Below are 115,343 nucleotides of genomic sequence, written 5' to 3' on the forward strand. Positions count from 1 at the left end.
CGTGCTCCTCGTCCTCATCGTGGTGATGATGGTGTCCGCAGCCGCAGTCGCAGTCATCGTCATGATGGTGGTGGTGCTCGTGCTCCTCGTCCTCATCGTGGGGGTGATGATGTCCGCAGCCGCAGTCGCAGTCATCGTCATGATGGTGGTGGTGCTCGTGCTCCTCGTCCTCATCGTGGTGGTGATGGTGTCCGCAGCCGCAGTCGCAGTCATCGTCATGATGATGGTGATGTTCATGTTCATCCTCATCGTGGTGGTGATGGTGTCCGCAGCCGCAATCGCATTCATCTTCATCGTGCTCGTGATGATGATGTTCGTGCTCATGCACTTCTTCATTTAATAAGGTATCCTCATGCTTGTGTTCGTCTGCCATTTCGGATCGCCTCCTGTCGGTGATAGTCAATAATATATGAACGATTGCTCATATGTTCATGTATTCATATTATAACTGGAGAAAGGGAAAGTCAATAGCGGTATACGAAAAATGTGCACAAAAGGCAGAGGGCAAAACTTCGCATTTTGCGCGCATTTCAGCCGGTTTTGCGAAAAATGCAAGCCGGAAAGGAAATACCTGCATCCGTCTAAACTGACCGAACCCGAGCGTTATTCACAAAGAAAAAGCGGATAAAAATGATAGACTTAACAAGATGTACAAAGTTCCCCTGTATTTTATTCGATTTTTTTTTGCTTTTGGTCTTGCCAATACTGTACAAAAACCAGTATAATCTATACTGTAAGGCTATGCTTCATGCGTAGCCAGCCAATTTCTGAAGAAGAGGAAGCCGGGCGCGCGTCCGGTTCTTCTTGCGCAAAATATTAGAGAGGTGAAAGAAATGGCGTATTCGTTCCGTGGCGGCATACACCCGGGTACTCACGCAGACCCGGGCTATAAATCCGCGACAAACACCAAGCCGATCGAGAAGCTGGCATTGCCTGATGAGGTAATCCTGCCGGTTTCCATGCACATCGGCGCACCGGCAAAGCCGATCGTTTCGGTTGGCGACACCGTGGACCTGGGACAGCCTATCGCGGAAGCCGGCGGCTTTGTCAGCGCTCCTGTCCATGCTACCGTTTCCGGTAAGGTAAAGGCAATCGAGCCTCGCCTGCATCCGAACGGCAGCAAGGTTCTGTCCATCGTAATTGAAAATGATGGCGAGGACCGCAAGCACGAGTCCGTGCATCCCTACGACTTCGCTTCCATGAGCAATGAGGAGCGTATCGAGTGCATCCGTTCTGCCGGTATTGTCGGCCATGGCGGTGCAACCTTCCCGACCCATGTCAAGATCCAGTCCGGTATCGGCAAGTGCGACACGGTCATCATCAACGCTGCAGAGTGTGAGCCGTACATCACGTCCGACCATCGCCTGCTGCTCGAGCGTCCGGAAGAGACCATCGGCGGCCTGAAGATGCTGGCCGACATCATGGGCGTACAGACCGCGATCATTGCGATCGAGGAAAACAAGAAGGATACCTTCGCCAAGATTGAAGAGCTGATCGCGGATGATCCGCGCCTCAAGCTGTATCCGCTGACCTGCAAGTACCCGCAGGGTGCTGAGAAGCAGCTGATCAATGCCTGCACCGGCCGTGAAGTTCCGTCCGGCAAGCTGCCGGCAGACGCCGGCTGCGCGGTATTCAACGTAGATACCGCAGGTGCGGTTTATCGCCGCTTCACCACCGGCATGCCGGTCATCCGCCGCATCGTTACCATCTCCGGTTCCGCTGTTGCTGAGCCGAAGAACCTCGAAGCACGCATCGGCACCCCGATCGAAAAGCTGATCGATGCCTGCGGCGGCTTCAAGGAAGCTCCGAACAAGCTCCTTGCCGGCGGCCCGATGATGGGCAACGCCCAGTTCTCTCTGGATGCCCCGGTTGTCAAGGGCACCAACGCATTCCTCGCCTTTGCAGGCAATGAGGATAAGCGCGTTAAGGATCCCCAGTGTATCCGCTGCGGCAAGTGCATCAACGCCTGCCCGATGCATCTCCTGCCGATCTACATGAATGTATACGGCAAGCAGGAGGATCTGGACAACGCCGTTGATTGCGGCATGATGGACTGCATCGAGTGCGGCTCCTGCGCTTACGTCTGCCCGGCTCGTATCCCGCTGGTTGCACAGTTCCGTCTGACCAAGGGCAAGATCCAGGCTAAGCGTGCTGCAGAGCGCGCCAAGGCTGAGGCCGAGAAGAAAAAGGCCGAGGCAGAGGCTGCTGCAAAGGCAGAGGCTGAAAAGCCCGCAGAGAACAAGTAAGGAGGAAAACGAAAATGGCTTATGATCTTAGCAAAGTAGTCGTAACCTCCTCGCCGCATATCAAGGCGGATGATGACACCCGGAGCCTTATGCTCGATGTGCTCATCGCACTTGTTCCGGCACTGGCGGTTGCAGTTTACACCTTCGGCGCTCGTGCGCTGATCCATGTTGTTATCGCAATGGTGGCAAGCCTTGTGTTTGAGACCATTTACAACAAAATCGTTCATCACCCGAACACCGTAGGCGACCTGTCCTGCCTGGTTACGGGCGTACTTATCGCATTCAACATTCCGGTTGCAGCTCCGCTGTGGCTGAGCGCTTTCGGTGCTCTGTTCGGCATCATCGTTGTTAAGATGCTGTTCGGCGGCATCGGCAAGAACTTTATGAACCCGGCACTCGGTGCCCGTGCGTTCATGATGGCATCCTGGGCCGGTTTCATGACCACCTGGACTGCTCCGCATGCAAACCTGCCGCTGTTCGGCAACGTAACCGTTACCGACGCAATCTCCACCGCAACTCCGCTGGCTACCCTTAAGACCGGTGCTGTACCGGCTGATACCGGCCTGCTGGAGATGCTGCTCGGTCAGACCGGCGGCGTTATCGGTGAGACCTCCGCGCTGGCTCTGCTGGCAGGCGGCGTTTACCTGCTGTGGCGCAAGGTTATCACCATCAACATTCCGGCAGCTTACATCCTTACTGTTGCTGTCATCACCTTCCTGTTCCCGCTGTCCGGCGATGTTTCCCGCGTACAGTGGATGCTCAGCCAGGTACTGTCCGGCGGCCTGATGCTCGGCGCGATCTTCATGGCTACCGACTACGTTACCAGCCCGGTTACCCCGAAGGGCCAGATCATCTTCGGCGTTGGCTGCGGTCTGCTGACGGTATTCATCCGCTACTTCGGCGGTCTGCCGGAGGGCGTATCCTACTCCATTCTGATCATGAACACGCTGGTTTGGGCAATCGACAAGAAGACCCATCCGCGCAAGTTCGGCTATCAGCTTGACAAGGCTAAGAAGGAGGCGCAGTAAATCATGGATAACAGCAAAAAGGAAGGCGGCATCGTACAGCTTGTCGTCGTACTGGGCCTCATCACGTTCATCTGTGCACTGCTGCTGGGCGTTATCAACGGTGTAACCGCGGATAAGATCACCCAGAACGGTATCGAAACCCGCAACGCAGCAATGGCAGAGATCATCCCGGACGCTGATTTCGAGGATCTCGACACCGCACTGTCCGCTGAGGACGTTGCAGCCGCTGGCGTAACCCTGCCGGCAGGCCGTACCGCTGCTCAGATCGACGGCGTTTACAAGGCAACCAAGGACGGCGAAGAGATCGGCTACTGCGTACAGGTAGAGCCGAAGGGCTTCGGCGGCAACCTGACGATGATCGTCGGCATCAATGCGGACGGCACCGTTGCAGGCGCAAAGGTAACCTCTCACGCTGAGACCCCGGGCCTCGGTGCGAAGAGCCAGGCAGACCCGAACTGGATCACCCAGTTTGCAGGTCAGACTGCTGACGGTCAGCTCAAGGTGACCAAGGACGGCGGCACGATCAATGCGATCACCGGCGCTACCATCACCTCCCGTGCTGTAACCGACGGCGTTAATACTGCGGCAGCATATGTCGCTACTCTGGGTTAAGGAGGAAAAGCCAAATGAAATTTTCTGAACAGCTGAAATCGGGCGTTATCCTCGATAACCCGGTTTTCATGCAGACGATCGGTCTTTGCCCGACGCTGGCAACCACCACTTCTCTGCAGAATGCGATCGGCATGGGCGCGGCGGCTACCGTCGTTCTCATCTGCTCCAATATCGTTATTTCCGCGATGCGCAGAATTATCCCGGATAAGATCCGTATCGCAGCATTCATCACGATCATCGCAACCTTCGTAACCATGATCGACCTGTCCATGCAGGCATTCCTGCCGTCGCTGGCATCGTCCCTTGGTCTGTTCCTGCCGCTGATCGTAGTAAACTGCATCATCCTCGGTCGTGCCGAGGCGTATGCTTCCAAGAACAAGGTTCTGCCGTCCGCACTCGACGGTGTTGTAATGGGTCTGGGCTTCACCTTCGCTCTGGTACTCATGGGCTTCTTCCGTGAGCTGCTCGGCGCAGGCACCATCCTGTCCGGTTACGTTAACGGCGTAAACGGTATCGCAGTTCCGTTCTTCCACTCCAACCCGATGGTCATGATGATCCTGCCGGCCGGCGGCTTCCTCATGATGGGCTTCATCCTGGCTGCGATCCAGAAGATCATGGCTCGAAAGGAGGACAAGTAAGTGTTTAATTTACCTGCCTCTATGGGTTTGACCGATATCCTGTCGCTCGCAATCGCGGCAATTCTGGTCAACAACTACATTCTCGTTCAGTTCCTCGGCTGCTGCTCGTTCTTCGGCGTATCCAAGAAGACCGACACCGCGCTCGGCATGGGCATGGCGGTTATCTTCGTTATGGCGATCGCTTCCGCAGCATCCTGGGCTGTACAGTACTTCATTCTCGAACCCCTGGGTCTGGGCTACATGCAGACCATCGCGTTCATTCTCGTAATTGCAACGCTGGTTCAGTTCGTCGAGATGTTCATGAAGAAGGCTATGCCGTCGCTGTACTCTGCGCTCGGTATCTTCCTGCCGCTGATCACCACCAACTGTGCGGTACTTGGCGCAGCTAAGACCAACATTTCCAACAGCTATTCTTTCATCGGCTCTCTGGTATACGGCGTTGCAGCCGGTGTCGGCTACACGCTGGCAATCGTGCTGTTCGCTTCCATCCGTGAGCGTCTGGACGCTACTTCCAAGTGCCCGAAGTGCTTTGAAGGCTTCCCGATCTCGCTGGTTGCAGCAGCGCTGCTGGCTATGTCCTTCATGGGCTTCTCCGGCCTGTCGATTTGGTAAGGGAGGACACAAGAAATGGATATGCAAAATGTTATTTACGCGGTAGCGGTACTGTTCATCATGGGTATCGTTTTCGCAATCCTGCTCGGCGTTGCCGCTAAGGTTTTCGCTGTAGAGGTTGACGAGCGCATCCCGCTGGTACGCGAGTGCCTGCCGGGCGCTAACTGCGGCGGCTGCGGTTTTCCGGGCTGTGATGGTCTGGCTGCTGCAATCGTAGAGGGCCGTGCGCCGGTAAACGGCTGCCCGGTCGGCGGTGCTGCTGCGGCTGAGAAGGTCGCAAAGGTACTCGGCGTTGAGGTTGCTGCCGGCGACCGTCAGGTTGCACATGTTTACTGCAACGGCGGCTGCAACGCAAAGGACAAGGCAAACTACGAGGGTCTGCAGGACTGCAACGCTGCAATGCGTGTAGCAAGCGGCCCGAAGGCTTGCTCCTTTGGCTGCATGGGCCTCGGCTCCTGCGTAAAGGCCTGTGCGTTTGACGCAATCCACATTGTGGACGGCGTTGCAAAGGTTGACACCGACAAGTGTGTTGCCTGCGGCAAGTGTGTTTCCACCTGCCCGAAGAAGATCATCAACCTGGTATCCGAGGTCAAGAAGGTTCACGTTAACTGCGTGAATAAGGACAAGGGTCCGGAAGTAATGAAGGTTTGCTCCAACGGCTGTATCGGCTGTAAGATGTGCGAGAAGACCTGTAAGTTCGATGCAATTCACGTAGTAGACGGCGTTGCCAAGATCGACTACGACAAGTGCAAGAACTGCAAGATGTGCACCAAGGCATGCCCGAAGGGCTGCATCGAGCCGGTTCCGACCGAGGAAGAGAAGGCCAAGTTCAAGGAAATGCAGGCTAAGCAGGCTGCTGCTGCCAAGGCTAAGGCTGAGGCTGCAAAGCAGGCCGCTGAAGCAAAGGCTGCTGAGGACAAGTAATGACCGATCATCTGCACCCTGTGCTGGATGACGCTGCGATCGCCCGCATGACGAGTCTTGCACTCGCCCATGTGGGCGACGCTGTTTATGAGATACTCGTGCGCACGCATCTGGCGTGCGGCGGCACTCAGACCGCGAAAAACCTGCACAGCCGTACGATCCAGCTCGTTCGTGCGTCCGCGCAGGCGGAAGCGGTAAAGCGCATTCAGCCTATGCTCGATGAAGGCGAGCAGACCGTTCTGCGTCACGGACGCAACGCAAAGCCGAAATCCGTGCCGAAGTCGGCCTCCGTGGCAGAGTATGCCTACGCGACCGCACTCGAGGCGCTGTTCGGTTGGCTGTACCTCAAGGGCCGCTATGAGCGTATCAATGAGCTGTTTGAGGTTATCTGTCAAGGGTTTGACGCATAACTTGAGAAGAGGGAACCGTTCAGGTTCTCTCTTTTTGTTTTCGGGATGAAAATTTCGGATTTGCGCTTGCGAAGCGAGGGGAACTGCGCTGACGCCGCGCGGGCGCACAAGAGGGTAGACAACCTGCGGTTTTCCACCCTCTTGTGAATCACCCCTTTTCCCTTTGGGAGAGCACAGAGAAATTTGCAGAGCTGAGACTATAAAGGAACGGCAGTCGGGTTACCGCAGCGTGTCTTTCTCCGCCTTTTCGCAGTTCACAGACAGCGTTCTGCTACACATAAGGGCAACTCTGCGCTGGGTGCGGCATAACAGTGCCGCACAATTCGTCAGCGCGATATGATAGACAGCACCTGCGAAGATAAATTGTACCGAGCGCTAAAATTCGTAGGTGCTGTCCGTAAACTCCAGACTAACGAGTTGCGCAACACGGGTATGTTTCGCCTGCATAGACTAAACCGCCTGTGTAGCAGTAAGGTATCTGTGAACTGCGAATATTTCACGAAACAAACGCAAGAGTAACCCGACTGCCGTTCCCAAATTTCGAAGCGGTCGCCGGTCTCTGGTCTGCGCCGGGCTACGCAACAAAGGGAAACGGGAGTCAAGAGGGTAGAAACCGCAGGTGTCTACCCTTTTGCCCCCGCGGCGTGGGTACGCCGTCCCCAGCGGGCAGCGAAATTTGTGATGTTTCTGTGTTTTCGCTTGTGCCTGTTCCGAAATAGTGTTATACTGATAGCGTTCGTAAAATACAGAAAAGGGAGCATAGTAATATGAGCAAGTTAGTGCAGCGCATCGTTGCGCTGGTCGTTATGCTGGCTGTCGTTATGAGCGCAACCGCATACGGCGCATCCACCTTTGTGGTGGATTACCAGGAGCTGAAAAGCGATGCACCGGTCGTTATGACGGTCAACGGTGAGGAAATCCACGCAGATGAGTATGCAAGCTATATGATGAGCCAGATCATCAATTATCAGCAGATGTACTCTATGTACGGTATCTCTGAGGAGAATATGGCATCTACATTCGGCGATGCCGCAAAGGAGTCCGCAAAGCAGCAGGTCGCTCTGATCCATATCGTTAAGCAGAAGATGGATGAGCTGGGTCTGTCCCTGTCGTACAGCCAGAAGAAGAACATTGTTACGGCAAACAAGCAGAATGCGGAGCAGCTCGGCGGCGAGGACGCTTATCTGCAGCGCCTGGCTTCGATCGGCTTTGACATGGACAACTACAATAACTACCAGTATGTCAGCGCATGCGCACAGGTGCTGAAGGATTACTACTTCGGTGAGAACGGCGTAAATGTTCCGAGCGATGACGAGCTGCAGAAGTATTTCGATGACAACTACATCACTGCAAAGCACATCCTCATTCTGACTACGAATCCGTCCACCGGCGAGACCACCCGCACCGATGAGGAAGCAAAGAAGGAAGCACAGGCTGTTCTGGATCGCCTGAACGACGGCGAGGACTTTGACGCGCTGCTGACCGAGAAGAACGAGGATGCAGGCGAAGCACAGTATGCCAAGGGCTATACCTTCACCGAGGGTCAGATGGTAGACGAGTTCTACAACGCTGCCAAGGCGCTGCAGGAAGGCGAAGTTTCCGGCCTGGTTAAGAGCCAGTACGGCTACCACATCATCAAGCGCTGTGAGCTGAATCAGGATGAGTTCGAGAACATGCGCGACGCGATCATCGCAGCGGTTGCTTCCGAAAAGGGAACTGCCGGCTCGATCGACGAGATGATGCAGCAGTGGATCGACGAGGCTGACATCAAGACCACCGATGCTTACGACGAGATCACCTATGATAACACTAAGGACTATCTGCCGGCTGACGTGCAGACTGTTCTGAACAGCGATACATCGGATGATGACGGCAATGCGCAGACTGAGGACGCGCAGAGCGAAGACCAGTCCGCGACCGACAGCCAGACCGCGACTGACGAGGCGCAGACGGCTACTACCGAGTCCGCTCAGTAAAACCGCAAAACAGAAAGGACGCTCAAGGAGCGTCCTTTTTTCATGCTTATATGGGGATTTAGAACCCAAACGCCGCATAATCCTCCGGCGTAAAGCGGTGATAGACGGCGTCACCGTCATCATCCAGCTTGATGCAGTAGCGGTAGCTGTCCGGTGTGCCGTCCTCGAAGTATACGAGGTAGTCAAACTCCTCGTTGCCCTCGAGCTTCTCGCAGTGTACTTTGTTGGAAAACTGATGGAACACCGCAAGAATATCGTCAAAGCTGACCGTCAGACCGCGCATTACCTGCAGAAATGCACGCAGAAACGCGGGTTCCGGCAGCTGTTCATGCACATACTGTGTGCCTTCTGCGGGAATGTGGAAGCAGAAACGCTTGTCATCGCGGGTGACTTCGATTGCGCCGAGCGTGCCGGCGGTGTGCGCGGAAAGGGAAGCGAGCGCACGCTCGGTGCTGTCCGCGTCCTCCTCCGGTGTGCCGAGCAGACGCGCCACGGATTCCGTGGGATAATACAGCGTGATCGGGTGGTGGTCGTAGCCAATCTTGATTTGTGCCTCCTGAATGACATCGGTCAGGCTCTTTTCCAGTCGTTTATAATTCACAGAGTTCATAGAGAACACCTCGATAGTTTTTGATTCTATACGATTATAGCATACGATAGGAGAACGCGCAATATCCCGTCAAATGCCGGAAAAGTGTCGAATACGCTCGAATATGCTTGCATATTTTCGGAAAATTCGATATAATATAAACCTGCGACGCTTATCCGAACAAAAATGGCGGGTAAGCGCCTTCTCTTGTCCGAAAGAGAAGAAAAGTGAGGAAGGAATCGGATACATGGAAGTATTTGTTGCATTAATGAACAAAATCGACAGCTGGATCTGGGGTCTGCCCATGCTGGTGCTGCTGTGCGGTACGCATATTTTTATGACGTTCCGCACGGGCTTCATCCAGCGCAAGACCTTCACCGGCATTCGCTTGTCGGTGACAAAGGACCCGGATTCACCGGGTGACGTCAGTCAGTTTCAGGCGCTGACGACTGCACTCGCATCGACCATCGGCACGGGCAACATCATCGGTGTCGGCACGGCCATCTATCTCGGCGGACCGGGTGCTGTGCTGTGGTGCTGGCTGACCGGCGTGTTCGGCATTGCCACAAAGTACGCGGAGAGCCTGATCGCGGTCAAGTACCGCGTGCAGACCGAGGACGGCCGCATGATGGGCGGTGCGATGTACGCGCTTGAGCGCGGCCTCAAGTGGAAGAAGTTCGGCAAGGTGATGGCGGTGCTGTTTGCGCTGTTCGCCATGCTCGCCTCGTTCGGCATCGGCTGCGGCACGCAGATCAACGCGATTGCCGAGGTACTGGAGACCAACCTTCCCATCAGCCTGCCGCGTATTGCAATCGGCATTATTTTCGGCATTATCACCGCGATTATCATTATTGGCGGCATTGAATCCATTGCAGTTGTGTGCGAAAAGCTGGTGCCGCTGATGGCCCTGTTCTATGTGGTCGGCTGCATCGTTATTCTGTGTGCCAACTACGATTTTCTGCTGCCGGCTCTCAAGGCCATTTTCGTGCTGGCGTTCAAGCCGGGCGCGGTGACCGGCGGACTGGTCGGCGGCGGTATCCGTCTGGCGCTGCAGTACGGCGTGGCACGCGGCCTGTTCTCGAATGAGTCCGGTATGGGCTCGGCGCCGTTGGTTGCCAGCGCGGCGCAGACGCGCAATCCGGTGCGGCAGGCGCTCGTTTCTGCGACCGGAACCTTCTGGACGACGGTTGTCGTGTGCCTGATGACCGGTCTGGTGCTCGTCTCCTCGATGATGAAAAATCCGGCGGTCAGCGTGGAAAACATGGCAAACGGCGGTCAGATGACCACGGCGGCATTCGCACAGATTCCGTATATCGGTCCGCTGATTTTGATGGTCAGCATCATTACGTTCGCGTACTCCACCATCCTCGGATGGTCGTACTACGGCGAGCGTGCCGCTGAGTATCTGCTCGGCAAAAAGGCGATTCTGCCGTATAAGGTGCTGTTTATCGCGGTCGTTGTGTGTGCACCCGTGCTTGCACTCGACCTTGTGTGGACCATTGCGGACGTGCTCAATGCCTTCATGACCATCCCGAACCTGATCGCTGTGCTGCTGCTCTCCGGCGTGATTGCGGCAGAGACAAAGCATTATCTGAAGCATCTGGATGAAAAGGATGAGTCTGAGATTCCGGTTGTGGATCGGTAAGTGATTGAAAATGGAGAATGAAATCATTTCATTCTCCATTTTTCATTTTGCGATTCGTTTTCGCCCACCATATGTACGGATGAATGACATGGACAAATGAAATTCGCAGGTGCCGCCCGTAATATCCGAGCAAACGAGTTGTGCGGCACTGTCATCCCCAGGAGACCTTCTCTTGCCCTGCGGGCAATTCACCTTGTGCCGCACCCAGCGTAGAGTAACCCGCATGTGTAGCAGTAAGCTGTCTGTGAACTGCGAATATTTTACGAAAGACACGCAACAGTAACCCGACTGCCGTTCTTCTTTTCGAAGCGGTCGCCGGTCTCTGGTCTGCGCCAGATTAAGAAATAAAGGGAAGCGGGAGTCAAGAGGGTAGAAACCGTAGGTGTCTACCCTTTTGCCCCTACGCCGTGGGTACGGCGAACTCCCGCCGCCCGCAGGCGGTAACTCTTCGCTCGGAAACAACATACCGCTTGCGCGCTTCGCGTACCCAGTCTTGTGGGTGCACAAGTTTTCTTCTGAGGGCATTTCCCTTGCGTAAACGCGCAAAAAGAGGTATACTAACTCTATCTGGACTATTCCACTGGAAGGAGCATCACCGATGCGAGATGGATTTATCAAAATTGCCGCGGCAACGCCTGATCTGCACGCTGCGGACTGTGCATATAATACCTCTGAGATCGTAAAGCTGGCGAAGGAGGCCGCTGCCAAAGGCGCGAAGCTCATCACATTCCCCGAGCTGTGCCTGACCGGCTATACCTGCGGCGACCTGTTCCTGCAGGAAACGCTGCTCGAGGGCGCACTGGACGCGCTGAACACGGTCTGCCGCGAGACCGCAGAGCTTGCGGCTGTCATCGTAGTCGGTCTGCCGCTGCGCGTGCGCGGCAAGCTGTATAATGTGGCCGCTGTCATCAATGCCGGTGACGTGCTGGCGTTCGTGCCGAAAACCCATCTTCCGAACTACTCGGAGTTCTACGAGCAGCGCCATTTTGTATCGGCGGATACGCTGTCCGGCGGAATGGAGAGCGTGGACATCAAGAATGCGGACGGCGAAACCGTCTGTGTACCGCTCGTGACCGACAGCATTTTTCAGTGCGATGAGCAGCCACTGTTCACCTTCGGCGTGGAAATCTGCGAGGACCTCTGGGTGCCGAATCCGCCGTCTACCACGCTGGCGCAGGCTGGCGCGCACATTATCGTCAACCTGTCCGCATCGGATGAGATCATCGGCAAGGCGGGCTACCGCCGCGACCTTGTTCGTCAGCAGTCCGGCCGACTGCTGTGTGCGTACCTGTATGCGGATGCCGGTTTCGGTGAGTCCACGCAAGACCTTGTGTTCGCGGGTCACGACCTCATCGCGGAGAACGGCGCACTGCTGGCCGAGAGCAAGATGTTCTCGCAGGGCATCATTTACGCGGATATCGACCTCCAGCGCCTTGCGCATGAGCGTCAGCGCATGAACACGTTCGAGTCTATCGAGGGCGGCGTGTTCTCGTTCTCGCTCGAGCCGGTGGAGAACGACCTTGTTGACCGTACATTCCCGCGCACGCCGTTCGTTCCGGCGAACAAGGCGCTCCGCGATGAACGCTGCGAGGAGATCCTGACGCTGCAGGCAACCGGTCTGGCGACCCGTCTGCGCCATACGCACGCGAAAACGGCGGTTGTTGGTCTGTCCGGCGGACTGGATTCCACACTCGCGCTCATCGTGCTCGTACATGCGTTTGATATGCTCGAACTCGACCGCAAGGGCATTCTGGCTGTCACCATGCCGTGCTTCGGCACAACCGCCCGTACCAAGGGCAACGCAGAAAAGCTGGCGGAAGCCTACGGCGTTACACTCAAGACCGTGGACATCAAGGCGGCGGTCGATCAGCATTTCATGGACATCGGCCAGTCCAAGGATGATCTGTCTGTCACCTTTGAGAACGGTCAGGCGCGCATGCGCACGCTGGTGCTGATGAACCTCGCCAACAAGAACGGCGGCATGGTGGTCGGCACGGGCGACCTGTCCGAGCTGGCGCTCGGCTGGGCGACCTACAACGGCGACCACATGAGCATGTACGGCGTTAACGGTTCGATTCCGAAAACGCTGGTGCGCTACCTTGTTGCCTATGAGGCCGATCGCACGCTCGGCGAGCTGTCCGACGTTTTGCAGGATGTGCTCGATACCCCGGTATCACCCGAGCTGCTGCCGCCTAAGGACGGCGAAATCAGCCAGAAGACCGAGGATCTGGTCGGCCCGTACGAGCTGCACGACTTTTTCCTGTATTACATGCTGCGTTTCGGCTATCCGCCGCGCAAGATCTTCCGTGCCGCACACAAGACCTTCGAGGGCGTGTATGACGACGCGACCATCAAGAAGTGGCTGACGACCTTTATGCGCCGCTTCTTTACGCAGCAGTTCAAGCGCTCCTGCCTGCCGGACGGCCCGAAGGTCGGCACCGTAACGCTTTCGCCGCGCGGCGACTGGCGTATGCCGTCGGATGCAGTATCCGCGCTGTGGCTCAGAGAAGCGGAGAGCCTGTAACAGAATTTTTGACATAGGGCGGGTACTCCCGCCCTATGATATTCCAATACAAAGGAGAATCTCCTTTTGAAGAATTTAATTCGCGGCATAGCGGTACTGCTGACAGCGGTATTTCTGTGCTTCAACATCTATTATGAGTTAGCACCCGGAATCACCGTTGCACCCGAGCAGAAATTCATGTTTGCAGCGATTTTTGCGATGCTTTTGCGTGCTGCGCTGTTCTGCGGCGTGCCGGACAATACGCGTCCGACACGGCGGCGGCTGTACATGCTGGTGCTGTTTCTGTACTACATATGGGTGCTGCTGAATGTGCTGTTTTTCGATAACGCATTCGGCCGCGGATTTGGCCATACCTCGCTCGATATGGTGAATCTGGAGCCGCTCCGCACGGTGAAAAATTACCTGTTAGCCTACGGCTACGGCAATATCTCACTGCGGCTTGTGGTGCTCAATCTGGCAGGCAACCTGATTGCGTTTGCACCGATGGGCGTGTTCCTGCCCGCACTGTTCCGATGGCAGAGAAGCATTTTCTTCTTCACGGCGTCGCTCACGCTGAGCATCACGGCAGTGGAGGTGCTGCAGATCTACACCGGCACCGGCTCGTGCGATGTGGATGATCTCATTCTCAATCTGGCAGGTGCGCTGCTTGTGTTCGTTATCTGCCGGATTACGCCGTTGTGGCACCGGATTTGCAGTGTCAATCCAAGACCGAAGAAATGATGAAATGACAACCGGCTGCAAAGGCAGTCGGTTTTTCATTGACAAACCCTGGCTGCCGTTATAAACTTTAACTGAATAAAAAACAAAAGACAGGGGGAACCCATTCATGTTTGATACCGTACTCATCGCCGGTCTGGGCCTGATGGGCGGCTCGATGGCGAAAACCATCAAGGCGCGCACACTCAGCCGCGTTTTGGGCTGGAACCGCACGCGTGCAACCGCAGAGCAGGCACTGGCTGACGGCTCGATTGACGCGATTGCGACCGAAGCGCTGTACAAGGAGGCTGACCTTGTTATCATCGGTCTGTACCCGCAGGCAACGGTGGACTGGCTGCTTGAGAACATGCCGAAGATGAAAAAGGGCTGCGTGATCGTGGATATGGTCGGCGTCAAGCAGTTTATGGTCGATCATCTGGAGCAGGCGGCGCTCGACGCCGGTGTGCACTACGTCGGCGGCCATCCGATGGCGGGCCGTGAGTTCTCCGGTCTGGATTTTGCCCTGTCGACCCTGTTTGACGGTGCGAGCATGATCTTTGTGCCGACAAAGAGCAGCACCGAGCGTGTGCTTGAGCAGCTGGAAGCGTACTTCATGTCGCTCGGCTTCGGTCAGACCGTGCGCTGCACCGCGCAGCAGCACGATCACATGATCGCGTTTACCTCGCAGCTGGCGCATGTGGTTTCCTCGGCGTACATCAAAAGTCCGGAGGCAGACAAGCACAACGGCTATTCGGCGGGCAGCTACAAGGATCTGACGCGTGTTGCCAAGCTGAATGAGACCATGTGGAGCGAGCTGTTCCTGTGCAACGCAGAGCCGCTTGCGGAGGAGATTGATGAGGTCATCAAGCACCTTGACGAATACCGCAAGGCCATCCGTGCAGGAGACCGCGAGGAACTGACCATTCTGCTGAGAGACGGACGTGAGCGCAAGGAAAGACTGGGTTAATCAGGAATTCGGAACGATACGAAAGGGACAATGCCTGTGTGCGTTGTTCCTTTCCTTTTGCGCGGATTCGGGAAATTGTTAAGGAAACAGGTCGCAGAACGTAAATTTTTGCGCATACCTCCAAAATCCTGCGGCTGTCCGCGCAATCCATTTACATAGGAATTTGTTTTTGTTATAATTTATTTGCATGAAATCAGAAAGTGTTTTGCTAAGGGGAATGAATGGCACGGCACTTTACAGGACAACACAAAGGAGTGTGGGTATGCAAGAGAAAATTTCTATGGACGCGGCGCACGATTTTGAGGCAAAAATGCCTCTATCGCGCAAGATTCCGCTGGGACTGCAGCACGTTTTTGCGATGTTCGTCGGCAACCTGACACCGCTGCTCATCATTATGGGTGCGTGCGGCATTGCAGGCGGCGAGTTCGCGGACCTGCAGGTAAGCGTTCTGCAGAACGCGATGTTCGTAGCCGGCGTGGTAACGCTGGTGCAGCTGTTTTCCATCGGCCCGATCGGCGGCAAGGTGCCGATCATCATGGGTACAAGCTCGGGCTTTATCGGCGTGTTCAACAGCGTTGCAGCTACCATGGGCGGCGGTGTAATTGCGTATGGCGCGATTATGGGCGCGTCTATTCTCGGCGGTCTGTTTGAAACTGTTCTCGGCTTCTTCCTCAAGCCGCTGCGCAAGTTTTTCCCGGCGGTCGTTACCGGCACGGTCGTGCTGAGTATCGGTCTGTCGCTGATCTCGGTCGGCATCAATTCCTTCGGCGGCGGCAACTCTGCGAAGGATTTCGGCTCGATGGAAAATCTGCTGCTGGCGCTGTTCGTGCTGGTGGTTATTCTGGTCGTTAAGCACGGCTGCAAGGGCTTCCTTGGTTCGTCCGCGATCTTTGTCGGCATTATTGCAGGCTACATTGCGGCAATCATCATGGGTCTGGTTCTGCCGACCACCGCAGTTGACGCGGACGGTGTAGAATTCACCAAGGCATGGGTACTCAACTGGGACAAGGTAGCACAGGCCAGCTGGTTTGCCATCCCGAAGCTGATGCCGGTAAAGCCGGTGTTTGATCTGCGCGCCATCCTGCCGGTACTGGTTATGTTTATTGTTACCGCAGTCGAGACCGTCGGCGATATTTCGGGCGTTATGGAAGGCGGCATGGGCCGTGAGGCAACCGACAAGGAGCTGTCCGGCGGTGTAGCCTGCGACGGTATCGGCTCGTCGTTTGCGGCGCTGTTCGGCGTACTGCCGAACACCTCGTTCAGCCAGAACGTAGGCCTTGTTACCATGACCAAGGTTGTCAACCGTGGTGCACTGTCCGTCGGCGCAATCTTCCTCATTTTGTGCGGCCTGATTCCGAAGCTGGGCGCGATCGTGTCCATTATGCCGCAGTCTGTGCTCGGCGGTGCGGCTGTTATGATGTTCTCGTCCATCGTGATCAGCGGTATCCAGCTGATCACCAAGGAGGAGATGACGCCGCGTAATCTGACCATCGTGTCGGTTGCTCTGGGTGTCGGCTACGGCATGGGTGCCAATATGACCATTCTGGCACAGGCGCCGCAGGCGGTTCAGCTGATTTTCGGCGGTTCCGGTATTGTACCGGCAGCGTTTGTTGCGATTCTGCTGAATATCGTGCTCCCGAAGGATAAGAAAACCGAAGCATAATGCAAAACCCCGGAAAGAAGTTCTTTCCGGGGTTTTTAACTGCAAATGGAGAATTGAGGATGGAAAATGATTGTAACGGTCAACCATTCGCCATTCCGATTGAGAGAGGCGTAAAATGATACCGCAGGGTGCGGCGACCTCGGCACACCGTGTAAACCGACTGCACAAACGTAACCGTAGGGGCGCACAAGGTGCGCCCATGTAATGCCACATCAAATGGTTGGCATCACCGATAAAATGAATCGTTTTGAAAAATCATTTTTAATTTTGCGAGAACGTCCGGCGTATCCGCGTCCATCAATTCCGCCGGATGCTTTACGGGAAACAGCGCAACCTGTTCCGCATGCCGTTTGACAACTACGCCGCCGCCCTTGCCTTCGGGAAGAGAACGCAATTCCTCAAAATAATTCGCGCCGAACAGCACGGGACTGCCCGGCGTACCGCTTTGCGGTTCGCATAGACGAAAAATCCGTGATCGTTTCTCCGGCTGTGCACAGAATGCCGCAGCCATACCGTCGAGCGTTTTCCTCGTCAGCAGCGGCTGATCACCCGGCAGAAACACGCAGCCGGACATGGCAGGAAACCGCGGCAGCAGGCACTCCAGTCCAAGCCGCACGGTGTCGCTGCGAAAGGGAAGGGCATGGTGCAGGACAGGAATGTCGCATTCCTCACACAATGCCTGCACCTCGGTCGAGCGGGTAACGACCACGCGGTGCAGCCCCGCTGTCACGGCAAACGCACGGCAGAGCAGCGGTTTTCGGTCAAATTCGGCGAGCAGCTTGTTGGAGCCAAACCGTTTTGCCAGTCCGGAGGCCATGATCACACATCCGATTTCGCTTTTCATCGGGGAAAAACTGCGGATAGAGCTGTTTTCCTGCCTGTTTGCAGGCGTCACGATACTGCTCATAGCGATAGAGAAACTCCTTTGCCTCGTCGGTAAGTACGCTGCCGCCGCCGCCTTTGCCGCCGATCTTGCGCTCGGTGAGCGCAAAACCGAGCACCTGCTCGGCATGACGGACGAGTCCGAGCGCCTTGGTGTATGCCATCTGCATGGACTGCGCGGCGGCGCGAAGCGATCCGGTCTGCTCGATGGCATGCAGCAGGCGGCACGGCCCCTCACCGAAAAAGCGTTCGCCGTTCTCATCGAACAGCGTCACGAGGATATTTGGCTGCATGGCGGCTCCTTTCCCACAACTTTTTCTTTTCCGTTGTATTTTGATATTCACAACGGCATTATAGCAGATTTTGTGGTAAAATAAAAGTAGTATACTGAAAAGATCACACATTCCCCTGAAAGAGAGAGGATATAACGTATGTTGACGATACGGGAATACAAAAAAGCCGAGTCGCTCGAGGAAGCGTATACGCTCAACCAGAAAAAGTCCAACCGTGTAATCGGCGGCATGATCTGGCTCAAAATGGAGACGCTGAATGTCGGCACGGCAATCGACCTGTCCGGTCTGGGACTGGACACCATCGAGGAGACCGACACCGAGTTCCGGATCGGTGCGATGGCCTCGCTGCGCGCGCTGGAGCTGCACGAGGGTCTGGCAGCCTACACGAACGGCGCTATGCGCGAGTCTGTGCGCCATATTGTCGGCGTGCAGCTGCGCAATCTTGCGACGGTCGGCGGCAGCCTGTACAGCCGGTTCGGCTTTTCCGATGTGCTGACCATGTTCCTCGTGCTGGATGCACAGGTAGAGCTGTACAAGGGCGGCATTGTGCCGCTTTCCGAGTACGCTGAAAGACCCAAGGACCGCGATATTCTGGTGCGCGTGATCGTTCCCAAGCGAAAGGCGAAGTTCAATTACCAGTCTGTCCGCATCAGCCAGACCGATATTCCGGTGCTGACCTGTGCGTCCGTCAAGGATGAGAACGGCTACCGGTTCGCCATCGGTGCACGGCCGGGACGCGCACAGATTTATACACAGCCTGTGGATAAATCGGCGGAGCAGATGGCGGAAGCCGTTCAGGCGGAAATCAAGACCGGCAGCAGCCTGCGCGGCAGTGCGGAGTACCGCAGACACCTCGCGGGTGTGCTGGTGCGCCGCGCGGTGCAGGCGCTCGATGCACAGTAAAGGAGGGGACAGAAATGCTTATCACGATCACACTGAACGGAAAAAAGGTAACGGACGATGTCGCGGCGGATACGCTGCTCATTGATTTCGTTCGGGGTCACGGCTGCCTGAGCGTCAAGCGCGGCTGTGAGACTGCAAACTGCGGTCTGTGCACCGTATTTATGGACGAAAAGCCCGTGCTGTCCTGCTCGGTGCTGGCAGCGCGCGCAAGCGGGCACAATATCACGACCTTGGAGGGCTTGCAGGGCGAAGCCGCCGAATTCGGTGCGTTCATCGCGGATCAGGGTGCGGAGCAGTGCGGCTTCTGCAATCCCGGCTTTATGATGAACGCGATCGCGCTGTTCCGCGAAAAGCAGGACCCGACCGACGAGGAGATCAAGGAATATCTGGCGGGCAATCTGTGCCGCTGCTCGGGGTATGAGGGACAGCTGCGCGGCATCCGCGCATATCTCGACTGGAAAAAGCAGAGAGAGGAGGACGCACAGTGAAGGTAGTCAATCAGCCGCTCCGTAAAAAGGATGCAATGCAGCTTGTGACCGGTCAGCCGGTGTATGTGGACGATGTAACGCCGCGCGACTGCCTGTGCGTCAAGCTGCTGCGCTCGCCGCACGCGAACGCCATCGTCAAGTCTATCAACAAGACCGCCGCGATGAAAGTCCCCGGCATGGAGGCCATCTTCACTTGGGAGGATGTCGATCAGGACGGCCGCCGCTATACGCAGGCCGGTCAGACTTATCCGGAGGCCAGTCCATATGACCGCCTTGTTATCGACCGTCATGTGCGCTTTGTCGGTGATGTGGTTGCCATCCTTGCCGGTGCGGACGAAAAATGCGTGGATAAGGCGATGAAGCTGGTCAAGGTGGAGTACGAGGTGCTCGAACCGGTGCTCGATTTCCACACGGCAAAGGACAATCCGGTGCTCGTGCATCCGGAGGACAACTGGGAGAGCCTTGCGCCGGTCGGCGCGGACAACAAGCGCAACCTGTGCGCGCACGATGAATGCGGCAACGGCGATATTGATGCGGTCCTCGCGAACTGCGATGTTGTTATCGACCGCGTGTATCACACGCAGGCATGCCAGCAGGCGATGATGGAAACCTTCCGCACCTACTGCGAGATTGACACCTACGGCCGCCTGCATATCATCAGCTCGACGCAGATCGTGTTCCACACCCGCCGAATCGTGGCGAACGCGCTGCATATCCCGAAAAGCAAGGTGCGCGTCACCAAGCCGCGCATCGGCGGCGGTTTCGGCGCCAAGCAGACCGCGGTCAGCGCAGTGTATCCGGCGTTTGTCACCTGGATGACGAAAAAGCCGTCCAAGATCATCTTCAGCCGCGTGGAGAGCCAGATTGCATCTTCGCCGCGCCACGAGATGGAAATGCACGTCCGTCTGGGCGCAAACAAGGACGGCATCGTGCGCGGCATCGACCTGTACACGCTGTCCAACACCGGCGCTTACGGTGAGCACGGCCCGACAACGGTCGGTCTGTCCGGTCATAAGTCGATTCCGCTGTACGGCAAGGCCGAGGCATTCCGCTTTACGAGTGACGTTGTGTACACCAATCACATGTCGGCGGGCGCGTACCGTGGCTACGGCGCAACGCAGGGCCTGTTCGCGGTGGAGAGCGCGGTGAACGAGCTGGCGAACATCCTCGGCATGGACCCGTTCAAAATCCGTGAGATGAATATTACGCACGAGGGTGAGATCATGCCCGCGTACTACGGTCAGCTGAACACAAGCTGTGCGCTCGACCGCTGTCTGGCGCGCGTGCACGACATGATCGACTGGGATAACAAGTATCCGTGCCGGGACATGGGAAACGGCAAGATTCGTGCGGTCGGCATGGGCATGGCGATGCAGGGCTCGGGCATCACGAGCATGGACGTCGGCAGTGCGACGCTCAAGGTCAACGATGAGGGATTTTACACGCTGCTCATCGGTGCGGCTGACATGGGCACCGGCTGTGATACCACGCTTGCGCAGATCGCGGCAGAGGTGCTTGAGTGTCCGCTTGACAACATTACCACGCTGAGTGCGGACACCGACTGGTCGCCGTATGATTCCGGCTCGTATGCATCGAGTACAATCTATGTCACCGGCAAGGCGACCGAGAAGTGCGCGCTCGAGCTGCGCGGCAAAATCTGTGCGCTCGGCGCAAAGCTGCTCGGCTGCGATAAGGAGCAGGTCAGCTTCGACGGCAGGGAAGTCCGCGTAGAGGAAGGCGAGAACGCAGGCAAGACCATTAGCCTGAGTGATATTGCGACGGCTTCCATGAACGGCAACAGCATCGAGCTGCAGGCGACGGTTACGCATTCGTCCGAGATTTCGCCTCCGCCGTATATGGTCGGTGCGGCTGAGATCGAGGTGGATACCGAAACCGGCGAGGTAACCCTGCTGGATTACGCTGCGGCAGTGGACTGCGGTACGCCCATCAACCCGAACCTGACGCGCGTGCAGGCCGAGGGCGGCATTGCGCAGGGCATCGGCATGACGCTGACCGAGAGCGTTACCTACGATGACCGCGGCTATCCGATGGAGAATTCGCTTTTCCAGTATAAGATTCCCGCACGCGTGGACATCGGCAAGATCCGCGTGGAGTTCGAGAACAGCTACGAGGGCGAAGGCCCGTTCGGTGCGAAATCCATCGGCGAGGTTGTTATCAATACACCGCTGCCGGCGATTTCGGATGCAATCCGAAATGCCGTAGGCAAGCGGTTCTATGAGCTTCCCATCACGCCGGAAAAGATTGCGATGGCAGCGATGGAGCAAAAGTAAGTGCAAAAAAGAACGTATCCGATCGGATACGTTCTTTTTCTTTGCCGCAGATGTCAAAATCTGTAGGGCGCGACGACTCGGCGAGCCGTTGTAACGGGTTGCAGATGGTTTACACGGCGTGCCGAGGTCGTCACGCCCTACGGCAAACACATTAAATCACGTTAAAATATCAACCCAAAGGTCGTTGTAATACTGGTTGATTTCTGTCGGCAGATTGGTATACGCCTCAGTTGGATACTGCGTAATATCCGGGAAATACAGCGGGTCGCTGGTGATTTCCTCGTCCAGTTCGTTATAGACCTCGGTCTGCGGACTGGAATAGCCGATATACTCCCAGTTTGCCATCGCCGCCTCGGTCGAGCACATGAAGTTGATGAACTTTTCCGCGCCCGAAACGTTCTTCGCGTTCTTCGGGATACACATGGCATCTACAAACAGGTTGGTGCCCTCCTTCGGAACGTAGAATGCGAGGTCGGGATTTTCGTCGATCATCGTGACGGCATCGCCATTATAGTACGGTGCGGCCACAATTTCCTCACTCGGCAGTTTTTCGAGAATCTGGTCCATCCAGATGCCCTGATATACCGGTTTTCCGGCGATGATAAGGTCAGCCGCCTCGCGCAGCTCGTCCTTGTCGGTGGTGTTGAGCGAATAGCCAAGGTACATCAGCGCGATGCCGAGCGCGTCGCGCGAGTTGTTGAACATCGCGGTGCGGTTGGTGTATTTGGGGTTCCACAGCAGATCCCACGAGCCGATATCCGCTTTATCAACGTACTTGGTGTTGTACACGATGCCGACCACGCCCCAGGTGTAGGGCACGGAATACTTCTGCTCGGGATCGAAGTCTAGATGGGTGTATTTCTCATCGATCAGCTTCATATTCGGAATATGGTCGTAGTTGAGCGGCTGAAGCATATCCTCGTCGATAAAGCGCGAAATCGCGTAGTCGGACGGGATAATGACGTCGTAGCTCGTGGTCTGGATGCGCGAATACAGGTTTTCATTGGAATCAAAGGTGTTGTAGATAACCTTGATGCCGGTTTCTTTCTCGAACTGGTCGATGAGGTCGGTGTCGATGTACTCGCCCCAGTTATACACGTTGAGCACCTCCGCCGAGGATGCATTGCCGCAGCCGGAGAGCAGTCCGGTGCACATCGCGCCGCACAGCAGCAGGGAAAGCATACGTTTTTTCACGGCTGCATCGCTCCTTTCCGGCGGGCGGCTTCGCGGCGTTTCTCGTCGCGGGACTGACGCACATTGATGACGATAAGCAGCACCAGCACGATCAAAAACAGAATGGTCGAGATGGCGTTGATCTTCGGTGTCATGCGGTGGCGCGTCATGGAGTAGATAACGACTGACAGCGGCTGACTGGTCGTGCCGGCGGTAAAGTAGGAGACCACAAAATCGTCGATTGACATGGTGAACGCCATGATAGCGCCCGTGACGATGCCCGGCATAATCTCCGGCAGGATGACCTTGTGGAGCGCCTGATGCGGTGTAGCGCCGAGGTCGAGCGCGGCTTCATAGGCGTTTTTATCCAGCTGGCGCAGCTTGGGCATGACGTTGAGAACGACATACGGTGTGCAGAACGTAACATGCGCGAGGATAAGGGTCAGGTAGCCCTTGTCCAGACCTATGGCGGCGAACAGCAGCATGAACGTCACGCCCATGATGGTATCCGAGGAGGACATCGGGATGTTGTTGACGGTCAGGTAAGCCGCCTTGGCTCTGCGGCCCATGTTGTGGATGCCGATGGCGGCAATCGTGCCGAGCACGGTTGCAATCGCGGCAGCGGCAACAGCCACGAGCAGCGTGACATACAGCGAATGGAGAATATCCGCATCGCGGAACAGCTCGACATACCAGCGGGTGGTAAAGCCGTTCCACAGGCGGCGCGACTTGGAATCGTTGAACGAGAAGATCATCAGCACAACGATAGGCGCGTACAGGAACAGGAAAATCAGCAGCAGATAGAAGTTTTTGAAAAACTTTTTCACAGCAGCAGACCTCCTTCCTCGGAGGAGCCGTCATCGAACTTGTTCATGATCCACATACAGATAAAGATGAGGATGATCATTACGAGCGCGATTGCCGAGCCGAGGTGCGGGTTGTACGCACCGCCCATGAACTGCAGGTCGATAAGGTCGCCGACGAGCAGGTTTTTGCCGCTGCCGAGCATCTGCGAAATAACGAAGGTGGAGACAGACGGCACAAATACCATTGTAATGCCGGAAATCACACCGGGAATGCTCAGCGGGAAGATGACGCGGCGGAATACAAGGTGCGTCGGCGCGCCGAGGTCCTGCGCGGCTTCGATCAGCTTGCGGTCGAGCTTGATGAGCACGGTATAGATGGGCAGCACCATGAACGGCAGAAAGTTGTACACCATGCCGAGCACGATCGCGCCCTGCGTGTTGATGAGCGGAATATAATCCAGCGAATAGCCGAAATGGCTCTGCAGGAACGAGATAAGTCCGATGGAGCGGAAAAACTGGTTGATGAAGCCGTTGTTCTCCAGAATGGACATCCATGCGTAGGTGCGGAGCAGAAAGTTTATCCACATCGGCAGCATAATCAGCATCATGCAAAGGCTCTGTTTGCTGGCCGACAGGCGGCTCATCAGATACGCCATCGGGTAGCCGAGCGCAAGGCACACCACGGTAGAGAGAAACGCCAGCCAGAATGACCGTCCGAAAATCGGCAGGTAGCCGGGCAGATAGCTGAAATTATGCAGCGTAAAGCCGCCGTCCGCATTGTGGAACGCGTAGACCACGACCATCAGAATCGGTGCAAGGATAAATACGGCGAGCCACACGCCGTAGGGATAGGCAAAGGACTTTTTCACGCTTGCGCCTCCGCACTCTTGTGCATGATGTGGATGTCAAACGGAATGACGGACAGACCGACCGTCTTGCCGACCGACTCCGCCATGGTGGAATGCACCATGAAGGTGAAGAACTGAGTGCGAACCATCATCTCGTAGTGCACGCCCTTGAATACGATGGACTCAACAACGCCCTGCAGCAGACCGTCACCGGCGTAAACGATTTTAAGATCCTCCGGACGGATAACAACATCGACCGGCGTATTCGTCTCGAAGCCCTTGTCCACGCACTCGAAGGTGCGGCCGCAGAACTCGACCTTGCAGTCCTCGAGCATCACGCCGTCAATGATATTGGATTCACCGATGAAATCCGCAACAAAGGCGTTGACCGGCTCGTTGTAGATATCGGTCGGGCTGCCGACCTGCTGGATAACGCCGTGGTTCATAACGACAACGCGGTCACTCATCGTCAGCGCCTCTTCCTGATCGTGGGTGACGTAGATAAAGGTGATGCCGGTGCGCTGCTGAATACGCTTCAGCTCGATTTGCATGTCCTTGCGCAGCTTGAGGTCGAGCGCGCCGAGCGGCTCGTCGAGCAGCAGCACACGCGGTTCGCACACCAGCGCACGCGCGATGGCGACACGCTGCTGCTGGCCGCCGGAAAGGCTGGTCACATCGCGGTTTTCAAAGCCGCGCAGACCAACCAGCTCGAGCATTTCTGCGGTTTTGCGCTTGATATCTGCGCGGTCCAGCTTTTTGATGTGCAGACCGAATGCAATATTCTCCGCAACATTCAGGTGCGGGAACAGCGCATAACGCTGGAATACGGTGTTGATCTCGCGCTGATACGGCGGAACATCGTTCAGGCGCTTGCCGTCGAAGAACACATCGCCGGAATCCGGCTGCTCAAAGCCGCCGATGATGCGCAGTGTGGTCGTTTTGCCGCAGCCGGACGGACCGAGCAGGGTCACGAACTCGCGGCGCTTGATGGACAGCGAAATGCCGCGCAGCACAGGCGTTCCGTCAAATTCTTTTTTCAGGTTTTGCAGATCGACCAGATTTTGATTCAATCCTCATCACTCTCCCCAAACAGGTAGCAGCCCCAAACCGAGCGGGTCAGGCTCGGTTTGGGGTCGCGCTATATATTGTAGCAAATAAATTTTTATCATATAATAGTATAGGGAAATGCCATAAAAGTCAAGGTGATACGCAGATTCTGCTCGCAAAAAGCAGGGAAATTCGAGGGGAGGATGCTCGATTTGGAGGATTTGCCAGCTTTGTTATGTAAAACATACAAGCTGAAATGGTTTAATTTGTACACTTCGCAAACGGACACTGTTAAATATGCACAAAAAGATGGCGCTTTGATTGGTGAAGGTTCATAAAATATGGCTCTTGTAACAGAGGCGGTTATCGTGTATTATAATACCTGTGATCAGGAAATGATCCAAACACAAAAACGTAATTTAGTCATTAACTTTTAAGGAGTTGTATATATCATGATGAAGGGTTTCTTTAATGGTCTGGTAAGCGCACGCATGATGGAGCTGGATAACGGCCGTTCTTTCTCTAAGGCTCGCAAGGCAGAGCGCACTGCTAAGTAAGCGGTAATCAAACCGAATTTATAAAGGCTTCCCGGAACAGATGGCCGGGAAGCCTTTTTCTTTGTGTGACAGGATTGTGTTGGCTTTTACCGATAGAATGTGGTACACTTAAAAACATACGGTATTCAGGGGTAAAGGGGATAGGACGTTGCAGTTTATCAAACGGTTTCGGGTAGGTCAGCGCGCCATCAAGACTGCGGTATCGGTCGGTCTGGCGCTTGCACTGGCGATGGTGCTGGGTTCCAGCCTGCCTATTTTTGCAGCCATCGGTGCAATTTCGGTGATGAGCCGTACCTGGGTGGATTCACTCAAGGAGAGCCTCAATCAGATAGCGGGTACATTTCTGGGCTATCTGATCGCATGTGTGTTTGTTACCGTGCTGCCCAATCCAACGTTTTTCGTGTGGATGGCGCTCGGCGTGCTGTGTGTGATTTCGCTGTGTATCGGTCTCAAGCTGAATTTTGCGATTCCGCTGGCGAGCATCGTGTTTGCGGATGTGTGCCTGTATACCGGCGGAGATTCAATCGTGTATGGCTTCCACCGCTTCACGGATACACTGGTCGGTCTGGTGGTGGCGCTGCTCGTCAATGTGGTGATTCGGCCGTATAACAACCGCCAGAAGATCATCAATACGATGGATGAGATTCAGAAAATGTTTCTGCCGCTGCTGCAGTCGCGTGTGCTCGAGCATCGTTATCCGGATCTGACGCCGCTGACTGAGAAAATGACCTCGCTTGCGTCCGAGCTGCGTATTTTCGAGAAGCAGCCGGTAGCGCTGTGGCAGCATGCCGTGCGTGTTGCCGCCCGACGGCAGGAGGCCGCCTATCTGCGCGGCTGCGAGCAGCTGCTTGCCAAAATGTGCGGTGAGCTGGCGGCGCTGTGCAATATGGACTCCAATCCGGCACCCGGAGAGGAGAGTATAGAGCGATTGGAGGCACATGGTCTTACCGCGCCGGAAAACCTTAAGGATTACTGCCGGTGCTCGCCGGTGGATGCACAGGTTATGGATTTTCATATCGGCAATCTGCTCGATGCGTATGATTTTCTGACCGCGTTTCATCATGTGTAGGGCGAGTGTGTCTTGACAAATGAGCGGTCAGGCGCGTATAATAAAGGTACAAAAAGGACGCTGTTTTAGCAGTCAGCCCTTTACTTGGTCAACTTTTTTGATGACCGTTCGGTGGCCGCCGGACGGTCATCGCGCTTTTATAAAGAAGATGTACAGTACGATGACCGCACAAATAAAAAGCTGGAGTGCTTTCCTCTTCATCTGCGCTCACCTCCTTTCACCCACAGACTGTGGGGAGGGAGAAGGGCTGACCGCCGTTGCAACAGCGTCCTGTGGAATGACAAGTATTCCACGAGTTCATTATAGCATGAATTGTCGAACTTTGTCTATATAGGTGAACAGGTAAGAACGCCTTCTGCACCGGTCGGCTTGACTTCTCCTCACAAAATGGTTATAATAAAATCATTATAATCGTTATTTATGCGATGACGCAGGAAAAGTAACCGGCTCGCCTTGCGCGAAAGAGAGAAGCTCCTCGGCTGAAAGGGCTTTGCGCGGGAAACGGTGAAGTGCGCCTGCCGAGCAACAGGGTCAAACGCCCTGCGGAAAGTGCCCGTTACCGCACTGCACGAGCGAAAAATCGGAGTGGAACCGCGTTTGTACGCCTCCCGAGGGAAGAATATCCCCTGGGAGGCTTTTTTTATTCCCGAAACTCCGCATAGCTTTCCTGAAAACCATCAAAAGGAGATAAAAATCATGAAACTCTACAACACGCTGACCCGTCAGAAGGAGGAATTCGTTCCGATCACGCCGGGCGAGGTAAAGATGTATTCCTGCGGTCCGACGGTATACAACTATTTCCATGTCGGCAACGCACGTCCGTTCATCATTTTCGATCTGCTGCGCCGTTACTTCGAGTACCGCGGCTACAAGGTTGAGTTCGTTCAGAACTTCACCGACATTGACGACAAGGTAATCAACAAGGCGAACGAGGAAGGCGTGGACTTCAACACCATCGCTGAGCGTTATATTAAGGAATATTTCGTTGATGCACAGGGTCTGGGCGTCAAGAAGGCGACCGTGCACCCGCGTGCGACCGAGACCATGGACGCTATTATTGATATTGTTGAGCGCCTGATCGAGAACGGTCACGCTTATGTTGCTGAGAACGGCGACGTATACTTCCGCACCAAGTCCTTCCCCGAGTATGGCAAGCTGTGCCACCAGCCGATGGAGGAGCTGCAGGCCGGTGCCCGCATTTCTGTCGGTGAGGTCAAGGAGGATCCGATGGACTTCGCGGTCTGGAAGGCTGCAAAGCCGGGTGAGCCGGCTTGGGATACGCCGTGGGGCAGCAAGGGCCGCCCGGGCTGGCATATTGAGTGCTCGGCTATGGCGAACAAGTACCTCGGCAAGACCATCGACATCCATTCCGGCGGTCTTGATCTGATTTTCCCGCATCACGAGAACGAGATCGCACAGTCCGAGTGTGCAAACGGCTGCACCTTTGCGCATTATTGGCTGCACAACGGCTTCCTGACCATCGACAATGAGAAAATGTCCAAGTCCAAGGGCAACTTCTTCATGGTCCGCGACGCAGCAAAGCAGTTCGGCTATGAGACCATCCGCATGTTTATGCTGAGCGCGCACTACCGCACTCCGCTTAACTACTCCGCTGAGTCGCTTGAGATGAACAAGGCCTCCCTTGCCCGTCTGTACGAGGCCCGCAATAATATGGAGTTCCGCATCGAGAAGGCATCCGGCGACACCATGACCGCCGAGGAGACCGAGAAGCTGGAGGCTCTGAAGGGCTACAAGCAGAAGTTCATCGACGCAATGGACGACGACCTGAACACCGCAGACGCACTGTCCGCCATCTTCGAGCTGACCCGCGAGATCAACGCGTACAACGGCTCGCATCAGGACGCAACTAAGGCATTCCTGACCGCAGCGCATGACCTGTTCATGGAGCTGACCGGTGTGCTCAATCTGGTGCAGAACCGTGACGATGCGGTTGATCCGGACGCAGAGAAGATTGAGGAGCTGATCGCGCAGCGCGCCGCAGCTAAGAAGGAGAAGAACTTCGCTGAGGCAGACCGTATCCGCGGTGTGCTGGCTGATATGGGCGTTACCATTAAGGATACCCGTCAGGGCACGCAGTGGAGCCGCAATTAAATCGCAAATCCTGACTATTTGATAGAGAAAGTCCTCTGTTCGTGTGTGGATAGAGGACTTTTTGCGTGTTTCCGCACTGGCAGGGCATCTTGCTGACGCAGCCCGCGTGTACCGGTCAACCGGTGCTAAGGCAACACTGCAGGCGACTTTTTCGCTTCAAATTGATAAAATCTTTGCACGCTGCAAATAAAAATCTTGCGTGATATCAGGATGAACAAGCGGAAAACCTGCAAAAAAGCGGTTTTTGTCGGTTTATACAAGTGTCGTTGATTGACATTTTTGCAGGATTGCGGTACAATATATTCATTATCTAATTTATTGGGACGGAAAGGAGAAGGCGGAATGACGATTCAGCCTGATTATGTAAAGGAAGAACTTTTGCATGAACTGAGTGAGAGCTTTCGTATGCACAACCAGCTCCCACCCGATCTGTTTACGCGCTACCGCATCAAGCGCGGCTTGCGTAACGCGGACGGTACCGGTGTTCTGGTCGGTGCTTCTCATCTGGGCAATGTACACGGTTATATCGTCAACGAGGGCGAGCGTGAGCCGATCGAAGGCCGCCTGACCTATCGCGGATATAATGTATATGACCTGATTCACGGTCTGGAGCAAGAAAACCGCTTCGGCTTTGAGGAGATCGGTTATCTGCTTATGTGCGGCAAGCTGCCGAGCCGCCGTCAGTTGGCGGAATTTCAGCATACCATTGGTCTGGAGCGTGCCCTGCCGGACAACTTCACCGAGGATATGATCATGCGTGCGCCGAGCCGCGACATCATGAACAAGCTGGCAAGCGCAACGCTGGCACTGTATTCCTATGATGCGAACCCGGATGAAACCACGGTCGAGAACATCATGCGTCAGGGCATCAGCCTGATGGCTAAGTTCCCGGTTATCATTTCGCACGCGTATCAGGCAAAACGCCGCTACTTTGATAATGATTCCATGTTCCTGCATGTGCCGGATTCGAACCGTTCGACTGCAGAGAATATTCTGCACCTCATCCGTCCGACCGGCGAATTCAACGATGACGAGGCTAAGCTGCTTGACCGCTGTCTGATCCTGCACGCCGAGCATGGCGGCGGCAACAACTCGTCTTTCACCGTGCGTGTTACTTCTTCGTCCGGTACGGATACCTATTCGGCGATCGCGGCTGCGGTTTCCTCGCTGAAGGGCCCGCGCCACGGCGGTGCAAACCTGCGCGTCGTCAAGCAGTTTGAGGAGATGAAGGAGAATATCCACAACTGGAAGGACGAGACCGAGGTCGGCAATTATCTGCGCAAGATTCTGAATAAGGAAGCAGGCGACGGCTCCGGCTTGATCTACGGCATGGGCCATGCGATTTACACCTTGAGCGACCCGCGTGCCGTTGCACTGAAAAAGGCTGCTCGTCCGCTGGCGGAAAAGACCGGCTATTCGGACGAAATGGACCTGATCGAGCTGGTAGAAAAGCTGACGCCGGGTGTCTTTGCCGAAATCAAGGGCAGCGACAAGCCGATGTGCGCAAATGTTGATATGTACTCCGGCTTTGTTTACAAAATGCTCGGACTGCCCAAGTCGCTGTATACGCCGCTGTTCGCTACCGCGCGTATCGTCGGCTGGATGGCACACCGCCTTGAGGAAGTTACCACCGGCGGTAAGATCATCCGTCCGGCGTATAAGCCTGTTGCGAAGAATATCGAGTATGTTAATATTGATGAGCGGAATGACGGTCCGATCAACGACTGATTTTTAATTAAATTAGCAGTTAGTAATTGGAGTGGAGGGTATAGTGCTCTCCGCTCTATTTATATTGTGCAGAGGATAATTATATGGGAATGCTCAGCTTAGCAGATATCCTATTAACAGATGCGCAGGTATCTTATAAAGAAAACCGCATTATTATATATTTTAAGGTGAATGCGGAAGTGAACCTGGCGTTCAAGGAGCACATCCAATCGCTGTATAACAGATTTATAAAGCAGGAAACCATTCTGGTGACTATTGAGGAACATTCCTTTGAATCTCATATTATTTCACTGGCCAGTGCTGCGTCTCCGGAGGAATATGTATCGGACGATCTCGTTGAACGGCTTATGTGCGGCGATGAATTTACCCTTACAGTCGAAAACGATGGCAGTATCCCTGCTGATGCTGCGGAACAGGGGACAGCGAAAGCCGGTTTCGCACCGCTAATCCTAAAGAACTGATATTTGATAAATTTTTTTTGAAAAAAGTGTTGACAACCCGCTCTGTATGCGTTATACTAAATGAGCTTGGTCAAAGACAGCTGGCGCCGCAAGGCTTAAATGGCGATTTGTTCGCCGCCCGCCGAGGTCAACACAGACATGTTTATTATCATATTTGATTATGTTTTCTGTGTACCCTCCCTGTGTCTTTGAACCGGGAGGGTACTTTTATTTTACAGGAGGTGAAAATGATGCCGAACGCAAAGATTCTGGAAGAGAAGAAGGCTCTGGTCGCTTCCCTGGTAGAGAAGATCAAGAATTCTCCGGCAGGTGTACTGGTCGACTACAAGGGCATCAACGTAGAGGATGATACCAAGCTCCGCAAGCAGCTCCGTGAAGCTGGCGTTGAGTATGCTGTCATCAAGAACACTCTGATCCGCTTTGCAGCTAAGGAACTGGGTTTTGACGAGCTGGATGCGTGCCTGCACGGTACCACCGCTCTGGCAATCTCCACCACCGACGACGTTGTCGCTCCGGCGAAGATCCTGGCTGACTTTGCTAAGACCCACGAGAACTTCACCCTGAAGGCTGGTTACCTGGAAGGTAAGGCCATCGGTGAGGACGAGGTCAAGAAGCTGGCTGCTATGCCGAGCAAGGAAACCCTTATCGCTCAGGTACTGTACAGCTTCAACTACCCCATTATGCAGCTCGCTATTGCTTGCGATGCTATCGTTAAGAAGGCAGAGGGCAATGAGGAAATGAAGGTTGCTGAACTGGTAGCCCCGAAGGAAGCTGCAGCAGAAGAAGCTGCTGAGTAATTTCCCCGCACTGACTGATTTATTCGGTCAGGAACACATTTTAACTTAAAAATTATCTAAAATTGGAGGTTTAATCCCATGACTGTTGCTGAGATTATGGAAGCTGTAAAAGAGCTCAAGGTTATGGAGCTCTCTGAGCTGGTAAAGGCTCTCGAGGAAGAATTTGGTGTATCCGCTACGCCGGTAGCTGTTGCAGGTGCTGTAGCAGGCGGCGACGGCGCAGCTGCTGCTGACGCTAAGACCGACTTCGACGTAGTTCTGGTTGACGCTGGCTCTTCCAAGATCAACGTTATCAAGGCTGTTCGCGAGATCACTGGCCTGGGCCTGAAGGAAGCTAAGGAGAAGGTTGACACCGCTCCGCAGACCATCAAGGAGGCTGCTCCGGAGGCTGAGGCTAACGAGATCAAGGAGAAGCTCGAGGCTGCTGGCGCTAAGGTTGAGCTGAAGTAAGGTTTCCTTACCGAACCAACTGCTTGCAATCAAGCAATTCCAAAGACGCAGAGCGTTTGCTCTGCGTCTTTTTCTATGCCAAATTTTCCGCCAGTCAGTGGTGACAAACCTGAAATTGTGCGGTATAATAAAATAGAATAATAATGTGGACAAGAAGGAGAATCTCATGCCGAAATTAGGACTTATTTCGCTCGGCTGCGCGAAAAACCTCGTGGACAGCGAGCACATGCTGGCCCGGCTGCGGGACGCAGGCTGGGAGATCACCGAGGATATGACCGAAGCAGACGTTGGCGTCGTCAACACCTGCGGCTTCATCGAGGCCGCTAAGACCGAGGCTATCGAAACCATTCTGGAGACCGCCCAGAACAAGCAGACCGGCAATATGAAGGGTCTGGTCGTGACCGGCTGTTTGGTGCAGCGCTATGCTGACGAGATGCGCGCTGAGCTGCCCGAGATCGACGTATTCTGCGGAACGGGCAGCTATGATGACATCGTGGACGCGGCCAATGCGGCGCTCAAGGGGCAGCAGGCGGCGTACATGGCCGATATGACCTCTGCTGCACTCGACGGCAGCCGTGACCGCCTGACACCCTCGTACACCGCATACTTTAAGATTGCGGAGGGCTGCTCGAACACCTGCGCGTACTGTATCATCCCCAAGCTGCGCGGCCGTTACCGCAGCCGTGAGATGGCATCGCTGCTCGAGGAAGCGCGTGCGCTCTCTGACGCAGGCGTTAAGGAGCTGATCGTCATCGCGCAGGACATCACCAAGTACGGTATGGACCTGCCCGAGCATAAGCGTCTGCTGCCCGAGCTGCTCCGCGAGCTGTGCAAGATGGACTTTACCTGGATTCGTCTGCACTATCTCTATCCCGACCAGATTACGGACGAGCTGATCGACGTGATTGCGGATGAGCCGAAAATCGTAAAGTATCTGGATATTCCGCTGCAGCATGTCTCTAAGCGCATTCTGCGTGCCATGCACCGTCCGGGTGACGGCGCGGAATTTACCAGGCTGATCGAGGATATGCGCGAGCGTATTCCGGGTCTTGTACTGCGTACAAGCCTGATCGTCGGTCTGCCGGGCGAGACCGAGGACGAGTTTGCCGAGCTGTGTGAGTTTCTGCAGAATGTCGGCATTGAGCGTGTCGGTGTGTTCGAGTATTCGCCGGAGGAAGGCACGGAGGCTGCAGAGCTGCCCGACCAGATCGACGACGAGACCAAGCAGAACCGCCGTCTGATCGTCGAAGAGCTGCAGTCCGGTGTGCTCGATGACTACAATACCTCCCGCCACGGTGAGGTCATGCAGGTGCTCTGCGAGGGCTTTGACGAGGAGCAGGGCCTGTGGTATGGCCGTACCTACGCGGATTCGGTCGAGGTAGACGGCCACGTCTACTTTGACGCGGCGGATAACGAGCCGGCGGAAGGCGAGTTCGTGTCCGTTCTCATCACCGAAAGCCTTGGACCCGACCTACTCGGTGTCCGTCAGAAGGAGGCATAATTTCCTATGACAACCGCAAATAAAATCACGCTGACCCGCATTGCGATGATTCCGTTTTTCATCTATTTTGCGGCGCAGCCCATGCTGATCATCGATGAGACCCGGTATCTCGCCGCGTTCCCGACCAGCACGGTCATCGCGCTCGTGCTGTTCTGCGTGGCATCGTTCACGGATTTTCTGGACGGCTATGTGGCGCGAAAGTACAATCAGGTGACGGATTTCGGCAAATTTGTCGATCCGCTGGCCGATAAGCTGCTCGTAGCGTCCGCGCTCATCCTGTTCGTAGAGCAGAAGGCGATGGCAGGCTGGATGGTCTGCGTTATCCTCGCGCGTGAGCTGATCATCACGTCTCTGCGCGTGGTTGCAGCCAATAAGGGCCGCGTGCTCGCCGCAACGTGGACGGGTAAGGTCAAGACCTGTGTGCAGATTGGCGGCATCATCGTCATTTATCTGTATTATATCATCATGGGTGCGCTGGCAAACGGTATCGCCTTCGCGGACGGCGATGGTGTTACCGCTGTTATGTTCATCTCTCATGCGGATGGTATGCCGCTGCTGCTGACTATCGTCGGCTGGGTGGTAACGCTGGTTACCATTTACTCTGGCTATGATTATCTCAAGAAGAACTGGGATCTCATCAAGGACGGCGCGGTAAAGGCAAAGTAAAACCGCATACTGTTTCAGCCTCAGAGGTGCACTTCGGTGCACCTCTTTTTTATTATTTTCTCTGGTGCGGGAACAGGATAAATGTGAAAATTTTCTTATTTTGAAAGACTTTTCTACGCTAAATCGGTATTCGTTCAAGGTGTGCAAACGCACACATCCGGCTCTGTGCAAGCTGTACAAGAGGGAAAATAAAAGAGTAATTTTTGTATAGAACAGAGTTACCCAGTGCATTGTGATATAACCTATTCGCGGATATAATATAGTCAAACAAACGAAAACACCGAAAGTTAAAACAAAACAAAAACTTCTGGTAAATCGTGAAAAGAGTATGTCTAAGACTTAAATGTCAAGGAGGAAATTATCATGAAAGAAATCCGTATTGGTCTGGTAGGTTCCGGCTGGATGGGCAAGGCTCATTCCTCTGCACTGGCTGACGCTGAGATGCTGTTTGGCCCTGACTACGGCACCGCATCCTTCGAGATCGTAGCTGACGCTAACGAAGAGGCTGCAAAGTCCGCTCAGAAGAAGATCGGCTTCAAGCGCATCTCCACCGACTGGCACGATGTAGTTACCGACCCGAACGTAGACCTGGTTGATATCGCTACCCCGAACGCTTTCCACTATGTAGTTGCTAAGGCTGCTCTGGAGAACGGCAAGAACGTATACTGCGAGAAGCCGCTGTCCATCTCCGCTGAGGAGTCCAGAGAGCTGGCTGAGCTGGCTGCCAAGAAGGGCGTAGTTAACTACGTTGGCTTCAACAACACCCAGAACCCGGCAAACGCTTACGTTCGTGAATTGGTTCAGTCCGGTGCTCTCGGCAAGATCATGCGCTTCACCGGCACCTACGATCAGGACCAGCTGCTCGACGAGTCCCTCCCGATCACCTGGCGCCACATCAACAAGCTGGCTGGCTGCGGTGCTCTGGGCGACCTCGGTTCCCACCTGCTGTCCATCTCCCAGTTCATCATGGGCGACATCACCAAGGTAAACGCAGTTGCTACCACCGTATTCCCGAAGCGTCCGAAGTCTGCAGGCTCCACCGAGATGGTTGACGTTGAGAACGAGGACATCATGACCTTCATGGCTGAGTATGCTAACGGCGCTATCGGCCAGATTGCTTGCTCTCGTGTTGCTACCGGCCGTAAGAACTACCTGACCTACGAGATTCAGGGTACCAAGGGTTCTGTTCGTTACGATCTGGAGCGCATGGGCGAAGTTCAGGTTTACTTCCAGTCTGACAACGAGCGCGACCGCGGCTTCCGCACCGTACTGCTCAACCCGCTGATGAAGGGTTACTCCGCATTCCAGCCGGCAGGCGGCATCTCCATCGCTTACAACGATATGAAGATCCTCGAGGTTCACGCTCTGTTCGACGCTATCACCAATGGCGCTGACTATGTAACCGACTTCGAGTTCGGCTACAAGATCGACCGCACCGTAGCTGCTGTTATCGAGTCCTCCAAGACTCACGAGTGGGTTGACGTTAAGTAAGTTGCCCGTTTACATCAATTAAAACATAATGCCGAAACGGTCTCCGGCGGGAGTGATTCCGCCGAGACCGGAAAGGCTGACAGTTTCCTGAATAATTTGACAGGGAGGATATAATTATGGCTATCAAGATTGGTATTGCACCGGACTCCTGGGGCGTCTGGTTCCCGGCAAGTGATCCGAACAATGCAAAGCAGCCCCAGTGGTGGCGCTGTCTGGACGAAATGAAGGTTGCCGGCTACGAGGGCTGCGAGATTGGTCCGTGGGGCTATATGCCGAACGACGATCCCAAGGTGCTCAAGAACGCAATGGACGCGCGCGGCCTGACCCTCGTAGGCGCTACCGAGGGCGGCAACTTCCTTGATGACGCGGCTGTTGAAGGCATGCTCAAGGACATCGACGATATCTCCAAGCTGCTGAAGGCTTTCCCGAGCGCGAAGTATATCGTTCTGCTGCCTCCGATGTACACCAACCTCGCTACCGGCGAGCTGGAGATGAATCCGGAGCTGACCGACGAAGAGTGGTCTACTTACTGCAAAAACGTGCAGAAGTGCGCGGACCGCTGCGCAGCGAACGGCTTTATCGGTCTGTTCCACCCGCATGTTGACAGCCACGTTCAGACTGAGGAGCAGATCGAGCGCTTCCTGAACGACACCAATGTAGATCTGTGCTTCGATACCGGCCACCATGTATACGGCGGCGGTGAGCCGATTTCCTTCTACAAGAAGTGGGCGAAGCGCATCCCGTACATCCATTTCAAGGACTGCGATCTGGCAGTCAAGGCTAAGATGGACGAGAACAAGTGGTCGTTTGCCAAGGCTGTTACCGAGGATATCATGGTTGAGCCGGGCAAGGGCAGCATCGACTTCACTGCAATGCATAAGGCACTCGACGAGTGCGGCTACGACGGCTGGTGCGTCGTAGAGCAGGATCTGTTCCCGGTAAAGTCCTTCGACGTACCGCTCGAGAAGGCGACCATCGGTCGTGAGAACCTCCGCAAGGCAGGTTTCTAATGAAATAGTAATCGCAATACCCATTTTACAATCGCATCTACACTATTCCCGTTTTCATTATTTTGTTATCCGGTCCCTCTTGAATTTCCGCTCCAACAGAAAATCAAGAGGGACTGCTGATAAAGAGTACACGCAAGTGTGAAATACACAAGCGTAAAAGGGCGCTGAGAGAGCAGAGCCCGGAAAAAAGAGAGGAGAAAAATTATGAACAAGAAGAGAGTGTTAGCGATGTTGCTGGCAGGCGCGATGGCTTTGTCGATGACCGCATGTGGCGGCGGTAGTGCTTCGCCGGGCGATGACAGCAGTAATGACGGTGGCGCATCCGCTTCCGGCGGCAGCTACAAGGTCAGCGTTATCCTGAAGACCCTGGCTGCCGAGTACTGGCAGTATGTAAAGTCGGGCGCTGAGGACTATGCTTCCGAGCATTCGGACAAGGTTACGGTAGAGGTTAAGGGGCCAAGCTCTGAGACCGCTTTCGACGAAATGCAGAACATGATCGAGACCGACCTCAGCTCCGGCAGCTATGACGGCGTTATTATCTCTCCGCTGCAGTCGGATACCGCGGCGCAGCTCGTCAGCGGCACCAAGCTGCCGATCGTTGCGATCGACACCAACTTCACGGCACCGGAGGTTAAGTCCTTCGTAGGTACCGGCAACGAAGCTGCTGCCAAGAAGGGCGGCGAGGCTGCTGTAGAGGCTGCCAAGGCTGCCGGCTGGACCGATATCAAGTGCATTGAGATCGCAGGCGTACAGGGCGATCAGACCAACACCGCTCGCATGAACGGCTACAAGGCTGGCGTTGAAGAAGCAGGCGGCACCTTCCTGAGCGATGAAGTACAGTACGCAGACGCAACTGCTGACCGCGCTACCACCGCTATGGAAGCTATCATGCAGACACATCCGGAAGGCATCGCAATCATTTGCGCAAACAACGACGATATGGCTATGGCAGCAGCCCGTGCAGCGCAGGGTCATGACGCATACAAGAACACCATCTTCATCGGCTTCAATGGTGACCGTGCTGCGTGCGAGGCCATTCTGAACGGTCAGATGACCATGTCGGTCGCGCAGATGGCTTATGAAATGGGATACAAGGCAGTCGAGACTATGGTTCAGGCGCTCGACGGCGAGAACGTTGACGAGTTCGTTGACTCCGGTTCTGACGTAGTTACCCCGGACAACGCGCAGGAGCGTCTGGATACCCTGAAGACGCAGCTCCACTAAGAAAACTGCATTCCGCACAAACGCAGATTGTGCGATAATGTTCACGCGTAAGATCCTCTCTCCGGATCGGCAGGAAAACGCTCCAACGTTCTGCCAATCCATAATGGATAAACGCAAATTTCAAAGATCCTTTCTCTCATTCTATTTCTCTATATGGTGGTGCCCCCCTGCTCCTGCCCAAGCAGGATTAGGGGGCATTGCTATGGAATGAAGTTGGATGAGATAGACAAAATTAGCAATTCCGTACAGATTATCCTGCAGGCTGCAGAGAAAAAGAGGGACACGCTGCTGCAAACACCCGCGGCAGCGTATTTACACAGCAAACAAGAGGGGTTTCAAGAAAATGGTATTTACACTGGGTTCATTTGTGCTTGTCACTGTAGCGGTGGCATTCGTAAGCTGGCTTAAAACCAAGGGAACGGACGAGACCAGCAAAGACGGTTACTTCCTTGGAGGCCGAAGTCTGAGCGGTCTGGTTATCTTTGGTTCTCTGATGATGACCAACCTGTCTGCGGAGCAGCTGGTAGGCCGCAACGGTCAGGGCTATGCAGCCGGCATGACTGCAATGGGCTGGGAGACCATGTGCCCGATCGCATTGACGCTGATGGCACTGTTTTTCATCCCAAAGTATTTCAAGCTCGGCATTTCCACTATCCCGGAATTTCTGGAAAGCCGCTTTGACCGCGCAACCCGCGTCATTGTATCGTTCATTTTCCTTGTCGCTTATATTGTAACCATGCTGCCGCTGGTGCTGTACGCAGGCTCGGTAGCGATGGAGCGTATCTTCGGCATTACCGCACTGATGGGCGGCAACCGTTTCATGGCAACCACCGTAATGTGCGTTGCACTCGGCATAATCGGCGGTATCTATGCAATCTTCGGCGGCCTGAAGGCCGTAGCCGTATCGGACTCTCTGAACGGCATCATCTTTATCATCGGCGCGGTCATCCTGATCCCGGCTCTGGCATTTATCGCACTGGGCGACGGCAGCATCGCAGAAGGCATCCGCATTTTCGCTACATCCTCTCCGGAGCACCTGAATGCGATCCAGCCTGCTGACGCACAGCCGCCGTACATTCCGTGGCCGATGATCGTACTTGGCTGTGGTATCAACCACATCTCTTACTGGTGCACCAACCAGTCCATCATGCAGCGCGTACTCGGCGCTAAGAACCTGAAGGAAGCACAGAAGGGCTCTCTGCTGACCGGTCTTACCTGCGTATTCTGCCCGATCTTTCTGGTAGCGCCCGGCGTTATCCAGTTCATCCGTGACGGCGGTGTACTGACCGACTTCGATATGGCGTACCCGTCTCTGATCAAGGACATCCTGCCGACTCCGGTACTGGGCTTCTTTGCAGCAGTCATGTTCGGTGCGATCCTGTCCTCCTTTAACTCGGTACTGAACAGCTCCATGACGCTGTTCACCCTGGACATCCTTCCGGTTATCTCCAAGAAAAAGCGCACGGACGCGCAGCTGATCACCATTGCAAAGCGCTTCGGCATCGTGCTGTGTCTGGCGTCCATTATTATCGCACCGTTCCTGCTGTATCTGCCGGCTGGCATCAGCACCTTCCTCAATCAGATGTGGGGTTACTACGGCGTTCCGGTTCTGGCCATCGTTGTTATGGGTATTCTGGCTCCGCGCATGCCGAGCTTTGCGCCGAGGGCTGCCATCATTGTCCATATCGTATGCTATGGCCTGATGATGAACCTTCTGCCGTTCCACTTCCTGTACTTTGAAGTAGGCGCATTCGTAATTGACCTGATCCTGATGGCGATTCTGACCAAGGCTGCACCGCGCAAGGAAGCATATGTACTGCCTGATCTTGAGGTTGTTGATATGACCCCGTGGAAGTATCGCAAGCCGGTCATTGCAGTTACGTTCATCCTGCTGGCAGGCATTTATGTGCTGTTCTCTCCTCTGGGTCTGGGCGGCTAAAGGCTTCGCCTCGATTGAAACCACGGTTTCAATCGAATTTCGACGAAAAACCGCGTCCTGCGGACACATTTTTTCGTCCCTTTATAAAAAGGCAGGCGCTATCCTTGCGCGACTTCTCGGTCGCGCTGCGCGTACACGCCCCGCCTTTTTATGAATTTGCTTCGCAACTTCGATTGAATGCGTGCTGCCGCACGAAGCACATTGCGGACAGCCGGAATTACGATTTATAAGAAGAAAAGACAGACCGTTTTGCGGTCTGTCTTTTTTGTGCGTTTAGAAGGAAATTGCCCGGAACGCCGTCGGTGAAATATCCGTCTCATGCCGGAATGCCCGCGCAAAGTGCGACGCACTGTTGAAGCCGCAATCTTCGGCAATCTGCTCAACGGTCAGGTCACTGGACAGCAGCAGACGCTTGGACTGACGCAGCCGGTACTGCAGCAGATACTCATGCGGCGTACAGCCGACGTATCGCTTGAAGCTGCGGATAAAGTGGGATTTGCTGATGCCGCACATCTCGGCAAGGTCGTTCAGCGAAATGTCATCGGCAAAATGACCGTGAATGTACGCCAGTGCCGGTGCAAGCAGCTCGCTGATGACGGTGGTTCGCACGGTCTGCGATGCCAGACCGCCCAGAATGCTGTGGACGGCAATGGAAATCTGGTGCTCGTTCATGGAGGCAAACTGCGTGCTCATGCCGTACTGCGCCGAGTGCACAACCGTGCGGAACTGGTCCTTGAGCGACAGCATCGGCTGCTTTTCGTGCACAAGGCCAAAGCGCTCGGTCAGATATTCGGTGTACTGCTTGCTGCTTGCACCGTTGAAGTGAAACCAGTAGAAGTCAACCTTGTCCGGACACCAGTAGCAGTGCGGCTTGCGGCAGTCGAACAGCGCTATTTCGCCCTCATGCGCCTCAGCGGTCATACCGTCTGTGCAGATGCAGAGCGAACCGCTGTTGATGTAGATCAGCAGGTATTGGTCAATGCCGTTTCGTTCGATCCGGTAATCGCTGTTGCAGATAAACTGACCGAACTGCGGGCAGTAATACAGCGCGCTTTTCGCAAATTCGGACGGCAGTGAGAAGTCCATGAAGGACGGGGTCAGTACGCCGGTATCTACAATTTGCATAAAATCCCTGCTTTCATTTGGTCTCGATAGCGATGAGATACAGGGGGCGGCTGCTGCACAGCCTTCCCTTCGCAGCTGTTACGCTTATTGCACTGCCTTTGTCACAGGTGGTTTTACTCCGCCAGCTTATAAATCTCGATGATAGCCTGTTCATCAAGTGCGGAATAGCTCTTGACCGGACCCTTGACCGTGCGGACGGTATTTGCGGCCAGCTGTGCGTAATTCTCCGGCTTGATGCCAAGCTGCGACAGATGCGTCGGCATGCCGATCTCCTCAAAGAAGCGCTTCATGGTCAGGATGCCTTCGCGTGCGGTGCGCTCGGGATGATGGAAATCCATCTCCACGCCAAATACGCGGTTCGCCAGCTGAGCAAAGCGCGGAAAGTCGTTCTTCATTTCGTACAGCGCCCAGGCCGGGAACAGCACGGACAGACCGGCGCCGTGTGCAATCTCATCGCGGAACGCGGACAGCTCATGCTCGAGCTTATGCACCGGGAACAGGCGCTTGCGGCCGCAGCCGGTGTAATCGTTGTGGGACACGCTGCCCGCCCACATCAGGGAAGCGCGGGCTTCGTAATCGCGCGGATTGGCGATTGCCCGGCGGCCGGCATCGCGCACGGCGATGAGCAGACCCTCGGCAATGCGGTCGGTGATGTCGCTTTCGCCGCCTTCCGGCGTGAGGTAACGCTCGAGCGTGTGCATCATAATATCCACAATGCCGCAGCCGGTCTGAAATTTGGACACGGTATAGGTGTTTTCCGGATCAAGGAAGCTGATGCGCGGACGGTTGGTTTCGCTCGTGATACCGCGCTTCTCCTTGGTCTCCTCGTTGGTGAGTACGCAGGAGTTGCTGCTTTCCGAGCCGGAGGCTGCCAGCGTCAGCACAGTGCCGACCGGCAGCGTGGTATCCGGCTTTGTGCCGGTAGATGCAAACTGCCACGGATCGGTTTTGGTAGCAACGCCCATGGCGATGGCCTTCGCCGAGTCGATGACCGAGCCGCCGCCGACGGCCAGCACAAAGTCGATGCCCTCTCGCTCTGCCAGTGCAATGCCCTTGCGGACAAGCGATACCTTGGGGTTCGGCGATACACCGCCCAGCTCGACAAAGGCAAGACCCGCCGCAAACAGGCTCTTTTCTACACGGTCCAGCAGACCGGAGGTGCGAGCGCTCGAGCCGCCAAAGTGTACGAGAATGCGATGTGCGCCGAGTTCTTTCAGACGCGGGCCGATCTGCTCCTCAATATCTTTACCAAATACAATCTCAGTCGTGGTGTGCAGATTAAAATTCAGCATTAGGCGTTCCTGCCCTTCCTATTAAAATAGTATGATTCTATTATATCGTTCCCCTTGCAAAAAGTCAAAAAATTCGATAAAATAGATGGATACGAAATCCGAATCGTGAGGAGTGAGAGCGTGTATTACAGTTATTCCGCTGCCCAGTGGCTGCTGGTTTTCTACCTGTACTGTATGCTCGGCTGGTGCTTTGAGTCCACCGTGGTTTCGGTAGGACAGCGCAGACTGGTCAACCGCGGCTTCCTGCGCGGCCCCATGCTGCCGATTTACGGCTTTGGCGCCGTGATCCTGCTGCATGTTTCTCTGCCGTTAAAGCAGCATCCGGTGTGGCTGTATCTGGCGAGCATGATCGCGGCGACTGTGTTTGAATACATCGTCGGTGTGGTGATGGAGAAGATATTCAAGGTAAAATACTGGGATTACTCCAAGCAGAGATTCCAGTTTCAGGGCTATATCTGCCTGCGCTCGTCACTGTGCTGGGGCTTTCTCGGCCTGATCCTGACGAGCGTCATTCATCCGCCGATTGAAAAGCTGGTGCTCGGTCTGCCGTTTATCGGATTGATCGTGATCGACGTTCTGTTTTCGGCGGCATTTATCAGCGATGTGATCGTATCCGTACGCAGCGCACTCGATCTCGCCAAGGTGCTCGAGGAACTCGACCGTCTGCGCGAGCAGGGAGCGGAGCTGCGACAGCAGCTGTCCGAGACCGCGCTTGTCGGTCTGACCAACCTGTCCTACCGTGTAGAGGAAGCGCATGGCGAATTCACTGAGAAGGTGGGCGAGGCGAAGGCACAGCTTGCCGAGCGTGTGGACGATGCCAGGGAGCAGCTTGCCGACGCGAAAGCGCAGCTCTCCGAGAAAATGGACGATGCGAAGGAACAGCTTGCCGCTGTGCATGAGATGCGCTCCGACGAGCGCAGGGCGCAGACCGAAGCTGCACGCGAGCAGCTGCAGGCTAAGCTCGACGAGCTGCAGCGCCGCTTTGACGAGCGGGCAGCCGCACTCGGCCGTACCCGCAAGAGCCTGCTGCGCGGCAACCCGACCGCCCGCTCCGAGCGTTACACTGAGGTGCTCGAGCGGCTGAAAAAGAAACTGAATAAAGATTGACGGTACATTCCAAATGCTGGACGATTGCTCTCGTTCCTCCGCGCCGCAGCGCGTATAAAATAGAATTTGCTTTGCAAATTCATAAAAAGGGGAGCATGTATCACTTTTTTTATACTTCTGGAGGGAGAAAGTTTCAACCAACGGGCGGAACTTTCGGACGACTTTGGAACGGCCCACGGTCCGTTCCTCTTGTCGGCAAAACTGTAGTTTTGCGACAGGCAATCATAAAACTACACAAAATGCACAAACTAATGCAAAATGCAGCAGGATACGCTTGCTGTTTCGTCAGTTTTTCACTTGCTAAAATACCCGTTTCGGGTGTATATTAGTAGTACCCGCTGAACCTATCATTTTACTCGGGTTTTCGCGCGTCGAAAACCGTCTGTTCAGCTTGTGTTTAAGACAACCTTTTTGGACAAAGAAAGGCAGATATACTATGGAAAAGAGATTCGTATATGCGGATAACGCGGCGACGACCCCGATGTCCGAAACTGCGTTCAACGCGATGAAGCCGTGGCTGACCGAGAACTACGGCAACCCGTCTTCTCTGTACCGCATCGGCCGTGCGGCAAAGGAAGCGCTCAACGATGCGCGCACCGTTGTCGGCAAGTGCCTGAATGCGGCAGAGCCGGTAAACGAGAAGAACGACTATGCACCGGGTGAGATCGTATTCACCGGCGGCGGCTCGCAGGCGGACAACCTTGCGATCCGTGGCTTTATGCACGGTCCGTCCTCCAAGGGCCGCAAGCACATCATCACCTCCAAGATCGAGCATCATGCAGTGCTTTACACCTGCGAGGCGCTTGAGAAGGAGGGCTACCGCGTTACCTATCTGAATGTGGATAAGGAAGGCCGTGTAGACCTTGAACAGCTTAAAGCAGAGCTGTCCGAGGACACCGCACTGGTTTCTGTTATGGCGGCAAACAACGAGATCGGCACGATTCAGCCGATCAAGCAGATTGCCGAGCTGGCGCATTCGGTTGGCGCAAAGTTCCACACCGACGCGGTTCAGGCTGTCGGCCATATGCACATCGACGTACAGGAGATGGGCATTGACATGCTGTCTCTGTCCGGTCATAAGTTCCGCGGTCCGCGCGGCACCGGCGTGCTGTATGTGAAGAAGGGCATCATTCTTGAGCCGCTGGTATACGGCGGCGGTCAGGAGCGCGGCCTGGTTTCCGGCACCGAGAATACCGCAGGCTTCATCGGTCTGGCAGCAGCGATGAAGGAGGCCGTTGAAGGTCTGGATGAGAAGATGGGCTACGTCAAGAAGCTGACGGACAAGCTCGTTAAGGGCATCATGGAAAACATTCCGTACTCCCACTATACCGGCGATCCGGTAAACCGTCTGCCGGGCACCGCTTCGTTTGTCTTTGAGGCGATTGAGGGCGAGGGCCTGATCCTGCGACTGGATAACGCAGGCGTATGCGGCTCCACCGGTTCGGCATGCTCCACCGGTTCGCTCGATCCGTCTCACGTTCTGATGGCGATCGGTCTGCCGCACGAGATCGCGCACGGCTCTCTGCGCCTGACCCTGGGTGAACAGAACACCGAGGAGGACGTTGATTATATCATCGAGACGGTCACCGATGTTGTTAAGACCCTGCGCTCGATGAGCCCGGTTTGGGAGAATGGTCATCCTAACCTGACTGCTGCAACCGAGCTGCACGCACATTAAGATAAGCGGAAACGTATCCCGTAGGGCGCGACGACTCGGCGCGCCGGGGTCGTCGCGCCCTACGATTGATTTTCCTGCAATATATTCATTTGATTGGACAAAAAGGAGATAGATTTTATGCAGTACAGTGAAAAGGTGCTCGACCACTTTACGCATCCGCGCAATGTTGGCGAGATTGAGGACGCAAACGGTGTCGGCGAGGTCGGCAACGCAAAGTGCGGCGATATTATGAAGATTTACCTCAAGGTGTCGGATGACGGCATCATCGAGGACGTTAAGTTCAAGACCTTCGGCTGCGGCGCGGCAATCGCAACCAGCTCGATGGCTACCGAGATGGTAAAGGGCAAGAGCCTGGAGGAAGCGCTCAAGCTGACTAACAAGGCCGTTGCTGAGGCTCTGGACGGTCTGCCGCCGGTAAAGATGCACTGCTCCGTGCTGGCAGAGGAAGCGCTGCGCTCTGCAATTTCCGACTATTACAAGCGTCTGGGCAAGGACCCGGCGGAGATTCTCGGCTGCGATGCAGACTGTGAGACCTGCCACAAGGCAGACTAACACGCATATTCCGCAAAAAATACGCATAACATTAGGGCAGATTGAGAAATCTGCCCTTTTGGTGTCTCAATAATTGAGAATGAATAATGGAGAATTGAGAATTAGCGCTATCCTTGCGCAGACTTCAGTCGCGCTGCGCTGGTATCGCGCTTTGCGCGATGATTCAATAACCGCCTTTACAGGCGGACTCCTCCATTTTCCATTATGAAAGGGAGGTGAACCTCTTGAACGAAATTACAAAAAGTATAACTTATCTAAAAGAATACAAACAGTTAAATCAAGCCCTCGGCGAGGGCAAATCTCCTCTGCTGGCGGTCGGTCTGTCTGCCATCCATAAGGCGCACCTCGCGGCGGCTCTGGGTCTGGACACCGACCGTCCGGTGCTGGTGCTGACCGATGACGATAACGCCGCGAACCGATTTGCAGCTGATCTGCGCGGTTTTTCCGAGCGTGACGTTGTACAGCTGCCCTCCCGCGAACTGGTGATGGCGGATGTAGTCGGTGTGTCGCGCGGCTACGAGCAGCGCCGTCTGGCAGCACTGGACGAGCTGACGGAAGCGCATTTTGCGGTCGCGTCCGTGCAGGCAGCCGCGCAGCGCACCATGCCGCCGGAGGCGCTCAAGGCGGCAATCGTGTCGCTGGCCACCGGTGAAACCGCGCCGCTGGATGAGCTGGCACAGTCGCTCACGCGCGCAGGCTACGAGCGCTGCGTACAGGTCGAAGGCACCGGTCAGTTTTCCATTCGCGGCGGCATCCTCGATGTGTTTCCGCCGCAGGCGGAGCACCCGTACCGCGTGGAATTCTGGGACGATGAGATTGACTCAATCTCCACGTTCGACGTCGGCAGTCAGCGCCGGTTGGAGCAGTGCGAGTGCCTGCGCTGTCTGCCGTGCATGGAATCCATTCCGGCACTGGCGAAGGGCGGTGCGGCAGGACTGGCAAAGGCTGTTCTAGCACTCACCTCGACCCGCCGAAAGAAGCAGCACGCGGATTTGCAGACTAACCTTGAACGGGACGCAGAACGTCTGCGCGAGACCGGTTCGCTGCCCGCAGCGGACAAGTATATGCCGCTCATTTATCCCGAAATGGCGACCGCGTTCGACTATCTGCCCGAAAATGCCATCGTCATCATCGAGGACACGCCGCGTCTGCGTGACGCTGTCCGCGATTTCCACGCGCGTGTAGCCGATGACGTAACCGCGCTGCTCGAGCGCGGCGAAATGCCGCCGAATCTGGGAGAATATGCGCTCGATTTTGTCGGCGTATGCAGCATGAAACGCCAGATTCTGCGTCTGGACAGCTTTCTCAACAATGTGGCCGAGCTGACGCCGCAGCATCTGGAAAACTTTATTGCCAACCAGATGAACGCCTACGGCGGCAATCTCGACATGGCGTCTGCCGATATCCGCAGCTATACCGAGCAGGGACGCGCGGTGGCGGTCGTGTGCGGCAGTGCGCTGCGCTGTCAGAACATGCTGGACGCGCTGACCGACACCGGTCTCAACGTAAAAATCAGCGATCTGCTGCCCAAGGGCGGCTGTGTCAACATCATGGAGGGCACGCTGTCCGCCGGTTTTGAGTATCCCGATCTCGGCCTTGTTGTCATGACCGAGGGTCAGGTTCTTGCCCGGCGAAAGAAAACGCAGGTCAAGAAGTCCAACCGTGACAAGGTGAAGTCGTACACCGACCTGACACCGGGTGATCTTGTCGTGCATGAGCACCACGGTATCGGTCGGTTTATCGGTATGGAGCGCATGACGGTGGACGGTTCCGAGCGCGATTTCATCAAAATTGCGTTTGCGGGAACGGATTTTCTGTATGTTCCGGCAACCTCGCTCGATCTTATCTCTAAATACATCGGCGGCGGCGACAACGAGCGCGTGCGGCTGAACAAGCTCGGCGGCGCGGATTGGAGCAAGGCGAAAGCACGCGCCAAGGCGGCGGCAAAGGAGCTGGCCGAGGGTCTCATCAAGCTGTATGCCGAGCGCGCCAAGGTCAAGGGCTACGCCTTCCCGCCGGATGACGCGTGGCAGCGCGAGTTTGAGGAGGATTTCCCCTACGAGGAAACCGACGATCAGCTGCGCTGCATTGCCGAGATCAAGGACGATATGCAGTCCGACCGGCCGATGGACCGCCTGCTGTGCGGCGACGTTGGCTTCGGCAAGACCGAGGTCGCGCTGCGTGCCGTGATGAAGTGCATTCTCGCGGGCAAGCAGGCGGCGATCCTCGTACCGACGACCGTGCTTGCGCGGCAGCATTATCTGACCGCGATGCAGCGTTTTCAGGGTCACCCCATCACGATCGAGCTGCTCACGCGCTACAAGACCGGCTCGGAGCAGACTGCGCTGCTCAAAAAGCTGGAGGCGGGCTCGGTCGATCTGGTTATCGGCACGCACAAGCTGTTCAACAAGAAGATCAAGTTCAAGGATCTCGGTCTGCTCGTCGTGGACGAGGAACAGCGGTTCGGCGTCGGGCACAAGGAAACGCTCAAGGAAATGAGCAAAAACGTGGATGTGCTCACGCTGTCGGCAACGCCGATCCCGCGCACGCTCAACATGGCGCTGTCCGGTATCCGCGATATGTCCTCCATCGAGGAGCCGCCGCAGAACCGCCATCCGGTGCAGACGTTCGTGCTTGAGCAGAACGACGGCGTGCTGCTTGATGCCATCCGGCGTGAGCTGGGACGCGGCGGACAGGTATACTACCTGCACAACCGCGTGGAGTCCATCGAGCGATGTGCGAACATGTGGCAGCAGCGGCTTCCGGATGCGCGAATCGGCATCGTTCACGGCAAAATGGGTCAGAAAGAGATTGCAAAGGTTATGAACGAGATGGCGGACGGCGAGATCGATATTCTGGTCTGCACCACCATTATCGAGACCGGCATTGATATCCCGAACGCGAACACGCTCATTATCGAGAACGCAGACAATATGGGTCTGGCGCAGCTGCACCAGATTCGCGGCCGTGTAGGCCGCTCGTCGCGCCACGCCTACGCCTACCTGTGCTACCGGCACGGCAAGGCGCTGAGCGAGATCGCGCAGAAGCGGCTCGGTGCGATTCGTGAGTTCGCGGCGTTCGGCTCGGGCTTCAAGATTGCCATGCGTGATCTGGAAATTCGCGGTGCAGGCAATGTGCTCGGTCCCGAGCAGTCCGGCCACATGATGAGCGTCGGCTATGATCTGTACCTCAAGCTGCTCGAAGAGGCTGTGCAGGAGGAGAAGGGAGAAACACCCAAGCCGCGTGTTGATTGTGCGGCCGAGCTGCTGATTTCTGCCAATCTTCCCGCTGATTATGTTGCGGATGCGGGGCAGCGTGTCGATCTGTACCGCCGTATTGCGCTCATCCGAACGGACGAGCAGCGCAGTGATATGCTTGACGAGCTGATCGACCGCTTCGGTGAGCCGCCTGCGGAGGCCATCGCGCTGCTGGATATCGCGCTGCTGCGTGCCAAGGCCAGTGAGCAGGGGATTGCGGAGATCAAGCAGCAGGACGGACGGCTGCTGCTCACCTTTTCCGAGACCGATTTCGCGCGCCTGTCCGCGCTCTGCGGTGACAGTGAATTCAAGGGCCGCCTGCTGCTCAACGCCGGTTCGACACCGTATCTGTCGCTGCGCCTGAATAAGGGCGAGACAGCGATGGAAATGGCGCAGACGCTGGTTGATAAGTACGCTGCCACGGCAAAATAAGCAGGAGAATGATAGAAAGCGTGATTCATTGAAGTCAATTTGCTTCCCTGCGCTTGCAGAGAGGGGAGCGGCTGTATTGGCGCAAAAAAAGAGCGAAACCATACGGTTTCGCTCTTTTCTCATTCTTCGCCGGAATTCTGTTCCGGGGCACCGTTTTCGCCATTCGGCTTGCGGCGGCGTCTTCCGCCTCTGCGGCGGCGACGGCGCGGCGCACCTTCACCGTCCGGAGACAGCTCATTCTGAGCATCTTCGGGCAGTTCGTCTGCGGCAGTCTGCTGCGGGGCAGGCTTGCGCGGCGGACGCGGCTGCTGCGGCTTCTGATGCGGAGCCTCGCTCTTTTTCGGTGCATCCTTTTTGGGTGCGGGAGCGGCAGCATCCTCCTGCTCCTCGCGCTTACGGCGTTCCTCGGCCATAGCGGCGGCATTCTGACGGTTGCGGCACGCACCCTTTACCATGCAGCACTGCGTACACTGGAACTCGGTCAGCGAGTGCTCCGGACTGTCATCCAGCTGCACCTTGCAGGTGCCGCGCAGCATCTGGGTGGAAACCACCTTGCCGCGGCCTTCCGGCGTATCGACCACGCTGCCCTGACGCGGTGTGACCTTCTGCAGCTCAGCATAGGCCTCATGCTCGTACTTGAGACAGCACATCAGACGGCCGCACACACCGGAAATCTTTGCGGGATTGAGTGACAGGTTCTGATCCTTTGCCATATTGATGGAGACCGGATGGAAATCATCGAGATACGAGCTGCAGCACAGCTCGCGGCCGCAGCAGCCCAGACCGCCGATCATCTTCGCCTCATCGCGCACGCCGATCTGGCGCAGCTCGATGCGGGTGCGGAACACGCTTGCAAGGTCCTTAACCAGCTCGCGGAAGTCCACACGGCCGTCTGCGGTGAAGTAAAACAGCAGCTTATTCATATCAAAGGTGCATTCCGCGGTGACAAGGTTCATTTCCAGACCGCGGTCCTCGATCTTCTGCTTGCAGATGATAAACGCCTCGTCGGCACGCTTTTTGTTGCGCTCGAGCGTTTTCATGTCGGCCTCGGTTGCCACACGGACCACGCGCTTGAGCGGCTGCACGACCTGCTGATCGGGCACATCGGTGTTGCCCTGTACGCAGTCGCCGTATTCCACGCCGCGTGCCGTCTCAACGATCACACCCGTACCGGGTGCGATTTCCAGACCCTGCGGGTCGAAATAATACATTTTTCCGTTCGATTTGAAACGAACTCCGATTATTGTTGTCAAAAAGTTTTCCTCCTGTATGATGGAAACGCTTAGGAAGCGTAACAGATGCGGTAAATATCGCTCGTTAATGCACAGGTGACAGCCGCGGATGCCGCGTTGCGCGACACACGGTCGATCAGCACATCAATAAAATCGTAGACCGCCAGCAGACGTTCCGTACTGACGGCGCCGGCGAGTGCCTGCGTCTGCTTGCGGAGTGCCGGCTGCAGCGGCTTTTGCGGCAGAGCCTTCGAGACGAAAATCGCGTCCCGGACAGCGGCCAGCAGAATGCCGAGTACGCCTAAGAGTGCGCGGCGCGGCGTCTTTTCCAGACCCATTGCACCGAGCATCATGCGGTCCTCGCGCCGTTCGGCAACCGCAGCGAGATAGGGCGCAAGCAGGCTTGCCGCCTCCTCATTCGACACCGCAGCCTGCGACGGCTCGAGCGCAAATTTAGTGCAGCGCGAGCGCACGGTCTGCAGCAGCGAATCCGGCTGCTCGGCGGTCAGAATGAAGAACGCATACGCAGGCGGCTCCTCCAGCTCCTTGAGCAGCGCGTTCTGCGCCATGGGATTGAGATTCTGCGCATGGTGAATGACTGTCACACGGCGTTCGCCGTCGTTCGGGATAATGGCGTTTTCCGCCTTGATCTGACGCGCCAGATCGACCTTGAGTTCGGCCTCTCCTTCGTCTACGATCATCAGATCCGGGTGCACACCCTGCTCCACCTTGCGGCACGGCAGACAGCTTCCGCACGGATGACTGCCCGCGCCTTCGCATAAAATACCGGCCGCGAGTACATTCGCAAGGGCTTTGAGTGCCGCCGGATCGTCACCGGACAGCAGCACGGTCTGTGGAAAACGCTCGTTCAGCGCATGCTTCAGGCTGTTTTTGAGCGCATTGTTGCCCGCAAGTGCGTCAAATGAGATCACAGCTTTTCAAAACGCTCGACGTTGAGTACAAATACGGTTGCGCCGCCGACCTCGACCTGCACCGGCGTGGACGGGAAAAAGCCCATGCCGAGCTCAGCAGTTGCCGGCATGATCTGCTTGCGGGAGGAGGAGTGCTCGCGGATGATGTCAAAGCACTCATCCAGCTTGCTCTCGTCCAGACCGATCAGGATCGTGACGTTGCCTGCTTTGAGGAAGCCGCCGGTGGTCGCCAGCTTGGTGATGGAGAAGCCTGCTTTCATCAGGCTGGAGATAACATCCTGCGAATCATCGTAATTGATGATAGCCAGTACCATTTTCATAATAGTAACCCCCTATACGCATTGCTGCGCGGAAACATATCGTTTGCTTGGATGAGACACGTTATTGATGGACAACAACGGTTATTTCATCTATTATATTGTACCATCTTTCACGGATAAGTGCAATGTGCGCTCCTGTAATTTTCTCGCCGGGCCAGAGCAGCGGCACACCGGGCGGATACGGCGTGACCGGACGGGCGCAGACCAGACCCTCGGCAGCGGCCGGCTGCACTCTGCCGGTCTGTGAGAACCATGCGTCGCGCACGCTCATCACGCGCTCGGCGGGCGGAAACGGCGCGGACAGGGACGGCAGGGGAATCAGCTCACGCCGTTTGGAAATGCGCCGCAGACCGCGTTTCAGACGGCTGACCGCACAGTTCGGGTCGGAGCCGGTGAGAATGAACACAACATTGCGGTCATCCGCCATCTCGCACGCCACACCGCATTCGCTCCACAGCGTATCGGCCAGCTGATGACCGGTGATGTCGGTTCCGGCGGTGCACACCGTCAGACGGCATGGGTCAAGCGCAGGAAAATGATCCTCGGTCAGTGCGGTGAACATGGTTCGGTGCTGCACATAGGCACGCAGTTCGGCACAGGTTTCCGCCGAGCGGCGGTACTCCGCGTGACCGGGACCCTCGGTGTAGGCACGCGCAAGGTCAATGGACGCCATAATAGGGTAGGACGGACTGGACGTGCCGAACAGCATGGTGTTTTCGCGCAGCGCGCGGCGGTCCACGCCTGCCGCGGAGAGCAGAACGGCGCCCTGTCCCATGCACGGCAGCGTTTTGTGCATGGAGAGCACGGCCATATCCGCACCTTCCGCGACCGGCGTCGGCAGGCCGACAGCAGGGAAGTGCGCACCGTGTGCACCGTCTACGAGCAGCAGCTTGCCGTGCGCGCGGCACAGATCGGCAAACTCGGGAATCGCCCGCCGGATGCCGTAATACGTCGGAGAGGTCAGCAGGATCGCCTTGATCTCAGGATGCGCGATCAGCTGTGCTTCCGCATCCTTGACCGAAAGCGCACCGGAAACCGCGAACGGCTCGATCAGCGGGGCAGAGAAAAAATACGGCGTAATGCCGAGCAGCGCGCAGCCGTAGCAGACGGACTTATGCACCTCGCGGTCGAGCAGGACAGAGCCGCCGCGTCCGACCGCCGTGCCGAGCATGGCCAGAATGCCCTGTGTCGAGCCGCCGGTCAGGAAAAAGCAGTCCTCCGAGCCGAAATACCGCGCGGCGGCAACCTCCGCATCGCGGATAGGGCCTTCACCGGTGTACAGGTTGCCGGTGCCGTAGGTTTCGGTAAAGTCGATGGCAAAAATATCCGCGTATGTATTGAAAACCGGCTCACCCTTGTGCCCGGGCATGTGAAACCGTGCGGAGTCGCCGGTCTCGAGCAGCTGCAGAGCATGGAACAGCGGCGCCGTCGTGAACGGCATCAGGCGGTTGATCTGTCTGTGATTGGGACGGTGGCTGTGCGGCGCAGCCGGTCGGCGGTGGTGCATAGTTGAGTTAGCTCCTTACATTATTGTGCTATAATACAGTATAACACATAATTAGGAATTAGGAATCAGGAATTGCGGTGATTCACAGGTATGCGTTCACCTATCACAAAAAATTACTGATTTTTGATTACGCATTACTAATTTTCATGAACTATCCACAATGTGCAGACAATCGTTCATTCAATGCGGATTTTTTGGGACATTTTTCGGTAGCCAACGGCAGAGCTTTGTATTATAATTAATAATACGTTTCATTCATAAAAGTAATATCACCGCGACAGACCGTGATATGTAAACCGGGAACGTCTTTACGCTTATATTTGAAAGGCAGGCTATTCACTATGGCAGACAATCGTATCTATAACTTCTCCGCAGGTCCCTCCATGCTTCCGGTTCCGGTGCTTGAGCGCTGTGCAGCCGACATGCTGAACTATCAGGGCTCCGGTATGTCAGTCATGGAGATGAGTCACCGTTCAAAGGTATATGACGGCATCATCAAGGAGACCGAGGCTACGCTGCGCCGCGTACTCTCCATTCCGGATAACTACAAGGTTCTGTTCCTGCAGGGCGGCGCTACCACCCAGTTTGCAGCGATCCCGATGAACCTGCTCAAGACCGGCAAGGCTGACTACGCGCTGACCGGCAGCTTCGCTTCCAAGGCTTACAAGGAAGCGCAGAAGTTCGGCGACATGCACGCTGCATTCTCCTCCAAGGAGACCAACTTCGACCACGTTCCGACGCAGGATGAGCTGGATATCCGTCCGGATGCCGACTACTTCTACATCTGCGCCAACAACACCATCTACGGCACCGAGTATCAGTACGATCCCGAGACCCCGGCAGGCGTTGAGCTGGTAGCGGATATGTCCTCCAACATCCTGTCCAAGCCGGTTGATGTTTCCAAGTACGGCGTCATCTACGCCGGCGCACAGAAGAACATGGGCCCGGCCGGTGTTACCGTTGTTATCGTCCGCGAGGATCTGCTCGGCAACTATCCGCTTGAGAAGTACCCGGTTATGCTGGACTGGAAGACTATGGCTGACAAGGATTCCATGTACAACACGCCTCCCACGTACGGCATCTATGTACTCGGTTTGGTTGCCAAGTGGGTTGAAGACATGGGCGGCGTAAAGGCTATGCAGGAGCGTGCTGAAAAGCGTTCCTCCATGCTGTACGATTACCTCGATTCTCAGGACTTCTACAAGACTGTAGCCGCAAAGGATTCCCGCAGCCACATGAATGTAACCTTCCGCACCGGCAACGACGAGCTGGACGCAAAGTTTGCCAAGGAGTCCATGGCAGCCGGCATGTCCAACCTGAAGGGCCACCGTTCGGTAGGCGGCATGCGTGCTTCCATCTATAACGCAATGCCGATCGAGGGCGTTGAGAAGCTCATCGACTTTATGAAGAAATTCGCTGAAGAAAACAAGTAACAATAATTGAGAATTGATAATGGAGAATGGGAAATTGCGGTATCGCGCAAGGATAGCGACATTTTCCATTTTCAATTCTCCATTTTTCATTGGAGGATAATCCCATGTATAACGTAAAACTCTACAACAAGATCTCGAAGGTAGGTCTGGACGATCTCGATCCGGCAAAGTACACCTGCTCCGAGGATTTCACCGATTATGACGCCGTTCTGGTTCGTTCTGCCAAGCTGCATGACGTCGAGTTCCCGAAGAACCTGCGCTGCATCGCGCGTGCAGGCGCCGGTGTCAACAACATTCCGATCGACCGCTGCTCTGAGGAAGGCATCGTAGTCTTCAACACGCCGGGTGCAAATGCTAACGCCGTTAAGGAGCTGGTTATCTGCGCACTGCTGCTGGCCTCCCGCAAGGTGGTACAGGGCGCAAACTGGGTTAAGGGCCTCAAGGGCACGCCGGATATCGGTCCTGCTGCAGAGAAGGGCAAGTCCACCTACGCAGGCCCGGAAATCGCCGGCAAGAAGCTGGGCATCATCGGTCTGGGTGCGATCGGCGTTAAGGTTGCAAATGCGGCTGTTGGCCTGGATATGGAGGTCTGGGGCTATGACCCGTACCTGTCGGTTGACGGCGCACTCAAGCTCGATCGCTCGGTCAAGCACGTTACCGAGCTGGACGAGATTTTCGCAAACTGCGACTACATCACCATTCATGTTCCGCTGAACGCTGACACGAAGAACACCATTAGCGCAGAGGCGATCGAGAAGATGAAGGACGGCGTTCGCGTCATCAACCTTGCGCGCGGCGAGCTGGTTGACACCAAGGCAATGGCGAAGGCACTCGAGAGCGGCAAGGTTGCAGCATACGTTTCCGACTTTGCTTCCGACGAGATTCTTGAGCAGGAGAATGCCATCACGCTGCCGCACCTCGGCGCTTCCACGCCGGAGAGCGAGGACAACTGCGCTAAGATGGCCGTTTACGAGATTACCGAGTACCTCGAGAAGGGCACCATCCGCAACTCTGTCAACTTCCCGAACCTCAAGGTTCCGTACGAAGGCGGCTACCGCATCTGCATGATCCACAAGAACATCCCGAACATGATTGCGTCCATCACCTCCGCTGTTCGCTGCAACATCGAGAATATGGGCAACCGTTCCAAGGGTGACTATGCGTACACCATCATCGACACCGCAGAGGCTCCGACCGAGGCGAACCTCGACGAGCTGCGCGCGATCGAAGGCATGATCTCTGTTCACACGATCTAATTGCCATAAAACCGATAAAACCGCTCTGAATGCAGATTCGGAGCGGTTTTTTGTTGCTTTTCTGTGCAAATTGAATATTGTCGAATTTGGTCGAATTTTCGTAAAATATGGAAATGCAGGACAAGACAGCACCGCAGCTTTCATTGTGCGGTGCTGCCGAATACTGCAGGATGACTATTTTTACAGGAGGCTTCTCAATGGAGAACATACGCATTTACGAGGAGGACGGCTACATTCACTTTATTATGCGTCCGGAGGACCTGATGCGGCTGCGCTACTCGACCGAAGCGAAAACGCCGTTTGCAGACTTCATGGACCGCTGGCTGACCCAGATGAAAACGCAGGTGCGCGAAAACACGATGGACGGCTACCGCTACGCATTTGAAAAGCACATCAAGCCGTTTTTCACCGCACGAGGGACAACGCTTGCTACGGCACGGCCGATGGATTTTCAGGATTTTGTCAACCTGAAATTCGATCAGGGGCTTTCACCGACTTCGATCGTTAAGTTCCATTCCATTATGCACAAGTGCCTGAAATACGCGGTAGCACTGCAGATTATCCCGACGAATCCGTCGGATAATGTCATGCTGCCCAAGCGGACGCGCTTTCGAGGACAGGTGTACGACCGGACGCAGATCAACATTTTTCTGGCAGCGGCGCTGCAGTCGCCGGCAGAGGCGGCGTTCGTGCTGGCGGCAACCTATGGTCTGCGCCGCAGCGAGTGCGCCGGTCTGCGCTGGTGTGCCGTGGATTTTCGGGCACGGAGCATGATCATCAATCATACGGCGGTGCTGTCCTCCGGCCGTGTGATCTACGCGGACAGCGTAAAGACCAAATCCAGCTATCGGACGCTGCCGCTGTCCGACTCGCTCCGGCGGTATCTGACCGATCTGCGCCGCAGACAGAACGCCAACCGCAAAAAGTACGGCAAAGCCTACTGCCAGAGCGATTACGTCTGCTGCCGTGAGGACGGTTCGCCGCTCCGACCGGATTACATTTCGCGTGAGTTCGAGCGGGTGTGCCGCCGCGCGTGCCTGCCGCGTATCCGGTTTCATGATTTACGGCATTCGGTTGCAACGATTCTGCTGCAGCAGGGCTTTTCGCTCAAGCAGATTCAGGACTGGCTGGGGCATTCTGACATCTCCACCACAGCCAACGTTTACGCACATGTGCCGTATGTGGAAAAGGTATCCATCGCCAAGAGCGCAACACCGATTATCGGAAACTGATGTGCATTCTGGGAATGTAACATAATCGTAACATTTCGGCGGGTTGTTTCACCATTGTTACACTTTGCCGCCTGACCTTGTATGAGCGTGCGTGATTGCTTATAATGTATATTGTATAAGAATAACAAGGATAGAGAACTTTACACAATATACAGGTGAAGCATATGTTCAAAAAAACACTTTCCGCGCTGGCGGTTGCGTGTGTGATGCTGGTGAGTGCGGCTGCGGCCGGCACCATTTTTCCGGCAGAGTACACCGACATTGACGGCGTGACACGTGCAGGCTATCTGGATGAGGACGGCATGACCGTTCTTCCGTTTGCCTACGCACAGGCAGGCGATTTCGCGGACTGCGGACTCGCTGCCGTAGAAAACGAGCAGTGGCAGACGGCGGTGATCGACCGCACGGGCAAGCTCGTCATTGCATACACGGATTCGCCGGTTTCGGTGGATTTTTCGGATACGATAGTTGCGTATCGTTACACTGACCACAGCGTGTATTATGCGACTGACGGCAAGCACATTGGCTCGTATCCGGGCGCGGTCGGCTTCTTTGAGGACGGACTGCTGCTGTGCAGAAATGCGGATACCGGGCTGTATTCCTATGTCAAACAGGATGGTTCGACTGCCTTTTCGGGCAGCTACCGTAAGGCCGGTGCCTTCGCAAACGGCAGAACGCTTGTGCAGACGCAGGACGGCGATTATCAGGCGATCGACACCAATGGCACAGTGCTGTACACTCTGCCGAATGACGTAACGCCTTCCTACATGGCGATTTACGGCGAGAGCACGGTGGTCGTCACCAACGGCACCAATCAGGCGCTGTATTCGCTTTCGGAGGGCAAACTGCTGACCGAGTTTCTGTACAACACCATTTCGGAGTTTCGCGATGGCGAAGCAATGGTTCGTCAGATCAACCGCTGGGGCATTATGGATACCACCGGCAAGCTGCTGACGGCGCCGACGTATTACTATCTGTCCTACATGGGCGAGGGGCTGTACGCGGCCCGCAGTGAGGATGGTTCGGTTTCCGCGGTGGATGCGGGCGGCAGTCTGTCTTACCGCACGCTGAGCTACATCAGCGGCTTCTCCGAGCTGCGCTACGGTCTGTCGTGGCACAACACCGCAGACGGCACGCTCATCTTCTTCCGCAAGAACGGCGGCTTTGCAGCATCCGTTAAAGAGGCGGAGAACCCGACCATTCTGACCGAAAACGTGGTCTGCGTCACGCAGGACGACACCCGCAAGTATATTGATCTGCGCAGCGGCAAAACGCTGTTCGAGCAGCCGAAGTCGTTCGACCTTGGCGGCGGCATCACTGCAAAGACCGTGCATTACGAAAAGTTCATGGGCTATCAGCAGGACGGCACGGAGCATGGATGGGATGTCGATTTTCCGGAGATCAGCGGCCTGAGCGACAAAAAGGTGCAGAACACCATCAACAGCGAAATCCGCTCGTTCTTCCTCAAGGGACCGTCCGTTACCGCCGAGTATGATGCGCTCGAGGGCAGCTACGGTGCGTCCGTGGAAGGCTCGGTGCTCGTTGTCTGGGCCAACTGCGTGAGCGGCAAAGGCGCCGGTTCGTCGGTATGGAATAACTGTCTGGCGTTTGACCTGCACACCGGCACGCAGTACACACTGAACGACCTGCTGACCGGTGACTACATCGAGACGGTCAAGAAGCTGCTGCCGGACGATCATGCGATTTATCTGTACAGCTATCCGCGCATCAGCACGAAAGGCGTAACCTATTTTTACAACGAATACGAGAGCGCTTCCCGCCGAGCTTATACAGAGGAATATCTGCTGACGTTTGAGCAGCTTTCCGATGTGCTGAACCGGAACAGCGCGTGCTATAAGGCGTTGATGACGTCGTATTCGCCCGAAGTTTCGGCTGCTGCGACCGGCTACAGCGATGTGAGCAGTACCTGCTGGGCACTGCAGTATATCAATACAGTGACCGAGCGCAAGCTGATGACCGGCGCGAACGGTAAATTCCGTCCGAACGATAAGATCACGGCGGCTGAGGTCTGCACGACCATCGCGCGTCAGCGCGGTCTGTCCGGCAGCGGTGCACTGCCCGCAGGCGTTCAGGCAGGCGAGTGGTACTCGGATGCGGTCAGCGCGGTGTACGCAAACGGTCTGCTCGAGGGCCTGAGCGATAACTTCCGGCCGACGGCTGCCATGACCCGCGAGGATGCGATGCAGCTTTTTGCAAATCTTCTGCAGGCGGACGGCACTGCGGCCATGAGTGATGCCGAAACCGCACAGACGCTGGCGTCTGTCAAGGACGCAGGCTCTATCTCGGCGGACCGCCGAAATGCGGTTGCACTGTGTATGCAGAAGGGTCTGGTGCAGGGCTTCAGCGATGGCACGATCAAGCCGCAGGGTACGTTCACCCGTGCGGAGTTCGCAAAGCTGCTGACGACGATCTGAAGATAAGAGAAAGACCGATGAACCTTGGTTCATCGGTCTTTTTACTTTACGGTGCATTTTGTCGAATCTTGTCGAATAAACGGCGGTATGGTATAATAAACTTGTTGCTTTACCGAGTCCCGGCAACGGGAAGGAGGTGCAGCCTGTGGATAACAATACGTTATCGTTTATCTACTCAATCTTGGCAAGTGTAGTCGCACACTACATCTGCAAGTGGCTCGATGAGTGGAGGTAAAGTGACTCCCAGAACCCCGGTTTAAGCCGCCGTATAATGGAATAGAAAACCCCGGAGGATGCACCCTCCGGGGTTTTCCACGCCTATGGATAATGTGTTATCGTTTGAATATAGTATAGCACCGATCTTGCGATAATGCAAGCACGCCGCCGATTATTTTACCGGAATCGTAGTATCACCGATGGTGACGGACGCCACTTCATCAAGCGGGAGAATGGTATCGAACGTGCCCTGGCGGGTGCAGACGGTGTTGCCGTCATGCGGGTCCATGCTGCCGCCGCAATCCGAGAAATCGAGCACAGTACCGTCCGTCTTGGTCACCAGCAGCTTCGCAGCGTAGGACTCCCATGTGCTGCACACACCGGCCGGTTCGCGGCCGCTCTCCTGCGGAATCTCTTCGCCGTTCTCGTCGTACAGCGTGTCGAACGTCGCCTCGCCGTCCACCGTGTACACCACATGGTAGCCGATGGGCGAGATAACGATGGTATCGACAGCGGCGCTCCGTCCGTTCACATCGATATTTTGACCCGCAGGCAGCTCGACCGCGCTGTTCCCGGCCTCCAGCTGAAACTTGAGGCGCCATGCGCCCTTGGCGATAGTTGTCGGCTCACCGTTTTCACTGTTCAGCACGCACAGGTCGCCGAGCGTGATCTTAACCGTGCCGCCAGCCTGCACCGCATCGTTGTACGACATGGTTTCGACATACTGGATGGCGTTGTCGCTCGGATTTTCGTCATAGAAGTAGCTGCTGCCGGACGCACCGTCCACGCCGCGTCCGATGGTGCTGTCCGAACGCTTCCAGTACAGGTCGTACAGGCCGGTATCCGGGTTTTTCGTGCAGTCGAACGCCGAACCGTCCTCCTTTTCGAGCGTGTAGGAGATAAGGTAGTTGTAGCCATCGAACAGAATCGCATCCGCGGTGACGGTCACGCCGCCCGCCGTATCGCTTGCGCCGATCGGGTGGCCAATCTGGTCGATGATTTCGGTGTCTGCTGTCGGACCGAATACGCCGACAAATGCGTCGCTCGCGGACTTGAATATGCCGGTTGCACCCGCACCGATGCTCAGCACCAGAGCGGCAGCCACGCCGACCGCCGCGATGCGCGGAAAACGGCGTACACGATGAATGGCAACCGGCTGCTCCGGCTGCTCGGCGGCGGCCATCAGGCGATCGACCATGCGGCTTTTCGCCTCGTCAGAGAAGCGCAGCTCGTCCAGTGCGGAATTATACATTTTGTTATCATTATACTCGCTGTTCATAAAGATCCCCTCCCAAGGTGGTGCGCAGGCTTTTGCGCCCGCGGCTCAGGTGTGCGGAAACGGCAGACTCGCTCTGACCGAGCAGAGACGCGATTTCGCGCACGGAATAGCCCTCGTAGTAGTGCAGATAGACCGCTTCACGGTATTTGCGCGGCAGCGCCATCACCGCATCGAGCACATCGGAATCCGGTGCGGCAGGCGCGGGTGTCGCGGCAGCGGCTTCCAGACCGACATTGCGCCGGTGCGCGGCACGCAGACTGTCCTTGCAGGCGTTGGCGGTCGCGCGGATGATCCACGCTTTTTCGTGCGCCGGACTGTCAAAGGTTTGACCGCCGGTCAGCAGCTTGAGGAAGATATTCTGGCAGATGTCCTCAGCATCGTGCGTGGACTTCAAATAGGTGTAAGCCAGCCGCAGGATCAGGTCGGAGTACGTCTGCACCAGACGTTCGGCGTCTGCCCTGTCAAATTGTTTCATTGGTTTCAGCTCCTTTGGAAAGCAACGTTGCTTCACCTATAATACGATTGCGGATTGCGTATCCTGACAGAGAGGATAAATTTATTATAACATAAATGCGTTGGCGGGCACCGTTCCCGCGCGCCGCAGAGCGTACCTCTCGCTTTTCGTCAAGCGTAAAACCTTCGATTTTGCAAGAGGTAGAAAGACATCTGTCCGTCTGCGTGTTGTTTTTCAACAGAATGCCCAAAAAACACAGGTAAAATTGTAACAAAGTAATTGTTAAAAAATCTACAAATACCCTTTGCAGAAAGCCCTGTTTATGGTATCCTGTTATAAGAACTCGTGCGCTCTGCCGGGAGCGCTCACAAGATAGTATGACAGGGACGACCCGATTTCCTGGGTCGATATGGATTAGGAGGATAAAACAAACTATGGCTATGAGAGGTGTAGAAACCCGTATTCAGGAGATCCGCCACCGCATTTTCACCGAGGTTGCCCGTATGGCGTACCATACGGAGTGGCCGACCGACCGCCGTATCGAAGCACTGCCATTCGACATCATGCCGGGCGAAGTGGGCAATATCCGCAACGATATTTTCCTCGAGCGCGCTATCGTAGGCGAACGCCTGCGTCTGGCGATGGGTCTGCCGTGCCGCAGTGCGGCCGAGCATGCGCCGCTCTCGGATAACATCGAAGCCGCGACCCGAGAGGAGACCTACTACACGCCGCCGCTGATCAACGTCATCAAGTTCGCATGCCATGCCTGCAAGGAAAATGAGGTCATGGTTACGGACGCATGTCAGGGCTGCATGGCGCATCCGTGCGTTGAGGTATGTCCCAAGGGCGCAGTATCGCTCGACCGCTTCAACGGCCGTTCTGTTATCGATCAGGAGAAGTGCATCAAGTGCGGCCGCTGCATGGATGTCTGCCAGTATCACGCCATCATCCGTCAGGAGCGCCCGTGCGCGGCAGCCTGCGGCATGGATGCCATCCACAGCGACTGCAATGGCAGAGCCGATATTGATTACGAGAAGTGCGTTTCCTGCGGTCAGTGTCTTGTAAACTGCCCGTTCGGCGCGATCGCAGACAAGTCGCAGATCTTCCAGATGATCCGCGCCATTCAGGCGGGCGAGCGTGTCTACGCCGCTGTCGCACCGGCGTTTGTCGGCCAGTTCGGCCCGAAGATGACACCGGGCAAGCTGCGTGCCGCGATGAAGCGCCTCGGTTTTGCGGATATTATCGAGGTCGCGATCGGTGCGGACCTGTGTGCCGCACAGGAGGCCGAGGACTTCGTAGAGGAAGTACCGGAGAAGCTGCCGTTCATGGCAACCTCCTGCTGTCCGGCGTGGTCGATGATGGCAAAGAAGCTGTTCCCGGAGCAGGCCAACTGCATCTCGATGGCCCTCACCCCGATGACGCTGACCGCTCGACTGGTCAAGCACCATCAGCCGGGTGCAAAGGTTGCGTTTATCGGCCCGTGCGCGGCAAAGAAGCTCGAAGCAATGCGTTCGGACGTACGAAGCGAGGTCGATTTCGTGCTGACGTTCGAGGAGATGGCCGGCATTTTCGCGGCTCGTCACATCGACGTGGAAAACCTCAAGGAGGATCCGCACGGCATCAACGATGCATCCACGGACGGCCGTAACTTTGCGGTATCCGGCGGTGTAGCCAAGGCCGTTGTTAACGTCATCAACGAGAAGCACCCGGACCGCGAGATCAAGGTGGCAAACGCCGAGGGCCTGCGCGACTGCCGCAAGCTGCTGATGGCTGCCAAGGCCGGCAAGTACAACGGCTATCTGCTCGAGGGCATGGCGTGCCCGGGCGGCTGTGTAGCCGGTGCAGGCACGATGCAGTCCATCAAGAAGTCCGCGACCGTGGTCGGTCTGTACGCCAAGCAGGCGGAGCACCAGACCGCGACCGGCACGCATCATGTTGCCGAGCTGGATAAGCTGGTTGATTAAAAAATAATGCTATAAAAGCCACCGTATTGAATGATACGGTGGCTTTTGTGCTGTATTGGTGCGGAATGGAGACCATCTGGTTCATTCTCCATTTTCAATTCTCAATTATTTTTCCGGCGGCGTAATTGCCACCTTCATGACTCCGTCGCGGCGCTTTTCAAACAGATCGTACGCCGCTTCAATCTCATTCAGCGGGAAAATATGCGTGATGAGCGGTGTGGTATCCAGCTGACCGTGCTCGATCAGCCGCAGGATTTCTGCGGTGTCGCAGCCGTCCACGCCGCCGGTCTTGAACGTGAGGTTTTTGCCGTACATATCGGGCAGCGGCAGCACCTGCGGCTTGTCATACAGCGCAACGATAGTGACGATCGCATTCGGTCGGGCGCACTCCCACGCGAGGCGGAAGCTGTCGTCCGAGCCTGCCACTTCGCAGACCACATCCGCGCCGCCATGCGGGCTGTTGAGCTGCACGAACTCCTGCGCGTGCTCGGGCGTGATGGTCAGCACATCCGGATAACGCTCGCGCACAAAGCGCAGCCGCGCCGGATTGGGGTCACAGATGATGATCCTGTGCGGGTGATGCAGCATGGCGCACAGCATAGTGCAGATACCGGTGGGCCCGGCACCGAGAATAAGCACGGTGTCGCCCTGCCTGATCTCGGAAATCCTGGCGGCCCAGTAGCCGGTGGCGAGCACATCGCCGGCAAACAGTGCCTGCCGGTCGGAAACCCGGTCGGGAATGACGGTCAGACCCTGATCGGCATACGGCACGCGGACGTACTCTGCCTGACCGCCGTCAATCCGGCAGCCGAGTGCCCAGCCGCCGTTAGGATCGGTGCAGTTGTTGACAAAGCCGTGCTGACAGAAAAAGCAGTGTCCGCAGAACGTCTCCACGTTGACGGCTACACGGTCGCCGGGCTTGACGGTTTTGACTGCCGAACCGACCTGCTCGACCACGCCGACCATCTCATGGCCGACCGTAATACCGGGTACGGCACGCGGCACCGAGCCGTGCTTGATGTGCAGATCGCTCGTGCAGATGCTCGACATGGTAACGCGCACCACCGCGTCTCCTGCATGCGTGAGAACGGGTTCCGGCTTGTTCTGCAGGGCAAACTCACCCTGTTTTCGATAAGTGTAAGCGAGCATAGTTTACGGCTCCGTTTCGTTAAATGTTGTATCCATTATACGGGAGGGCGAAAAGAAAGTCAAACGGTGTAGATTTTATAAGGTGCCGAGAGCCGGGAAAAACCGCGCCAGAAAGAAAAACAGCACCGGCAGGAAGATCGCAGGCAGCAGATTGCCGACGCGCAGCTTGCTGTTGAAGATGAGATTCAAGCTAATGGCAAAAATCAGCACGGAGCCGACACACGACATTTGACCAATCAAGACATCGGTCAGCCAGGGACGGATGAATCGTGCCAGCAATGTAATGCCGCCTTGATAGAAGAAAATCGGCACAATAGACAGGTATACGCCCTTGCCGAGAGATGCGGCGAAGAGAATTGAGGCAACACCATCCAGAATAGCCTTGGCAATCAGCATGGTTGGGTCACCGTTCAGACCATCGTTTAATGAACCGACGATGGCCATTGCACCGACACAAAACAGAAGAGATGCGGTAACGAAGCCTTCAACAAATCGGCTGTCCCCTTTGGCAGAAAAGCGTGATTGACAGAATGCACCGAAATCCTCCAGTCGCTGCTCGATATTCAGCGCTTCGCCGATGACAGCGCCGAGTGCCAGACAGAGTATAATCAGCATAGTATGCTGGGTGCCGATTTTGCCATCCTGTATGGTCAGTACTTCGCTGAGTGTTCCGCCTATACCGATAAAGCAGGTACTTAGCCCCAGTCCCTGCATGACCGTTTTTTCAAAGCGTTTCGGCAGACCGTTTTTTAACAGTATACCGATCGTAGTGCCTATAAACACCGTGCCAGCATTTACAATGGTTCCAAGACCAATCATAAAATCCCCTCGTTTCACTTTACAATGCTAAAGTTTATTGTAAAGCAAAGTGAGGGGATTGTCAATTCAGCGCAGACAGAACGGCGTTTTGCGGAAATGCCCGCCGCCGATTCTCCGTTCGGGATCGGGAAGCGCAAGCGCAAACAGGTCGTCCGCGAATGCGTCGCGGCATAAATCGGGCTGCAGAGCGTCGGAAAGCCGTTTTTCCGTTACCGGTTTGACAATAACGGGCAGGGCAGCCTGCTTGAGCACTGCCCGTCCGCGCACGCCGAGCGCCAGCACGCGCAGATATGCAGGGGAGACCGGCGCATCCGCCTCCACGCCAAGCACAGCGCGAAGGAGCGCACGCCGTACACGAGCCGCCGGAAACCGTCGTGTTCGAGCCTTTTCTACAGCATCCGAGAACGAATGTGCCGTATAGACCGCCTTGCACAGCCGCTCGTCAAAGCCGTCTGCCGAGCCGGTCTGCAGTCTGCCCTGATAGCGTGCGGTCCGCAGCAGCGCGAGCAGCGTGTCCTCCGGCAGAGCGACCGGCGCTTCACCGCAATCTGCGGCCTCCTTCCACACGGCGCGAGCCGCAGGCGGCAGGAACGGTGCGCAGAACGCGAAATCGCCGTCTCGCAAATGCGCTCTCAGCAGACTCGCCGAGGCAAAGCCGCTGTGCGGCGCACACGCATCGTGGGCCGCGCCCTGCCGGAGCACCGCAAGCGGGCGCATTCCGAGCGGGAGCAGGAAGCGGCAGTATTCCACGGCAAGCGTGTTGTTCGGGTTGTCCAAAAGAGCTGCCGCCTGTTTGTTGACTTTCGCTAATTCCTCCTGCCGTCTGGCGGCGTAGGACAGGTGCGGAGAGCCGGATTCCCCCTCCATCGGCAGGCTGTTCAGGAGTTCTGCGGCCTGTAAAAGCAAATCCGCATCCGCAGTTTCCACGCCGAACGACACCGTGCCGCACCCGAGTGCGTGCAGCGTCTGCACCGCACCCTTAGCGAAGCCCTCCGCCGAGGACAGCGCCGCCGCAAGCGGCAGTTCAACCACGAGGTCAGCGCCGCAGCGCACGGCCATTTCGGCACGCGCGTACTTATCCAGCACGGCAAAATCGCCGCGCTGGACGAAATTGCCGCTCATCACGCACACGATCACGGCGTTTTCGCCGAGGCTGCGCCGGGTTTCGGCAATATGGTGCAGATGCCCTGTGTGAAACGGATTATACTCGGCGGTGATGCCGCATACGGTCATGACGGTGCTCCTTTCAGTGAAATGCCAGCGGTCTGCAAGGTAAAAACCTCGAAAAAGGGGTTGTACATTTGCAAAGAATCGTGTAGAATAAAAATATAGCATTATTATATAGGCTTCCGCGGCTTTATGCAAGCCGCCAAATACGGCATAAGGGAGTTTTCGCAAATGAAAGTATTGGTAATCAACGCTGGCAGTTCTTCGCTGAAGTACCAGCTGCTCGACACCGAGTCGGGCGAGGTAATGGCGAAGGGCCTGTGCGAGCGCATCGGCATCGACGGTGTGCTGACCCACACCGGCAACAAGTCCGATGAGAAGTTCAAGTTTGACATCGCAATGCCCACCCACAAGGAAGCGATCCAGTCTGTTATCAACATTCTGCTCGATCCGGAAAAGGGTGTAATCTCCTCTATGAGCGAGATCGACGCAGTAGGTCACCGCGTTGTACACGGCGGCGAGTTCTTTTCGGACAGCGTTATCATCACCGAGAAGGTCATCAAGGCTATCGAGGACTGCGTACCGCTGGCACCGCTTCACAATCCGCCTAACCTGACCGGCATCGAGGCTTGCCGCGAGGTTATGGGCCCGGACGTTCCGATGGTTGCGGTATTCGATACGGCATTCCACCAGACCATGCCGCAGTCCCACTACATGTACGCTGTACCGTACGAGTACTACGAGAAGTACAAGATCCGTCGTTACGGCTTCCACGGCACCAGCCATAAGTACGTTTCTCAGCAGGCTGCTGAGATGCTCGGCCGTCCGCTCGAGGAGCTGCGCCTGATCACCTGCCACCTCGGCAATGGTTCTTCTATCTGCGCAATCAACGGCGGCAAGAGCTTCGATACCTCCATGGGCTTCACTCCGCTGGACGGTCTGCCGATGGGCACCCGTGCCGGCAACATCGATCCGGCTATCATCGAGTTCCTGGCTGAGCACGAGCACATGGACGCACACGAGGTCATCAATATCCTGAACAAGAAGTCCGGTATGCTGGGTATCTCCGGCGTATCCTCCGACTTCCGTGATCTGGACGCTGCAGTTGCTGACGGCAACGCGCGTGCTGCTCTGGCGAAGGATATGTTCAACCTGTCCGTTAAGAAGATCATCGGTTCCTACGTTGCTGAGATGGGCGGCGTAGACGCTATCATCTTCACCGCAGGCGTAGGTGAGAACGACCGTTCGGTTCGCTGGGATGTCTGCGAGCACCTCGAGTACCTCGGCATCAAGATCGACCCGGAGAAGAACAAGTACCGCGGCAAGCAGATGGACATCTCCATCGACTGGGCACGCGTTCGCGTTCTGGTTATTCCGACCAACGAGGAGCTTATGATCGCCAAGGATACCGAGCGTCTGGTAAACGAGGCCAAGGCTCAGTAAGCCTTTCGTCAATTAGACAAATATGGGGGCGGAGCATAGGCTCCGCCTCTGTTTTTGCCCGGAGAGGAAACTTTTATGGAGCAAATTGATATCCCGCAGGAGCGCCGCTACTGCTCGAAGCTGGGATTTTCCGTGCTGGCGATCATGCTGTGGTCGATCCTTTGGCAGTTCGGCCTGTACTGGCTGGATGGTTGGATCCTGCCGTTCCGCATACCGGAAACGCTGTATTACCTGCTGCTGCTCGTCGGACATTATGCGGTATCGCTGCCGATTGTGTTCTGTTTGTGGCGCAAAACACCGCCGATGCCGTTCTGCAGGGAGCGGGCAGGCGCAAAGCGCATGGGCCGGTGGTTTGTCATCGGCTGTGCGCTGATGTGGCTCGGCTCGCTCATCGGCACGAATATCAACGACATGGTCTACATCTTGACCGGACGCGATCCGGTCGGCATGGTGGACGAGAGCTTTTCGCAGATGTCCATGACGGCCATCGTTCTCGGTGCCTGCATTATCGGTCCGCTGTGTGAGGAGCTGGTGTTCCGCGGCCTGCTGGCCGGCCGTCTCGCGCGGTACGGGCAGAAGCCGGGCGCATTCATTTCTGCGCTGCTGTTCGGTCTGTATCACGCCAATCTGGAGCAGTTTTTCTACGCCTTTGCGCTCGGTCTGCTGCTGTCCTATGCGTACTACCGCACCGGACTGCTGCGCACCTCGGTGCTGCTGCACATGCTGTTCAACATCATCGGCTCGGTGGTGCCCATGCTGCTGCCGGATACCATAGCCGCGCAGTCGGCGCTCGGCCTGTTTTGGATGGCGATGCTGGTGATCGGCATAATTCTGCTCGTTCGCGGCAGAAAACAGCAGGTCTGGTTGCACGGACCCTGCGCGCCGTCGCTCAAAGCCGTTTTGCAGAATGCAGGCATGTTTCTGCTGATTGTCACCTGCTTTGTGCAGACCGTGTTCAATTATCTATAAGGAGGAACGTCCATGCGGGTAGACCTGCATATGCATACCGGATATTCGGCCGATGCCCAGTATCCGCAGTCCATCGACGATAAAATTCACGCCTGCGAGCAGGCCGGACTGGATATCATCGGCATTACCGATCATCTGGATTTTCTGCGTTCGGGCGGCACGCGCGACAACCGTGATCCGGAAGCCTGTGCGCGCGAGGTATGGGAAAAGCGCCGTCCGGCAGGGAACGGCGGCATTGAGGTTCTGGCGGGTATGGAGATCGGCCAGCTGCATGCCACACCGGATGCGGACGATTTTGTCCGCACGCATCCGTTCGATATGGTCATCGGCTCGCTGCATGCCATGCCGAACGATCTGGATATCTACTTTCACGACTTTCCGAATATGGACTGCGACAAGTTCCTGCACGAGTATTTCGATCAGCTGCTGCTGCTCGAGGAGCACGGCGGCTTTGACGTGCTGGCGCACATTGATTATCCGCTGCGCGTGATGAAGCACGGCGACTATATCCCGTCGTTTGACAATTATATGGACCGCGTCCAGCAGGTGCTGCGCTCGTGCATCGACCACGGCTATGCACTCGAGCTGAATGCTGCCGGTATTGCGGGCTGGCAGAAAAAGGTCGGTCCACCGCAGAATATTCTGTACGAATACAAGCGCATGGGCGGCGAGCGCATCTCGATCGGCTCGGATTCGCACACGCTGGACACTGTGGCACGCGGCGTAGACGACTGCGTGAAGAATGCACTCGACGCAGGCTTTACCCACGTTACCGTGTTCCGTGAGCGCAAACCGGTGCAGATCGCACTGAAATAAATGTAGAGGCTGAAACAACATGCTTTTTGGAAGAAAACAGGAAATTACACACGCGGATACGACTGTTCGTGCCCGTGCAAAGATCAACTTGACGCTCGACGTCACCGGACGGCGGGAGGACGGCTACCACACGGTGGAGATGGTCATGCAGTCAATCGCGCTGCACGATACCGTGCGCGTTACCACCATCCACGGCGAGAAAAAGCCGCGCGGCATCGTGCTGAGCTGCAGCCTGCCGTTTCTGCCGACCGATGAGCGCAATCTGGCGTACCGTGCGGCGGAGCTGTTCTATAAGGAGACCGGCGCACTGCTCGAAACCTGCGAGATTCACATCGAAAAGCGCATTCCGGTTGCGGCAGGTCTGGCGGGCGGCTCGACGGATGCAGCGGCTGTGCTGCGTGCGCTCAACACATTGCATACAGCCGGTCTGACCGATGACGAGCTGTGCGAGATGGGACTTAAACTGGGTGCCGATGTGCCGTTCTGCCTGCGCGGCGGCACCATGCTGGCGCAGGGCATCGGCGAGGAGCTGAGCCTGCTGCCCGATATGCCGCACTGCTGGGTCGTGCTGTGCAAGCCGCCGTTCGCGGTGCCGACCAAGGAGGTCTATCAGGAGATCGACAGCGTGGATATCCTCGAGCATCCGGACAACAAGGGCATGATGGCTGCGCTCGATCAGGGAGATTACGAGGGCGTGTGCGCGTATCTGTCCAACGTGATGGAGACCGTTACGGCGGCAAAACGCCGTCAGATCGGTGAGATCAAGTCGTTTCTCGCAGAAAACGGTGCGGACGGTACGCTGATGAGCGGCTCCGGTCCGACCGTGTACGGCCTGTTCTCAGATGAGAGCCGCGCCAAAACGGCAGCGAAAATGCTGCACCGCCGTTTCGCGGATACGTTCCTGACGGAAACCTGCAATTAAACGGGTATAGAAAGCCGCCTTTCGGGCATACTGGGTACACCGGATGCAGAAAGGCGGTTTTGTTATGCAGAAACAGGATAGAAAGGTGCTCGCAGCAGTGCTGATGGCGGTTTATGTGCTGTTCTGGTCGGCGTTTGCGCCGCAGAGTCCGCGCGCGGCATGGTGGTGTACGGCGTTTTCCATCACCTGCGAGGAGGCGGCAGGAAAGGACGCGGGAAACGGTGAGAAAATCGAATTCCGCTCTTTCCTTGTCGATTTGCTGAGACACAAAGATAACACCTGAGGCAATCCCGCACAATTACATCTGCGGAACTTTGCGGGAATTTTGTGCCCTGATTTTGTTGCGGTTTTTTGCAATACACCAAGTATTGCTGCAAAACCGCGCCGCATCAGTGCGCAAAATTTACTCGCAAATTTCTCTTGATGAATTATGCGGTATTGCCTTAACTTTTCAGTCGCTCTATGGTATAATGACACAGTGAAACACGAAATTCATTTGCCAACGGAGGAAATTTATGAAGATCATTAACGAAAAGGGCAAGCTGTTCGGCATCATCAATGTTGTCGATCTGCTGGTGCTGGTCGCTGCGATCGCTGTCGTAGCCGGTGTCGGCTACAAGCTGTTTGCCAAGCAGATCAAGGAGGTTGCGTCTCCGCAGGTCTCCCTAACGATGACCGTCCGCGTACGCGGTGCAACGCCGTTCCTGGTAAACGAGGTGCAGCGCAACAGCCAGGTAGGCAAGTCGCTGGTAAACGGCAACAGCTATGTCAATGCGCAGATCACCGACATGAAGATCGAGAATTACGATCAGCAGGTAACCACCGCTGACGGCCGCATTGTAACGGCAACCGATCCGGCGAAGAAGGATCTGGTATTCACCATCACGACCAAGGTTTCCAAGGGCACGCCTGCACCGGCCATCGGTACGCAGGAGGTGCGCGCAGGCCGTACATTCATTGTAAAGACCAACGATTTTGAGACGACCGGCAACATTGATTCGGTCGATATTGCGGATAATTAAAGCCTATGAAAGCGTTATTTGAAAACAGTCTGTTCGTGCGGCTGCTGATGTGTCTGCGCGCATGGTACCACGAGGGCGCTATCGCGGGATTCTTTAACCGTATCCGGCAGGCGTACCCAGACTCGGTATTCTGCCGTCTGTGGAATAAATTCTGCGCGGCACCGATGTGTACCTCGGCGAACAGCACCTATGCGCAGATTCTGGCAGCGCTGCGCCGGTTTGTCGAAAAACTGGGCGGAATTGCGGCAAACAGCCTGATCTACCGCATCTGCCTTGCTGTCTGGCGGCCGATTGAGCGTGTCGCAGGCGGCGGCCTGATCGGCAGAGCCTGCAGGTTCGTCGGCGTGCGCGGTCTGCTGCTGATTTGTCTGGCGATGTATCTGCCACTCGATTCCGCTGTCCGCTGGGTGTCGGATGCCGGCTATCTGCCGTCGTTTGTGGCATCCGTGTGGGATGAGTGCCTGATGCTTGCTGCATTTGCGTATATCCTGTGGCACATGGCGATGAAGCGTGCGCCGCTTGGCTCGCGTGCTACGCCGGTGGATGCCTATCTGCTGCTGTTCATCGCGGTCGGCTTTTTCCTGATGTGTGCGGTTTCGCCGAATACGCATATCGCGGTAGCAGGCTACCGCGCGGTTGTGGAGTACCTGTTCTGGTTCTTCCTCGTCACCCGCCTGATTGAAAACGACCGCGATTTCGCGGTATTCTACGGTGCGCTCGTCGTGATGGCACTCTGTATTGCGGCGCACGGCATTTACCAGTATATCGTAGCCGCACCGATCCCGTCGAGCTGGGTCTCTCAGACCGAGGCCAGCGTGCGTACGCGCGTGTACTCGCTCACCGGCAGCCCGAATATCATGGGCAGCCTGCTGGTGCTGTTTGCCCCGATGGTGGCAGGACTTGCATATTACAGCAGTAAAATGTGGGTCAAGGTGCTGGCCGTCTGCGCGACCGGCATGATGTGCCTGAGCTGCATTTTCACCTTCTCCAAGGGTGCCTGGGGCGGTCTGGCAGTAGCCGTTGTGATTTTCGCCATCTTTCTGGACCGCCGCCTGATCGCGCTGATGGGCGTGACCGGTGTCGGTGCACTGCTGGCAATCCCGTCTATTGCGAACCGCATCACCTATCTGTTTACCGCGGATTACCTTGCAGCAAGCCGCCGCGCAGGTCGTGTCATTCGCTGGTCCAAGGGTCTCAAGCTGCTGCAGGAGAGCGATCCGGTGCTCGGCTTCGGCCTCGGCCGCTTCGGCGGCGCGGTTGCCATGCAGAACAAGGTCATCGAGGAGACCAAGGATTTCTCCTACTTCTACATGGATAACTATTATCTGAAAACGCTGGTCGAGATGGGTTATCTCGGTCTGGCGTTCTTCATCCTGCTGCTGTTCGGTCTGGTGCTGTGGAGCCTGCGCTCGATCGGCCGTACCGGCTACACCAAGGGCGACCGCACGCGCGTGCTGGCGGTTTCCATGTTCGCAGGCATGTGCGGCGTGCTGGTGCACTGCTACTTCGAGAATATCTTCGAGGTGCCGTATATGATGGCGTACTTCTGGAGCATGGCGGCAGCGGTTATGTACCTCGGGTACTTCCGGAAACGAAAAACCTGATTTTTTAGAGAACCTTCGTGAGAGGGTTCTCTTTTTTTCTCGGCACCGACTCGGCGGGGCATACGAACTGCGTTAGCGTGTTCGCCCCTGACGGGCGGGGAGTTTTTCGCTTAACCTCAGCGGGGGGGGGGAGTACGCCGTCTGCGGCGGCGGGAACGTGCCGCGCCCCGCGGCGGGGCAAGAGGGTAGACACCTGCGGTTTCTACCCTCTTAACTCCCGTTTCCCTTTATTTCTTAGTCTGGCGCAGATTGCCGACATGTGACCGCTTCGAAAATAGGGGAACGGCAGAGGATTCTTTCTACCGTAGGGGAGCACAGTGTGCTCCCATGCCGAAACCTATACGCAGTGCCGGATACCGTTCTGCTACACATACAGGCTACTCTGCGCAGGCGCGGCATAACCGTGCCGCGCAATTCGTGAGCGCGTTATAATAGACAGGACCTGCGAGGATAAATTGTACCAAATGCTTAATTCGTAGGTGCCGTGCGGTATAACGTGTTAAGGCGTTGCGCGACACGGGTATGTTGCGCCTGCGTAGATGAAACCACATGTGTAGCAGAACGGTATCTGACACTGCGAACAGGTTGCTCAAGAGGACGAACTCCGAAGGTAGTTCGTCTGTAGCAGAGAAAAAATCCTCTGCCGTACCCCTGTTTCGGAGCGGTCACATGTCGGTAATCTGCGTCAGATTAGGAAGCAAGGGAAAGGTAGGAGTCCAAAGAGGAAGGAAAACCGCAGGTTGTCCTTCCTTTTTGCCCCTGCGGCGGGCGCCGCACGTTCCTGCGCTACGCAGAGCATAACTCCCTCTGAATCGCAGGCGAAAACCTCGATTTAACATAAATTTTACTCGAAAACACACACTTTACTTAAACTTAACGAACTCTCGCTTTTGCATTTTACAAAACTTCCGTAAGATAATCTTGTAACAAAAAACGAAGACGAATGTAAAAGGAGAACAAATTATGAAAAAGAGCATTTCCATGCTTCTGGCAGCAATGATGCTGACCGGTGCACTGAGCGGCTGCGGCAGCAGCTCCTCTTCCGCTTCCTCGGATTCCCAGGCAAGCGGCAATGACAGCGGCGTATCCGGCGCGATCACTGTTATCTCCCGTGAGGATGGTTCCGGTACGCGCGGCGCGTTCATCGAGCTGACCGGCGTGGAGGAGAAGAACGACGCAGGCGAGAAGATCGACAACACCACCGCGGATGCCGAGATCGCCAACAAGACCGATGTTGTACTGACCAGCGTAGCAGGCAACGAGAAGGCTATCGGCTACATTTCCCTCGGTGCGCTGAACGACACCGTAAAGGCGGTCAAGGTAGACGGCGCAGAAGCTACCGTAGATAACGTAAAGGCAGGCACTTACAAGCTGTCCCGTCCGTTCAACATTGCAACCAAGGGCGAGCCGACCGGCGTAGCCAAGGATTTCATCAACTTCATCCTCTCCAAGGAAGGTCAGGCTGTTGTAACCGATAACAAGTACATCGCTGTTGACGACAATGCAGCAGCCTTCACTTCCGACGGTTCCTCCGGTCAGATCGCAGTCGGCGGTTCCTCCTCGGTATCCCCGGTTATGGAGAAGCTGATCGAGGCGTACAAGGCTGTAAACCCGAACGCAAGCATCGACCTGCAGACCTCTGACTCCACCTCCGGCATGACCGGCACGATGGACGGCACCTTTGCCATCGGCATGGCATCCCGCGAGCTGAAGGACGACGAGGCGGCACAGCTTACCGGCACCGCCATCGCACTTGACGGCATCGCAGTAGTCGTAAACCCGGCGAACACCATTGACGACCTGTCTATGGATCAGATCAAGGGTATCTATGTCGGCGACATTACCGACTGGGGCGACCTCGCGTAAGCGAATTCACAGACTGATAAAACAGGGCGAAGCGATTCGCCCTGTGCCTGTATAGGAGAAAGATTTATGAAGAACTTTCGGGAAAACCTGATGCACATGGTATTTTTCCTCTGTGCACTGACCTCCATCTTCGCGGTGGTGCTCATCTGTATTTTCCTGTTTGCGAACGGTGTGCCTGCCATGAAGGAGATTGGCCTGCTGGACTTCCTCACCGGCGCAAAGTGGAAGCCGGGCAACGACATTTACGGCATCCTGCCGATGATCCTCGGCAGCCTGTACATCACCGCCGGTGCGATCGTTATCGGCGTGCCGATCGGTTTGCTGACCGCGATATTCATGGCATTCTACTGCCCGAAAAAGCTGTACGGTCTGCTCAAGCCGTGCACCGAGCTGCTGGCCGGTATTCCGTCCATCGTATACGGCTTCTTCGGCATGGTCATTATCGTACCGGCAGTTCGTGCGGTGGCAGGCGTGTTCGGCGCGGATATTTCCGGCTCGTCCATTCTGGCGGCGTCCATTCTGCTCGGTATTATGATTCTGCCGACCATCATCGGCGTGTCTGAAGCGGCGCTGCGTGCGGTTCCGATGAGCTACTACGAGGGCGCCGTTGCGATGGGCGCACGGCATGAGCGCGCGATATTCACGGTTATGGTACCGGCTGCCAAGTCCGGCGTGCTGGCCGGCATCGTGCTCGGCATCGGACGCGCCATCGGCGAGACCATGGCGGTTATCATGGTAGCGGGCAACCAGCCGCGCCTGACCGGCAGCATGCTCAAGGGCATCCGCACCATGACGGCAAACATCGTGCTTGAGATGGGCTACGCCACCGGCCTGCACCGTGAGGCGCTTATTGCGACCGGCGTTGTGCTGTTCGTATTCATTCTGCTCATCAATCTGGCATTCTCGGTTCTCAAAAGGAGGAAGGAAGCATGACAAGAGAAGCTGTCTCTGCTGCAAAACCGGCAGTGCGCACACAGACAAAGACCGAAAAGGTGCACGGCGCCGCATCTGCGGCTGTGCTCAAGGGTCTGGTGTACGGCGCGGCTGTGCTGACCTTTGCGGTGCTGCTGTTCCTGATCGGCTATATCCTGGTGACAGGCATTCCACATCTCAAGCCGTCGCTGTTCCAGTGGAAGTATACCTCTGAGAACGTCTCGATGATGCCCGCCATCCTCACTACGGTTGAAACGACCGCGCTGGCACTCCTGCTCGCGGTTCCGCTCGGCCTGTTCACCGCCGTGTACCTGAATGAGTATGCCAAGCGCGGAAACAAGCTGGTAAACGTCATCCGCATCACGACCGAGACGCTTTCCGGCATTCCGTCCATCGTATACGGCCTGTTCGGCATGCTGTTCTTCGTCACCAAACTGCACTGGGGATACTCGCTGCTGGCCGGTGCGATGACGCTGGCGATCATGATCCTGCCGCTCATCATGCGTACCGCGGAGGAAGCGCTGATGGCGGTTCCGGATTCCTATCGCGAAGGCTCGTTCGGTCTGGGTGCCGGACGTCTGCGCACGGTATTCCGCATCGTGCTGCCTGCTGCGGGTCCCGGCATCCTGTCCGGTGTTATCCTCGGTATCGGCCGCATCGTCGGCGAGACTGCGGCGCTCATCTTTACCGCAGGTACCATGGCACAGATCCCCGGTCTGTTCCAGTCCGGCCGTACGCTGGCCATCCACATGTATGTGCTCTCGGGTGAGGCGCTGCACATGAGCGAGGCAAATGCTACCGCAGTCGTTCTGCTGCTGGTGGTCCTGCTGATGAATACGCTTTCCGCTCTGGCAGCGAAAAAGCTGACCAAGAAGTAAATGGAGAATGAACATGGAAAATAAGATCGAAATTCACAATATGAATCTGCATTACGGCGATTTTCACGCCCTGCACGATATCAATCTGGATATCAAGGAGAATGAGATCACCGCATTCATCGGACCGTCCGGCTGCGGCAAGTCTACGCTGCTGCGTTCGCTCAACCGCATGAACGATCTGGTGGAAAACTGCCGTATCACGGGCGACATCATGCTCGATGGTCAGGATATCTATAAGAACTGTGACGTTAATCTGCTGCGCCGCCGTGTCGGCATGGTATTCCAGAAGCCGAATCCATTCCCGATGTCGATTTATGATAACATCGCCTACGGTCCGCGCACGCACGGCATCAAGAGCCGTGTGCAGCTTGACGAGATCGTTGAAACCTCGCTCAAGCGTGCCGCTATCTGGGAGGAGACCAAGGATAACCTCAAAAAATCCGCGCTGTCCATGTCCGGCGGTCAGCAGCAGCGAATCTGCATCGCGCGTGCGCTTGCTGCAGACCCGGAGGTGCTGCTGATGGACGAGCCGACCTCTGCGCTTGATCCGATCTCCACCGCGAAGATCGAGGACCTTGTGCTCGAGCTTAAAAAGGATTATACTATCGTTATGGTAACGCATAATATGCAGCAGGCCACCCGTGTTTCGGATACGACTGCGTTCTTCCTGCTTGGCGACATGATCGAAGTGGATGACACCGAAAAGCTGTTCTCCATGCCGTCGGACAAGCGCACGGAAGACTACATTACGGGGAGGTTCGGCTAATGAGAAACCGTTTTGACAATCAGCTTGCGGAGATGAACAATGAGCTGATCTCGATGGGGGCACTGTGCGAAAACGCAATCGCCAGTGCGGTAAAGGCCCTGCTTGAGGGCGATATCAAGCTGGCGGCTGCCGCCATCCGCATTGATCAGGAGATCGACCGCAAGGAACGCGAAATCGAGTCCATGTGCCTCAAGCTGCTGCTGCAGCAGCAGCCGGTTGCAAGCGATCTGCGCCTGATCTCGTCCGTGCTGAAAATGATCACGGATATCGAGCGCATCGGTGACCAGGCAAGCGATATTGCGGAGATTGTAACATATCTGTCCGGTGCGTGCGGTCACAACATGCATATCGACCAGATGGCGCAGGCAACCATTAAAATGGTGACCGACAGCCTGGATGCGTTTGTCCGCCGTGACCTGACCCTTGCATGGAGCGTTATTGAATATGATGACGTGGTGGACCGCCTGTTCGATGAGTGCAAGAGCGACCTTATCGCGGAGATCGCGCAGAACCCGGAGGACGGCGAGCGCGTACTCGATGTGCTGATGATCGCCAAGTATCTCGAGCGTATCGGTGACCATGCGACCAACATTGCCGAATGGGTGGAGTTTTCCATCACCGGCTCGCATAAAAGCGCAATGCACGGCGCGGAAGCGGCGGCGCGCTGACAGAAATCGGAGTGTAATATATGATATACTGTGTGGAAGATGATGCGGGTATCCGCGAACTGGTGGTGTACACGCTGCGCAACACCGGTTTTGAGGCTGACGGCTTCGAGGACGGTGCGGCGCTGACCGCTGCTCTGAAAAAATGCAGGCCGCAGCTGATTCTGCTGGATATCATGCTGCCCGGCGAGGACGGCATCACCATTCTGCGTCGTCTGCGCGCAGCGCCGGATACGGCGAAGATTCCGGTCATTCTGCTGACTGCGAAAAACACGGAGTACGACAAGGTAGTCGGTCTGGACACCGGTGCGGATGATTACATTCCCAAGCCGTTCGGCATGATGGAACTGATCGCGCGCATTCGTGCGGTCCTGCGCCGCACCGAGGATCTGCAGGACAAGGATGAGCCGCGTCCGCTGGTAGCCGGCGGCATTTGTGTGGATGAGCGTGCGCACACCGTATTCGTTAACGAGCAGGAGGTGCAGCTGACGCTCAAGGAGTACCAGCTGCTGTGCCTGCTGATGAAAAACCGCGGTGCTGTGCTCACGCGCGATGTGCTGCTCGAGAATATCTGGGGTTATAATAATGAAAGCGAAACCCGCACGGTCGATGTGCATATCCGCACGCTGCGGCAAAAGCTGGGCGCGGACGGTGCGCTGATCGAGACTGTCCGCGGTGTCGGCTACCGCATGGGAGAGCACACATGAGAAAGCGCGTATTCGGCAGCATTTTCCTCACATCGCTTGTCACGCTGCTGCTGACGACCGGGCTGTTGCTGCTGGCAGTTCACGCCGGTCTGACCAATGACATGCGGCGGCGGCTGGTGACGGAGAGCAGCTACCTGTCTGCGGTGGATAACATCCGGGGGAAGCTGGAGAAGTTCGGCTCGGTATATGCCGACCGTTTGACGCTGGTCGCGCAGGACGGCACTGTGCTGTACGACAACCGCACGAATGCCTCCGAGATGGAGAACCACGCCGTCCGTCCGGAGATTGCGGCGGCAGAGCAGAACGGCACGGGCGAGGACAACCGTCTGTCCGAAACCTTCGCTAAGCAGACGTTTTATTACGCGGTGCGCCTGAAAAACGGCGATGTTCTGCGTATTTCCGCAACTGCGGACAGCGTGTTCGGCGCACTGTCGAATGCGTCGCCGTGGATTGTGCTGATCATCCTGCTGGCGCTGCTGGTCGCGGCGCTGCTGGCAGGTTGGCTGACCGGTCTGTTCCTCAAGCCGATCGAAGCGCTCGACCTGCATGATCCGATGAAGGGCGAAGCCTATGACGAGCTGTCGCCGCTGCTGCACCGCATGGACAAGCAGAACCACAAAATTCAGGCGCAGATGGACGAGCTGCAGCGCCGTCAGGCTGAGTTTGACGACATTACGGCCCGTATGGATGAAGGTCTGGTACTGTTTTCCGGCAAGGGCATGATTCTGTTCGCCAATCACGCTGCGCGGGCGCTGTTCCCGCATGACAGTGCGGAAGGCAGCTATCTGACGCTGTGCCGCGACGCGAATTACATTCAGGTGGTCGAGCAGGCACTCGACGGCAAAGGCGCACACGGCAAACTCGAGCGGAACGGCCGCATTTATGAACTTACGGCAAGCTCGGTGGAGGAGAACAGCGCATGGCACGCCGCCGTGCTGCTGATCGTGGATATTACCGAGCGCGAGCGTGCCGAGCAGCAGCGGCAGGAATTTACAGCCAATGTGTCGCACGAACTGAAAACGCCGCTGACCAGCATCATGGGCTACGCGGAAATCATCGCGGGCGGCATTGCCAAGCCGGAGGACGTAGCGCCGTTTGCGGGCAAGATTCGCACGGAAGCGCAGCGGCTGCTGGCACTCATCGAGGATATCATTCACCTGTCCCGACTGGATGAAGGCGGAGAAACAGTGACTTTTGAGCCGGTGGAGCTGTCCGCACTCTGTGATACTGTGCGCGACCGCCTGCAGAGCAAGGCAGCAAGCAAGGGTATCGCGCTGCGCATCGAGGGAGAACCGGCTGCGGTTTCCGGTCAGCGCCGCACGCTCGAGCAGATGATCTTCAATCTGACGGATAACGCCATCAATTATAATAAGCCGCAGGGCAGCGTGACGCTTACGACCGGCACGGAGAGCGGGCGACCGTTCGTGCGGGTGGCGGATACCGGCATCGGTATCACGCCGGCGGATCAGCAGCGCGTGTTTGAGCGGTTCTACCGCGTGGATAAAAGCCACAGCAAGATGACCGGCGGCACCGGACTGGGGCTTTCGATTGTCAAGCATGGTGCGGCGCTGCATCATGCGGAGGTTGAGCTGAAGAGTGCGCTCGGCGAGGGGACTTGCATTACTTTGCGGTTTCCTAAAGAATAAGCTGCGCTCTGCGGAGCGCGGGAGACTGCCGCATCCGCGGCGGGGACAAAGAGGAAGGGACACCTGCGGTTTCCCTTCCTCTTTGAACTTCTACCTTTCCCTTGTTAGATAGCCTGACGCAGACCAGAGACCGGCGACAGCTTCGAAAATAAGAGTACGACAGAGGATTTTTTCTTCCGTGTCTTTCTCAACCGATTCGCAGTGTCAGATAACGTACTGCTACACATGCGGTTAGATCTACGCAGGCGCAACATGACCGTGTTGCGCAATTCGTTAATCTGGAGTTTACGCACGGCACCTACGGATTAGGCGTTTGGTACAAGTTATTTTCGTAGGCCCTGTCTGTAACAAACAACGCGCTCACGAATTGTGCGGCACTGTTATCCTCCAGGGGACCCTCTCTTGCCCTGCGGGCAATTCACCTTGTGCCGCACCCAGCGTAGATTTTCTGGTCTGTGTGGCAGAATGGTATCTGACACTGCGGATATGCGGATACATGGCGCACGAAGTGCGACCATGCGGAAGAAAAGATCCTCTGCCGTTCCTTTATAGTCTCAGCTCTGCAAATTTCGCCGTGCTAAATAGGAAGAAGGATGATTCACAAGAAGGAGGGAACCTTGGTTCTCTCCTTCTTGTGCCCCTGCCGGGCAGGCAAGTTCCGTTCGCCTCGCAGGCGAAATCCCCTCGAAAAAGAAAATCTCAAAAAAATTAAGAAATTTTGAAAAAAACACTTGCGCGATACACCCGGTGTAGTGTATACTAATTACAGTTGCGCAAATGCGTAACCGAATTGCCGCGCAAAGGAGTTTCTCCTGCGCACGCCCATCGGCCATCAACCGGATTTTCCCGGCGTGGTCCCTGGTGCGGTCCAAAAACGGCCGACCTGCCGTTATACCGGGTAATCAAGCAATTTGACTGCAAAACAGGCTTAAAATGCGTAAAAATCAGCACTTTTTCCGATTGCAGCCATTGGTTTCTCGTGCTATAATTAACGCTGGTCTGGTTGAGTACTGGACCGGCGATTTTTTATCCCCGCCGCTGTCCGTGGAAGGGCCACGAACAGTGTAAAGAAAAGTGGAGGGCAAACAGACAAATCAGAACCGGATTAACCCACCGGCGCTCGATTGCTGCACTACCCCCAAACTTCTTATATTAAAGGAGAGCATTTTATGCAGATCACTGATCCTATCGCGGATATGCTGACTCGTATCCGCAACGCTGGCAATGCTCGTCATGCCAGTGTGGATGTACCCGCATCCAAGATGAAGAAGGCTATTGCCCAGATCCTGCTCGACGAAGGCTACATCAAGTCTTTCGAGGTTGTAGAGGGCAACACCCAGGGCATTATCCGCATCGCACTGAAGTACGTTGATAACCGCCAGAAGGCTATCACCGGCATCAAGCGTGTGTCCAAGCCGGGCCTGCGTGTATACGCTGGCGCACAGGAGCTGCCGAAGGTACTCCGCGGCCTTGGTATTGCCATCGTTTCCACTTCCAGAGGCGTCATGACCGACAAGAAGGCTCGCGAGCTGAACGTCGGCGGTGAAGTTCTCGCATTTGTATGGTAAGGGAGGTATAAACAATGTCTCGTATTGGTAGAATGCCGATTGCCATCCCGGCCGGCGTTGAAGTCAAGATTGACGGCAGCGTTGTTACCGTGAAGGGCGCTAAGGCAACCCTTACCCGCGAATTTCATCCGAACATGACCATCGCGGTAGAGGGCAACGAAATCCTCGTAACCCGTCCGAACGACGACAAGCACAACCGCGCACTGCACGGCCTCACCCGCAGCCTGGTTCACAACATGGTTGTTGGTGTTACCGATGGCTTCAAGAAGGAGCTGAGCGTTCAGGGCGTTGGTTACCGTGTCGCTAAGCAGGGCAAGGATCTGGTTATGAACCTCGGTTACTCGCATCAGGTTACCATGAGCGAGGTAGAGGGCATCACGATCGACGTTCCGAACCCGAACACGATCATCATCTCCGGTCCTGACAAGCAGAAGGTTGGCCAGTTTGCAGCGGAAGTCCGCGAGAAGCGTCCGCCGGAACCCTATAAGGGCAAGGGCATTCGCTACGCTGATGAGTATGTCCGCCGCAAGGAAGGCAAGACCGGCGCTAAGAAGAAGTAAGGAAAGGAGAGGCGAAAATAAATGGTTTCGAAGAAGGATTCCAACAAGGCGCGCCTTCAGCGCCACAAGCGCGTACGCGCTAAGATCAGCGGCACCGCTGAGCGTCCCCGTCTGGACGTATTCCGTTCTGCAAAGAACATCTATGCACAGGTTATTGACGATGTAGCCGGTGTAACCCTCGTATCCGCCTCGACTGCAGAGAAGAGCTTTACCGAGTACGGCGGCAACAAGGAAGCAGCCAAGAAGATTGGTCAGATCGTTGCCGAGCGCTGCAAGGCTAAGGGCATTGAGACTGTCGTGTTTGACCGCGGCGGCTATGTGTTCCACGGCCGCGTGAAGGAGCTCGCAGATGGCGCCCGTGAGGGCGGCCTGCAGTTTTAATCGGGAGGAGGTAAAACATGGCTCAGTTTAACAGAAACGATAAGCGTGAGGACGAGTTCTCCGAGAACGTCGTAGCGCTGAACCGCGTTGCCAAGACCGTTAAGGGCGGCCGAATCTTCAAGTTCGCAGCTCTGGTCGTAGTAGGCGACGGCAAGGGTACCGTTGGTTTCGGCCTCGGCAAGGCTTCCGAGGTTCCGGACGCTATCCGCAAGGGCATCGAGGACGCCAAGAAGAACCTCGTTAAGATTTCTCTGAAGGGCACCACCATCCCGCACGAGGTTATCGGCGAGTTCGGTGCAGGCCGCGTTCTGCTCAAGCCTGCTGCTCCCGGTACCGGCGTTATCGCTGGCGGCGCTGTTCGTGCAGTAGTTGAGGCTGCCGGCATCAAGGACATCCGTACCAAGTGCCTGCGTTCCAACAACCCGCAGAACGTTGTTACCGCAACGATGGAAGGCCTGAAGAGCCTGCGCGACGCAGCTCAGGTAGCTGCTGTACGCGGCAAAGCCGTAGAAGAACTGTAAGAAAGGGGTAACTGACAATGGCTAACATGAAGATTACCCTGAAAAAGAGCCTGGCTGGTCGCTTGGAGAAGCACATCGCAACGGCTCATTCTTTGGGGCTTAAGAAGATCAATGACGTAACCGTTCAGCCGGACAACGCGCAGACGCGCGGCAAGGTAAAGCAGATCGGTTACCTGCTCGAAATCGTAGAGGAGGCGTAACCCATGAAGCTGCATGAATTGACGCCTGCCGCAGGCGCTACCAAGCCGGCATACCGTAAGGGCCGCGGCGCTGGTTCCGGCAATGGCAAGACCGCAGGTCGCGGTCACAAGGGCCAGTGGGCCCGTTCCGGCGGCGGTGTCCGTCCGGGCTTTGAAGGCGGCCAGATGCCTCTGGCACGTCGTCTGCCGAAGCGTGGTTTCCACAACATTTTCGGCACCACTTACGCACCGGTCAATGTTTCCGCACTGGAGAAGTTTGAAGACGGCGCTGAGGTAACTGCAGAGATCCTCTGCAATGCCGGCATCGTTAAGAATGCTCTCGACGGCATCAAGATCCTCGGCACCGGCACGCTGACCAAGAAGCTGACCGTTAAGGCAGCTGCTTTCTCGGCTTCCGCAAAGGAGAAGATCGAAGCCGCAGGCGGAAAGGCCGAGGTGGTTTAAGGTGTTTCAAACCCTTAAAAACGCCTGGTCTATGCCCGAACTGCGCAAGAAGATGCTGTACACTCTGTTCATCATCCTGATCTTCCGCTTTGGTTCGTGCATTCCGGTTCCGTTTATTGATACCGCGCTCCTGTCTCAGTACTTTGAGCAGGCATCGGTGAACGGTTCGATGCTTGGTTATCTGGATATGTTCACCGGCGGTGGTCTGTCTCGTGCGACCATCTTCGCAATGTCCATCACCCCGTATATCAACGCATCCATTATCCTTCAGCTGCTGACTGTTGCCATCCCCGCTCTTGAGCGCATGGTAAAGGACGGCGGCGAGGAAGGCCGTGAGAAGATCGCAAGCTGGACCCGTTACCTCGGCGTTCTGCTCGGTCTGCTCCAGGGCCTGTCCTACTACGCACTGCTCCGCAACGGTTTCGGCGGCAAGACTATGCTGTCTAACACCGGCGCGCTTGCAGCCGTAACCATTATTGTAACTTTCACCGCAGGCACCGCGCTGATCATGTGGATGGGCGAGCATATCACCCAGAAGGGTATCGGCAACGGCATTTCGATCATCCTGTTCGCAGGTATCGTTTCCCGCGGTCCGTCGCTCATGCGTACGCTGGCTAACCTGTTCCAGACCGGCACGAGCGGCATCGTTTCCGGCATTGTAATGATTATCGTCGGTCTTGCGATCGTTGTATTCATCGTTTATATGTCGAACGCAGAGCGCCGCATCCCGGTTCAGTACGCAAAGCGCGTAGTTGGCCGCAAGATGTACGGCGGTCAGTCCACCCACCTGCCGATCAAGGTCAATGCGTCCGGCGTTATGCCGATCATCTTCGCATCGTCCATCCTGTCCCTGCCGCAGACCATTTCGATGTTCTGGCACCCGGAGAGCGGCTCGGTTGGTGCGCATATTCTTAACCTGTTCTCTCAGACCAGCGTGTTCTACATTGTACTGTACGCACTGCTGATCCTCGCATTTGCATACTTCTATGCATCCATCCAGTTCAACCCGATCGAGATCGCCAACAACCTGAAGAAGAACGGCGGCTTCATCCCGGGCTTCCGTCCCGGCAAGCCGACCAGCGACTTCATCACCAAGGCACTCGGCAAGGTCACCTTCGTTGGTGCGCTGTTCCTCGCTGTTGTAGCACTGCTCCCGCTGATCGTAGGCGCAGTAAACTCCAGCCTGAGAAACGTAGCACTGGGCGGCACCTCGGTTATCATCGTAGTAGGCGTTGCGCTTGATACGGTGAAGCAGATGGAAGCACAGATGCTGATGCGTCATCATAAGGGATTCCTGGAATAATTCTGGAGGCTGTGTTCAAATGAATTTAATTCTGCTGGGCGCTCCGGGCGCCGGTAAGGGCACGCTTGCTTCTTACCTGATCGAGCAGATGGGTGTACCGAGCATTTCCACCGGTAACATCCTGCGCGAAGCGATTAAGAACAATACTCCGCTCGGCCAGTCCGCTAAGGAGTATATGGATGCCGGCAAGCTGGTACCCGATGAAGTGGTTATCGGCATGCTGAAGGAGCGTATCGCTAAGCGCGACTGCAAGAGCGGTTTCATCCTCGATGGTTTTCCGCGTACGATTCCGCAGGCGGAAGCACTCGACGAGATTGCTCACATCGACTGCGCTCTGTCCCTTGAGGTTGCAGACGACGTCATCGAAAAGCGCATGACCGGCCGCCGTGTCTGCCTGCGCTGCGGTGCAACCTATCACGTTGAGGCAAATCCGCCGCGCGTGAAGGACGTTTGCGACATCTGCGGCGATAAGCTGGTCATCCGCAGCGATGATCAGGCTGAGGTCGTTCGTCATCGTCTTGAAACCTACCATGAGCAGACTGAGCCGCTCAAGGGCTACTATGAAGCCCAGGGCAAGCTCAAGAGCATCGATGGTGCTCAGGGCATCACCGCTACTGAAAAGTTTGCAGTAGAGGCGCTGGGTCTGTAATATGATTCATATCAAGACGGAAAAAGAGCTTGAAAAAATGCGTGTTGCCGGTCGCCTTACCGCTATTGCGCGTAAGGCGGCGGCAGACGCCGTAAAGCCGGGTGTTACCACCTGGGAGATCGACCGCATCGTCCGCAAGACGATTGAGGATGCCGGCGCCAAGCCGTCCTTCCTCGGCTACGGCGGTTTCCCGGGCAGCGCCTGCGTATCGCTGAATGACCAGGTCATCCACGGTATTCCTTCCAAGCACGCAGTTGTCAAGGAAGGCGATATCGTTAAGGTTGACGTTGGTGCGTACATCGGCGGTTTCCACGGCGACTGCGCCTGCACCGTTCCGTGCGGTGAGGTAAGCGAAGAGGCAAAAAAGCTGATCGCTGTAACACGTCAGAGCTTCTTTGAAGGCATTAAATTTGCCCGTGAGGGCTACCGCGTATCGGATATCGGCGCAGCCGTTCAGGCTTACGTCGAGGCCAACGGCTTTTCTGTCGTGCGCGACTACGTCGGTCACGGCGTAGGCGCTGCGCTGCACGAGAGCCCGGAGGTTCCGAACTACGGCAAACCGGGCCACGGCATTCGCCTGCAGCGCGGTATGGTCATCGCGGTAGAGCCGATGGTCAATGTGGGTGTTTACACGGTCAAGGTCCTGCCGGATGGCTGGACGGTTAAGACCAGGGACGGCAAGCTGTCCGCTCACTACGAAAACACCATCGCTATTACGGATGGAGAGCCGGAGATTCTTACGAATATCGACGGCGAAGTGCTGTAATGGCAGAGATTCGTACCGCCGACATTGTGCTGTCGCTGACCGGAAGGGACAGAGGACAGCTGATGCTGGTCGTCGCAGAGGAGGGGGATTTTCTTCTGCTGGCGAACGGACGTGCGCGCCGGGCCGAAAACCCGAAGCGCAAGCGCCGCAAGCATGTGAGCCTGCAGGGCCCATGCGACGAGCGCACACGGCTTAAGCTGCAAAGCGAAAGCCGGCTGACAAACAGCGAGATCCGCAAGGCGCTCGCCCTCTGGACAGGGGACGAGAACGCAAATTGACCGAGGAGGATAAACCACAATGGCAAAAGATGATGTGATTGAGCTCGAGGGTACCGTCGTAGAGGCGCTGCCCAATGCAATGTTTCAGGTAGAGCTTCCCAACGGCCATAAGATTCTGGCGCATATCTCGGGCAAGCTCCGCATGAACTTTATCCGCATTCTTCCCGGCGACAAGGTCACCGTTCAGATGTCGCCTTACGACCTGACCCGCGGTCGTATCACTTGGCGTTCCAAGTAAGATAAAAAGCGGGCGGAGGTACGCATGTGACCTGCGCGCCAGTGGTCGCCGGACAGGTTTCCGGTGTCCCATCCCACCAAAAATTTGATGGAGGTAAAATAACATGAAGGTAAGACCGTCTGTAAAGCCGATCTGCGAGAAGTGCAAGATCATTCGCCGCAAGGGCAAGGTTATGGTTATCTGCCAGAACCCGAAGCACAAGCAGAAGCAGGGCTAAGAGCACCTGACGGTGCTTATAGGGACTTTCAAAAAGTCCCTATATACGAAAATCAGTTCCAGTAGAAACTGATTTTCGATACCGAAATGACGCGATCCAAGATCGCTGAGTCAAGGTATAAAAAGTACGGGCAAAGCTCGCACTTTTTATGGAAACTGCAAGCAGTTTCCGAATAAATGCGCACCCAGGGGTGCGGATCATGGTTTACGCGAGCACGACAAGCACGCACGGCGAGTGCGGCGCTGCAGGAGCGGAGGCGGCTCCTATACTGTGTTTGCAAACACGCCTCAGTGTGTAACTATGGAGGTTATAATAGTATGGCACGTATTGCCGGTGTTGACCTTCCCCGCGAGAAGCGCGTGGAGATCGGCCTGACCTACGTTTTCGGCATTGGCCGCAAAACGTCCAACGAGATCCTTGCTAAGACCGGTATCAATCCGGATACCCGCGTTAAGGACCTGACCGAAGAAGAGGCTGCTAAGCTGCGTGAAGTCATCGAGCGCGACTACAACGTCGAGGGTGACCTGCGCCGTGAGATCGGCCTGAATATCAAGCGTCTGGTTGAGATTGGCTGCTACCGCGGCCTGCGCCATCGCCGCGGCCTGCCGGTTCGCGGTCAGCGCACCAAGACCAATGCTCGTACCCGCAAGGGCCCGAAGAAGACCATTGCGAACAAGAAGAAGTAAGGAGGGGAACGTATAAATGGCTAAGGTACAGAAGAAGGGCGCTGCGACCCGTACTCGTCGTCGTGAGCGCAAGAACATTGAAAAGGGCGCGGCACATATCCGTTCCTCTTTCAACAACACGATCGTTACCATTACCGACCTGAACGGTAACGCTATTTCCTGGGCTTCCTCCGGCGAAATGGGCTTCCGCGGTTCGCGTAAGTCCACTCCGTTCGCTGCTCAGACTGCGGCTGAAACCGCTGCTGCTGCTGCAATGGAGCACGGTCTGAAGACTGTTGAAGTATACGTTAAGGGCCCGGGTTCCGGCCGTGAGGCTGCAATCCGTGCACTGCAGGCCGCTGGCCTCGAGGTTACCATGATCAAGGACGTAACCCCGATCCCGCACAACGGCTGCCGTCCGCCCAAGCGTCGTCGAGTTTAATAGAGGAGGAACCAATAAATGGCTAAGAATACCCAGCCCGTTCTCAAGCGCTGCAAGACGCTTGGTCTTTCCCCTGCGGTACTTGGTTACTCCAAGTCCACGAAGCGTCAGCCCAAGCAGAGCCGCCGCAAGCAGTCCGAGTACGGCATGCAGCTGAACGAAAAGCAGAAGGTAAAATTCATCTACGGCGTACTCGAGAAGCAGTTCCATGCTTACTACGAGAAGGCTGAGCGCAAGCAGGGCATCACCGGTGAGATCCTGCTGCAGGAGCTCGAGCGCCGTCTGGACAACGTAGTTTTCCGCATGGGCTTTGCTAACACCCGCCGTGAGGCTCGTCAGCTGGTTAACCATGCACACTTCACCGTAAACGGCAAGCGCGTTAACATTCCGTCTTACCAGGTTAAGCCGGGCGACGTAGTTGCAGTTTCCGAGAAGTCCCGTTCTACCACCAAGTTCAAGTCTCTGCTGGAAGAGAACGGCAAGAAGGCTTGCCCGAAGTGGATCGAGAAGGCTAACGATTCCTTCGAGGGCAAGATCGTTGCGATGCCTGCACGCGACGACATCGACTATGATGTTGCCGAGCACCTCATCGTCGAGCTGTACTCGAAATAATAGACCCTCGCTTTTGGAACAGGCGCGGCGTCTGCTTCGCCTGTTCTATCTTAAGTTTCCAACCAACGTGAAGGAGGGTACCACATGATCGAAATCGAAAAACCGCGTATTGACTGTGAACAGCTCGCGGAGGACGGTTCCTACGGCAAGTTCGTCGTAGAGCCTCTTGAGCGCGGCTACGGCACCACGCTGGGCAACTCTCTGCGCCGCATCCTGCTGTCGTCTCTGCCTGGCACGGCAGCGTCCAGCATCAAGATCGCTGGTGTGCAGCATGAGTTTTCTACGATTCCGGGCGTTAAGGAAGACGTTACCGAAATCGTGCTGAATGTTAAGGGCATTATTGCCAAGCTGCATTGTGATGGTCCCAAGACGGTCTACATCGAGGCCGCCGGCGAGGGCGAGGTCAAGGCTGGCGATATTCATGCAGACGGCGAGGTTGAGATCCTCAACCCGGATCTGCACATCGCTACCCTGATGAGCGACGCGCGTCTGTCCATGGAGATCACGATGACTTCCGGCCGCGGCTATGTTCCGGCTGAGAAGAACAAGCAGCATCAGACCTCCATCGGCGTCATTCCGGTGGATTCGATCTACACGCCGGTTTATAAGGTAAACTACACGGTTGAAAACACCCGTGTACGCGACCTGACCGACTATGACAAGCTGACGCTCGAGGTATGGACCGATGCAACCATCAACGCACGCGACGCGGTTTCGCTCGGTGCAAAGGTTCTGCGCGACCACCTCGATCTGTTCGTAGACCTGTCCGAGGAAATCGGCTCCAAGTCCACCGTTGTTGAAAAGGCTGAAGCGCAGCACGATAAGGTGCTTGAAATGACCATTGAGGAGCTTGACTTCTCCGTGCGTTCGTTCAACTGCCTCAAGCGCGCAGGCATCAACACGGTTGAGGACCTCATCAACACCTCCGAGGAGGACATGATGAAGGTTCGTAACCTGGGCCGCAAGTCCCTGGAAGAGGTTATCGGCAAGCTGGAGGCAATGGGTCTCCACCTCGCCAAGTCCGAAGAATAATCTGCGTCTTTCCGCCCGCAGCTTCGTCAGAAGCACGATTGCGTACCTTTGTACGCGGCACGCGCTTCTTCCTTGCTGTGAACGAAAATACTTGATTATTTCAAAGAGGAATTACTTGAACTGTTGCGGCGGTACGATTACCGCGCCGCCGCTTTACTTTAATTTGGAGGTAAACTCACATGGCTAACAATCGCAAGCTCGGCCGTGCTACGGATCACCGTATGGCTATGCTGCGTGCGCTGGTAACCTACCTGCTGGAGAACGGCAAGGTTGAGACCACGCTCGCTCGTGCCAAGGAAGTAGGCCCGCTGACTGAGAAGATGATCACCCTGGGCAAGAAGAACACCCTGGCATCCCGCCGTCAGGCTATGGCTTTCGTAACCAAGGAAGCTGTTGTTGCTAAGCTGTTCTCTGAGATCGCTCCGGAGTACGCTAACCGCAACGGTGGCTACACCCGCATCATCAAGACCGGCCCGCGTCGTGGCGACGCAGCTGAAATGGCGATCATCGAGCTGGTTAAGTAAGTTAAATTTTAACTTCTGACGACTCGATCTGTTCCAAAACAGAAAAATGATCCTAAAAAGGTTATCCAGTAGCGTGCTTATTGGATAACCTTTTTCTTTTTGCTTTTTTGCAGCCTGTATGTTACTATGTAGATAAATCGAAAGGCTAAATTCTGTCGAACAGGAAAAGGAGGGCCACAGATGTTTGCAATGCAGATGTTTGATATATTGAGTTTCATCGTCCCCATCATGTTTATTGTCGTATTTGGCATCATCATTTTTTCCATCATACAGGGGATAAGCACATGGCATAAGAACAACAATTCGCCCAGATTGACCGTACCGGCAGTGATCGTTGCAAAGCGGACAGATGTATCACATTACCAGCATGCCAATGCTGGCGACATGAGTGGAGCGCACGGCTTCCACACAACGTCGAGCACGACCTATTATGTCACGTTTCAGGTGGAAAGCGGGGACCGGATGGAGCTCCATGTTTCCGGCTCGGAATACGGCATGCTCGCAGAGGGCGACACCGGCAGACTGACCTTCCAGGGGACGCGGTATCTGTCGTTTGAGCGATAACTTTTATTCGGAAGGGGCTTGCGTACGCCGGAAAATATTCAAATGATCTGTTTGGTGTGGCTGGCACAGAGGAAAATCACCGTGCGCGAGATCAACCTCAAGCGGCAGGAAGGCAGTTCGGTAAAAATCGTGCTGTTTATCGCCATGCCGCGGCATTTCGATACAGCGGATTTCCTGCGGCTGCAGGAGGATATCCCGGGTGTGCAGTCGGTTGAGATATAAACGGAATAGCAAAGCCGTTCGGCAGAAATGCCGAACGGCTTTTGTGCTGATTAAATAATACGATATTGAAATATCAGGATTTATTTGGTATACTGTAACAAACAAATAAAGGGAGGTCCCCGTATGAGAAAGAGAATCCCCGCAATCATCCTGATGTTTGCCCTGTTTCTGACCACATCCTATGCGGCGAACACCTACCGCAAGACGATTACCGTCACGTCCGGCGTCAATGTGGAATTCAACAACGAGGCCATCGACATGACAGACGCCAACGGCAAAGCGGTCGAGGCGTTTATCTACAACGGCACGACCTATGTGCCGATTCGTGCGGTGTCGAATGCGTTCGGCGCGGATATCGGCTACGACCGCAATACGCAGACGATTTCAGTCTATGATGATTTCAACGAAATGGTTACAGTGGCATATAAATTAAATCATAACATGTACTACTGTTTATCTTCGGCTGACCTGTGGCTGGACCACATATTTGCTAATATGTCCTATGATGCATCTGAGGAAATATCTCTGCAGGCTCAATTATTGGAACGTAATGAGCGTATGATAGAGACATTGCGTGAGGACAACGGAAATTGTGGCTACTTAGAAGATTCGTTACTGGGATATTATCAAGACTTTGTTAATCAGTATAACTCCTTGAAATCGGTGTATATTGCCTTTTCTAAAAATCCGCAAAACACTTCTGCACTCTCAAGTATGGTTGCATATAATTCTAAAATGCGTACAGATTTTATTCAGTACGGAAACGACATGGAAGATTTGCTGGATTCGTTTAACTGGCGTGAATTTAAGTAATTGATAGTTGAAATAAATAAAAGGAGATAGAGATTATGTACCTGAAAGCAACCTTACTCACCATTGCAGGCTGGTTTATTGGAATGGTGTTAGATGCAAACATCGACTTCGGCGACCCGATGGGCTTCCTCAGTCTGCGCATCCTGTTTCCCATCCTTGCCATGGGACTGTGCATCCTGCACGAGCTGAGACGCGGCAGCGGCCGCTAACCTGCAAAATTTGCGGCTCACACGCCTAAATTTGTGCATTTTCACGGTAAAAACGGATATTTTTATTGCAAAAACGCTTGCAATGTACGGCAATGCGTGATATACTATCAATGTAAGATGATAAGTAACCGTAAGGAGTGGCCAAGTGCCACTCCTTACGCTTTGCTCGGAGAAAATTTTTCAGTAAGGAGGGACGGCTTTGCAGGCAAAGCAGATCGTAGCCCGCGTAGAGGAACTGGTAAAGCCTTTGTGTGAACAGGCTGGTGTTTCCCTGTGGGATGTGGAGTTTGAAAAAGAGGGCGGACAGTACATGCTGACCGTCACCGTGGATCGACCGGAGGGCGTCAACATTGACCAGTGCGAGCAGGTTTCGCGCGCGCTTGATCCCATGCTGGATGAAAAGGAATTTGACGATATGCCGTCCTATACGCTGTGCGTTTCCTCGGCCGGTATGTCGCGCCGCCTCAAGCGTCCGGAGCATTTCCAGGCGTTCATGGGTCAGACCGTCGAAGTAGGCTTTTACAAGCCGATGAACGGCATGAAGCAGATCGAGGGCACACTCGCCGGCTATGACAACGGTGCCGTAACGCTGGAAGTGAACGGCGAGCAGACCGTATACGAACCCAAAGACATTGCCGCAGTTCGACTGGCGGTAGAGATATAAGAAGGAGCTGAATAGGAAAAAATGGTTAACGCAGAATTTTTTGACGCGCTGGAACAGCTGGAAAAGGAAAAAGGCATTCCGGTAGACTATATGCTCGACCGTGTAGGTCAGGCGCTGATCACCGCCTACAAGCGCGATAACGACGGCATGACCGACAATGTTTACGTTGAGCCGGACCGCGACAAGAAGACCATTCACATGTTTGTCCGCAAGACGGTTGTCAAGGCGGAGGACCTGTACGAGCCGTACGAGGAGATTACTCTTGAGGAGGCTGCCGAGTACAAGAATAACCCGATGGTAGGCGATATCATTGATATCGACATCCCGACCAAGTCCTTCGGCCGCATTGCTGCCCAGACTGCAAAGCAGGTTATCATCCAGGGCATCCGCGAGGCAGAGCGCGGCATGGTTATCTCCGAGTTCGAGAGCAAGGAGCACGAGATCCTCAACGGCGTGGTTGCCCGCATCGATCCGCGCTCCGGCACCGCTTATCTGGATGTTGTTTCCGGCGGTGAGAAGAGCGAGGCTGTTCTGGCCGCTTCCGAGCAGGTGCGCGGTGAGGTTCTGACCGAGGGTCAGCGCCTGAAGGTTTATCTCATCGAGGTCCGCCGCGGCACCCGCGGCCCGCAGGTCGTTGTTTCCCGCACCCATCCGGGTCTGGTTAAGCGTCTGTTTGAGCTGGAGGTGCCGGAGATCCACTCCGGTATCGTCGAGGTCAAGTCCATCGCGCGTGAGGCAGGCAACCGCACCAAGATCGCTGTTGTTTCCCACGATGAGAACGTCGATCCGATCGGCGCATGCGTTGGTACCCGCGGTGCGCGTGTTGCCAATATCACCGGCGAGCTGAACGGCGAGAAGATCGACATCATCAAGTGGAACGAGGATATGGCGCAGTTCGTTTCTGCGGCACTCGCTCCGGCTGATGTTATCAATGCAACCATGCAGGCGGACAACAAGTCCTGCCGCGTCATCGTTCCGGACGATCAGCTGTCGCTTGCTATCGGCAAGGAAGGCCAGAACGCGCGTCTGGCTGCCAAGCTGACCGGCTGCAAGATCGATATCGCTCCTGAGTCTCAGGGCGAATAAGCAAGCGGAGGTGCGGCAGAATATGGTACAGAAGAAGATTCCCATGCGGCAGTGCCTCGGCTGCCGTGAAATGTTCCCGAAACGGGAGCTGATCCGCGTGGTGCGTTCGCCGGAGGGCGAGCTTTCGCTGGATTTCAAGGGCAAGGCACCCGGCCGCGGCGCATATCTGTGCGGCAAGCCGGAATGTCTGAAAAAGGCCCGCAAGAGCCGTGCGATCGAGCGCGCGCTCAGTGTAGAGGTGCCCGAGTCGGTCTATGATCAGCTCGAGCAGCAGATGGAACAGGAGGGTGCAAATGGCAACTGATCCGGTTCTGAGAATGCTCGGTCTGGCACGCCGTGCCGGCAAGCTGGCCTACGGCGACGAGCTGGTGCGCGAGGCGTGCTTTGACCACAAGACCCGCTGTGTATTCATTGCGGGTGACGCAGGCGCAAATGCAGCGAAAAAGGCCGCATTTTACGCCGATAAGGCCAATGTTCCGTGCGTGACGCTGCCGCACGGCAAGCTGGAACTCGGCAGCGCGATCGGCAAGGCAGGCTGCGCGATGTGCGCGGTAGCGGACATCGGTATGGCGGCGGCAGCTGTAAACAAGCTGGCGGAGCAGGATCCTGCATACACCGAAGTGGCGCAGCAGCTTAGCGAAAAAAACGCAAAGATCCAGTCCCGCAGGGGCGTCAAAAAGCATAAGGATAAGGCGGAAAAGACCGAGGAAGCGCCGGTCAAGACCGAAAAATCGGCAGAGGAGAAGCCCAAGCGCACCTACCGCAAGCCGGCCGGCGAGAAGCGCCCGTTCCGCAAGGACGGTGAATACCATCCGTATCGTAAGAACGATGGTGAGAAGCGCCCGTTCCGCAAGGAAGGCGACCGTCCGTATCGCAAGAACGATGGCGAGAAGCGCCCGTACCGTAAGGAAGGCGACCGTCCGTATCGCAAGAACGACGGAGAGAAGCGCCCGTTCCGCAAGGAAGGCGAATACCGTCCGTATTGTAAGAACGATGGTGAGAAGCGTCCGTTCCGCAAGGACGGCGAACGCCGCCCGTACCGTAAAAGCGGTGCCGGCAAGCCGAGCTTCAACAGCGGCAAGCGCAGCTTCCGCAATAAAACGTAATTTCCCGCGCCGCAGCGCGCATTCCAATAGCAAAGCATAGCTTTGCATCAAATGTGCGAGCTTTGCCCGTGCATTTGATACCAGAGCGGAGAAAAGTTTGGACACAGGAGGAACTTTTCGCAGCTTTGGACGTATCCGAACATTGTTCGGTACGTCCTCTCTCGTTCAAAACCGCGGTTTTGAACGAAGTGTGTAAGGAGGTTATTGCCCATGGCATTAGACAATAAATATCGGGTACACGAGGTCGCAAAGGACTTCGGCGTATCCACCAAGGAGATCACTGAAATTCTGACGAAGTATCGCTCTGCACCGAAGAATCACATGCAGGTGCTTGACGATACCGACCTGTCGGTCATTTTCGAGTATCTCACCCAGCATAATCAAGTAAGCGACATGGAAGGTACGCTGAACGCACAGGGTGCATCCCGCAAGAAGCCGGAGCAGTCCAAGGCGGAAACCAAACAGCAGACCGAGTCCAAGAGAGAGGAGCCTATCGTGCAGCAGCAGCCGACACAGAGCAAGGTAAAGCAGGTTCACCGCATTGATACCCGCGGCACCGGCGACGTAAACCTTGCAAAATATGATGATCATGTAGATAAGCTGGTTGACGCAAAGGCCGAGCGAATGGAGTCCAAGGGAAGCAAGAAGCAGAAGCTGACCAAGAAGTCCGACCAGCGCTCCAAGCCGTTCGGCAACAAGCGCCGTCAGGAGGAGCAGGAGAAGATGCGCCGCCTGCAGCGTCAGCAGCAGATGGCAGCACTTAAGAAGATTCCGGTTAAGGTAATGATTCCGGAGGAGATTTCCGTCGGTGAACTGGCTTCTCGTATGAAGCGCACCGCAGCGGATGTTATCAAGGGTCTCATCAAGCTGGGTGTTATGGCGTCCATCTCTGAGGTGATCGACTACGATACCGCAGCCATCGTTGCAGAGGAAATGGGCTGCAAGGTGGAGAAGGAAGTACACGTTACCATCGAGGAGCAGCTGTTCGACGAGCACGAGGACAAGGAAGAGGAGCTGCAGCCGCGCGATCCGGTCGTTGTTGTTATGGGTCACGTTGACCACGGCAAGACCTCTCTGCTCGACGCGATCCGCAAGACCAAGGTCATCGAGGGCGAGGCCGGCGGCATTACCCAGCACATCGGCGCATACCGCGTTGAGGTTGGCGGCAAGCCGATCACCTTCCTCGATACCCCGGGTCACGCTGCGTTTACCTCCATGCGTGCACGCGGTGCGCAGGTAACCGATATCGCCATTCTGGTCGTAGCAGCCGACGACGGCGTTATGCCGCAGACCATCGAGGCGATCAACCACGCCAAGGCAGCAAACGTGCCGATCATCGTTGCCGTAAACAAGATCGACAAGCAGGGTGCAAACCCGGATCGTGTTCTGCAGCAGCTGACCGAGTACGAACTGGTACCGGAGGAATGGGGCGGTCAGACCATCGTCTGCAACATCTCCGCAAAGTTCGGTCAGGGCATTGACAACCTGCTCGAAATGGTACTGCTGACCGCTGAAATGGCTGACCTCAAGGCAAACCCGAACCGCAAGGCGCACGGTACCGTCATCGAGGCAAAGCTGGATAAGGGTCGTGGTCCGGTTGCAACCCTTCTGGTACAGAACGGCACCCTGCATGCAGGCGATACTGTTATCGCGGGTACCGCTGTCGGCCGCGTTCGCGCAATGACCAACGACGACGGCAAGAAGATTGAGTCCGCAGGCCCGTCCGTTCCGGTCGAGATCATCGGTCTGGCTGAGGTTCCGGGTGCAGGCGACATCTTTGACGCCGTAGACGACGAGAAGATGGCTCGTGAACTGGTCGAGCAGCGCAAGGACAAGGAGAAGGAAGAGCGCAACAAGCTGTTCCACAAGGTAACGCTCGATAACCTGTTCGATTCCATCCAGCAGGGCGAGATGAAGGAGCTGAATATCATCGTCAAGGCAGACGTTCAGGGCTCTGTCGAGGCGGTTCGTTCCTCTCTCGAGAAGCTGACCAACGAAGAGGTTCGCGTGCGCGTTATCCACGGTGCCGTTGGCGCCATCAACGAGTCCGACGTTATGCTGGCTGCTGCTTCCGGCGCGATCATTGTTGGCTTTAACGTTCGTCCGGACCGCACCGCTACCGACTCCGCTGCACAGCAGGGCGTTGATATGCGTATGTACCGCGTTATTTATGATGCCATCGAGGAGATGGAGCAGGCCATGAAGGGCATGCTCGAGCCGAAGTTCAAGGAAGTTGTTCTCGGCCACGCAGAGGTTCGTCAGGTGTTCAAAATCACCGGCGCAGGCGCGGTTGCAGGCTGCTATGTACAGGACGGCAAGATTCAGCGTAACGCTGAGGTTCGCGTAGTCCGTGACGGCATCGTATTCCACGAGGGCCACCTGAATACCCTCAAGCGCTTCAAGGACGATGTGAAGGAAGTTGCAACCTCTTATGAGTGCGGCATGAGCATCGAGAACTACAATGATATCAAGGAAGGCGATATCATTGAGTGCTTTGTTATGGAAGAAGTGAAGCGGTAAAGCGCTTCTTCTAAGGGGGACGCTGTCCCCCTTAGATACCGCCAAAGTTCCCGAGGAAACTTTGGCGGATATCCCCCTCGCCTTTGCACGGCAAAGGCGGTTTGGGACACGCGTCCCAAAGCAGTGGTATAAAAGTCCGGCGGAGCTGGACTTTTATGGGGAATTGAATCACGCACTGCGGTGCGTGTGAAAATGCGCGATAGCGCATTTTCCTATACGACCGGAGGGAATGTGCAGAGTGGAAATAGAGAATCATTCTCCATTTTCCATTCTCAATTCTCCATTATTTAACCAATCCTCACGAAGGAGGTTTGATTTGTAAAATGTCTACTCGAATTGATCGTATTTCCGAAGAAGTGATGAAGGCTCTGGCGGAGGCGATGCGCTCTGTCAAGGACCCGCGTGTGCAGGAGGCTATGGTTTCCGTGGTACACTGTGATGTTACCAACGATCTGCGTTATGCGAAGTGCTATATTTCCGTACTCGGCAGTGAGCAGCAGACCAAGGACGTGATGAAGGGCCTGAAGTCCGCTGCAGGCTGGCTGCGCCGCGAGGTTGGCCACAAGGTACAGCTGCGCTATGCGCCGGAGCTGGTATTTGAGCTGGATCAGTCCATCACCCACGGTGCACACATCTCCGAGGTGCTGCACGAGCTGAAAAATGAAGGCAAGCTGGGCGAGGAGGACGCAGAATGATCGTTGACGTTGCTGGCGCTGCTGCTGCGCTGCAGGCAGCGGACGACATTCTCATCCTGACGCACCGCAGACCGGACGGCGACACGGCAGGCTGTGCCGGTGCGCTCTGCCGCGCTCTGCAGCAGATTGGCAAGCGCGCATATATTCTGGAAAATCCGGAGATCACCAGGCGTTATGCGCCGCTGATCGTGCCGTATTATCCGCCGGAGGATTTCGTTCCGGCGTATGTGGTTTCGACCGATATCGCTGAGGAGAAGCTGTTTCCGGACACGGCAGAGCCGTACAAGGGCAAGGTCGATTTGGTCATTGACCATCACGGCTCGAACGACGGCTTCGGCAAAAAAAACCTCATCCGGCCGGATGCAGGCGGCTGTGCCGAGGTGCTGTACGATGTGCTGACGGCGCTCGGCGTTAAGTTCACAGCCGATATTGCAGAGTGCATTTATATCGGTGTTTCGACCGATACGGGCTGCTTTAAGTTCTCGAATACGACCGCGCATTCGCATGCGGTAGCGGCGGCCTGCCTGACTGCCGGTATCGACGGCGGTGAGATCAACCGCGTGCTGTTTGAGACCAAATCGCGTCCGCGGTTTGAGATGGAGCGCATTGTATTTGATACGATGGAGTTCCACGAGAACGGTGCGATCGCGGTTGCCGTGCTCTGGCGCAGGGATATCGACCATGCAGGCGCGGATATGGACGATCTGGACTCGATTGCATCGCTTACGCGTCAGATTGAGGGCGTACAGATCGGCATCACGCTGACCGAGAAGCCGGACGGCACGGTTCGCGTTTCCGTCCGCACCACCAAGGAGATGGACGCGGCTGCTATCTGCAAGAAGGTCGGCGGCGGCGGTCATGTCCGTGCGGCAGGTGCAAGCTTCACCTGCGGCATGGAGGAAGCCAAGGCTGCTATGCTGAAGGCGGCAGAGGAGCAGTTTCATGCAGCAAAGTGACCTGAACGGCATCCTGCTGATGAACAAGCCGCAGGGCTTTACCTCACATGACGTGGTAGCCAAGCTGCGCGGCATTCTGCATACGCGCAGGATCGGTCACGGCGGCACACTCGATCCGATGGCGACCGGTGTTCTGCCGGTATTCGTCGGCGGTGCGACCAAGGCGGCAGATTTTGCCGCAGCGCAGGATAAGGAATACGTTGCCGGGTTCACGCTCGGCTACTGCACGGATACGCAGGATGTAACCGGCGAAATGCTCCAGACCAGCGAACGCTATGCCGCGGAATACGCGGTAAAGCAGATGGTACGGCGCTTTATCGGTCCGCAGCAGCAGGTGCCGCCCATGTACTCGGCGGTCAAGGTGAACGGCCAGAAGCTGTACGACCTCGCCCGCAAGGGCAGGGAAGTGGAGCGTCCGGCACGCGATATCATTGTGCACGAAATGGAGCTGCTGGACTTCGACGAGAATGCCCAGAAGGGCACGCTGCGGTGCAAGGTCAGCAAGGGCACCTATGTCCGCACGCTGGTGAACGACCTTGGCGAAAAGCTGGGCACGCTGGCCGTGCTGCACAGTCTGGAGCGCACCCGTTCGGGCGCGTATGAGCTGGCGCAGTGCCATACCTTTGCCGAGTGCGAGCAGGCAATGGCAGAGGGCACCATGCAGCAGCTTCTGCTGCCGACCGACAGCCTGTTTACCGATAGACCCGCCGTTTCGCTCACCGATGAGGGCGCAGAGCGCATTGCGAGAGGCGCAGTCGTATTTCCGCGCCAGACCGACAGCCTGCCGGAAACCGCAGATACCATCTGCCGTGTGTACCATCAGGATAAATTCCTTATGCTCGGTCAGGTGAGAGAGCTGGATAAGGGCGGTTTGGGTCTGTTTGTATACAAAAACTTCCGATAAGTTTTGCATGCAAACAGAAATGGAGAATTGAAAATGGAAAATGGATAATGAAGGTATCGCGCCTTGCGCGATGATTTAATAAGCGCGAAGCGCCGCATTCATTCTCAATTCTCAATTTTCAATTATCAATTTTTTCAGGGGGATTCCCTTATGATAGAAGTTACAAAGCCGCGTGCCATCGCGCTCGGCTACTTTGACGGCGTGCATCTGGGCCATCGGGCGCTCATGCAGCGTGCGGTCGAGCGTGCCAAGCAAATCGGCGGCACGAGTGCGGTTTTCACGTTTGATGTGCATCCAGATTCGGTTGTCATGGGCCGTCAGGTGCCGCTGCTGACCGCAAATGCATATCGCACCGAGGAGATCAAAAAGCTCGGCGGTGTGGACGAGGTTATTTTCGGCCACTTTGACCATGAAATGCAGCACATGGACTGGCGCGATTTTATCCACAAGCTGCTCATCGGTCGCTTCAATGCGGGCTGGATTATCTCGGGACGCAATAACCGTTTCGGCTATAAGGGGCAGGGCAACGCAGAAGGCATGGCTATCGAGTGCGAAAAGGCCGGCATCGGCTATGACTGCATCGAGGATGTCAAGATTGACGGCATTGTGGTGTCCTCCACTTATATTCGTCAGCTGATTTCGCAGGGCGATATGGAAGGTGCGGCTAAGTTTCTCGGTCATCCGTATACGGTTTCCGGTATTGTGGAGCACGGACGGCGTGTCGGCACAAGCGTGCTGCAGGTGCCGACGGTCAATCTGCGTCTGCCGACCGAAATGGCGATGCCGCCGTACGGCGTGTACGCAACCCGCGTTCTGGTGGACGGACAGAGCTATATCGCAGCGACCAATATCGGTGTAAAGCCGACATTTTTAGACGGCGGTGCACCGACCATCGAGCCGCATCTGCTCGACTTTGCGGGCGATCTGTACGGCAAGATGATCCATGTGGAGCTGCATAAGTTCCTGCGTCCGGAAATGCAGTTTGAATCGGTGGAGGCGCTCAAGACCGCCATCGAGGAAAATGTGCAGCAGACCAGAGAATTTTTCAAAGAGAAATAAGAAAAGGCGGTATCGCTGCATAGCGGTACCGCCTTTCTGTATCTCAGGGAACAATTTGGTTGACAATCAAGGGATCGTTCGGTATCATCAAGGTACAAGAATAAGGATAGAGAATCGGGAGGGAGACAATATGAAGAAATCGGTCAAATGTGCAGTGACAGCGGCGCTGCTCCTTCTGCTTTGTGCGGTTGGGATCTATGGCATATTCTTTGCACCACGGAAGATCGGCTGTGCAGTCGATGATTCGTTTTCGTGGAAGGCGTACAGCTATACGCCGGTGACGAGCAAAACGATTTATAACTATGCGTTCCCGTCCGAAGAAATTACACTTTCTGCGGAAAATCGGGAGACGATCGTGCAGCTGCTTGCAGACAGTAAGGGCAAGCGGCGCTTTCCGGGCAGATGGACACCGTACGGCACGAATATCAGGATTCCGTGCGTCGTTGCAGTGCAAATAGACAGCGCGGAAGCAGATTATATGCTCTTTCTGTGCAGGAATGATTCGGAAGAGTTGCTGCTGCTGAAAACAGAACTACATGGCAAGGACAGATGGTATACGCTGGAGAGTCCGGCGCTTGCGGCGGCTCTGAATACCCTGTATCCGTATGATACCACAGGCAGCACGGTAACGCATACTGTCGGAACAAACTAAAAAAGCTGCGGTTAAACCGCAGCTTTTTTGCCGCAAGGCGGAAAAAAGCCGCCTGATGAATCAGACGGCGATTTTCCCTCAAAGAGCAGGTAAAGAGTAAAGAAAGAAAAAAGAAAAAAAGAGAGCAAATGAAATATAAAAACCAATGTGGTTGTTGGTTATTGTCGATTTGTTGTGTTCCTTAGAACAATTATTATTATAGTCGTTTTAGATAAAAATGCAATAGATTTTTTGTTTAATGTTCCAGAGAAAATGCGAAAGTTTTTGTGCATATATCACAAGAATAACCTCTGTAAATTGTAGGTAAACACAAAGCAAAGGGAAAATAAGCCGAAATCTCAAAAAATCCGGCGGCAGTGGGAACGATTTGCCGCTGCAAAACGTGTTGGTGGTGAAAGGAGGAGAGAGCAATGCAGACAACACTCAGGTCGGACGCATTTCTGCAGCAGGCGATGGACACCTGCGGCGACGCGGTCTACCGCTTAGCTTTGTGCAGACTGAACAGCCGTGCGGACGCAGAGGACGTCTATCAGGAAGTCTTTCTCCGGCTGCTGCGGGACGACACCGATTTCCGCGACACCGAGCATCTGAAAGCATGGCTGCTGCGCGTAACGCTCAGCCGATGCGCCGATCTTCGTCGGTCGGCGTGGTTTAAGCGCACCGCACCGATGGAAGCCGCCGCGGATGCTGCCGCTCCGGAACCGGAAAGCAGCAGCGAGCTGTGGCAGGCGGTACACGCGCTGCCGGACGATCAGCGAATCGCGGTGTGGCTGCACTATGTGGAGGGCTACCGCACAGAGGAAATCGCGGAAATGGTCGGATGCCGTCCGGCAACGGTACGCACGCGGCTGCATCGCGCAAGAAAGCAATTAAAGCTGGATTTGGAGGGATCTTACGATGAAGAACAACTGGAACGAACTGAAGGACATCAAGGCTCCGCAGGAGCTCAAGGAGCGCACACTGGCAGCAGCTCGTGAAGCGCGTAAGCTGACGAACGAACCGCTGCATGCGGTGCCGCGCCATCCGTGGGGAATGGCAAAGCGCCTTCTGGCGGCAGCCTGCGCGTTCGGTATTGTGCTGGGCGGTACGGCGGTTTATCGCACGCATAATGGCACCGCGCAGACCGGCAGTGCAGTCGTAGCGGATGCCATCAGTCACACATTCGGCTTTGCGGCCTATGCGGCGGATACAGGCGAGCTGCGCCAGCCGAAGGACAGCAAGATCGTATTCGATACCGGCAGCGGCGCAGACGATCCGGAAAAGGGTTTTTACTCCGGCTGTCTGTTCAAAGTCACCGGTGAGAATATCAAAACCATATCCGCGACCATCGACAAGGGCGCAGTCTACCGCACGAAAACCGTCAAGGATACATCGGCCGACCGCGACGAGTGGGTGCGCTCGATGCATCAGGGCACGAGCCCCGAACTCGACGGTGCCGACACGGTGATGGTATGGGGCAATGGTCCGGTTGAGGGCGAAGAGCAGATGTACGCCGACCTGTGCTGGAAGCTGGACAACGGCTTCACCGACGAGTACGACCCGGACGCCAGCTACGGTCTGTGGCTGCCCAGCCAGCCGGAAACCACGGACGATGATCTGCAGGATTCGTGGCACAAGGCCGTGGACGGCTTTGAGGGCGCAAAGCTGACCGTCACCATTACCTTCAATGACGGCTCGGCGCAGACCCGCTCGATGACGCTGCACACCGGCAAGCTGGGCGTGGAATACAAGGACGATACGTCCGGTCCGAGTCTTACCGGCGAAGTGCTGACCGATGAGCAGGCTGCAGCGGAAGGCTATATTTATGGCGTCTATGCGGATATTGAGTAATTGAAGATATGTGCCGTTCATCCAAAATCATCAGAAAATTAGCATAGTGCATGAAAATTTCCTCTGAATCTTGTGTTCAGAGGAAACTTTTTTGCGAAAAAATGGGAATAAACCTTGAAAAATACGGTGTTATCGCATAAAATAGAAGAAGTTTAGTTCGTAAATGAGGCGAAAGTATGCTCAACATTGTTTTGGTCGAGCCGGAGATCCCGCAGAACACCGGCAACATTGCCCGCACCTGTGCGGCGACAGGCTGTGTGCTGCATCTGGTCGAGCCGCTCGGCTTTGCTATCGATGATAAGCGCATGAAGCGGGCCGGTCTGGACTACTGGCACCTGCTCGATGTGCGTATGTATAAAAATCTGGATGAATTTTTTGAGAAAAATCCGGACGGCCGCTACTTCTATGCGACAACAAAGGCGCCGCACGCCTATCATGAGGTGGAATACCGCGACGGCGACTACCTGCTGTTCGGCAAAGAGACCCGCGGTCTGCCGGAAGCGCTGCTCATCGAGCACCCGGAACGCTGCGTTCGCATTCCCATGAGAGAGGGCGCGCGCAGCCTTAATCTGTCTAACTCGGTCGCTGTTATCGTGTTTGAGGCACTGCGGCAGACCGGCTTTGAAAATCTGAGACTTGCGGGACCGTTCCCACAGGCATAAAGGAGTAAAGAATGGAAAAGATTCATATTTTGACCGATTCCTCATCGGATATTCCGCACGATCTGGTAGAGGCGCACGGCATTGAGATCGTTCCGATCATGCTGACGCATGAGGGACGCAGCTTCCGCGAATATTACGACATCACATCCGAGGACTACTGCAGGCTGCTCGAGACCAGCAGCGAGATTCCCGGCACGGCCATGACTACGCCGACCGTATTCCTCGAGTCCTACAACCGTGCGTTCGAGCGCGGCTGTACGCATCTGCTGGCAGTGCTCATCAACGGCGGCGGCTCGGGTACCTATCAGGCGGCCTGCCTTGCGAAATCCATGTTCGAGGAGGAGCAGGGTGAGGGTAAAATGACCATCGAGGTCATCGACTCCAAGACCTACACCTATATTTACGGACACATTGTTGTCAAGGCTGCCGAAATGCGCGAGCAGGGCGAGAGCTTTGACGCGATCGTCAGCGTGGTAAAAAGCCGTCTTAACCGCGTGGAAGCCTACCTCGGTGTGTACAGCCTCAAGTTCCTCAAGAAGTCCGGCCGTATTTCGGGCGGCGCGGCCTTCGTGGGTGAGGCGCTCGGTCTCAAGCCCATCAGCCATGTGTATGACGGTGCGGTAAAGGTGTGTGACAAGGTGCGCGGTGAGAAGGCACTCGTTGCCGGAATGAGCAAAAAAGTCTCCGCCCGTGTGGTGCAGCCGGATAAGCAGACGGCTATCCTGCTCTACGGCGACGTACCCGCCGAGCGTCTGGATGAAATGGAAAAGCGTCTGCGTACCGAAATTGGATTCCGCGATGTGGAACGCGTAGCGATCGGTCCCTCGGTTCTGACAAATACTGGTCCGCTGGCGATGGCTGTAGCGTATTATGGAACGCCGCGGGATTGATGCAAAAATTGTGAATGTTGTTTAATATTTCGCAACTTTTTGGCGAAAAACGCAAAAATCCTCTAAAAGCGAGTTGGAATGTGATGATTTTCACAATTTTGCTTGCGAATGACACGAATTACGAGTATAATTCTGTATTGGAAACGGAATTATTTAAGTAATAAGTTCGTGCTTTTGTTCCTTATCGTAACTTTATAATACATCTTAAAGGAGAGGGATATTTATGCAGTATAACAAGAAGAGCGTTGAGGATATCGACGTATCCGGCAAGAAGGTAATTGCCCGCTGCGATTTTAACGTACCGCAGGACGAGAACGGCAACATCACCGACGACAAGCGCATCCGTGCTTCGCTGGAGACCATCAACTACCTGCTGGATCACAACGCTGCTGTAATCCTGTGCTCGCACCTCGGCCGTCCGAAGGGCGAAGTCAACATGAAGTATTCGCTGGCTCCGGTCGCTAAGCGCCTGAGCGAGCTGCTTGGCAAGGAAGTCAAGCTGGCAAAGGACGTTGTAGGCGAGGACGCTAAGAAGCTGGCCGCTGAGGTTAAGCCGGGCGAGGTCGTTCTGCTTGAGAATGTTCGCTTTGAAAAGGGCGAGACCAAGAACGACGCTGCACTGGCAAAGGCTATGGCTGACATGGCTGACATTTACGTCAACGACGCATTCGGCACCGCACACCGTGCACACGCTTCCACCGCAGGCATCGCAGATTACCTGCCGGCTGTATGCGGCTTCCTGATCAAGAAGGAAATCTCTATCATGGGCAAGGCCCTGAGCGATCCGGCTCGTCCGTTCGTTGCAATCCTGGGCGGCGCTAAGGTTTCCGACAAGATCGGCGTTATCGAAAACCTGATCGACAAGTGCGACACCATCATCATCGGCGGCGGCATGGCCTACACCTTCTCCAAGGCACAGGGCGGCGAGATCGGCACCTCTCTCTGCGAGGAAGACAAGATCGAGCTGGCACTCGGCCTGCTCAAGAAGGCTGCTGACAAGGGCGTTAAGCTGCTCCTGCCGGTTGACACCGTTTGTGCAGATCACTTCGGCGCAGATGCTGCTCCGGTCGTATACGAGGCTGGCAAGATCCCGGCTGACATGATGGGCATGGACATCGGCCCGAAGACCGTAGAGCTGTTCTCTGAGGCTGTCAAGGACGCAGGCACCGTTGTTTGGAACGGTCCGATGGGCGTATTCGAGTTTGACACCTTCGCAGTCGGCACCAAGGCTGTTGCCAAGGCAATCGCTGAGAGCAAGGCTGTTTCCATCATCGGTGGCGGCGACTCCGCAGCTGCTGTTGAGAAGCTGGGCTTTGCTGACAAGATGACCCACATTTCTACCGGCGGCGGCGCTTCTCTGGAGTTCCTCGAGGGTCTGGAGCTGCCGGGCATCGCATGCCTGCAGGACAAGTAAGTCCATTAGGAACGCTTTATATCGGAGCGCGTTCTGTTGAGCGCTCCGTATAAATACATAAAGATTTAAGACGGAAAAGTCCGTCCGAATGTTTGAAAGGGGTAAAACCAACATGAATCGCAGATATCGTAAGACCATTATCGCCGGCAACTGGAAGATGAACAAGACTCCGGCAGAGGCTAAGGCTCTGATCGAAGAGATGAAGCCGCTCCTGTCCAAGACCAAGTGGTGCGAGATGGTTCTTTGCGTACCGTTTACCGATATTCAGGCTGCTGTAAAGGCTGCTAAGGGCTCCAAGATTGCAATTGGCGCTGAGAACATGCACTTCGAGAAGTCCGGCGCGTTCACCGGCGAGATCTCCGCTGACATGCTCAAGGAGCTGGGCGTTAAGTACGTTATCATCGGCCACTCCGAGCGCCGTCAGTACTTCAACGAGACCGACGAGGCTTGCGGCAAGAAGGTTCAGGTCGCTCTCGAGAACGGTCTGCGCCCGATCCTGTGCGTAGGCGAGTCTCTGACCGAGCGCGAGCAGGACGTTACCATGGAAGTTATCCGCAAGCAGATCAAGATCGCTCTGCAGAACGTAGCTGTTGAGGATATTAAGAAGGTTGTCATCGCTTACGAGCCGATCTGGGCAATCGGTACCGGCAAGACCGCTACCGCAGAGCAGGCTAACGAGGTTTGCTCCGCTATCCGTGACTGCCTGCGCGAGAAGTACGGCGCACGCGCTGCACGCGGCATCACCATCCAGTACGGCGGTTCTATGAACGCGAAGAACGCTTCCGAGCTGCTGGCTCAGCCGGACGTTGACGGCGGCCTGATCGGCGGTGCCTCCCTGAAGAGCGCTGACTTCGCTACCATCGTAGAAGCAGCTAACCAGTAAGATAAGGATACGGGAAAGGGAAACGCTCCCTCACCGTTTTGCGGAGGGGGACATGGTGCATATCGTGTCCCCTTTTATTCTCTTATCGTTCGCTTCTGTAAAGGAGTTTTATCAGTATGAAAAAAACCACTATGCCGGGCATGCCGGAGGTAGAGGTAGTCGAGATCAAGACTTCCGCACCGGTTAATGTTCTGGCAGATCCGGCTCCTGCAAAAAAGCCGGCGGCAAAGCGTACTCGCAAGACCGCTGCTAAGACTGCCGAGGAGAAAAAGCCGGCAGCAAAGCGCGGCCGCAAGCCCAAGGCAGCCACCGCTGCTGCCAAGAAGGCAGAGGGCCCGAAGAAGCCGACCGCTCTGATCATCATGGACGGCTTCGGTCACCGCGAGGAGACCAAGGGCAACGCCATCGAGGCTGCTAAAAAGCCGAATCTCGATAAGATTTTCGCAGAGAACCCGCTCACCTATATCGGCGCATCCGGTCTGGACGTTGGTCTGCCGGACGGCCAGATGGGCAACTCCGAGGTTGGCCACACCAACATCGGTGCAGGCCGCATTGTATATCAGGAGCTGACCCGCATCACCAAGGCCATCCAGGACGGCGATTTCTTCGAGAATCCGGCTCTGATGAGCGCTATCAACCAGTGCAAGTGGTTCGATTCCACCCTGCACATTTTCGGTCTGCTGTCTGACGGCGGTGTGCATTCCCACATTGACCACATGTTTGCGCTGCTTGAGCTGGCACGCCGCAATGGTCTGCGCAAGGTTTGCTTCCACTGCTTCATGGACGGCCGCGACACGCCGCCGCAGTCCGGTATCGAGTATATCGACCGCCTGCAGGCCAAGATCGACGCTGTCGAGGTCGGCTGCATCGCAACCGTATCCGGCCGTTACTACGCAATGGATCGTGATAACCGCTGGGATCGCGTACAGAAGGCGTACAACGCTATCGCACTCGGCGAAGGCGAGCACGCTGCTACCGCACACGAGGCTATGGAGCAGTCCTACGCAAACGGCGTAACCGACGAGTTCGTTGTTCCGGTTATCGTTACCGAGGGCGCGACCGTCAAGGACGACGACGCGATCATCTTCGCAAACTTCCGTCCCGACCGTGCGCGTGAGATCACCCGTGCATTCGTTGATCCGGAATTCACCGGCTTTGAGCGCGTACAGCCTAAGATCCACTACGTCTGCATGACGCAGTACGATGCTACTATTCCGGGCGTGGAAATCGCCTTCAAGCCGCAGAGCCTGAAGAACACGTTCGGTGAATATATCTCCGATCTGGGTATGACCCAGCTCCGCATTGCCGAGACCGAGAAGTACGCACACGTTACGTTCTTCTTCAACGGCGGCGTTGAGAAGGAGTACCCGGGCGAGGATCGTGCTCTGATCCCGTCCCCGAAGGTTGCAACCTATGATCTCCAGCCGGAGATGAGCGAGCCTGCCGTTACCGAGGAGTGCGTAAAGCGCATCCTGTCCGGCAAGTACGACGTTGTTATCCTCAACTTCGCAAACTGCGATATGGTCGGTCACACCGGCGTATTCGAGGCTGCCGTAAAGGCGATTGAGGCTACCGATGACGGTGTAGGCAAGGTCGTTGACGCCATCCTCAAGATGGGCGGCCAGTGCCTGATCACTGCCGACCACGGCAACGTCGATCAGATGCTCGATGCCGATGGTGTTACTCCGTTCACCGCACACTCCATTAACCCGGTGCCGCTTGTAATGGTCGGTCACGAGGGCAAGCTGGCAGAAGGCGGCGTACTGGCTGATCTGGCTCCCACCATGCTGGATATGATGGGCATTCCGCAGCCTGCAGAGATGACGGGCCACTCGCTGCTTATTAAGTAAGTCTCCAAGGGGGACGCTGTCCCCCTTAGATACCGAAAAAAGTTCCCAAGGAAACTTTTTCGGATATCTCCCTCATCTTTGCACGGCAAAGACGGTTCGGGACACGCGTCCCGAAGCAGTGGTATAAAAGTCCGGCAGAGCTGGACTTTTATGGGGAATTTTATCGCCGCGTGCGCGCGGCGCAGCAAAGTGCTACTTTCGGCATTTTGCTGTTTAGATAGCCAACCATTTTATTTTATAATAAGAAGGAGAAAGAATTATGAAGGGCTACATTGAAATTGTTGATGTAATCGGCCGCGAAGTTATGGACTCCCGCGGCAACCCGACCGTTGAGGTTGAGGTTTACGTTGAGGGCGACACCGGCGCATACATGGGTCGCGCTGCTGTTCCGTCCGGTGCTTCCACCGGTATCTTCGAGGCTTGCGAGCTGCGTGACGGCGACAAGTCCCGCTATAACGGCAAGGGCGTACTCAAGGCTGTTGACGCTGTAAACGGCGAGATCGCTGAGGTTGTTATCGGCATGAACGCTCTCGACCAGCAGGCAATCGACAAGGCTATGATCGAGGCTGACGGCACCCCGAACAAGACCAAGTTCGGCGCAAACGCTATCCTCGGCGTATCCCTGGCTGTTGCCAAGGCTGCTGCAGAGGCTCTGAGCCTGCCGCTGTACAACTACATCGGCGGCTGCAACGCTAAGACCCTGCCGATGCCGATGATGAACATCCTCAACGGCGGCGCACACGCTACCAACAACGTTGAGATTCAGGAATTCATGATCATGCCGGTTTCCGCTCCGTCTTTCCGCGAGGCTCTGCGCCGCTGTGCAGAGGTATTCCATCAGCTGAAGACCACCCTGAAGGAGAACGGCACTCCGGCAGCAGGTGTAGGCGATGAGGGCGGCTATGCTCCGAACCTGAAGAAGGACGAGGACGCTCTGAAGGTTATCGTTCAGGCAATCGAAGAAGCTGGTTACAAGCCGGGCGAGGACTTCATGATCGCGATCGACGCTGCTTCCTCCGAGTGGTGGAACGACGAGGAGAAGTGCTATATCCAGCCGAAGTCCGGCAAGAAGCTGACTCAGCAGCAGTTGGTTAAGATGTGGAAGAACTTCGCTGAGAAGTACCCGATCATCTCCCTCGAGGACGGCATGGCAGAGGAAGATTGGGAAGGCTGGGCTATGCTGACCAAGACTCTGGGCGACAAGATCCAGCTGGTTGGCGACGACCTGTTCGTAACCAACACCGCTCGTCTGTCCAAGGGCATCGAGCTTGGCGTTGCTAACTCCATCCTGATCAAGGTTAACCAGATCGGCTCCCTGACCGAGACCCTGGATGCTATCCAGATGGCTAACCGCGCTGGCTACACCGCAGTTGTATCTCACCGCTCCGGCGAGACCGAGGACGCAACCATCGCTGATATCGCTGTTGCACTGAACGCTGGTCAGATTAAGACCGGTGCTCCGTCTCGTACCGACCGCGTTGCAAAGTACAATCAGCTGCTCCGCATCGAGGAAGAGCTGGGCGAGGATGTTGCACAGTTCCTGGGCAAGAAGGCTTTCTTCAACCTGAAGAACAAGTAAGTCTCCGTCCTTACCGTTACTGCAATATGAGAAAACCGCACGCTTTTGCGTGCGGTTTTTTATGGCTCAATCATAAAAGCTGTGGGATGAAGGATTTCTGATGTAGGGTTTCCGGCTGACATCGGACAGCTTCAGAAAGAAGTAATCGTCATCCGGATAGCCGCAGCCCTTGCATCGTAGAGTCTTGATTTTGTTGTTGATTCCCTTGATCCTGCCAGCGGGGATATTGAAAGTAGCATGGGCAATAATTGCATGGCGGAGCCTCCCGTGCTGATTACTGCGAAAAGCATACCGGTACGGACGCTGCCACGCACACCCTGCTTCACTCCAATCCCACAAGAAAAATGATTGAGCCTTTTTATATAGAAATTTCTTGCGAATATATAGTAAATTCTTGCGCTTGGGTTGACGGACGGACAAACTTGTGCTATCATAACTGCAGTAACATAGCGAATTCTCTGTGCTGAAACGGAGAATCTGGCTGTTTTGGATAAAATTGCTCACATTTTCATTTCTTTATCATAAATCACCTCTGCACCTTGTGTGCAGAGGTGATTTATTTTTTCGGATAGACGCGACTTGAGAAAATCAACCGCCGTAGCCGTTCTTCCATCGCTGCAGCGCAAGTGCTGCGTTCTTGTAGCTGACATCGGCGGTCGGCGTTCCGGCAGGCACACCGAGGATCGCCGCGTCACCCTGCCGTACGTAGCCGCTGGTTTTCCAGCGCTCAAGTGCCTGCTCGTAGGCACGGGTCTGTGCATTCGCCGCTGCACTGCTGACATTCAGCTGATAATTGCGCCAGTTCAGTGTCGGCGTACCGTTCAGGAAGCCGGTCAGACCGGCTACGGACAAGCCGTAATCGCGGTCGGCGTTAAACTGGCTCAGCGCCGCCTGTGCCTGCTGAAGCGCCGCATTTTCCGATGCGGTATAGTAGCTGCTCTCGGCGGCTGCGGTCTGTTCATCGGCAGCATTCTGCGCCGCCGCCCGCGCGGACAGACGCGCCTGGCCGAGCGCATTCAGGTCGCTGCGGTACCGGTTGTCCACCGCGATACGGCTGGTCTCTGCCATACCGCTGGTGGTCGCCTGCCCTCGTGCGCCCATGTTAAGTCCGAGCGCCGCCAGCTTTTCCTCGTTGTTCACCGCGGACTGTCGGGCATTGATGTCGGTCTGACGCATACCGGCGGCGTAGTCGTTCTCGATGGATGCGAGATTGCTCTCCAGCTGTTTTGCAATACGGCTGCGGGCGGTCTCAAATCGCTTGAAACGGGCATTTTCCGCCGCATCATACAGGCTGCTGACGCGGTTTGCACCGGTTGTTGTACTTGAAACCGAGTACGGGCGGTAGGTGCCGTTCCACGTCGAAACCGCGTCGTTGGATGCAACCTTGCCGCCGAGACCGAGCGAGTCAATCTTGTTCTGGCGTTCGCTCAGCAGCTGCTGGCGTTTCGCTGAATCAGTCGTGCCGGCGATTGCCGCCGAGTAGTCAAAATTGTCGCGGTAGCCGTTGGAATTGAGTGTGCCGGAGGACTTGCTTGCCGTCGATTTGCTTGCCGCCGTCTTAGACGAAGCGGACTTGGACGCGGCTGACTTTACGGTTGATGTTCGGCGCGCGGAAGTTGATTTGATGATTGCCAAAGGGGAATCCTCCTTTCTAAATTACGGTCTGACCCTGTGTCCAGCGGATGGTGAGCGCGAGCAGACCAAACGGCTCATCCGGCCGGTCGTTGCCGATACGCACGGCAAACAGAGGACTGCGGTGCTGCTTCCATCGGGTACGGTACGTTACGGCGCCTGGAATGCACCGGAAGGAGAACCGCGAAAAGTCCAGTGTGCGGAAGGAAAACAGGTCCATATTGCGGGAAAGCGCAAGCTGGGCACCGTTTTCGTTCTCGTACTGCACGGTCGCGCCCGAGCGGGAATGCGGCATGAGCGTCGGAATCACGTCCCGCACGGTCTTGAAGCGGCTCCAGTCGGAGAGCGGCAGGGTAGGCGTGCGCCAGTACGCGGCAATCGCCGCCGTGTCATCAAGATAGGCGTGCTCCTCCTCGCTTTTGGCAAAGCGGCACAGCCGACCGTCTGCCGTGCCGAACCACAGCAGACCGTTCAGCACCGCCAGACACTGTGCAGGCACATTGACCCAGAAAAACCACGCCGGATCGCCGTTTTCCTCGGTCAGAGAGCCGTCCGCGACATAAATGTGTCCGTTTACTGCCAGATAATATTTGCCCTCGAATACCACCGCACAGGCGTTTTTGAGGTCGGCCTCCTGCGATAATTTCGGCACAATGGCATCGGATACCGAGCGGATCGTCCGCTGTTCGGCAACGGCGGTGCCGTACACGCCCTGCACACCTCTTGCCGAGAGATACAGCGGCAGGTCGTTCAGCACGGCGAAGCAGCGGCTTGAAATCGCGCCTTCACCTTGCGCACCTTGCTTGAGCGGATACAGCGCAGAACCGTCATCCGCCATCATGTAGGTGCGCAGATAGCTGGTCGCCTCCTGGGCGCCGCCGGACTTGACCACGACCTGACTTTCGTACTGCTTGAGATAGCCGACGATCGCAGATGCATCCGTACCCATGCGGGTGTAGCCGGTGTCCGGAAAGTAGGTCGGGTCGTACAGACCGCTCTGCCAGTCGCAGTCCGGCTCATCCGGGTTGCCGGAAAGGAACACGCGCGTGTCGTTTTTGCCGCCGTACAGCCCGGCAAAGCGGCATTTGTTGATCTTGTCCGCGTGTCCGCTGACGGTTTTGGCAAACGCGATGGACACATTTGCCAGACCGTTTCCGTTTTCCGGAGCAGCGGCCAGCGTTACCAGACCGGTCGAGCGGTTGACCGCCGAAACGGTAACCGCTGAGCCGTTGACCTCAGCCGTAACAGCTGTTTCGTCGAGGTCGGTCGCGTCCACCTTGAACTGGGTCGCCGTGCCGTCCCCGATAAAGGTGTTGATGCGCTTAGGCGTCAAGAGATTTACCGCCTCGTAGCTGGTGCCGCCGCCGGTCGGCGCCGCAGAGATGGTCGTGGTCGGCACATAGGCGGTGCCG

The 115,343-nt window shown here is 55.8% G+C and carries 109 protein-coding genes, 2 pseudogenes and 1 other annotated feature (1 of these 112 running past the window's edge); of the genes and pseudogenes, 90 read left to right on the forward strand and 21 right to left on the reverse strand.

Annotated features, from left to right (window positions below; translation table 11 throughout):
• A pseudogene (locus ACWVX6_RS03015) lies at positions 1 to 373 on the reverse strand (hypothetical protein); the annotation flags it as partial.
• Between the two features lie 460 nt (positions 374 to 833).
• Between ACWVX6_RS03015 and rsxC the strand changes: the two are divergent.
• The 8 genes from rsxC (at position 834) to ACWVX6_RS03055 (ending at position 8,446) form a co-directional block, all read left to right on the forward strand.
• The gene (gene rsxC, locus ACWVX6_RS03020) at positions 834 to 2,246 is read left to right on the forward strand and encodes an electron transport complex subunit RsxC (protein WP_110435489.1); all 1,413 of its coding nucleotides are present in this window, start codon (positions 834 to 836) and stop codon (positions 2,244 to 2,246) included.
• Positions 2,247 to 2,260: 14 nt separating this feature from the next.
• Positions 2,261 to 3,274 (forward strand): RnfABCDGE type electron transport complex subunit D, encoded by a 1,014-nt coding sequence (locus ACWVX6_RS03025; protein ID WP_110435488.1) that lies wholly within the window; start codon positions 2,261 to 2,263, stop codon positions 3,272 to 3,274.
• A gap of 3 nt (positions 3,275 to 3,277) precedes the next feature.
• Positions 3,278 to 3,886: an RnfABCDGE type electron transport complex subunit G gene (locus tag ACWVX6_RS03030; protein ID WP_118360072.1), complete on the forward strand. Its 609-nt coding sequence runs from the start codon at positions 3,278 to 3,280 to the stop codon at positions 3,884 to 3,886.
• Between the two features lie 14 nt (positions 3,887 to 3,900).
• A complete protein-coding gene (gene rsxE / locus ACWVX6_RS03035; RefSeq protein WP_110435486.1) occupies positions 3,901 to 4,524 on the forward strand; it encodes an electron transport complex subunit RsxE in 624 nt (207 codons plus the stop codon).
• Positions 4,525 to 4,545: 21 nt separating this feature from the next.
• Positions 4,546 to 5,136 (forward strand): electron transport complex subunit RsxA, encoded by a 591-nt coding sequence (gene rsxA / locus ACWVX6_RS03040; protein ID WP_110435485.1) that lies wholly within the window; start codon positions 4,546 to 4,548, stop codon positions 5,134 to 5,136.
• Between the two features lie 21 nt (positions 5,137 to 5,157).
• Complete coding sequence (locus tag ACWVX6_RS03045) at positions 5,158 to 6,060, forward strand: RnfABCDGE type electron transport complex subunit B (RefSeq protein WP_202183507.1); 903 nt, start codon at positions 5,158 to 5,160, stop codon at positions 6,058 to 6,060.
• On the forward strand, positions 6,060 to 6,470 hold the full coding sequence (locus tag ACWVX6_RS03050; RefSeq protein ID WP_455152325.1) for a Mini-ribonuclease 3: 411 nt from the start codon (positions 6,060 to 6,062) through the stop codon (positions 6,468 to 6,470). Before ACWVX6_RS03045 ends, ACWVX6_RS03050 begins: the two co-directional genes overlap by 1 nt.
• 767 nt (positions 6,471 to 7,237) lie before the next feature.
• Positions 7,238 to 8,446 carry a peptidylprolyl isomerase gene (locus ACWVX6_RS03055; RefSeq protein ID WP_455152326.1) on the forward strand — a complete coding sequence of 403 codons (1,209 nt, stop codon included), beginning with the start codon at positions 7,238 to 7,240 and terminating at the stop codon, positions 8,444 to 8,446.
• A 58-nt stretch (positions 8,447 to 8,504) separates the two neighbouring features.
• On the opposite strand, the gene ACWVX6_RS03060 is transcribed toward ACWVX6_RS03055, so the two are convergent.
• Positions 8,505 to 9,056, reverse strand: a complete 552-nt coding sequence (locus ACWVX6_RS03060; RefSeq protein WP_455152327.1) for a DUF3877 family protein — start codon at positions 9,054 to 9,056, stop codon at positions 8,505 to 8,507.
• 226 nt (positions 9,057 to 9,282) lie between these two features.
• Here ACWVX6_RS03060 and ACWVX6_RS03065 point away from each other — a divergent pair, with 226 nt between their 5' ends.
• The 5 genes from ACWVX6_RS03065 to ACWVX6_RS03085 all read left to right on the forward strand — a co-directional run bounded on the left by ACWVX6_RS03065 (position 9,283) and on the right by ACWVX6_RS03085 (position 16,530).
• Positions 9,283 to 10,680, forward strand: a complete 1,398-nt coding sequence (locus ACWVX6_RS03065; RefSeq protein WP_455152328.1) for an alanine/glycine:cation symporter family protein — start codon at positions 9,283 to 9,285, stop codon at positions 10,678 to 10,680.
• A gap of 598 nt (positions 10,681 to 11,278) precedes the next feature.
• Complete coding sequence (locus ACWVX6_RS03070; protein WP_455152329.1) at positions 11,279 to 13,204, forward strand: NAD(+) synthase; 1,926 nt, start codon at positions 11,279 to 11,281, stop codon at positions 13,202 to 13,204.
• A gap of 66 nt (positions 13,205 to 13,270) precedes the next feature.
• Positions 13,271 to 13,924, forward strand: coding sequence for a VanZ family protein (locus tag ACWVX6_RS03075; protein ID WP_455152330.1), 654 nt, complete (start codon positions 13,271 to 13,273; stop codon positions 13,922 to 13,924).
• 106 nt (positions 13,925 to 14,030) lie between these two features.
• Positions 14,031 to 14,867, forward strand: a complete 837-nt coding sequence (locus ACWVX6_RS03080) for a prephenate dehydrogenase (RefSeq protein ID WP_188886285.1) — start codon at positions 14,031 to 14,033, stop codon at positions 14,865 to 14,867.
• 262 nt (positions 14,868 to 15,129) lie between these two features.
• Positions 15,130 to 16,530, forward strand: a complete 1,401-nt coding sequence (locus ACWVX6_RS03085; RefSeq protein WP_117488144.1) for a uracil-xanthine permease family protein — start codon at positions 15,130 to 15,132, stop codon at positions 16,528 to 16,530.
• 226 nt (positions 16,531 to 16,756) lie between these two features.
• Here the strand turns inward: ACWVX6_RS03085 and ACWVX6_RS03090 are convergent, their stop codons facing one another.
• A complete protein-coding gene (locus ACWVX6_RS03090) occupies positions 16,757 to 17,347 on the reverse strand; it encodes a nucleotidyltransferase family protein (RefSeq protein WP_455152331.1) in 591 nt (196 codons plus the stop codon).
• Positions 17,292 to 17,705, reverse strand: coding sequence for a winged helix-turn-helix domain-containing protein (locus ACWVX6_RS03095; RefSeq protein WP_455152332.1), 414 nt, complete (start codon positions 17,703 to 17,705; stop codon positions 17,292 to 17,294). Before ACWVX6_RS03095 ends, ACWVX6_RS03090 begins: the two co-directional genes overlap by 56 nt.
• Before the next feature lie 138 nt (positions 17,706 to 17,843).
• On the opposite strand from ACWVX6_RS03095, the gene ACWVX6_RS03100 reads away from it, so the two are divergent.
• Genes ACWVX6_RS03100 through ACWVX6_RS03110 form a run of 3 tightly spaced genes read left to right on the forward strand, consistent with a single transcriptional unit; the run spans position 17,844 to position 21,387 of the window.
• On the forward strand, positions 17,844 to 18,608 hold the full coding sequence (locus ACWVX6_RS03100) for an FAD binding domain-containing protein (protein ID WP_455152333.1): 765 nt from the start codon (positions 17,844 to 17,846) through the stop codon (positions 18,606 to 18,608).
• A gap of 14 nt (positions 18,609 to 18,622) precedes the next feature.
• The gene (locus tag ACWVX6_RS03105) at positions 18,623 to 19,096 is read left to right on the forward strand and encodes a (2Fe-2S)-binding protein (protein WP_455152334.1); all 474 of its coding nucleotides are present in this window, start codon (positions 18,623 to 18,625) and stop codon (positions 19,094 to 19,096) included.
• Positions 19,093 to 21,387: a xanthine dehydrogenase family protein molybdopterin-binding subunit gene (locus ACWVX6_RS03110; protein ID WP_455152335.1), complete on the forward strand. Its 2,295-nt coding sequence runs from the start codon at positions 19,093 to 19,095 to the stop codon at positions 21,385 to 21,387. The genes ACWVX6_RS03105 and ACWVX6_RS03110 overlap by 4 nt, the downstream gene beginning before the upstream one ends.
• A gap of 156 nt (positions 21,388 to 21,543) precedes the next feature.
• Here the strand turns inward: ACWVX6_RS03110 and ACWVX6_RS03115 are convergent, their stop codons facing one another.
• The 4 genes from ACWVX6_RS03115 to potA are packed head-to-tail and all read right to left on the reverse strand — an operon-like array spanning position 21,544 to position 25,284.
• Entirely contained in the window at positions 21,544 to 22,581 is a 1,038-nt protein-coding gene (locus ACWVX6_RS03115) for an ABC transporter substrate-binding protein (protein WP_455152336.1), read from the reverse strand.
• Positions 22,578 to 23,387, reverse strand: coding sequence for an ABC transporter permease (locus ACWVX6_RS03120; protein ID WP_455152337.1), 810 nt, complete (start codon positions 23,385 to 23,387; stop codon positions 22,578 to 22,580). Before ACWVX6_RS03120 ends, ACWVX6_RS03115 begins: the two co-directional genes overlap by 4 nt.
• A complete protein-coding gene (locus tag ACWVX6_RS03125) occupies positions 23,384 to 24,235 on the reverse strand; it encodes an ABC transporter permease (RefSeq protein ID WP_243022074.1) in 852 nt (283 codons plus the stop codon). Before ACWVX6_RS03125 ends, ACWVX6_RS03120 begins: the two co-directional genes overlap by 4 nt.
• Positions 24,232 to 25,284 (reverse strand): spermidine/putrescine ABC transporter ATP-binding protein, encoded by a 1,053-nt coding sequence (potA, locus tag ACWVX6_RS03130; RefSeq protein ID WP_455152338.1) that lies wholly within the window; start codon positions 25,282 to 25,284, stop codon positions 24,232 to 24,234. Before potA ends, ACWVX6_RS03125 begins: the two co-directional genes overlap by 4 nt.
• A gap of 682 nt (positions 25,285 to 25,966) precedes the next feature.
• On the opposite strand from potA, the gene ACWVX6_RS03135 reads away from it, so the two are divergent.
• The 12 genes from ACWVX6_RS03135 to ACWVX6_RS03190 all read left to right on the forward strand — a co-directional run bounded on the left by ACWVX6_RS03135 (position 25,967) and on the right by ACWVX6_RS03190 (position 40,266).
• On the forward strand, positions 25,967 to 26,887 hold the full coding sequence (locus ACWVX6_RS03135; protein WP_158574620.1) for an FUSC family protein: 921 nt from the start codon (positions 25,967 to 25,969) through the stop codon (positions 26,885 to 26,887).
• 696 nt (positions 26,888 to 27,583) lie between these two features.
• Positions 27,584 to 28,999, forward strand: a complete 1,416-nt coding sequence (gene cysS, locus ACWVX6_RS03140; protein ID WP_118645840.1) for a cysteine--tRNA ligase — start codon at positions 27,584 to 27,586, stop codon at positions 28,997 to 28,999.
• A gap of 342 nt (positions 29,000 to 29,341) precedes the next feature.
• Positions 29,342 to 30,727 carry a citrate/2-methylcitrate synthase gene (locus ACWVX6_RS03145; RefSeq protein ID WP_118477979.1) on the forward strand — a complete coding sequence of 462 codons (1,386 nt, stop codon included), beginning with the start codon at positions 29,342 to 29,344 and terminating at the stop codon, positions 30,725 to 30,727.
• Between the two features lie 83 nt (positions 30,728 to 30,810).
• Positions 30,811 to 31,188: a hypothetical protein gene (locus ACWVX6_RS03150; protein ID WP_117751024.1), complete on the forward strand. Its 378-nt coding sequence runs from the start codon at positions 30,811 to 30,813 to the stop codon at positions 31,186 to 31,188.
• A gap of 52 nt (positions 31,189 to 31,240) precedes the next feature.
• Positions 31,241 to 31,408, forward strand: a sequence feature (ribosomal protein L10 leader region).
• A 10-nt stretch (positions 31,409 to 31,418) separates the two neighbouring features.
• Positions 31,419 to 31,985 (forward strand): 50S ribosomal protein L10, encoded by a 567-nt coding sequence (gene rplJ / locus ACWVX6_RS03155; RefSeq protein WP_110435457.1) that lies wholly within the window; start codon positions 31,419 to 31,421, stop codon positions 31,983 to 31,985.
• A 78-nt stretch (positions 31,986 to 32,063) separates the two neighbouring features.
• Positions 32,064 to 32,435 (forward strand): 50S ribosomal protein L7/L12, encoded by a 372-nt coding sequence (rplL, locus tag ACWVX6_RS03160; RefSeq protein WP_116704748.1) that lies wholly within the window; start codon positions 32,064 to 32,066, stop codon positions 32,433 to 32,435.
• Between the two features lie 166 nt (positions 32,436 to 32,601).
• Positions 32,602 to 33,936: a 30S ribosomal protein S12 methylthiotransferase RimO gene (gene rimO / locus ACWVX6_RS03165; RefSeq protein ID WP_118728760.1), complete on the forward strand. Its 1,335-nt coding sequence runs from the start codon at positions 32,602 to 32,604 to the stop codon at positions 33,934 to 33,936.
• 6 nt (positions 33,937 to 33,942) lie between these two features.
• On the forward strand, positions 33,943 to 34,602 hold the full coding sequence (pgsA, locus tag ACWVX6_RS03170) for a CDP-diacylglycerol--glycerol-3-phosphate 3-phosphatidyltransferase (protein WP_118760763.1): 660 nt from the start codon (positions 33,943 to 33,945) through the stop codon (positions 34,600 to 34,602).
• 363 nt (positions 34,603 to 34,965) lie between these two features.
• Positions 34,966 to 36,093, forward strand: a complete 1,128-nt coding sequence (locus ACWVX6_RS03175; protein WP_118360053.1) for a Gfo/Idh/MocA family protein — start codon at positions 34,966 to 34,968, stop codon at positions 36,091 to 36,093.
• A gap of 116 nt (positions 36,094 to 36,209) precedes the next feature.
• On the forward strand, positions 36,210 to 37,103 hold the full coding sequence (locus tag ACWVX6_RS03180; protein WP_455152339.1) for a TIM barrel protein: 894 nt from the start codon (positions 36,210 to 36,212) through the stop codon (positions 37,101 to 37,103).
• A 204-nt stretch (positions 37,104 to 37,307) separates the two neighbouring features.
• A complete protein-coding gene (locus tag ACWVX6_RS03185; RefSeq protein ID WP_455152340.1) occupies positions 37,308 to 38,327 on the forward strand; it encodes a sugar ABC transporter substrate-binding protein in 1,020 nt (339 codons plus the stop codon).
• Between the two features lie 343 nt (positions 38,328 to 38,670).
• The gene (locus tag ACWVX6_RS03190; protein ID WP_455152341.1) at positions 38,671 to 40,266 is read left to right on the forward strand and encodes a solute:sodium symporter family transporter; all 1,596 of its coding nucleotides are present in this window, start codon (positions 38,671 to 38,673) and stop codon (positions 40,264 to 40,266) included.
• A 273-nt stretch (positions 40,267 to 40,539) separates the two neighbouring features.
• On the opposite strand, the gene ACWVX6_RS03195 is transcribed toward ACWVX6_RS03190, so the two are convergent.
• The gene (locus ACWVX6_RS03195) at positions 40,540 to 41,391 is read right to left on the reverse strand and encodes an AraC family transcriptional regulator (protein ID WP_455152342.1); all 852 of its coding nucleotides are present in this window, start codon (positions 41,389 to 41,391) and stop codon (positions 40,540 to 40,542) included.
• A 113-nt stretch (positions 41,392 to 41,504) separates the two neighbouring features.
• On the reverse strand, positions 41,505 to 42,683 hold the full coding sequence (locus ACWVX6_RS03200; RefSeq protein WP_118760766.1) for an iron-containing alcohol dehydrogenase: 1,179 nt from the start codon (positions 42,681 to 42,683) through the stop codon (positions 41,505 to 41,507).
• A 120-nt stretch (positions 42,684 to 42,803) separates the two neighbouring features.
• Here ACWVX6_RS03200 and ACWVX6_RS03205 point away from each other — a divergent pair, with 120 nt between their 5' ends.
• From ACWVX6_RS03205 to mfd, 4 genes are all read left to right on the forward strand, one after another.
• Positions 42,804 to 43,790, forward strand: coding sequence for a putative ABC transporter permease (locus ACWVX6_RS03205; protein ID WP_455152343.1), 987 nt, complete (start codon positions 42,804 to 42,806; stop codon positions 43,788 to 43,790).
• A gap of 436 nt (positions 43,791 to 44,226) precedes the next feature.
• Positions 44,227 to 45,468, forward strand: a complete 1,242-nt coding sequence (locus ACWVX6_RS03210) for a cysteine desulfurase family protein (RefSeq protein WP_455152344.1) — start codon at positions 44,227 to 44,229, stop codon at positions 45,466 to 45,468.
• Between the two features lie 117 nt (positions 45,469 to 45,585).
• Entirely contained in the window at positions 45,586 to 46,020 is a 435-nt protein-coding gene (gene nifU, locus ACWVX6_RS03215) for a Fe-S cluster assembly scaffold protein NifU (RefSeq protein WP_110435445.1), read from the forward strand.
• Positions 46,021 to 46,244: 224 nt separating this feature from the next.
• Positions 46,245 to 49,709 (forward strand): transcription-repair coupling factor, encoded by a 3,465-nt coding sequence (gene mfd, locus ACWVX6_RS03220; RefSeq protein WP_118760768.1) that lies wholly within the window; start codon positions 46,245 to 46,247, stop codon positions 49,707 to 49,709.
• 380 nt (positions 49,710 to 50,089) lie between these two features.
• Here mfd and ACWVX6_RS03225 read toward each other — a convergent pair.
• The 4 genes and pseudogenes from ACWVX6_RS03225 to ACWVX6_RS03240 all read right to left on the reverse strand — a co-directional run.
• Positions 50,090 to 50,962 (reverse strand): annotated as a pseudogene (locus ACWVX6_RS03225) (PSP1 domain-containing protein); the annotation flags it as partial.
• A gap of 29 nt (positions 50,963 to 50,991) precedes the next feature.
• Positions 50,992 to 51,873: a hypothetical protein gene (locus tag ACWVX6_RS03230; protein WP_455152345.1), complete on the reverse strand. Its 882-nt coding sequence runs from the start codon at positions 51,871 to 51,873 to the stop codon at positions 50,992 to 50,994.
• Positions 51,870 to 52,193, reverse strand: coding sequence for a cyclic-di-AMP receptor (locus ACWVX6_RS03235; protein WP_110435421.1), 324 nt, complete (start codon positions 52,191 to 52,193; stop codon positions 51,870 to 51,872). Before ACWVX6_RS03235 ends, ACWVX6_RS03230 begins: the two co-directional genes overlap by 4 nt.
• A 61-nt stretch (positions 52,194 to 52,254) precedes the next feature.
• A complete protein-coding gene (locus ACWVX6_RS03240; protein ID WP_455152346.1) occupies positions 52,255 to 53,700 on the reverse strand; it encodes an aminotransferase class I/II-fold pyridoxal phosphate-dependent enzyme in 1,446 nt (481 codons plus the stop codon).
• A gap of 341 nt (positions 53,701 to 54,041) precedes the next feature.
• On the opposite strand from ACWVX6_RS03240, the gene serC reads away from it, so the two are divergent.
• The 4 genes from serC (at position 54,042) to ACWVX6_RS03260 (ending at position 60,056) form a co-directional block, all read left to right on the forward strand.
• The gene (gene serC, locus ACWVX6_RS03245) at positions 54,042 to 55,133 is read left to right on the forward strand and encodes a 3-phosphoserine/phosphohydroxythreonine transaminase (protein ID WP_110435419.1); all 1,092 of its coding nucleotides are present in this window, start codon (positions 54,042 to 54,044) and stop codon (positions 55,131 to 55,133) included.
• Positions 55,134 to 55,237: 104 nt separating this feature from the next.
• Positions 55,238 to 56,389, forward strand: coding sequence for a 3-phosphoglycerate dehydrogenase family protein (locus ACWVX6_RS03250; RefSeq protein WP_455152347.1), 1,152 nt, complete (start codon positions 55,238 to 55,240; stop codon positions 56,387 to 56,389).
• 197 nt (positions 56,390 to 56,586) lie between these two features.
• Positions 56,587 to 57,621, forward strand: a complete 1,035-nt coding sequence (locus tag ACWVX6_RS03255; RefSeq protein ID WP_158574617.1) for a tyrosine-type recombinase/integrase — start codon at positions 56,587 to 56,589, stop codon at positions 57,619 to 57,621.
• Positions 57,622 to 57,785: 164 nt separating this feature from the next.
• Positions 57,786 to 60,056, forward strand: a complete 2,271-nt coding sequence (locus ACWVX6_RS03260; protein ID WP_455152348.1) for an S-layer homology domain-containing protein — start codon at positions 57,786 to 57,788, stop codon at positions 60,054 to 60,056.
• Between the two features lie 388 nt (positions 60,057 to 60,444).
• Here ACWVX6_RS03260 and ACWVX6_RS03265 read toward each other — a convergent pair whose 3' ends face one another.
• Together ACWVX6_RS03265 and ACWVX6_RS03270 are read right to left on the reverse strand one after the other, a co-directional pair.
• A complete protein-coding gene (locus ACWVX6_RS03265) occupies positions 60,445 to 61,551 on the reverse strand; it encodes a DUF4179 domain-containing protein (protein WP_455152349.1) in 1,107 nt (368 codons plus the stop codon).
• Positions 61,535 to 62,026, reverse strand: a complete 492-nt coding sequence (locus tag ACWVX6_RS03270; RefSeq protein ID WP_110435414.1) for an RNA polymerase sigma factor — start codon at positions 62,024 to 62,026, stop codon at positions 61,535 to 61,537. The genes ACWVX6_RS03265 and ACWVX6_RS03270 overlap by 17 nt, the downstream gene beginning before the upstream one ends.
• Positions 62,027 to 62,445: 419 nt before the next feature.
• Between ACWVX6_RS03270 and ACWVX6_RS03275 the strand changes: the two genes are divergently transcribed.
• Complete coding sequence (locus ACWVX6_RS03275; RefSeq protein ID WP_455152381.1) at positions 62,446 to 63,969, forward strand: 4Fe-4S dicluster domain-containing protein; 1,524 nt, start codon at positions 62,446 to 62,448, stop codon at positions 63,967 to 63,969.
• 105 nt (positions 63,970 to 64,074) lie between these two features.
• Here the strand turns inward: ACWVX6_RS03275 and ACWVX6_RS03280 are convergent, their stop codons facing one another.
• The 3 genes from ACWVX6_RS03280 to ACWVX6_RS03290 all read right to left on the reverse strand — a co-directional run bounded on the left by ACWVX6_RS03280 (position 64,075) and on the right by ACWVX6_RS03290 (position 67,170).
• Positions 64,075 to 65,118, reverse strand: a complete 1,044-nt coding sequence (locus ACWVX6_RS03280; protein WP_455152350.1) for an alcohol dehydrogenase — start codon at positions 65,116 to 65,118, stop codon at positions 64,075 to 64,077.
• Between the two features lie 75 nt (positions 65,119 to 65,193).
• Entirely contained in the window at positions 65,194 to 65,937 is a 744-nt protein-coding gene (locus ACWVX6_RS03285) for a DUF554 domain-containing protein (protein ID WP_455152351.1), read from the reverse strand.
• 66 nt (positions 65,938 to 66,003) lie between these two features.
• Entirely contained in the window at positions 66,004 to 67,170 is a 1,167-nt protein-coding gene (locus ACWVX6_RS03290) for a nucleotidyltransferase family protein (protein WP_455152352.1), read from the reverse strand.
• 165 nt (positions 67,171 to 67,335) lie between these two features.
• Here ACWVX6_RS03290 and ACWVX6_RS03295 point away from each other — a divergent pair, with 165 nt between their 5' ends.
• From ACWVX6_RS03295 to eno, 53 genes are all read left to right on the forward strand, one after another.
• A complete protein-coding gene (locus ACWVX6_RS03295; protein ID WP_110435410.1) occupies positions 67,336 to 68,547 on the forward strand; it encodes an acetate/propionate family kinase in 1,212 nt (403 codons plus the stop codon).
• Between the two features lie 75 nt (positions 68,548 to 68,622).
• The gene (locus tag ACWVX6_RS03300) at positions 68,623 to 69,516 is read left to right on the forward strand and encodes a CPBP family intramembrane glutamic endopeptidase (RefSeq protein WP_455152353.1); all 894 of its coding nucleotides are present in this window, start codon (positions 68,623 to 68,625) and stop codon (positions 69,514 to 69,516) included.
• 12 nt (positions 69,517 to 69,528) lie between these two features.
• A complete protein-coding gene (locus ACWVX6_RS03305) occupies positions 69,529 to 70,332 on the forward strand; it encodes a PHP domain-containing protein (RefSeq protein WP_118284619.1) in 804 nt (267 codons plus the stop codon).
• Positions 70,333 to 70,351: 19 nt separating this feature from the next.
• Positions 70,352 to 71,254 carry a 4-(cytidine 5'-diphospho)-2-C-methyl-D-erythritol kinase gene (ispE, locus tag ACWVX6_RS03310; RefSeq protein WP_455152354.1) on the forward strand — a complete coding sequence of 301 codons (903 nt, stop codon included), beginning with the start codon at positions 70,352 to 70,354 and terminating at the stop codon, positions 71,252 to 71,254.
• A gap of 64 nt (positions 71,255 to 71,318) precedes the next feature.
• Positions 71,319 to 71,537 carry a hypothetical protein gene (locus ACWVX6_RS03315; RefSeq protein ID WP_455152355.1) on the forward strand — a complete coding sequence of 73 codons (219 nt, stop codon included), beginning with the start codon at positions 71,319 to 71,321 and terminating at the stop codon, positions 71,535 to 71,537.
• A 232-nt stretch (positions 71,538 to 71,769) separates the two neighbouring features.
• Complete coding sequence (locus tag ACWVX6_RS03320) at positions 71,770 to 72,276, forward strand: DUF4330 domain-containing protein (protein WP_161273618.1); 507 nt, start codon at positions 71,770 to 71,772, stop codon at positions 72,274 to 72,276.
• A 5-nt stretch (positions 72,277 to 72,281) separates the two neighbouring features.
• Positions 72,282 to 73,880, forward strand: coding sequence for an O-antigen ligase family protein (locus ACWVX6_RS03325; RefSeq protein WP_455152356.1), 1,599 nt, complete (start codon positions 72,282 to 72,284; stop codon positions 73,878 to 73,880).
• 963 nt (positions 73,881 to 74,843) lie between these two features.
• Positions 74,844 to 75,746, forward strand: a complete 903-nt coding sequence (locus ACWVX6_RS03330; protein ID WP_455152357.1) for a substrate-binding domain-containing protein — start codon at positions 74,844 to 74,846, stop codon at positions 75,744 to 75,746.
• 66 nt (positions 75,747 to 75,812) lie between these two features.
• Complete coding sequence (pstC, locus tag ACWVX6_RS03335) at positions 75,813 to 76,679, forward strand: phosphate ABC transporter permease subunit PstC (RefSeq protein ID WP_455152358.1); 867 nt, start codon at positions 75,813 to 75,815, stop codon at positions 76,677 to 76,679.
• Positions 76,676 to 77,557 carry a phosphate ABC transporter permease PstA gene (gene pstA, locus ACWVX6_RS03340; protein WP_455152359.1) on the forward strand — a complete coding sequence of 294 codons (882 nt, stop codon included), beginning with the start codon at positions 76,676 to 76,678 and terminating at the stop codon, positions 77,555 to 77,557. The genes pstC and pstA overlap by 4 nt, the downstream gene beginning before the upstream one ends.
• Positions 77,558 to 77,570: 13 nt before the next feature.
• Complete coding sequence (gene pstB, locus ACWVX6_RS03345; RefSeq protein ID WP_116704777.1) at positions 77,571 to 78,323, forward strand: phosphate ABC transporter ATP-binding protein PstB; 753 nt, start codon at positions 77,571 to 77,573, stop codon at positions 78,321 to 78,323.
• Positions 78,323 to 78,991 (forward strand): phosphate signaling complex protein PhoU, encoded by a 669-nt coding sequence (gene phoU, locus ACWVX6_RS03350; RefSeq protein WP_455152360.1) that lies wholly within the window; start codon positions 78,323 to 78,325, stop codon positions 78,989 to 78,991. Before pstB ends, phoU begins: the two co-directional genes overlap by 1 nt.
• Positions 78,992 to 79,011: 20 nt before the next feature.
• Positions 79,012 to 79,695, forward strand: a complete 684-nt coding sequence (locus ACWVX6_RS03355; RefSeq protein WP_455152361.1) for a response regulator transcription factor — start codon at positions 79,012 to 79,014, stop codon at positions 79,693 to 79,695.
• Entirely contained in the window at positions 79,692 to 81,341 is a 1,650-nt protein-coding gene (locus ACWVX6_RS03360) for an ATP-binding protein (RefSeq protein WP_455152362.1), read from the forward strand. Before ACWVX6_RS03355 ends, ACWVX6_RS03360 begins: the two co-directional genes overlap by 4 nt.
• Before the next feature lie 1,169 nt (positions 81,342 to 82,510).
• Positions 82,511 to 82,909 carry a 30S ribosomal protein S8 gene (gene rpsH, locus ACWVX6_RS03365; RefSeq protein WP_110435396.1) on the forward strand — a complete coding sequence of 133 codons (399 nt, stop codon included), beginning with the start codon at positions 82,511 to 82,513 and terminating at the stop codon, positions 82,907 to 82,909.
• A gap of 14 nt (positions 82,910 to 82,923) precedes the next feature.
• Entirely contained in the window at positions 82,924 to 83,469 is a 546-nt protein-coding gene (gene rplF / locus ACWVX6_RS03370) for a 50S ribosomal protein L6 (RefSeq protein ID WP_117489841.1), read from the forward strand.
• Between the two features lie 21 nt (positions 83,470 to 83,490).
• Positions 83,491 to 83,850 carry a 50S ribosomal protein L18 gene (gene rplR, locus ACWVX6_RS03375; RefSeq protein WP_110435394.1) on the forward strand — a complete coding sequence of 120 codons (360 nt, stop codon included), beginning with the start codon at positions 83,491 to 83,493 and terminating at the stop codon, positions 83,848 to 83,850.
• A 17-nt stretch (positions 83,851 to 83,867) separates the two neighbouring features.
• The gene (rpsE, locus tag ACWVX6_RS03380; protein WP_054326956.1) at positions 83,868 to 84,371 is read left to right on the forward strand and encodes a 30S ribosomal protein S5; all 504 of its coding nucleotides are present in this window, start codon (positions 83,868 to 83,870) and stop codon (positions 84,369 to 84,371) included.
• A gap of 17 nt (positions 84,372 to 84,388) precedes the next feature.
• Positions 84,389 to 84,571: a 50S ribosomal protein L30 gene (gene rpmD / locus ACWVX6_RS03385; RefSeq protein ID WP_110435393.1), complete on the forward strand. Its 183-nt coding sequence runs from the start codon at positions 84,389 to 84,391 to the stop codon at positions 84,569 to 84,571.
• 3 nt (positions 84,572 to 84,574) lie between these two features.
• Positions 84,575 to 85,015 carry a 50S ribosomal protein L15 gene (gene rplO / locus ACWVX6_RS03390; RefSeq protein ID WP_110435392.1) on the forward strand — a complete coding sequence of 147 codons (441 nt, stop codon included), beginning with the start codon at positions 84,575 to 84,577 and terminating at the stop codon, positions 85,013 to 85,015.
• A 1-nt stretch (position 85,016) separates the two neighbouring features.
• A complete protein-coding gene (gene secY, locus ACWVX6_RS03395; protein ID WP_455152363.1) occupies positions 85,017 to 86,318 on the forward strand; it encodes a preprotein translocase subunit SecY in 1,302 nt (433 codons plus the stop codon).
• 19 nt (positions 86,319 to 86,337) lie between these two features.
• On the forward strand, positions 86,338 to 86,967 hold the full coding sequence (locus tag ACWVX6_RS03400) for an adenylate kinase (protein WP_110435390.1): 630 nt from the start codon (positions 86,338 to 86,340) through the stop codon (positions 86,965 to 86,967).
• A gap of 1 nt (position 86,968) precedes the next feature.
• Positions 86,969 to 87,733, forward strand: coding sequence for a type I methionyl aminopeptidase (gene map, locus ACWVX6_RS03405; protein ID WP_110435389.1), 765 nt, complete (start codon positions 86,969 to 86,971; stop codon positions 87,731 to 87,733).
• A complete protein-coding gene (locus tag ACWVX6_RS03410; protein ID WP_110435388.1) occupies positions 87,733 to 88,011 on the forward strand; it encodes a KOW domain-containing RNA-binding protein in 279 nt (92 codons plus the stop codon). The genes map and ACWVX6_RS03410 overlap by 1 nt, the downstream gene beginning before the upstream one ends.
• Positions 88,012 to 88,030: 19 nt before the next feature.
• The gene (gene infA / locus ACWVX6_RS03415; RefSeq protein WP_110435387.1) at positions 88,031 to 88,249 is read left to right on the forward strand and encodes a translation initiation factor IF-1; all 219 of its coding nucleotides are present in this window, start codon (positions 88,031 to 88,033) and stop codon (positions 88,247 to 88,249) included.
• A 103-nt stretch (positions 88,250 to 88,352) separates the two neighbouring features.
• A complete protein-coding gene (gene rpmJ / locus ACWVX6_RS03420) occupies positions 88,353 to 88,466 on the forward strand; it encodes a 50S ribosomal protein L36 (protein ID WP_031472205.1) in 114 nt (37 codons plus the stop codon).
• 317 nt (positions 88,467 to 88,783) lie between these two features.
• Positions 88,784 to 89,152: a 30S ribosomal protein S13 gene (gene rpsM, locus ACWVX6_RS03425; RefSeq protein WP_031472203.1), complete on the forward strand. Its 369-nt coding sequence runs from the start codon at positions 88,784 to 88,786 to the stop codon at positions 89,150 to 89,152.
• Positions 89,153 to 89,168: 16 nt separating this feature from the next.
• Positions 89,169 to 89,573 (forward strand): 30S ribosomal protein S11, encoded by a 405-nt coding sequence (gene rpsK, locus ACWVX6_RS03430; protein WP_031472201.1) that lies wholly within the window; start codon positions 89,169 to 89,171, stop codon positions 89,571 to 89,573.
• Between the two features lie 18 nt (positions 89,574 to 89,591).
• The gene (rpsD, locus tag ACWVX6_RS03435) at positions 89,592 to 90,185 is read left to right on the forward strand and encodes a 30S ribosomal protein S4 (RefSeq protein ID WP_110435386.1); all 594 of its coding nucleotides are present in this window, start codon (positions 89,592 to 89,594) and stop codon (positions 90,183 to 90,185) included.
• An 84-nt stretch (positions 90,186 to 90,269) separates the two neighbouring features.
• Positions 90,270 to 91,217, forward strand: a complete 948-nt coding sequence (locus tag ACWVX6_RS03440) for a DNA-directed RNA polymerase subunit alpha (protein WP_110435385.1) — start codon at positions 90,270 to 90,272, stop codon at positions 91,215 to 91,217.
• 179 nt (positions 91,218 to 91,396) lie between these two features.
• Entirely contained in the window at positions 91,397 to 91,741 is a 345-nt protein-coding gene (rplQ, locus tag ACWVX6_RS03445) for a 50S ribosomal protein L17 (RefSeq protein WP_110435384.1), read from the forward strand.
• Positions 91,742 to 91,921: 180 nt separating this feature from the next.
• A complete protein-coding gene (locus ACWVX6_RS03450) occupies positions 91,922 to 92,305 on the forward strand; it encodes a DUF2500 domain-containing protein (RefSeq protein WP_455152364.1) in 384 nt (127 codons plus the stop codon).
• A gap of 42 nt (positions 92,306 to 92,347) precedes the next feature.
• Positions 92,348 to 92,527: a hypothetical protein gene (locus ACWVX6_RS03455; RefSeq protein ID WP_455152365.1), complete on the forward strand. Its 180-nt coding sequence runs from the start codon at positions 92,348 to 92,350 to the stop codon at positions 92,525 to 92,527.
• Between the two features lie 123 nt (positions 92,528 to 92,650).
• A complete protein-coding gene (locus ACWVX6_RS03460; protein ID WP_455152366.1) occupies positions 92,651 to 93,340 on the forward strand; it encodes a stalk domain-containing protein in 690 nt (229 codons plus the stop codon).
• Between the two features lie 35 nt (positions 93,341 to 93,375).
• Positions 93,376 to 93,549 carry a hypothetical protein gene (locus ACWVX6_RS03465; RefSeq protein WP_455152367.1) on the forward strand — a complete coding sequence of 58 codons (174 nt, stop codon included), beginning with the start codon at positions 93,376 to 93,378 and terminating at the stop codon, positions 93,547 to 93,549.
• A 199-nt stretch (positions 93,550 to 93,748) separates the two neighbouring features.
• Positions 93,749 to 94,213 carry a ribosome maturation factor RimP gene (locus ACWVX6_RS03470; RefSeq protein WP_192924391.1) on the forward strand — a complete coding sequence of 155 codons (465 nt, stop codon included), beginning with the start codon at positions 93,749 to 93,751 and terminating at the stop codon, positions 94,211 to 94,213.
• Between the two features lie 21 nt (positions 94,214 to 94,234).
• Positions 94,235 to 95,299, forward strand: coding sequence for a transcription termination factor NusA (gene nusA, locus ACWVX6_RS03475; RefSeq protein WP_110435381.1), 1,065 nt, complete (start codon positions 94,235 to 94,237; stop codon positions 95,297 to 95,299).
• Between the two features lie 22 nt (positions 95,300 to 95,321).
• The gene (rnpM, locus tag ACWVX6_RS03480) at positions 95,322 to 95,603 is read left to right on the forward strand and encodes an RNase P modulator RnpM (RefSeq protein WP_117489855.1); all 282 of its coding nucleotides are present in this window, start codon (positions 95,322 to 95,324) and stop codon (positions 95,601 to 95,603) included.
• On the forward strand, positions 95,593 to 96,405 hold the full coding sequence (locus ACWVX6_RS03485; RefSeq protein ID WP_455152368.1) for a L7Ae/L30e/S12e/Gadd45 family ribosomal protein: 813 nt from the start codon (positions 95,593 to 95,595) through the stop codon (positions 96,403 to 96,405). Before rnpM ends, ACWVX6_RS03485 begins: the two co-directional genes overlap by 11 nt.
• Before the next feature lie 210 nt (positions 96,406 to 96,615).
• Complete coding sequence (gene infB / locus ACWVX6_RS03490) at positions 96,616 to 98,925, forward strand: translation initiation factor IF-2 (RefSeq protein WP_455152369.1); 2,310 nt, start codon at positions 96,616 to 96,618, stop codon at positions 98,923 to 98,925.
• Between the two features lie 323 nt (positions 98,926 to 99,248).
• Entirely contained in the window at positions 99,249 to 99,620 is a 372-nt protein-coding gene (rbfA, locus tag ACWVX6_RS03495) for a 30S ribosome-binding factor RbfA (RefSeq protein ID WP_110435377.1), read from the forward strand.
• The gene (locus ACWVX6_RS03500; RefSeq protein ID WP_455152370.1) at positions 99,617 to 100,576 is read left to right on the forward strand and encodes a DHH family phosphoesterase; all 960 of its coding nucleotides are present in this window, start codon (positions 99,617 to 99,619) and stop codon (positions 100,574 to 100,576) included. Before rbfA ends, ACWVX6_RS03500 begins: the two co-directional genes overlap by 4 nt.
• On the forward strand, positions 100,563 to 101,480 hold the full coding sequence (gene truB / locus ACWVX6_RS03505) for a tRNA pseudouridine(55) synthase TruB (RefSeq protein ID WP_117751079.1): 918 nt from the start codon (positions 100,563 to 100,565) through the stop codon (positions 101,478 to 101,480). The genes ACWVX6_RS03500 and truB overlap by 14 nt, the downstream gene beginning before the upstream one ends.
• Before the next feature lie 150 nt (positions 101,481 to 101,630).
• The gene (gene ribF / locus ACWVX6_RS03510) at positions 101,631 to 102,539 is read left to right on the forward strand and encodes a riboflavin biosynthesis protein RibF (RefSeq protein ID WP_110435374.1); all 909 of its coding nucleotides are present in this window, start codon (positions 101,631 to 101,633) and stop codon (positions 102,537 to 102,539) included.
• A gap of 130 nt (positions 102,540 to 102,669) precedes the next feature.
• Positions 102,670 to 103,191, forward strand: coding sequence for a hypothetical protein (locus ACWVX6_RS03515; RefSeq protein WP_118760795.1), 522 nt, complete (start codon positions 102,670 to 102,672; stop codon positions 103,189 to 103,191).
• 410 nt (positions 103,192 to 103,601) lie between these two features.
• Positions 103,602 to 104,168: an RNA polymerase sigma factor gene (locus tag ACWVX6_RS03520; protein WP_116704731.1), complete on the forward strand. Its 567-nt coding sequence runs from the start codon at positions 103,602 to 103,604 to the stop codon at positions 104,166 to 104,168.
• Positions 104,089 to 105,021, forward strand: coding sequence for a hypothetical protein (locus tag ACWVX6_RS03525; protein WP_455152371.1), 933 nt, complete (start codon positions 104,089 to 104,091; stop codon positions 105,019 to 105,021). Before ACWVX6_RS03520 ends, ACWVX6_RS03525 begins: the two co-directional genes overlap by 80 nt.
• Positions 105,022 to 105,197: 176 nt before the next feature.
• Positions 105,198 to 105,683 (forward strand): tRNA (uridine(34)/cytosine(34)/5-carboxymethylaminomethyluridine(34)-2'-O)-methyltransferase TrmL, encoded by a 486-nt coding sequence (trmL, locus tag ACWVX6_RS03530; protein WP_455152372.1) that lies wholly within the window; start codon positions 105,198 to 105,200, stop codon positions 105,681 to 105,683.
• Between the two features lie 11 nt (positions 105,684 to 105,694).
• Positions 105,695 to 106,573: a DegV family protein gene (locus ACWVX6_RS03535; RefSeq protein WP_116704728.1), complete on the forward strand. Its 879-nt coding sequence runs from the start codon at positions 105,695 to 105,697 to the stop codon at positions 106,571 to 106,573.
• Between the two features lie 223 nt (positions 106,574 to 106,796).
• Positions 106,797 to 107,987, forward strand: a complete 1,191-nt coding sequence (locus tag ACWVX6_RS03540) for a phosphoglycerate kinase (protein ID WP_110435368.1) — start codon at positions 106,797 to 106,799, stop codon at positions 107,985 to 107,987.
• Positions 107,988 to 108,099: 112 nt separating this feature from the next.
• Entirely contained in the window at positions 108,100 to 108,870 is a 771-nt protein-coding gene (gene tpiA, locus ACWVX6_RS03545) for a triose-phosphate isomerase (RefSeq protein WP_110435367.1), read from the forward strand.
• Positions 108,871 to 108,986: 116 nt separating this feature from the next.
• A complete protein-coding gene (gene gpmI / locus ACWVX6_RS03550) occupies positions 108,987 to 110,720 on the forward strand; it encodes a 2,3-bisphosphoglycerate-independent phosphoglycerate mutase (protein WP_455152373.1) in 1,734 nt (577 codons plus the stop codon).
• A gap of 259 nt (positions 110,721 to 110,979) precedes the next feature.
• Positions 110,980 to 112,299 (forward strand): phosphopyruvate hydratase, encoded by a 1,320-nt coding sequence (gene eno, locus ACWVX6_RS03555; RefSeq protein WP_117489732.1) that lies wholly within the window; start codon positions 110,980 to 110,982, stop codon positions 112,297 to 112,299.
• Positions 112,300 to 112,887: 588 nt separating this feature from the next.
• Here eno and ACWVX6_RS03560 read toward each other — a convergent pair.
• Together ACWVX6_RS03560 and ACWVX6_RS03565 are read right to left on the reverse strand one after the other, a co-directional pair.
• Entirely contained in the window at positions 112,888 to 113,934 is a 1,047-nt protein-coding gene (locus ACWVX6_RS03560; protein ID WP_455152374.1) for a hypothetical protein, read from the reverse strand.
• Positions 113,935 to 113,950: 16 nt separating this feature from the next.
• Positions 113,951 to 115,343 carry the 3' portion of a hypothetical protein gene (locus ACWVX6_RS03565; protein ID WP_455152375.1) on the reverse strand. The gene runs 428 nt beyond the window's last position, so the window shows 1,393 of its 1,821 coding nt (coding positions 429-1,821); its start codon lies beyond the right edge, outside the window; its stop codon occupies positions 113,951 to 113,953.

The organism is Butyricicoccus sp., assembly GCF_977037065.1.

Bases quoted from the DNA above. Each gene is read 5' to 3' on its own strand.
- rsxC (WP_110435489.1), top strand. From the start codon at position 834: ATGGCGTATTCGTTCCGTGGCGGCATACACCCGGGTACTCACGCAGAC.
- ACWVX6_RS03025 (WP_110435488.1), top strand. From the start codon at position 2,261: ATGGCTTATGATCTTAGCAAAGTAGTCGTAACCTCCTCGCCGCATATC.
- ACWVX6_RS03030 (WP_118360072.1), top strand. From the start codon at position 3,278: ATGGATAACAGCAAAAAGGAAGGCGGCATCGTACAGCTTGTCGTCGTA.
- rsxE (WP_110435486.1), top strand. From the start codon at position 3,901: ATGAAATTTTCTGAACAGCTGAAATCGGGCGTTATCCTCGATAACCCG.
- rsxA (WP_110435485.1), top strand. From the start codon at position 4,546: ATGGGTTTGACCGATATCCTGTCGCTCGCAATCGCGGCAATTCTGGTC.
- ACWVX6_RS03045 (WP_202183507.1), top strand. From the start codon at position 5,158: ATGCAAAATGTTATTTACGCGGTAGCGGTACTGTTCATCATGGGTATC.
- ACWVX6_RS03050 (WP_455152325.1), top strand. From the start codon at position 6,060: ATGACCGATCATCTGCACCCTGTGCTGGATGACGCTGCGATCGCCCGC.
- ACWVX6_RS03055 (WP_455152326.1), top strand. From the start codon at position 7,238: ATGAGCAAGTTAGTGCAGCGCATCGTTGCGCTGGTCGTTATGCTGGCT.
- ACWVX6_RS03060 (WP_455152327.1), bottom strand. From the start codon at position 9,056: ATGAACTCTGTGAATTATAAACGACTGGAAAAGAGCCTGACCGATGTC.
- ACWVX6_RS03065 (WP_455152328.1), top strand. From the start codon at position 9,283: ATGGAAGTATTTGTTGCATTAATGAACAAAATCGACAGCTGGATCTGG.
- ACWVX6_RS03070 (WP_455152329.1), top strand. From the start codon at position 11,279: ATGCGAGATGGATTTATCAAAATTGCCGCGGCAACGCCTGATCTGCAC.
- ACWVX6_RS03080 (WP_188886285.1), top strand. From the start codon at position 14,031: ATGTTTGATACCGTACTCATCGCCGGTCTGGGCCTGATGGGCGGCTCG.
- ACWVX6_RS03085 (WP_117488144.1), top strand. From the start codon at position 15,130: ATGCAAGAGAAAATTTCTATGGACGCGGCGCACGATTTTGAGGCAAAA.
- ACWVX6_RS03090 (WP_455152331.1), bottom strand. From the start codon at position 17,347: ATGGCCTCCGGACTGGCAAAACGGTTTGGCTCCAACAAGCTGCTCGCC.
- ACWVX6_RS03095 (WP_455152332.1), bottom strand. From the start codon at position 17,705: ATGCAGCCAAATATCCTCGTGACGCTGTTCGATGAGAACGGCGAACGC.
- ACWVX6_RS03100 (WP_455152333.1), top strand. From the start codon at position 17,844: ATGTTGACGATACGGGAATACAAAAAAGCCGAGTCGCTCGAGGAAGCG.
- ACWVX6_RS03105 (WP_455152334.1), top strand. From the start codon at position 18,623: ATGCTTATCACGATCACACTGAACGGAAAAAAGGTAACGGACGATGTC.
- cysS (WP_118645840.1), top strand. From the start codon at position 27,584: ATGAAACTCTACAACACGCTGACCCGTCAGAAGGAGGAATTCGTTCCG.
- ACWVX6_RS03145 (WP_118477979.1), top strand. From the start codon at position 29,342: ATGACGATTCAGCCTGATTATGTAAAGGAAGAACTTTTGCATGAACTG.
- ACWVX6_RS03150 (WP_117751024.1), top strand. From the start codon at position 30,811: ATGGGAATGCTCAGCTTAGCAGATATCCTATTAACAGATGCGCAGGTA.
- rplJ (WP_110435457.1), top strand. From the start codon at position 31,419: ATGCCGAACGCAAAGATTCTGGAAGAGAAGAAGGCTCTGGTCGCTTCC.
- rplL (WP_116704748.1), top strand. From the start codon at position 32,064: ATGACTGTTGCTGAGATTATGGAAGCTGTAAAAGAGCTCAAGGTTATG.
- rimO (WP_118728760.1), top strand. From the start codon at position 32,602: ATGCCGAAATTAGGACTTATTTCGCTCGGCTGCGCGAAAAACCTCGTG.
- pgsA (WP_118760763.1), top strand. From the start codon at position 33,943: ATGACAACCGCAAATAAAATCACGCTGACCCGCATTGCGATGATTCCG.
- ACWVX6_RS03175 (WP_118360053.1), top strand. From the start codon at position 34,966: ATGAAAGAAATCCGTATTGGTCTGGTAGGTTCCGGCTGGATGGGCAAG.
- ACWVX6_RS03180 (WP_455152339.1), top strand. From the start codon at position 36,210: ATGGCTATCAAGATTGGTATTGCACCGGACTCCTGGGGCGTCTGGTTC.
- ACWVX6_RS03185 (WP_455152340.1), top strand. From the start codon at position 37,308: ATGAACAAGAAGAGAGTGTTAGCGATGTTGCTGGCAGGCGCGATGGCT.
- ACWVX6_RS03190 (WP_455152341.1), top strand. From the start codon at position 38,671: ATGGTATTTACACTGGGTTCATTTGTGCTTGTCACTGTAGCGGTGGCA.
- ACWVX6_RS03195 (WP_455152342.1), bottom strand. From the start codon at position 41,391: ATGCAAATTGTAGATACCGGCGTACTGACCCCGTCCTTCATGGACTTC.
- ACWVX6_RS03200 (WP_118760766.1), bottom strand. From the start codon at position 42,683: ATGCTGAATTTTAATCTGCACACCACGACTGAGATTGTATTTGGTAAA.
- ACWVX6_RS03210 (WP_455152344.1), top strand. From the start codon at position 44,227: ATGGAAAAGAGATTCGTATATGCGGATAACGCGGCGACGACCCCGATG.
- nifU (WP_110435445.1), top strand. From the start codon at position 45,586: ATGCAGTACAGTGAAAAGGTGCTCGACCACTTTACGCATCCGCGCAAT.
- ACWVX6_RS03235 (WP_110435421.1), bottom strand. From the start codon at position 52,193: ATGAAAATGGTACTGGCTATCATCAATTACGATGATTCGCAGGATGTT.
- ACWVX6_RS03240 (WP_455152346.1), bottom strand. From the start codon at position 53,700: ATGCACCACCGCCGACCGGCTGCGCCGCACAGCCACCGTCCCAATCAC.
- serC (WP_110435419.1), top strand. From the start codon at position 54,042: ATGGCAGACAATCGTATCTATAACTTCTCCGCAGGTCCCTCCATGCTT.
- ACWVX6_RS03250 (WP_455152347.1), top strand. From the start codon at position 55,238: ATGTATAACGTAAAACTCTACAACAAGATCTCGAAGGTAGGTCTGGAC.
- ACWVX6_RS03255 (WP_158574617.1), top strand. From the start codon at position 56,587: ATGGAGAACATACGCATTTACGAGGAGGACGGCTACATTCACTTTATT.
- ACWVX6_RS03260 (WP_455152348.1), top strand. From the start codon at position 57,786: ATGTTCAAAAAAACACTTTCCGCGCTGGCGGTTGCGTGTGTGATGCTG.
- ACWVX6_RS03265 (WP_455152349.1), bottom strand. From the start codon at position 61,551: ATGAACAGCGAGTATAATGATAACAAAATGTATAATTCCGCACTGGAC.
- ACWVX6_RS03270 (WP_110435414.1), bottom strand. From the start codon at position 62,026: ATGAAACAATTTGACAGGGCAGACGCCGAACGTCTGGTGCAGACGTAC.
- ACWVX6_RS03275 (WP_455152381.1), top strand. From the start codon at position 62,446: ATGAGAGGTGTAGAAACCCGTATTCAGGAGATCCGCCACCGCATTTTC.
- ACWVX6_RS03280 (WP_455152350.1), bottom strand. From the start codon at position 65,118: ATGCTCGCTTACACTTATCGAAAACAGGGTGAGTTTGCCCTGCAGAAC.
- ACWVX6_RS03285 (WP_455152351.1), bottom strand. From the start codon at position 65,937: ATGATTGGTCTTGGAACCATTGTAAATGCTGGCACGGTGTTTATAGGC.
- ACWVX6_RS03290 (WP_455152352.1), bottom strand. From the start codon at position 67,170: ATGACCGTATGCGGCATCACCGCCGAGTATAATCCGTTTCACACAGGG.
- ACWVX6_RS03295 (WP_110435410.1), top strand. From the start codon at position 67,336: ATGAAAGTATTGGTAATCAACGCTGGCAGTTCTTCGCTGAAGTACCAG.
- ACWVX6_RS03300 (WP_455152353.1), top strand. From the start codon at position 68,623: ATGGAGCAAATTGATATCCCGCAGGAGCGCCGCTACTGCTCGAAGCTG.
- ACWVX6_RS03305 (WP_118284619.1), top strand. From the start codon at position 69,529: ATGCGGGTAGACCTGCATATGCATACCGGATATTCGGCCGATGCCCAG.
- ispE (WP_455152354.1), top strand. From the start codon at position 70,352: ATGCTTTTTGGAAGAAAACAGGAAATTACACACGCGGATACGACTGTT.
- ACWVX6_RS03315 (WP_455152355.1), top strand. From the start codon at position 71,319: ATGCAGAAACAGGATAGAAAGGTGCTCGCAGCAGTGCTGATGGCGGTT.
- ACWVX6_RS03320 (WP_161273618.1), top strand. From the start codon at position 71,770: ATGAAGATCATTAACGAAAAGGGCAAGCTGTTCGGCATCATCAATGTT.
- ACWVX6_RS03325 (WP_455152356.1), top strand. From the start codon at position 72,282: ATGAAAGCGTTATTTGAAAACAGTCTGTTCGTGCGGCTGCTGATGTGT.
- ACWVX6_RS03330 (WP_455152357.1), top strand. From the start codon at position 74,844: ATGAAAAAGAGCATTTCCATGCTTCTGGCAGCAATGATGCTGACCGGT.
- pstC (WP_455152358.1), top strand. From the start codon at position 75,813: ATGAAGAACTTTCGGGAAAACCTGATGCACATGGTATTTTTCCTCTGT.
- pstA (WP_455152359.1), top strand. From the start codon at position 76,676: ATGACAAGAGAAGCTGTCTCTGCTGCAAAACCGGCAGTGCGCACACAG.
- pstB (WP_116704777.1), top strand. From the start codon at position 77,571: ATGGAAAATAAGATCGAAATTCACAATATGAATCTGCATTACGGCGAT.
- phoU (WP_455152360.1), top strand. From the start codon at position 78,323: ATGAGAAACCGTTTTGACAATCAGCTTGCGGAGATGAACAATGAGCTG.
- ACWVX6_RS03355 (WP_455152361.1), top strand. From the start codon at position 79,012: ATGATATACTGTGTGGAAGATGATGCGGGTATCCGCGAACTGGTGGTG.
- ACWVX6_RS03360 (WP_455152362.1), top strand. From the start codon at position 79,692: ATGAGAAAGCGCGTATTCGGCAGCATTTTCCTCACATCGCTTGTCACG.
- rpsH (WP_110435396.1), top strand. From the start codon at position 82,511: ATGCAGATCACTGATCCTATCGCGGATATGCTGACTCGTATCCGCAAC.
- rplF (WP_117489841.1), top strand. From the start codon at position 82,924: ATGTCTCGTATTGGTAGAATGCCGATTGCCATCCCGGCCGGCGTTGAA.
- rplR (WP_110435394.1), top strand. From the start codon at position 83,491: ATGGTTTCGAAGAAGGATTCCAACAAGGCGCGCCTTCAGCGCCACAAG.
- rpsE (WP_054326956.1), top strand. From the start codon at position 83,868: ATGGCTCAGTTTAACAGAAACGATAAGCGTGAGGACGAGTTCTCCGAG.
- rpmD (WP_110435393.1), top strand. From the start codon at position 84,389: ATGGCTAACATGAAGATTACCCTGAAAAAGAGCCTGGCTGGTCGCTTG.
- rplO (WP_110435392.1), top strand. From the start codon at position 84,575: ATGAAGCTGCATGAATTGACGCCTGCCGCAGGCGCTACCAAGCCGGCA.
- ACWVX6_RS03400 (WP_110435390.1), top strand. From the start codon at position 86,338: ATGAATTTAATTCTGCTGGGCGCTCCGGGCGCCGGTAAGGGCACGCTT.
- map (WP_110435389.1), top strand. From the start codon at position 86,969: ATGATTCATATCAAGACGGAAAAAGAGCTTGAAAAAATGCGTGTTGCC.
- ACWVX6_RS03410 (WP_110435388.1), top strand. From the start codon at position 87,733: ATGGCAGAGATTCGTACCGCCGACATTGTGCTGTCGCTGACCGGAAGG.
- infA (WP_110435387.1), top strand. From the start codon at position 88,031: ATGGCAAAAGATGATGTGATTGAGCTCGAGGGTACCGTCGTAGAGGCG.
- rpmJ (WP_031472205.1), top strand. From the start codon at position 88,353: ATGAAGGTAAGACCGTCTGTAAAGCCGATCTGCGAGAAGTGCAAGATC.
- rpsM (WP_031472203.1), top strand. From the start codon at position 88,784: ATGGCACGTATTGCCGGTGTTGACCTTCCCCGCGAGAAGCGCGTGGAG.
- rpsK (WP_031472201.1), top strand. From the start codon at position 89,169: ATGGCTAAGGTACAGAAGAAGGGCGCTGCGACCCGTACTCGTCGTCGT.
- rpsD (WP_110435386.1), top strand. From the start codon at position 89,592: ATGGCTAAGAATACCCAGCCCGTTCTCAAGCGCTGCAAGACGCTTGGT.
- ACWVX6_RS03440 (WP_110435385.1), top strand. From the start codon at position 90,270: ATGATCGAAATCGAAAAACCGCGTATTGACTGTGAACAGCTCGCGGAG.
- rplQ (WP_110435384.1), top strand. From the start codon at position 91,397: ATGGCTAACAATCGCAAGCTCGGCCGTGCTACGGATCACCGTATGGCT.
- ACWVX6_RS03450 (WP_455152364.1), top strand. From the start codon at position 91,922: ATGTTTGCAATGCAGATGTTTGATATATTGAGTTTCATCGTCCCCATC.
- ACWVX6_RS03455 (WP_455152365.1), top strand. From the start codon at position 92,348: ATGATCTGTTTGGTGTGGCTGGCACAGAGGAAAATCACCGTGCGCGAG.
- ACWVX6_RS03460 (WP_455152366.1), top strand. From the start codon at position 92,651: ATGAGAAAGAGAATCCCCGCAATCATCCTGATGTTTGCCCTGTTTCTG.
- ACWVX6_RS03465 (WP_455152367.1), top strand. From the start codon at position 93,376: ATGTACCTGAAAGCAACCTTACTCACCATTGCAGGCTGGTTTATTGGA.
- nusA (WP_110435381.1), top strand. From the start codon at position 94,235: ATGGTTAACGCAGAATTTTTTGACGCGCTGGAACAGCTGGAAAAGGAA.
- rnpM (WP_117489855.1), top strand. From the start codon at position 95,322: ATGGTACAGAAGAAGATTCCCATGCGGCAGTGCCTCGGCTGCCGTGAA.
- ACWVX6_RS03485 (WP_455152368.1), top strand. From the start codon at position 95,593: ATGGCAACTGATCCGGTTCTGAGAATGCTCGGTCTGGCACGCCGTGCC.
- infB (WP_455152369.1), top strand. From the start codon at position 96,616: ATGGCATTAGACAATAAATATCGGGTACACGAGGTCGCAAAGGACTTC.
- rbfA (WP_110435377.1), top strand. From the start codon at position 99,249: ATGTCTACTCGAATTGATCGTATTTCCGAAGAAGTGATGAAGGCTCTG.
- ACWVX6_RS03500 (WP_455152370.1), top strand. From the start codon at position 99,617: ATGATCGTTGACGTTGCTGGCGCTGCTGCTGCGCTGCAGGCAGCGGAC.
- truB (WP_117751079.1), top strand. From the start codon at position 100,563: ATGCAGCAAAGTGACCTGAACGGCATCCTGCTGATGAACAAGCCGCAG.
- ribF (WP_110435374.1), top strand. From the start codon at position 101,631: ATGATAGAAGTTACAAAGCCGCGTGCCATCGCGCTCGGCTACTTTGAC.
- ACWVX6_RS03515 (WP_118760795.1), top strand. From the start codon at position 102,670: ATGAAGAAATCGGTCAAATGTGCAGTGACAGCGGCGCTGCTCCTTCTG.
- ACWVX6_RS03520 (WP_116704731.1), top strand. From the start codon at position 103,602: ATGCAGACAACACTCAGGTCGGACGCATTTCTGCAGCAGGCGATGGAC.
- ACWVX6_RS03525 (WP_455152371.1), top strand. From the start codon at position 104,089: ATGAAGAACAACTGGAACGAACTGAAGGACATCAAGGCTCCGCAGGAG.
- trmL (WP_455152372.1), top strand. From the start codon at position 105,198: ATGCTCAACATTGTTTTGGTCGAGCCGGAGATCCCGCAGAACACCGGC.
- ACWVX6_RS03535 (WP_116704728.1), top strand. From the start codon at position 105,695: ATGGAAAAGATTCATATTTTGACCGATTCCTCATCGGATATTCCGCAC.
- ACWVX6_RS03540 (WP_110435368.1), top strand. From the start codon at position 106,797: ATGCAGTATAACAAGAAGAGCGTTGAGGATATCGACGTATCCGGCAAG.
- tpiA (WP_110435367.1), top strand. From the start codon at position 108,100: ATGAATCGCAGATATCGTAAGACCATTATCGCCGGCAACTGGAAGATG.
- gpmI (WP_455152373.1), top strand. From the start codon at position 108,987: ATGAAAAAAACCACTATGCCGGGCATGCCGGAGGTAGAGGTAGTCGAG.
- eno (WP_117489732.1), top strand. From the start codon at position 110,980: ATGAAGGGCTACATTGAAATTGTTGATGTAATCGGCCGCGAAGTTATG.